General features: G+C 32.0%; 77 protein-coding genes and 1 pseudogene. 39 read left to right on the top strand and 39 right to left on the bottom strand.

From position 1 onward, the window contains the following. The 3 genes and pseudogenes from FOF46_RS10355 to FOF46_RS10345 form a co-directional block, all read right to left on the bottom strand. Window positions 1-187: pseudogene (locus FOF46_RS10355) on the bottom strand (alginate export family protein); the annotation flags it as partial. 92 nt (window positions 188-279) lie between these two features. Further along, window positions 280-1,152, bottom strand: a complete 873-nt coding sequence (locus FOF46_RS10350) for a type IV pili methyl-accepting chemotaxis transducer N-terminal domain-containing protein (protein ID WP_143916410.1) — start codon at window positions 1,150-1,152, stop codon at window positions 280-282. A gap of 42 nt (window positions 1,153-1,194) precedes the next feature. Next, complete coding sequence (locus FOF46_RS10345) at window positions 1,195-1,554, bottom strand: hypothetical protein (RefSeq protein WP_109438491.1); 360 nt, start codon at window positions 1,552-1,554, stop codon at window positions 1,195-1,197. Between the two features lie 567 nt (window positions 1,555-2,121). On the opposite strand from FOF46_RS10345, the gene FOF46_RS10340 reads away from it, so the two are divergent. Further along, a complete protein-coding gene (locus FOF46_RS10340; protein ID WP_244299604.1) occupies window positions 2,122-2,814 on the top strand; it encodes a hypothetical protein in 693 nt (230 codons plus the stop codon). Window positions 2,815-2,818: 4 nt separating this feature from the next. Then, window positions 2,819-3,478 carry an alpha/beta hydrolase gene (locus tag FOF46_RS10335; protein WP_109438489.1) on the top strand — a complete coding sequence of 220 codons (660 nt, stop codon included), beginning with the start codon at window positions 2,819-2,821 and terminating at the stop codon, window positions 3,476-3,478. Window positions 3,479-3,608: 130 nt separating this feature from the next. On the opposite strand, the gene FOF46_RS10330 is transcribed toward FOF46_RS10335, so the two are convergent. The 3 genes from FOF46_RS10330 to FOF46_RS10320 form a co-directional block, all read right to left on the bottom strand. Beyond that, a complete protein-coding gene (locus FOF46_RS10330; protein WP_143916408.1) occupies window positions 3,609-4,199 on the bottom strand; it encodes a YdeI/OmpD-associated family protein in 591 nt (196 codons plus the stop codon). Between the two features lie 26 nt (window positions 4,200-4,225). Then, the gene (locus tag FOF46_RS10325; RefSeq protein WP_109438487.1) at window positions 4,226-4,621 is read right to left on the bottom strand and encodes a hypothetical protein; all 396 of its coding nucleotides are present in this window, start codon (window positions 4,619-4,621) and stop codon (window positions 4,226-4,228) included. Window positions 4,622-4,783: 162 nt separating this feature from the next. Next, entirely contained in the window at window positions 4,784-7,183 is a 2,400-nt protein-coding gene (locus tag FOF46_RS10320) for a glycoside hydrolase family 31 protein (protein ID WP_143916407.1), read from the bottom strand. Between the two features lie 352 nt (window positions 7,184-7,535). Here FOF46_RS10320 and FOF46_RS10315 point away from each other — a divergent pair, with 352 nt between their 5' ends. After that, a complete protein-coding gene (locus FOF46_RS10315) occupies window positions 7,536-10,370 on the top strand; it encodes an esterase-like activity of phytase family protein (RefSeq protein WP_208746767.1) in 2,835 nt (944 codons plus the stop codon). Between the two features lie 110 nt (window positions 10,371-10,480). Here the strand turns inward: FOF46_RS10315 and FOF46_RS10310 are convergent, their stop codons facing one another. Both FOF46_RS10310 and FOF46_RS10305 read right to left on the bottom strand, forming a co-directional pair. After that, window positions 10,481-10,978 carry a hypothetical protein gene (locus tag FOF46_RS10310; protein ID WP_109438484.1) on the bottom strand — a complete coding sequence of 166 codons (498 nt, stop codon included), beginning with the start codon at window positions 10,976-10,978 and terminating at the stop codon, window positions 10,481-10,483. 3 nt (window positions 10,979-10,981) lie between these two features. After that, complete coding sequence (locus tag FOF46_RS10305) at window positions 10,982-11,743, bottom strand: MBL fold metallo-hydrolase (RefSeq protein ID WP_143916405.1); 762 nt, start codon at window positions 11,741-11,743, stop codon at window positions 10,982-10,984. A gap of 167 nt (window positions 11,744-11,910) precedes the next feature. On the opposite strand from FOF46_RS10305, the gene FOF46_RS10300 reads away from it, so the two are divergent. After that, window positions 11,911-13,359 carry a nicotinate-nucleotide adenylyltransferase gene (locus FOF46_RS10300; protein WP_109438482.1) on the top strand — a complete coding sequence of 483 codons (1,449 nt, stop codon included), beginning with the start codon at window positions 11,911-11,913 and terminating at the stop codon, window positions 13,357-13,359. A gap of 71 nt (window positions 13,360-13,430) precedes the next feature. Here FOF46_RS10300 and bcp read toward each other — a convergent pair whose 3' ends face one another. Next, the gene (bcp, locus tag FOF46_RS10295; RefSeq protein WP_109438481.1) at window positions 13,431-13,880 is read right to left on the bottom strand and encodes a thioredoxin-dependent thiol peroxidase; all 450 of its coding nucleotides are present in this window, start codon (window positions 13,878-13,880) and stop codon (window positions 13,431-13,433) included. Between the two features lie 159 nt (window positions 13,881-14,039). Here bcp and FOF46_RS10290 point away from each other — a divergent pair, with 159 nt between their 5' ends. Next, window positions 14,040-14,708, top strand: a complete 669-nt coding sequence (locus tag FOF46_RS10290) for an endonuclease III domain-containing protein (protein WP_109438480.1) — start codon at window positions 14,040-14,042, stop codon at window positions 14,706-14,708. A gap of 235 nt (window positions 14,709-14,943) precedes the next feature. Here the strand turns inward: FOF46_RS10290 and FOF46_RS10285 are convergent, their stop codons facing one another. Beyond that, entirely contained in the window at window positions 14,944-15,528 is a 585-nt protein-coding gene (locus FOF46_RS10285; RefSeq protein WP_109438479.1) for an RNA polymerase sigma factor, read from the bottom strand. A 240-nt stretch (window positions 15,529-15,768) separates the two neighbouring features. Between FOF46_RS10285 and uvrA the strand changes: the two genes are divergently transcribed. Continuing rightward, complete coding sequence (uvrA, locus tag FOF46_RS10280; RefSeq protein ID WP_143916404.1) at window positions 15,769-18,549, top strand: excinuclease ABC subunit UvrA; 2,781 nt, start codon at window positions 15,769-15,771, stop codon at window positions 18,547-18,549. Between the two features lie 246 nt (window positions 18,550-18,795). On the opposite strand, the gene FOF46_RS10275 is transcribed toward uvrA, so the two are convergent. Then, entirely contained in the window at window positions 18,796-19,995 is a 1,200-nt protein-coding gene (locus FOF46_RS10275; RefSeq protein WP_143916403.1) for a leucine-rich repeat domain-containing protein, read from the bottom strand. Window positions 19,996-20,191: 196 nt separating this feature from the next. Between FOF46_RS10275 and FOF46_RS10270 the strand changes: the two genes are divergently transcribed. The 3 genes from FOF46_RS10270 to FOF46_RS10260 all read left to right on the top strand — a co-directional run bounded on the left by FOF46_RS10270 (window position 20,192) and on the right by FOF46_RS10260 (window position 23,197). Continuing rightward, entirely contained in the window at window positions 20,192-20,836 is a 645-nt protein-coding gene (locus tag FOF46_RS10270) for a peroxiredoxin-like family protein (protein ID WP_109438476.1), read from the top strand. 116 nt (window positions 20,837-20,952) lie between these two features. Further along, window positions 20,953-21,621 (top strand): hypothetical protein, encoded by a 669-nt coding sequence (locus tag FOF46_RS10265; RefSeq protein ID WP_143916402.1) that lies wholly within the window; start codon window positions 20,953-20,955, stop codon window positions 21,619-21,621. A gap of 481 nt (window positions 21,622-22,102) precedes the next feature. After that, window positions 22,103-23,197: an amidohydrolase family protein gene (locus FOF46_RS10260; RefSeq protein ID WP_143916401.1), complete on the top strand. Its 1,095-nt coding sequence runs from the start codon at window positions 22,103-22,105 to the stop codon at window positions 23,195-23,197. 85 nt (window positions 23,198-23,282) lie between these two features. On the opposite strand, the gene FOF46_RS10255 is transcribed toward FOF46_RS10260, so the two are convergent. The 5 genes from FOF46_RS10255 to FOF46_RS10235 all read right to left on the bottom strand — a co-directional run bounded on the left by FOF46_RS10255 (window position 23,283) and on the right by FOF46_RS10235 (window position 29,582). Then, window positions 23,283-24,314 carry a T9SS C-terminal target domain-containing protein gene (locus tag FOF46_RS10255; RefSeq protein ID WP_143916400.1) on the bottom strand — a complete coding sequence of 344 codons (1,032 nt, stop codon included), beginning with the start codon at window positions 24,312-24,314 and terminating at the stop codon, window positions 23,283-23,285. Window positions 24,315-24,509: 195 nt separating this feature from the next. Next, window positions 24,510-27,104: a TonB-dependent receptor gene (locus FOF46_RS10250; protein WP_167571788.1), complete on the bottom strand. Its 2,595-nt coding sequence runs from the start codon at window positions 27,102-27,104 to the stop codon at window positions 24,510-24,512. 35 nt (window positions 27,105-27,139) lie between these two features. Beyond that, complete coding sequence (locus FOF46_RS10245) at window positions 27,140-28,060, bottom strand: FecR family protein (protein WP_109438470.1); 921 nt, start codon at window positions 28,058-28,060, stop codon at window positions 27,140-27,142. Between the two features lie 161 nt (window positions 28,061-28,221). Then, window positions 28,222-28,740: an RNA polymerase sigma factor gene (locus FOF46_RS10240; RefSeq protein WP_109438469.1), complete on the bottom strand. Its 519-nt coding sequence runs from the start codon at window positions 28,738-28,740 to the stop codon at window positions 28,222-28,224. A gap of 245 nt (window positions 28,741-28,985) precedes the next feature. After that, on the bottom strand, window positions 28,986-29,582 hold the full coding sequence (locus FOF46_RS10235) for a hypothetical protein (RefSeq protein ID WP_109438468.1): 597 nt from the start codon (window positions 29,580-29,582) through the stop codon (window positions 28,986-28,988). A gap of 245 nt (window positions 29,583-29,827) precedes the next feature. On the opposite strand from FOF46_RS10235, the gene FOF46_RS10230 reads away from it, so the two are divergent. Next, on the top strand, window positions 29,828-31,135 hold the full coding sequence (locus FOF46_RS10230; protein WP_143916398.1) for a hypothetical protein: 1,308 nt from the start codon (window positions 29,828-29,830) through the stop codon (window positions 31,133-31,135). Between the two features lie 90 nt (window positions 31,136-31,225). Here the strand turns inward: FOF46_RS10230 and FOF46_RS10225 are convergent, their stop codons facing one another. Genes FOF46_RS10225 through FOF46_RS10210 form a run of 4 tightly spaced genes read right to left on the bottom strand, consistent with a single transcriptional unit; the run spans window position 31,226 to window position 36,764 of the window. After that, a complete protein-coding gene (locus tag FOF46_RS10225; protein WP_143916397.1) occupies window positions 31,226-32,686 on the bottom strand; it encodes an oligosaccharide flippase family protein in 1,461 nt (486 codons plus the stop codon). Window positions 32,687-32,721: 35 nt separating this feature from the next. Then, window positions 32,722-34,008 (bottom strand): glycosyltransferase family 4 protein, encoded by a 1,287-nt coding sequence (locus FOF46_RS10220; RefSeq protein ID WP_333968531.1) that lies wholly within the window; start codon window positions 34,006-34,008, stop codon window positions 32,722-32,724. A gap of 8 nt (window positions 34,009-34,016) precedes the next feature. Then, window positions 34,017-36,461, bottom strand: coding sequence for a YfhO family protein (locus tag FOF46_RS10215; RefSeq protein ID WP_143916395.1), 2,445 nt, complete (start codon window positions 36,459-36,461; stop codon window positions 34,017-34,019). Between the two features lie 33 nt (window positions 36,462-36,494). Further along, window positions 36,495-36,764, bottom strand: a complete 270-nt coding sequence (locus tag FOF46_RS10210) for a DUF4834 family protein (RefSeq protein ID WP_109438463.1) — start codon at window positions 36,762-36,764, stop codon at window positions 36,495-36,497. 100 nt (window positions 36,765-36,864) lie between these two features. On the opposite strand from FOF46_RS10210, the gene FOF46_RS10205 reads away from it, so the two are divergent. The 3 genes from FOF46_RS10205 to FOF46_RS10195 all read left to right on the top strand — a co-directional run bounded on the left by FOF46_RS10205 (window position 36,865) and on the right by FOF46_RS10195 (window position 40,247). Continuing rightward, window positions 36,865-38,541 carry a transporter gene (locus FOF46_RS10205; RefSeq protein WP_160114329.1) on the top strand — a complete coding sequence of 559 codons (1,677 nt, stop codon included), beginning with the start codon at window positions 36,865-36,867 and terminating at the stop codon, window positions 38,539-38,541. Window positions 38,542-38,676: 135 nt separating this feature from the next. After that, window positions 38,677-39,795, top strand: coding sequence for a GNAT family N-acetyltransferase (locus tag FOF46_RS10200; protein ID WP_109438461.1), 1,119 nt, complete (start codon window positions 38,677-38,679; stop codon window positions 39,793-39,795). A 233-nt stretch (window positions 39,796-40,028) separates the two neighbouring features. Next, a complete protein-coding gene (locus FOF46_RS10195) occupies window positions 40,029-40,247 on the top strand; it encodes a hypothetical protein (protein WP_109438460.1) in 219 nt (72 codons plus the stop codon). 74 nt (window positions 40,248-40,321) lie between these two features. On the opposite strand, the gene capB is transcribed toward FOF46_RS10195, so the two are convergent. From capB to FOF46_RS10180, 3 genes are all read right to left on the bottom strand, one after another. Then, entirely contained in the window at window positions 40,322-41,581 is a 1,260-nt protein-coding gene (capB, locus tag FOF46_RS10190; RefSeq protein ID WP_109438459.1) for a cysteate-C-fatty acyltransferase, read from the bottom strand. 269 nt (window positions 41,582-41,850) lie between these two features. After that, entirely contained in the window at window positions 41,851-42,891 is a 1,041-nt protein-coding gene (gene capA / locus FOF46_RS10185) for a cysteate synthase (protein ID WP_143916394.1), read from the bottom strand. A gap of 87 nt (window positions 42,892-42,978) precedes the next feature. After that, a complete protein-coding gene (locus FOF46_RS10180; RefSeq protein ID WP_143916393.1) occupies window positions 42,979-45,057 on the bottom strand; it encodes a S9 family peptidase in 2,079 nt (692 codons plus the stop codon). A 135-nt stretch (window positions 45,058-45,192) separates the two neighbouring features. On the opposite strand from FOF46_RS10180, the gene FOF46_RS10175 reads away from it, so the two are divergent. Beyond that, complete coding sequence (locus FOF46_RS10175) at window positions 45,193-45,516, top strand: YbaB/EbfC family nucleoid-associated protein (RefSeq protein WP_109438456.1); 324 nt, start codon at window positions 45,193-45,195, stop codon at window positions 45,514-45,516. 126 nt (window positions 45,517-45,642) lie between these two features. Next, window positions 45,643-45,963, top strand: a complete 321-nt coding sequence (locus FOF46_RS10170) for a YegP family protein (RefSeq protein ID WP_109438455.1) — start codon at window positions 45,643-45,645, stop codon at window positions 45,961-45,963. A gap of 29 nt (window positions 45,964-45,992) precedes the next feature. Here the strand turns inward: FOF46_RS10170 and FOF46_RS10165 are convergent, their stop codons facing one another. From FOF46_RS10165 to FOF46_RS10155, 3 genes are all read right to left on the bottom strand, one after another. Continuing rightward, the gene (locus FOF46_RS10165) at window positions 45,993-47,039 is read right to left on the bottom strand and encodes a threonine aldolase family protein (protein ID WP_143916392.1); all 1,047 of its coding nucleotides are present in this window, start codon (window positions 47,037-47,039) and stop codon (window positions 45,993-45,995) included. A gap of 70 nt (window positions 47,040-47,109) precedes the next feature. Then, window positions 47,110-48,333: a lanthionine synthetase C family protein gene (locus FOF46_RS10160; RefSeq protein ID WP_143916391.1), complete on the bottom strand. Its 1,224-nt coding sequence runs from the start codon at window positions 48,331-48,333 to the stop codon at window positions 47,110-47,112. 101 nt (window positions 48,334-48,434) lie between these two features. Continuing rightward, on the bottom strand, window positions 48,435-50,852 hold the full coding sequence (locus tag FOF46_RS10155) for a zinc-dependent metalloprotease (RefSeq protein WP_143916390.1): 2,418 nt from the start codon (window positions 50,850-50,852) through the stop codon (window positions 48,435-48,437). 112 nt (window positions 50,853-50,964) lie between these two features. Here FOF46_RS10155 and prfB point away from each other — a divergent pair. The 5 genes from prfB (at window position 50,965) to FOF46_RS10130 (ending at window position 57,619) form a co-directional block, all read left to right on the top strand. Beyond that, window positions 50,965-52,063, top strand: a protein-coding gene (prfB, locus tag FOF46_RS10150; RefSeq protein ID WP_143916412.1) for a peptide chain release factor 2 whose coding sequence is annotated in 2 segments (ribosomal slippage) — window positions 50,965-51,027 and window positions 51,029-52,063 — 1,098 coding nt in all. Because the reading frame shifts where the segments join, the coding sequence is not laid out codon by codon here. A gap of 162 nt (window positions 52,064-52,225) precedes the next feature. Continuing rightward, window positions 52,226-52,567, top strand: coding sequence for an arsenate reductase (glutaredoxin) (gene arsC / locus FOF46_RS10145; protein WP_143916389.1), 342 nt, complete (start codon window positions 52,226-52,228; stop codon window positions 52,565-52,567). Window positions 52,568-52,741: 174 nt separating this feature from the next. Next, entirely contained in the window at window positions 52,742-55,201 is a 2,460-nt protein-coding gene (locus FOF46_RS10140; RefSeq protein ID WP_143916388.1) for a TonB-dependent receptor, read from the top strand. A 441-nt stretch (window positions 55,202-55,642) separates the two neighbouring features. Then, on the top strand, window positions 55,643-57,040 hold the full coding sequence (gene fumC / locus FOF46_RS10135) for a class II fumarate hydratase (RefSeq protein ID WP_143916387.1): 1,398 nt from the start codon (window positions 55,643-55,645) through the stop codon (window positions 57,038-57,040). 129 nt (window positions 57,041-57,169) lie between these two features. Then, window positions 57,170-57,619: a DUF2147 domain-containing protein gene (locus FOF46_RS10130; RefSeq protein WP_109438448.1), complete on the top strand. Its 450-nt coding sequence runs from the start codon at window positions 57,170-57,172 to the stop codon at window positions 57,617-57,619. A 412-nt stretch (window positions 57,620-58,031) separates the two neighbouring features. On the opposite strand, the gene FOF46_RS10125 is transcribed toward FOF46_RS10130, so the two are convergent. Then, a complete protein-coding gene (locus tag FOF46_RS10125) occupies window positions 58,032-59,315 on the bottom strand; it encodes a cystathionine gamma-synthase family protein (RefSeq protein ID WP_143916386.1) in 1,284 nt (427 codons plus the stop codon). Window positions 59,316-59,448: 133 nt separating this feature from the next. On the opposite strand from FOF46_RS10125, the gene FOF46_RS10120 reads away from it, so the two are divergent. The 3 genes from FOF46_RS10120 to FOF46_RS10110 all read left to right on the top strand — a co-directional run bounded on the left by FOF46_RS10120 (window position 59,449) and on the right by FOF46_RS10110 (window position 62,165). After that, window positions 59,449-59,904, top strand: a complete 456-nt coding sequence (locus FOF46_RS10120; RefSeq protein WP_143916385.1) for an Lrp/AsnC family transcriptional regulator — start codon at window positions 59,449-59,451, stop codon at window positions 59,902-59,904. A gap of 77 nt (window positions 59,905-59,981) precedes the next feature. Then, a complete protein-coding gene (locus FOF46_RS10115; RefSeq protein WP_143916384.1) occupies window positions 59,982-60,710 on the top strand; it encodes an SDR family oxidoreductase in 729 nt (242 codons plus the stop codon). 147 nt (window positions 60,711-60,857) lie between these two features. After that, complete coding sequence (locus FOF46_RS10110; protein WP_143916383.1) at window positions 60,858-62,165, top strand: Kelch repeat-containing protein; 1,308 nt, start codon at window positions 60,858-60,860, stop codon at window positions 62,163-62,165. Between the two features lie 17 nt (window positions 62,166-62,182). Here FOF46_RS10110 and FOF46_RS10105 read toward each other — a convergent pair whose 3' ends face one another. Continuing rightward, the gene (locus tag FOF46_RS10105; protein ID WP_143916382.1) at window positions 62,183-63,529 is read right to left on the bottom strand and encodes an MFS transporter; all 1,347 of its coding nucleotides are present in this window, start codon (window positions 63,527-63,529) and stop codon (window positions 62,183-62,185) included. 199 nt (window positions 63,530-63,728) lie between these two features. Here FOF46_RS10105 and FOF46_RS10100 point away from each other — a divergent pair, with 199 nt between their 5' ends. After that, entirely contained in the window at window positions 63,729-64,706 is a 978-nt protein-coding gene (locus FOF46_RS10100) for a lipid A-modifier LpxR family protein (RefSeq protein WP_143916381.1), read from the top strand. A gap of 4 nt (window positions 64,707-64,710) precedes the next feature. On the opposite strand, the gene holA is transcribed toward FOF46_RS10100, so the two are convergent. Next, complete coding sequence (gene holA, locus FOF46_RS10095) at window positions 64,711-65,715, bottom strand: DNA polymerase III subunit delta (protein ID WP_109438441.1); 1,005 nt, start codon at window positions 65,713-65,715, stop codon at window positions 64,711-64,713. 26 nt (window positions 65,716-65,741) lie between these two features. Between holA and FOF46_RS10090 the strand changes: the two genes are divergently transcribed. The 4 genes from FOF46_RS10090 (at window position 65,742) to FOF46_RS10075 (ending at window position 69,726) form a co-directional block, all read left to right on the top strand. Beyond that, window positions 65,742-66,185 (top strand): type I restriction enzyme HsdR N-terminal domain-containing protein, encoded by a 444-nt coding sequence (locus FOF46_RS10090; protein WP_109438440.1) that lies wholly within the window; start codon window positions 65,742-65,744, stop codon window positions 66,183-66,185. A gap of 203 nt (window positions 66,186-66,388) precedes the next feature. Then, a complete protein-coding gene (locus FOF46_RS10085; RefSeq protein WP_143916380.1) occupies window positions 66,389-67,579 on the top strand; it encodes a M57 family metalloprotease in 1,191 nt (396 codons plus the stop codon). Between the two features lie 192 nt (window positions 67,580-67,771). Further along, on the top strand, window positions 67,772-68,764 hold the full coding sequence (locus FOF46_RS10080) for a glycosyltransferase family 2 protein (protein WP_143916379.1): 993 nt from the start codon (window positions 67,772-67,774) through the stop codon (window positions 68,762-68,764). Window positions 68,765-68,862: 98 nt separating this feature from the next. Next, window positions 68,863-69,726 (top strand): OmpA/MotB family protein, encoded by an 864-nt coding sequence (locus FOF46_RS10075; protein WP_109438437.1) that lies wholly within the window; start codon window positions 68,863-68,865, stop codon window positions 69,724-69,726. 543 nt (window positions 69,727-70,269) lie between these two features. On the opposite strand, the gene FOF46_RS10070 is transcribed toward FOF46_RS10075, so the two are convergent. Then, window positions 70,270-70,863, bottom strand: coding sequence for a PPC domain-containing protein (locus FOF46_RS10070; RefSeq protein ID WP_143916378.1), 594 nt, complete (start codon window positions 70,861-70,863; stop codon window positions 70,270-70,272). A 225-nt stretch (window positions 70,864-71,088) separates the two neighbouring features. Between FOF46_RS10070 and FOF46_RS10065 the strand changes: the two genes are divergently transcribed. Continuing rightward, window positions 71,089-71,961 carry an AraC family transcriptional regulator gene (locus FOF46_RS10065; RefSeq protein WP_109438435.1) on the top strand — a complete coding sequence of 291 codons (873 nt, stop codon included), beginning with the start codon at window positions 71,089-71,091 and terminating at the stop codon, window positions 71,959-71,961. Window positions 71,962-71,977: 16 nt separating this feature from the next. Here FOF46_RS10065 and FOF46_RS10060 read toward each other — a convergent pair whose 3' ends face one another. Beyond that, window positions 71,978-72,598, bottom strand: a complete 621-nt coding sequence (locus tag FOF46_RS10060) for an L-threonylcarbamoyladenylate synthase (protein WP_109438434.1) — start codon at window positions 72,596-72,598, stop codon at window positions 71,978-71,980. Window positions 72,599-72,717: 119 nt separating this feature from the next. Continuing rightward, window positions 72,718-75,048: an ATP-dependent helicase gene (locus FOF46_RS10055; protein ID WP_109438433.1), complete on the bottom strand. Its 2,331-nt coding sequence runs from the start codon at window positions 75,046-75,048 to the stop codon at window positions 72,718-72,720. A 430-nt stretch (window positions 75,049-75,478) separates the two neighbouring features. On the opposite strand from FOF46_RS10055, the gene FOF46_RS10050 reads away from it, so the two are divergent. The 6 genes from FOF46_RS10050 (at window position 75,479) to FOF46_RS10025 (ending at window position 83,137) form a co-directional block, all read left to right on the top strand. Continuing rightward, window positions 75,479-75,766 (top strand): hypothetical protein, encoded by a 288-nt coding sequence (locus FOF46_RS10050; RefSeq protein ID WP_109438495.1) that lies wholly within the window; start codon window positions 75,479-75,481, stop codon window positions 75,764-75,766. Between the two features lie 265 nt (window positions 75,767-76,031). After that, window positions 76,032-78,890, top strand: a complete 2,859-nt coding sequence (locus tag FOF46_RS10045; RefSeq protein ID WP_143916377.1) for an Ig-like domain-containing protein — start codon at window positions 76,032-76,034, stop codon at window positions 78,888-78,890. Between the two features lie 173 nt (window positions 78,891-79,063). Beyond that, window positions 79,064-79,603: a DsrE family protein gene (locus FOF46_RS10040; protein WP_244299603.1), complete on the top strand. Its 540-nt coding sequence runs from the start codon at window positions 79,064-79,066 to the stop codon at window positions 79,601-79,603. A 110-nt stretch (window positions 79,604-79,713) separates the two neighbouring features. Then, a complete protein-coding gene (locus FOF46_RS10035) occupies window positions 79,714-81,006 on the top strand; it encodes an amidohydrolase (protein ID WP_143916375.1) in 1,293 nt (430 codons plus the stop codon). Window positions 81,007-81,017: 11 nt separating this feature from the next. Then, window positions 81,018-82,577 carry an FMN-binding glutamate synthase family protein gene (locus tag FOF46_RS10030; protein ID WP_143916374.1) on the top strand — a complete coding sequence of 520 codons (1,560 nt, stop codon included), beginning with the start codon at window positions 81,018-81,020 and terminating at the stop codon, window positions 82,575-82,577. Between the two features lie 41 nt (window positions 82,578-82,618). Beyond that, entirely contained in the window at window positions 82,619-83,137 is a 519-nt protein-coding gene (locus FOF46_RS10025; protein WP_143916373.1) for a DUF7935 family protein, read from the top strand. A gap of 88 nt (window positions 83,138-83,225) precedes the next feature. Here FOF46_RS10025 and FOF46_RS10020 read toward each other — a convergent pair whose 3' ends face one another. The 6 genes from FOF46_RS10020 to FOF46_RS09995 form a co-directional block, all read right to left on the bottom strand. Continuing rightward, window positions 83,226-83,924 carry a phage tail protein gene (locus FOF46_RS10020; protein WP_143916372.1) on the bottom strand — a complete coding sequence of 233 codons (699 nt, stop codon included), beginning with the start codon at window positions 83,922-83,924 and terminating at the stop codon, window positions 83,226-83,228. A gap of 59 nt (window positions 83,925-83,983) precedes the next feature. Further along, window positions 83,984-84,577 (bottom strand): LamG domain-containing protein, encoded by a 594-nt coding sequence (locus FOF46_RS10015; protein WP_143916371.1) that lies wholly within the window; start codon window positions 84,575-84,577, stop codon window positions 83,984-83,986. Continuing rightward, window positions 84,525-85,136 (bottom strand): glycoside hydrolase family 16 protein, encoded by a 612-nt coding sequence (locus tag FOF46_RS10010; protein ID WP_143916370.1) that lies wholly within the window; start codon window positions 85,134-85,136, stop codon window positions 84,525-84,527. Before FOF46_RS10010 ends, FOF46_RS10015 begins: the two co-directional genes overlap by 53 nt. 212 nt (window positions 85,137-85,348) lie before the next feature. Then, window positions 85,349-86,272: a patatin-like phospholipase family protein gene (locus tag FOF46_RS10005; RefSeq protein WP_143916369.1), complete on the bottom strand. Its 924-nt coding sequence runs from the start codon at window positions 86,270-86,272 to the stop codon at window positions 85,349-85,351. Between the two features lie 6 nt (window positions 86,273-86,278). Then, on the bottom strand, window positions 86,279-87,172 hold the full coding sequence (locus tag FOF46_RS10000) for a patatin-like phospholipase family protein (protein ID WP_109438424.1): 894 nt from the start codon (window positions 87,170-87,172) through the stop codon (window positions 86,279-86,281). Between the two features lie 8 nt (window positions 87,173-87,180). Further along, entirely contained in the window at window positions 87,181-89,301 is a 2,121-nt protein-coding gene (locus FOF46_RS09995; protein WP_244299602.1) for a M1 family metallopeptidase, read from the bottom strand. Between the two features lie 365 nt (window positions 89,302-89,666). On the opposite strand from FOF46_RS09995, the gene recG reads away from it, so the two are divergent. Beyond that, a complete protein-coding gene (gene recG / locus FOF46_RS09990) occupies window positions 89,667-91,769 on the top strand; it encodes an ATP-dependent DNA helicase RecG (RefSeq protein ID WP_143916368.1) in 2,103 nt (700 codons plus the stop codon). A gap of 57 nt (window positions 91,770-91,826) precedes the next feature. Further along, on the top strand, window positions 91,827-92,282 hold the full coding sequence (locus tag FOF46_RS09985; RefSeq protein ID WP_143916367.1) for a hypothetical protein: 456 nt from the start codon (window positions 91,827-91,829) through the stop codon (window positions 92,280-92,282). Between the two features lie 29 nt (window positions 92,283-92,311). On the opposite strand, the gene FOF46_RS09980 is transcribed toward FOF46_RS09985, so the two are convergent. Next, window positions 92,312-92,680, bottom strand: coding sequence for a hypothetical protein (locus tag FOF46_RS09980; protein WP_143916366.1), 369 nt, complete (start codon window positions 92,678-92,680; stop codon window positions 92,312-92,314). Between the two features lie 136 nt (window positions 92,681-92,816). Between FOF46_RS09980 and FOF46_RS09975 the strand changes: the two genes are divergently transcribed. Then, on the top strand, window positions 92,817-93,890 hold the full coding sequence (locus FOF46_RS09975) for a tyrosine-type recombinase/integrase (RefSeq protein WP_143916365.1): 1,074 nt from the start codon (window positions 92,817-92,819) through the stop codon (window positions 93,888-93,890). Window positions 93,891-93,959: 69 nt separating this feature from the next. Then, on the top strand, window positions 93,960-95,927 hold the full coding sequence (locus FOF46_RS09970) for an ATP-binding protein (protein WP_143916364.1): 1,968 nt from the start codon (window positions 93,960-93,962) through the stop codon (window positions 95,925-95,927). Window positions 95,928-96,139: the final 212 nt, after the last annotated feature.

Raw genomic sequence — 96,139 nt, 5'->3', positions numbered from 1 at the left:
TATATCCAAATTTTAAACGCGAACGTTGTTGTACAAATAATCCTGCATCAACTCCATCTGGTAAAAGGCTTCCAAAACCATTTAAATATTCTAACCGAGGCCTGATATCTGCATCAATACTTAATTCTTGTGCATAATTTTGAATTATAGTAAAAATCAATACTATTAAAGGTATTTTTATTTTCATATTTCTATATTTTAGATTGAAGATAAAAAAAATACGTACCATTATGATTCATAATAAATACGTATTTTCTCTTACTAAATTAACACTTAAAATTACAATTTAACCTTTTCGTATAAGCTGGTTACAGCATTAAATGCTTTTGTAAGTTCATTACTAATTCTGTACATATCAGCAGGCTTAATCCCTTGTTTAAATAGCTTATCCTTGTTAGATTTAACCTGATCCCATTTTGACATTGCAACTCCTAATTTCTCATCTATTCGTGTGTTATTAAAATTTGAGATTAATAACATGCTAATAGCACCGTCCAATTCATTGTATACATTCTTTAACATTTGCTCAGAATTTTTATCTTTTATTGTAGGTTGATTCGCAAAATAATACAACGCCAACCTTTGAGACAACATTCGTTGTCTACCGGCCATATTGATAATTTGTTTTAATTCTGTATCTTCTTCTCCTAAACTATCGTCTTCTAATAGAGATTCCTGACTATTATTAGCTCCTTTAGACTCAACTATAATAGCAGAAACCACATTATTCGAAGCTTTTAAAAGATCAGTATTCATCTCAATAATTTTCTTTGCATTATCATAATTAGGTGTAGTTTCTATCAATTTTTTAAATTCTTTCCAGATTGATTCAACTGTTGCTATTCTATCCTTGGTAACTTTATAGCCCGAGTTTTGTAATAAGATACTATTTTGTTTTTCAAAAATCAATTTACTGGTTAGTAAATCTCGTTTTGCAACAGCATCACTTGGGTTTTCCACAATATATAAATATGCTTTTGCTATTTTTTGACTAAGCATTCGCTGTTTCCCTGAGATATTTACTGCTTTATTAAAGTTTAACATTCCATAAGAATTGCTTTGTTGGGCAATAATAGTATTTGAAACTGGCATCATTATTCCTATAAAGAATAGTATTACCATAAATTTGAGTGTAAAAATTTCTTTTTTCATGTAATTGAATTATAAGGTTATTGTAATTTTAAATTTGGGGTATTAATACTCTTCTAGAGCAAATGTTTTAACTTTATTATCTGAAGATAATCCGAGAACTAAAACAGAGGATGCATTTTCGAATTCTGTTAAATACCTCCTATTTCCATCTTCTTCTACTAAAAGAGTAGATTCGCTCATAGTACCTTTTGAAGCGTGGTTCTCCTCAATAAAACTTTTTACTTTATCCAGAGAAAATGTTGATTGTAAATCAGCTGAGAAAACGCTAAAAATTTTATTAGCATCTTTAGCATTATACCCTTCAGATATAGTGGTTATTATGGTTTGATAATCATTGTCGGTTTGCGAGAAACCAAATTGCACAAAACATAAGAGCACAATTGTATAGGTAATTTTATTCATAAGATATTGGGGTTAATGATTAATATTTTACATATGTTTGAATGTACTATAGTACTTTTATTAGGGTCTAAATTAAATTAGATATAAGTAAAAAACACTTATAGTAGTTGAAATACCATTTTCTTCCTGTCAAATACCTTCTTAAGAAGATAATTGGATAATTTATAAGCCTGTTTTTTTCTATAAAAGCCTGTGTGAAGTCTTAAAAACATATTGAACTGAAAATCAATATGATATCAATATATAAAACAATTATGGTTAAACCATAATAAAATTACGTTTATACATCAAAAATTAACATGTGTTTATTAATGCAATTAACTGTAAAACATACACTTAAAACATTTCAAAACAGTAATAGCAACTAAAAATTAACATTATTTCATTTTTTGTTAAATAATAAACTTTAAACAAAAAATAGTATCTAAATCAATCAGTATATTTACTTTAATGAATTTAATCGTAAAAATTATAGTTAAGATTCTTATCATAATCTTGTTAACTGTTACCACACAAATAGGAGGAATTATTTATCTATGTACGGACCTATTGTTTTTAAGAAAAAAAATGAGGAAAAAAGCGATTATAAAAACAATCACATTTTTTTCTATATATACTTTTGTTACCTTTTTAATCCTTCCTTATGTAACTCCTCTTTTTGGAAGAGTAAAAATTAAAGATTCGTCAACTATAGAAGCACATACTTTTTTAACTAAATTCTTGAATAGAAATTATGTAACACCACAATTACAAAATGCACTACAGCAAATTGCTCATTCATTTGAAGAATCAAATCCAGAAATCAAATTAGTATATCTAGATGCTAATTTTCCTTTTATTGATAATTTCCCATTACTTCCACATCTTAGTCATGATGATGGCAAAAAAATTGACATTTCGTTTATTTATAAAAACCAAGAACATCATATAGTTAATAAAAAACCTTCTATTAGTGGATACGGAGTATTTGAATCTCCTACCAAAAATGAACATCAGCAAACCACAATTTGCAAACAAAAAGGATATTGGCAATATGATTTTACTCAATATTTTACTTTCGGAACAGTAAACAAGAGTCTAAAATTTTCTAAAAAAGCTACAAAAGATTTACTTTTGGAAATTGTAAAACAAAAACAGGTCAGTAAGTTGTTTATAGAACCTCATTTACGATATCGTTTGGGCATACAAAGTCCTAAAATTAGATTTCAAGGATGCCGGGCTGTAAGACATGATGACCATATACATCTACAAATAAGATAAAACTATGCAAACCCAATCACTTTCTCTATATCATATTATCCAGGCACCATCAATCAAAAAAGAAAAAACCCCAGTGTTATTTATGTTTCATGGATATGGAAGTGATGAAAATGATCTTTTTTCTTTTGCAGCAGAATTACCTGAAGAGTTATGTATCATTTCGGTTCGTGCTCCGTATCCTATGCAGCCATATGGAAATGCCTGGTATGCTATCTATTTTGATGCTGCTCAAGGTAAGTTTAGTGATGACAAGCAAGCCATCGAATCCAGAGATAAGATTGCTAATTTTATTGATGAAGCTGTAAATGCATATGATTTAGATTCAGATAATGTTACTCTTCTTGGGTTTAGTCAAGGTACTATTTTGAGTTATGCCGTGGCACTCTCCTACCCTCAAAAAGTTAACAATGTAATTGCTCTTAGTGGATATTTGAATGAAGATATATTAAAAGAGGGATATAAATCTAATGACTTTTCCAAGTTAAACTTGTATTGTTCTCATGGTAGTGTGGATCAGGTTATCCCTGTTGATTGGGCTCGTAAAGCTCCTGTCTTACTTAAAGAATTAGGGATAGAAACTTCATTACATGAATTTCCTGTAGGACATGGTGTTGCTCCACAGAACTTTTATCAGTTTAAGGAATGGCTGAGTACATTGATCTAATGCTTATTATAAATCAATAATAATAATAATAATAATAATAAGGTAAGTAATATAGAGGATTGAGATTCCAGCAAAAAGAACAGTATAACTTTACTATTCAATAATAAACGAAAATTTTATGATTTAATAATTATCTATATTTATCATTTAGCCCTATTCCCCTGTTAATCATAGGAATAATTTTTTCAAGCCTTGATAATTTTGTAGCTTCTCGTTTTGCAGTAGCAATATATTCTACATATTCTTTTTGTTTAAAAGGAGCTAATTGCTCAAAACATTGTTTAAAATCTGAATCTGAATTTAATGCATTGGATAATTCCAGAGGAAATTTTACATCTTTTGATTTGTTTGGTTTAATTTCTTTTCCATCCTTCTGATTTTGAATCGCTTCTTGTACATACTGAAGCACCAGATCTTTATCAATATCCTTTACACTATTAAATCTCCATTGTCGCAGCCCTTTAGTTTTTCCTTCTTGAGCGTTTACCAATGCATTAGAAACATCCTTAAGAAATACCCCTTGAAAAAACCAAATACCCACATAAGATTTAAAAGCACCTAAACCTATTACATTTTTATTGTTAATCGTATATACAGGAGCTCCCCATTTTATAGTTTCTTTCAATCCTGTAGAAAGCGCTATACTTCTTAGAACCTCTAAAGCCTCTTTCCAATTTTTATTTTTTATAATGAATTCTTCTACTGATTTATTTTTTTGCATGACTTAATGTATACATCAACCCTACTTTACTTTCTTCTTAATGTTGAAAAAGCTACAACTTCATTCTCATTTAATATATAGTAACTAAAGCTAATATGATTTTCATCTACTTTAGTGAGTATAACTTTCCCTTTTTCTATACAGGCATTAGTGTTTTCTATTATTAATTCAGAAAAAATAGCTCTACCATTAGAATAGTCTATCAATTCCCAATTTCCATTACATTTAAGACTAGGGTATTCTATATTAAACAACTTTTTAGTGGCATTAATATTTAGATTAATAGACCAGGTATAAGTTTCTTCAAAATCTAATTGACATCCAACGCCTTCCCATTGACCATTGAGCCATAATATATCATTAGATTTACACCCCGTTAGGCTTAGGGCAATAAGCAAAAAAAGTATATTCTTTAGTTTCATTTTGTGTTATATAATGTTGAGTTACTAAGTTGATTAAGTGCCTTAATATACTATTTTATATATAAAACCAAAGAAATTTTATCTCTTCTCTAATATAACAAACCTTATAATGTATTATTCATAAAAAACTGATAAATTATAGTATCCTAAATTACAGTAGTACTACAACAAAATATTCATGTTTTTAGTTTCAGCAGAATTCCAGTTAAAAGATAATACTACCGTTTTATCTTCTTCACTCCAATCAAAAGAAATTGATCTATCATCTATCTTAACTGATTTTGGTTTTTCATTAATATTATGTATAACTAAAGAAATGTTTCGATCACTTGATGTATAATTTATTCCTTTTTTTGCAGATAGATAAATAGATAACTCCCCTGATGATGTTTTACTATCAAATTTTAATATTTCATATTTTCCATTTTCAAAAGCCATAGGTGTTTTACCATCATCATCGTATAATGTCCCAAAACTCTTTTTGACCATACTATCATAGTAAAAATGTAGTACTAAATCTTTGGTAGAATATTTATCTGTAGTTAAAACCGGCGCTATCATCGGAATAAAAGCTCCTCCTTTTACAAATACAGGAATATGATCTTTTTCAACATTAACGGTTTTATACCCTCCTCCTTCAAATTTTTCTCCTGTAAAAAAGTCATACCAATTTATTCCCTTTGGAAAAGGAACATCCATAGACGCTATTCCGGGTTGTATAACCGGAGATACTAGAAAATCATCTCCCCATAAATACGTAAAACTTAGTTCTAATAGTTCTTTATCATTAGAATGTTCAAAAAACAAGGGACGCATTAAAGGCATTCCTGTTTGATTATTATTAAAAGCGATCGTATAATTATAAGGTAACAAACTATACCTAAGTTCAATACTTTTCTTGGCTAAAGCTTTTGTTTTCTTATCATGAAAAACAGGCTCTGGTGCAATGTGTTCTTGTGCGTGGGGTCTGAATATTGGTTGAAACACACCATATTGTAACCAACGTGTATATAACTCAGCGTCAAAAGTTTCTCCACCAGCAAATCCTCCAAGATCAGAATGCATATATCCCATCCCCTGCATTCCCATCTGAAGCGCTATTTCTGTTTGTGGTTGTAATCCTCCCCAAGTTCTATTTACATCTCCAGACCATGGTATCATACCAAAACGTTGTGATCCTGAATACCCTGCACGCATTAATATAAAAGGACGCTGATCTGCAAAATCTTTATGATATCCTTCTTGTATCATTCTCGCCCAATCATGACCATATATATTATGGACTTCGTCTGCACTTCCTACGGCATGTTGTAAATCTGATGGGTGCACCTCGGGTTCTCCAAGATCTCCCCACCAACCTGCTACACCAAAATCTTTAACATGCTCTTTGTAAATATTCCAAAACCATTCTTTTCCTTTGGGGTTATAAATATCAATAATTCCTGTATTACCAAAGTAAAAATCATAGGTAAAAGGTTTCCCTTCTATATCAGTTCCTAAAACTCCTTTTGACACTGCTTCATCCCATTTCTTAGAAGATGTTAATACAAACGGCTCTGTAATAAGAACCGTTTTAACGCCATTAATCGCAAAATCATTAATCATTTGTTTTGGATTGGGAAATGAGTCTTTTAAAAACTCAAGATTTCCCATATGCCCTTTAATATCTTTTCCAAACCAATAAATATCTAAAATTACAGCATCTAAGGGGATACTATCTTTTGCAAATTTTTCTACGGTCTCACGAGTTTCTCTTTCAGAATGATACCCAAAACGACTAGCAAAATTTCCAAAAGCCCATCTAGGCGGTAAAGGTTGTTTACCTGTTAGTTCTGTATACTCATACATTAAATTTTTCCAATCATCCCCAGCTATTACCTGATATGTTTTTCGTCCGCCTATTGTTTCGTACCCAAGTGTATTATCTTTTTCACTATCAATATCCAGAAACCCAATAGGTGCATTATCAAAATGTACTGCATATATCTTAGAAGAAAGCACTAAAGGCATAGTAAAATTCATTAATTCTGATTGGGTTTCATATCCATAATGAGCTTTATTGTATAATTGAAGTCTCTTACCTCTCCTATTCATTCCAACTACTCTGGATCCTGCTCCATAAATTACTTCGTCTTTATCTAAATTAAAGTTTAATATTTCTAAAGAATCTGTTTTTACGTATCCATCTTTTTCAGATATTAATTCTTTCCCTTTGTAGGTGTATGAAATATGAAATGGTTCTTTAGTAATATGAATATCAATACCATTAGTATTAATGGTTAAAATACTATCACTATCAACAATAGCTGTCTTTGTTAATCTGGGTTTCAAAATAACCGCATGAGATGTAGAATCAAATGTTTCTCCTTTGGGGATAAACGAAGTTTCTATAATTTTATCTGAATAGATTTTAAACCTATATTTTCCATCTTTTTTATAAACTTCTATATATCCATTTAAATTCTTATAACCCTGATAAGATCCTTCATATTTTTTTTTACATGAAATAATGGTTGACGCAACTATTATAGAAACTGCAAAATGTAGAAACTTGATATTCATCCTTGACGTATGTTTTCTTAAATATATTGAAATCAAATATAATTTAATCCTCTTAGAATACTCCTATAACCCCTTACCCTGCTTGAGAATTATTGAATTTTCATCAAAATTCAATTTATGTAATAAGAATCACAATATATCACTACAACGTTTTCGTACAAGTTCCTAATTTAGTTTTCATGTTCATCCTGGGTATTACACAATCATAAAACAGCTAACCTTATCCTAAACATTTGTTTAAAGAAGATAAACGATTTGGTAATATACAGCGCGTAATTTTATGAAGTCATTAACCAAATTAATCTTAAACGTAATACACATCATGAAACGCCATTACCAAATCATTTCAAAAATGACATACTATACACTATTAAGTATCTTATGTATCTTATCCTCATCACTTCAAGCCCAAAACTCAAAAAAAGAGACTATAGAGAAATCTCAATTCGAGATTCCTACTGATAACAATTACAACAAGAAAATGATTCCAAAAGGAACTGGTAAGTCCTTTACCAACTTTGGAGACATACTGATCTCAAGAGCAGTTTTGCCTGCTGCCAGCTTCTCTGAAGGCCCTTCCTCAGGACAATATATAAACCAAGGATTGATCAATCAACAACCAGTTCCTTTTTTAAACAAACAGCCTATACAAGGTTTTTCTGCCGTTCTAAACAATTTTGACAGAACCTTTACCGTATTGTCTGATAACGGTTTTGGTAGTATCGAAAACTCAGCAGATTATCATCTACGTCTTTATAGAATACAACCAAAGTTTAAAAGTATTATTGCGCATAACGATGGTGGAATTGACGTACTAGACTTTATAGAATTGCGTGATCCCAATCATTTGATACCTTTTGCAATAACTAACCATTTTAGTGATTCCAGAATCCTTACCGGCGCAGATTTTGATATAGAGTCTATACAAAGAACGGCTAACGGCGACTATTGGATTGGTGATGAATTTGGTCCTTTTTTGCTACATTTTGATAAAAATGGGATTTTATTAGACCCTCCCTTTTCTCTTCCTGATTTTGATAATCCGGGAAAAGAACTTCGTGCACCACAAAATCCATATAGTGAAGAATTTAGTGCACTTCGTGTTATGAACGCAATGAGATCACATGCAAAAACAAACGGAAGTAAACCTCCAGTGATGTCCCCATGGTTTGTCATGTTGGATGATCAAAATTCTAATACAAAGGTTGGAAGTAGAGAAAACCCTCCTACTGGACTCAAACAAGCTTCTAGCGAATTATTTAATGTTTCTTCTTTAAATCGAGCAGGACATCAAGTAGTAGTATATACCGTTAATGATCTAGAAAACATGAATCTTCTTCTCGATCAAGGAGTACAAGGAATCATTTCTGATCGCCCAGATTTATTATTAGAAGCGATACAAAATTTTGATAAAAACAAAGATGGCCAACCGGATTATATAAATGCAGATGGTTTGATTGATGTAAAGTTGTTTGATGCACAAGGACACAGAGGCTCACGAAATCTACGTCCTGAAAACACTTTACCAGCCATGGAAGCCGCTTTAGATTTCCTTATGCCTACTCTCGAAACTGATTGCGGAATTACTCTTGACGGAGTTCCTGTTTTGGATCACGATCCACATATTGAAGCTGCAAAAACACGTAAAGTTGATGGTACTCCTTATGAATTTAAAGATGAAGTATTAGTAAAAGATCTCACATTAGATCAAATTCAAACAACATTTATTGCTGATAAAATATTAAATGGAAGACCTTCTCAAACCAATGATCTTTCACTGTCCCCGGTTGCAGTAGCATTTTCAAATCAAAAAGAGCTTGTTGATCCTTATATTATGCCATCGTTACAACAATTATTTGATTTTGTTGACTTTTATATTGAATATTATAAAAACGGACCTGGAGCATCAGATCCCGAAGCAATGAAACGTTGGATGAATGCATCCAAAGTCCGTTTTAACATCGAAACCAAAATCAATCCAAGAACAGACACTGATGATCGTGGAGATGTTTTTGCCGATAGAACGGTCGATCCTGAAACTTTTACTAAAGTCATAGCAGATGTTATTGTAAAAAATAACCTTACCGACAGAGCAGATATACAAAGTTTTGACTTTAGAACATTATTAATTACACAAAAACAATATCCTGAGATACGAACCGTATGTTTATTTGGTGATTTCCCAAAGGTTGGAGATGCTGGAGATGGAACAAATCTACAAGATCAAAATGGACAAAATACGCCATGGTTAGCTGGATTATATTGGCCTTATCGTAATACAGAATTAGATACACCTTTCCGTGTAAAAGGTAGTGGTGGTTTTGAAGGACTGGCACTAAGTACAGATAAAAGAACGTTACTTCCTTTGCTGGAAAAGCCTTTACAAGGCGCTGATAATAATAATCTACTTATTCATGAATTTGATTTAGAAAGTAAATCATATTCTGGTAAAAAGTTTGAATATCCTTTAAATCAAAAAGCGACCGCAATAGGAGACTTTATTATGTTTAATCGTAAAAGAGGTTTAATCATCGAACGTGATGGTTCACAAGGGGATCTAAATGGTTTTAAAGCCATATATGAGATAGAATTAGATGAAAATGAAGAATTGGTAGAAAAAAGACTTAATGTAGATCTTCTTAAAATTAAAGATATTCTTAGAATTTCTGAACCTGGATTGGATGGTGATATCGGAATAGGAAGAAATTTTGCTTTTCCTTTTGTAACTATAGAAAGCGTGGTCGTTTTTAATCCGTTTTTGATTGGAGTACTAAATGATAACAATTATCCTTTTAGTATTGGTCGACATGTAGGTACAGGACTACCTGATGATAATGAATTTATTCTTTTATGGCTTGATCAACCCTTAGGAAGGTCATGGAATAGACTAAAAACAGAAGAAGAAGATGTCATTTCAGAAAACATTAAAGTGTATCCTAATACATTTAAAGAGCAAGTCACGTTTTCAAATATTACTAATGATAACAAGAATGAAGTATCCATTACCATTTATGACATACGAGGTAATCTAGTCCGAAAATTAGTTAATCATAAAGAAAGTGAAGGGAATTTTAATTATACCTGGGATGGATCATCAGATAATGGATCTTTAGTTTCACAAGGAACTTATATCGCTATAATAGATGTAGACGGAAAACTGACTAAAAAGAAATTATTAAAAAAATAGACAACATACCTTAACCAACTTTCTTATCACACATTACAACAAACCAAAAAAAGCTACCTGATACCAGGTAGCTTTTTTAATATATTATCTGAAATTTCTTACTTTTTAAACTAGTTTTTAGGATATAAAAATGATTTTTCAACTTCAAAATCCACCACTCCATCTTTTCTAACCTCATAAGTAATAAAAAGCTCTCCCCAATATACACCATCAGTAAAATCTGCTATGATCCATTTATGATTAAGAAGTCTTACTTTATTAATAGCCATATTACCTTCCATCCCAACAAACGGAATTATTGGGTTATCTTCTCCTGCTTTATTTTGACTAATTATCTGATCTCCTATAGTTAGAGCTAATTTATTTGCATCATAACCCATTTCTTCAAAATACGCCGCTGCATCTTCGTTACTTTCTAAAGAAAAATAAGTTAAATCTAAATTAATATCCACAAGTGAATCAAAAGCTACTTCTTTTTTGGTAATCTTAGCTTTTAAATTATCAATCTTTGTATCATAGGACTCTTTTGCCTTTTTAGCATTCATAAATTGAAAAAGAATAAATAATGATGCAAAAATAAATAGGTATAAAAAAATCTTACTCTTCATGTTTTAAATAGTTATTTTTAAGTTATCGTATGCTATATACACATTTTTGGGCAATAGTTTCTCTACTTCTGCATGAAACCCTAACATATGACTAATATGAGTTAGATATGCCCGATCTGGTTGGATATCCTCTATGAACTCTAGAGCTTCTTCTAAATTAAAATGAGAATGGTGAGGTTCTATCCTAAGTGCATTAACAACCAATACCTTAACTCCTCTTAATTTAACTCTTTCTGCTTCTTCTACAGTTTTTACATCTGTTAGATATGCAAAATCTTTAAAACGAAATCCAAAAACTTGTAATCGGTTATGAAAAGTATTGATAGGAACAACATCTAGATTACCCAATAGAAAAGGAGTATTATCTAATTCATTTTCTATAACACTTGGTGCTCCAGGGTATTTATTTTCTGAAGCAAAAATATAATCGAACCTTACTTTTAAAGCTTCCATAACTCTTTTGTGGGCATATATTGGGATATCACCTTGTCTAAAAAAAAAGGGACGTATATCATCCAATCCCATGGTATGATCAGCATGCTCATGAGTAAAAACAACACCATCAATTCTTGAAACCCGATTAGATAGCATTTGTTGTCTAAAATCTGGTCCGCAATCTATTACATAATTGTATTTGTCCCAAGAGACAAGCACAGAAACCCGAAGTCGCTTATCTTTGGGGTCATCACTTAGACATACAGGATGATCACTTCCTATAATCGGAATTCCCTGTGAGGTCCCAGTACCAAGAAAAGTTACTTTCATAATTATGATAAACTACAGCAAATGTACTTATATTTTTTTGGCAAAAATTGTATGAATATATTAATTCTTTTTAACGACTTTTTAAAATGTAGAAATTTCACATTCAAACTTTTTTAATACTTATGGTATTAGTACCTTTACATTAAACAAAAAAAGCCCTTTTTACTATGCCTATTAAGATAATGGGAGATAAAGAATTTGAATCTGTCCCTTCAATAAAGAGTAAAGCTTTACGTATTAACCTCAATCAAAACATCTACGGTACTTTTGCAGAAATTGGTGCTGGTCAGGAAACTGCGCGAAATTTTTTCAGAGCAGGTGGCGCTTCAGGTACGATTGCAAAGGCCATGAGTGCTTATGACAAAGATTTTAGTGATGCAATTTATGGTATCGAAAATGATAAACGTTATGTTACTGAAGCACGGTTAAAAAAAATGCTTAAGCATGAGGTAAAACTTATCGAAGAAAGGATTACTCGCGAAAAACATCCAAATAAGTTATTTTTTAGTTATGCCAATACTGTAGCGACTATTGATTTTGCAAAAAAGTACAAAGGACATGGTTGGGTTGGTATTCGTTACCAGACGGTTCCTAATGAAGAGTATAATGAAATTACACTGCATATTCGATTCCATGAAAATGATGCTAGATTACAGCAAATGACTCTTGGTGTATTGGGTGTGAATCTAATTTATGGTGCTTATTATAAATATGATAACCCAAAAAAATTATTACGTTACCTGTATGATCATTTGGATAAAGATCAAATTGAAATTGATACTATAAACTTTTCTGGTCCTCGCTTTACAAAAGTAGATAATCGTTTAATGAGTTTACAACTTGTTAAAAATGGCATGACCGAGGCGGTTATGTTTGGTCCTGATGGAAATAACATATTACCTGCCGCGATTTTATATAAGAAAAACATATTAGCCCTTCGTGGGAGTTTTAGACCTGTTACCAAGGTTAATATGGACATCTATAAAAAATCACTCAACATGTTTTTGAGTGAGAATAAAGTAAAAAAAGAGAAAACTGTAGTTATTTTTGAAATCACTTTATCCAACCTAAGAGCAGAAGGAGAAATTGATGAAGAAGATTTTATGTCAAGAGCCAGATTATTATGTTCTCTAGGACAAACGGTAATGATTTCAAACTTCAAGGAATACTATCGTATGGTTGAATACTTCTCTAATTATACCAAAGAGCGTATGGCTTTGGCTATGGGAGTGAACAATCTGGTAGATATTTTTGATCAAAAATACTACATGCACTTAAGTGGAGGGATTTTAGAAGCTTTTGGAAAACTATTCTTCAAAGATCTAAAAGTGTATCTATATCCATTAAAAAATCATGAAACAGGTGAACTTACAGATAGTGATACTCTTAAGGTACACCCTCGTATGAAAGAATTATACAAATTCTTTAAATATAATGGTAAACTACAAGATATTACAGATTACGATCCATCTATCATGGATATTTTCTCCAGGGAAGTTCTTCAAAAAATCCAAGAAGGAGAACCTGGTTGGGAAGATCAGTTACCTGAACTTATCCCTGAAATGATTAAGGCAAATAATTTCTTCGGATATAAAACCGTAGAATCTGTAGAATAAACAATTAAGATATTTTAAATGAAAAGCAGCATTAATAAAGACTATTAATGCTGCTTTTTTATATATTTTAACTATAATATTTGCGCAGTATGATCTTTTGTTTTTACCTTGAGTATTACTTCTGAAATAACACCGTTTTCATCAATAACAAAGGTGGTACGATGAATTCCGTCATACTCTTTCCCCATAAATTTCTTAGGCCCCCAAACTCCAAAAGCCTCAATAACTTTTTTATCCTCATCGGCTAGTAATGGATAAGGTAACTCGAACTTATTTTTAAAATTTTGTTGACGCTTTGCACTATCTGCGCTCACTCCAAGAATCTCATACCCTTGATTTTGAAAAGTTTGATAATTATCTCTTAGATTACACGCTTCTGCCGTACAACCAGGGGTACTTGCTTTGGGATAGAAAAAAACCACAAGCTTTTTTCCTTTGTAATTATCCAAGGTAATCGTATTTCCATCCTGATCTAATGCTGAAAAATTAGGAGCTTTATCTCCTGCTTGTAATGTGGTCATTGTTCTATGATTTATATGAATTAAATTTTGTTTAAAGTTTCTGGATAAAAATAAAACAAAAATAACGATATCGTTTCAGTTTTATAAAAATTTTAATGATTATCCTCTATTATATTCGATTTATAATTTAATACTTTAGCATAAAACAATTTAGGCAATATGACCAAGCAGGAAAAGATAGATTTTACAATTAAAACGTTACAAGAATTATATCCCAGAATTCCTATTCCACTCGACCATAAAGATCCTTATACCTTATTAATTGCAGTATTAATGAGTGCACAAAGCACCGATGTTAGAGTCAATCAAATTACTCCTTTATTATTTGATCGTGCAGATAATCCATATGCAATGGTTAGGCTATCTGTAGAAGAGATTAGAGAAATTATAAGACCCGTTGGTTTAAGTCCAATGAAATCTAAAGGAATACACGGATTATCGCAGATTCTTATAGATAAACATAATGGCGAGGTTCCTCAAAGCTTTGAAGCATTAGAAGAACTTCCTGCTGTTGGACACAAGACTGCAAGTGTTGTTATGTCACAAGCATTTGGAGTACCTGCATTTCCTGTTGATACTCATATCCACAGATTAATGTATCGTTGGGGATTTACCAATGGCAAAAATGTAACACAAACAGAAAAAGATGCCAAACGTTTATTTCCAAAAGAATTATGGAATGATTTACATCTTCAAATTATTTGGTATGGACGAGAATATTCTCCTGCTAGAGGCTGGGATCTTGATAAAGACATCATCACAAAAACTATAGGTAGAAAAACCGTTTTGGATGAATATTATAAAAGTAAAAGGCCCATTAAAAAATAATGGGCCTTTTATAAGTTTAGTTTAAAATCGTTTCAAACTTAAGGTTATTACACTCTAAAACTTGTAATGATTTTGAATAGCTTAAGAGAAAATCAATTGTTTTTCTGCTAGGTACTAAATGTTTTTCTTCTTTTGAAGACTTAAAGTAAAATTTTGCCATATTATATAATCTTAAATATTAGGGTTATTTAAAATTATAACGAGACAAATTAAACTTTATTGCATCAATACGTTATTAATTTGTTAAAACAATATTATTTTTTTCAATTACTTTTCTTAGGTTAATTAATGCATACCTCATTCTACCAAGGGCTGTATTAATACTTACACCTGTTTTATCAGATATTTCCTTAAAACTCATATCTCGGTACATACGCATAACCAGAACTTCTTTTTGATCTTCTGGTAATTCTTGAATTAAATTACGTAAATCCTCTTCTACCTGATCTTTAATTATTCTTTTTTCAGCATTAAGATCTCCATCACTTATCACAGAAAAGATGCTAAATTCTCCATTATCTTCAAATTTTGGCATTCTATTTCCTTTTCTAAAATGATCAATGACCAAATTATGAGCAATACGCATTACCCACGGTAGAAATTTTCCTTCTTCATTATATTTCCCATTCTTTAATGTTCTGATAACTTTTATAAAAGTATCCTGGAAAATGTCTTCTGAAACATCTCTATCAAAAACTTTAGAATAAATAAAACTGTAAATACGCTGCTTATGTCTTTCTATTAGAACAGATAAAGCACATTCGTCTCCTTTAATGTAGTTATTAACCAGAACTGCGTCTGTTAGGGTGTAATTCTTCATACCTTAATTTAATTTTAGTACCAACAAGCTTGGGGCTCGTGCTATGTTAAACTTAAAAGTAAAGGTATGCTATAGGCAGTTTCGTTTTAGATTTATGGTTTATTTACAGGGGCTAATATAGTAACTATCATTGAATATCAAACAATTTCTTGTTAATTTTTTTAACTAAACTTTCATTTGACATAGGTTATAATACTTGTTTTGTAATCATTATCTTTGCGCTCTTACCGCGTATTTACTATGATTCAAGACATTACAACCTTAGATCCAAAAGACAATATAATTATAAAAGGAGCTAAACTTCACAACCTGAAAGATTTAGACGCCGTTATCCCAAGAAATCAGTTAGTGGTTATTACCGGATTATCTGGATCTGGTAAATCTAGTCTTGCATTTGATACCTTATATGCAGAGGGACAACGTAGATACGTTGAAAGCCTTTCGTCTTATGCTCGCCAGTTTTTAGGACGACTCAATAAACCTAAGGTTGATTATATAAAAGGAATTGCTCCTGCAATAGCTATTGAGCAAAAAGTAAATTCTACCAATCCAAGATCTACTGTAGGTACGACAACAGAAATTTATGATTATCTCAAATTACTTTTTGCCAGAATTGGAAAAACCTACTCTCCTATCTCTGGTAATCAAGTAAAAAAAGATCGCGTAACTGATGTTATTGAGTATGTAAAAACATTTGAAAATGGTGAGAAACTCTTATTACTCTCTCCTATTCATATCGAAGATGGAAGAACACTAGAGGGTAAACTAAAAGTACTACAACAACAAGGGTATGCGCGTATCAAAGTAAACGGCACGGTACACCGAATAGAAGAAGCAAGTATTAATGAAAAAGATGATTTTTATCTAGTTGTAGATCGTATCGTAAAAAAAGATGAAGAGGATTTTTATAATCGTTTAGCAGATGCTATTGATTCTGCATTTTTTGAAGGTAAGGGAATTTGTCATATCGAAACACTTACTGATAATAACATTAAAGAATTTAGTAACACTTTTGCATTAGCTGGTATTACTTTTTTAGAACCTAATGTGCATCTTTTTAGTTTTAATAATCCATATGGAGCTTGTCCAGAATGTGAAGGATATGGTGATGTTATTGGTATTGATGGAGATCTTGTTATTCCTAATACCGCTTTGAGTATTTATGAAGAAGCTGTTTTTCCATGGCGCGGTGATAGTATGAGCTGGTATAAGGATCAACTGGTAAACAGTGCATACAAATTCGATTTCCCTATTCATAAACCTTATTTCGAATTATCGGACAAAGACAAAGATCTTCTTTGGTCTGGAAATGAGTACTTTGAAGGAATTACAAGTTTTTTTGAAGAATTAGAATCAAAAGCATACAAAATTCAAAATCGTGTAATGCTTTCTCGCTATCGCGGAAAAACAAAATGTTCTACTTGTAAAGGGAAGCGTTTACGCAAAGAAGCCAACTATGTAAAAATCAATGGAGCTACCTTAACAGATTTGGTAGAGAAGCCACTTAATGAATTAGCTGATTTCTTTAAAGACCTTACCTTAAATGAATATGATACAAAAATTGCCAAACGCCTTCTTAAAGAAATCAATAGCCGTTTAGAGTTTTTACAGAATGTTGGATTGGAATACTTAACACTTAATAGAAAATCAAATACATTATCTGGAGGAGAATCGCAACGTATTAATCTAGCTACTTCGTTAGGAAGCAGTCTGGTTGGATCTATGTATATCCTGGATGAACCAAGTATTGGATTACACCCTAAGGATACCGAAAAATTGATTAAAGTATTACAATCTCTTCGAGATCTTGGTAATACGGTAATTGTAGTAGAACATGATGAAGATATCATGAAAGCGGCCAATGAAATTATCGATATTGGTCCCGAAGCCGGTACACATGGAGGACATGTTGTTGCTACGGGAGCATATGATGAAATTCTAAAAGCTGATTCATTAACAGCAAAATACTTAAATGGAACTCTTGAAATTGAAGTTCCTAAAACTCGTAGGACCTCAAAATATTATCTTGAAATCATTGGAGCTCGAGAAAACAATCTACAAAACATTGACCTTAAAATCCCTCTTGGAATCTTTACCGCCATTACCGGGGTATCAGGTAGCGGAAAAAGCACACTAGTAAAAAAGATCATTTATCCTTCTGTACTTAAGGAATTAGGAGGTTATGGAGAAAAAGCAGGTCAGTTTACAGAACTTAAAGGTAACTACAGCAATATAAAACATGTAGAGTTTGTAGACCAAAATCCGATTGGTAGATCATCACGTTCTAATCCGGTTACTTATATAAAGGCATATGATGATATTCGTAATTTGTTTGCTTCTCAAAAATTATCTAGTATTCGTAATTATAAAGCAAAACATTTCTCATTTAATGTAGATGGCGGACGATGTGAAACTTGTAAAGGAGAAGGAGAAGTTACTATCGAGATGCAATTCATGGCAGATGTACACCTGGAATGTGAAACTTGTGGAGGTAAACGTTTCAAAAAAGATGTTCTCGAAGTAACATTTCATGATAAAAATATTCATGATATACTATCGATGACTATAGATACAGCAATTGATTTCTTTTCAGATCACAATCAAACTAAGATACATAAGAAGTTACAACCATTACAAGATGTTGGACTTGGCTATGTTCAACTGGGACAGAGTTCTTCCACCCTATCCGGAGGAGAAGCACAGCGGATTAAACTTGCTTCGTTTTTGGTTAAAGGAAATACCAAAGACAAAGCCCTATTTATCTTTGATGAACCGACAACAGGACTTCATTTTCATGACATCAAAAAATTATTAAAATCTTTTAATGAATTAATATCCAAAGGGCACTCTATTTTGGTAATAGAACATAATCTAGATCTCGTTAAATGTGCTGATCATGTTATCGATCTGGGACCAAAAGGAGGAAAAAATGGAGGTACTATAATGGCTGAGGGTACTCCTGAAGAAGTTGTAAAAATAAAAGACTCATATACGGGCCAGTATTTAAAAGAAAAATTATAAGAATATATTCCCCCTCCTTCAGGCAGCAACAAATTCTAGACTTAAAAATACTTTCTGCTTCAGGTAGAAACAAATATTATCGTTAAACAACACGTTGCCTTTCGTTGGGAATAAAAAAATAAAAATAAACACTCTTTTTTAAAAAGATAATCGATTAATTATAGGTCTCTGAAACAGGAATGACAAGCAAATCATATAGCATAGTAGGTATTCATATAACAATGTTTCCATTTTTAATCTACATCATTAATCACATACACCAGTATGTAAACTGACTCTAGAAATATCACTTATAAAATTGCATAATGATACGGATAATCGAGCCAATGGGTTTTTATATAAATCTAAGTATTTAAGCTTTATTAAATCTCCAAAACGATCTGGAAGACTTGTTAATTTATTATAAGACAAATCTAATATCTCAAGCTCTTTAAGATCGACAAAACTTTCTGGAAGACGAATCAGTGGGTTTTTATATAAATTCAAGTATTCAAGTTTTAATAGACCTCCAAAACTTTCTGGAAGACTAGTTAATTCATTATCATCTAAATTCAAGTATTCAAGCTTTATTAGATTTCCAAAACTTTCTGGAAGATGAGTTAATTCATTATTATTTAACCTCAATCCTTTAAGCCTTGTAAGGTTTCCAAAACCTTCTGGAAGATGAGTTAATTCATTATCGTTTAAATTCAAATACAAAAGCGCTGTAAGACCAACTAAACTTTCAGAAAAACTAATAATATTATTATTCGTCAAATACAATTTTTTAAGTGTTATAAGGTCTCCTAAACTTTCTGGAAAGCTTATTAATTGATTATAAGACAAATCCAATTCCCCAAGCGCTTTAAGACCTCTAAAACTTTCTGGAAGACTTGTTATTTGATTTTTATACAAATTCAAGTATTCAAGCTTTATTAGGTCTCCAAAACTTTCTGGAAAGCTTGTTAACTTATTATAAGATAAATCCAGTTCCCCAAGTACTGTAAGGCCTCCAAAACTTTCAGGAAGACGTATTAATTGATTGTCAGACAAATCCAATTTTACAAGTGTTATAAGGCCTCCTAAGTTTTCTGGAAGATGAGTTAATTGATTTTCAGACAAATCCAACTCCTCAAGTGTTGTAAGACCTCCTAAGCTTTCTGGAAGATGAGTTAATTGATTGTCAGACAAATCCAATTCCTCAAGTGCTGTAAGATCTCCAAAGCTTTCTGGAAGAAGGGTTAATTTATTTGATCTTAAATCTAATTCGGTTACTCTTCCTTTAACCATCGTTACACCTACCCAATCCTCTATCGTTGTTATCTTAATATCCCAATCTAGTCTATTGTCTGGATTTGCTCTATACAAATTAATTAATACATCGCGATCATCCTGAGCAATACCGCTGCTACATAAAAATAATCCTATAAAAATTAATACTACACGAACAAAACTTATGATGTTCATAAAACTTAATGATTTTTCATGGTAAAGATGATTATTTCTATATTAAGACACTACCCCATTTTCTGGGGTTAAGTTTTTTTATCCTTATACTACTTTTTGACCTTGATTCGATATTAACATTATTATAGCATTTATCTCTGTAATGTAATTCATTTCGTAACGGCTAAACGTAGACATTTAATCTTAAACCAAAACAATGTCACTTACTCAAGATCTAAAAGCTCGCGCAGATCAATCTGTAGCGAAATATTCAGAAAGTACACACAGAATAATGAATAATGGTATACAAACCTTACGCGATGAAGGACTTGTATCCAAAGCATTAAAAACCGGAGATCAAATTCCAGAGATTACACTTCCCAATGCAGCCAATAAAAAGATGTCTGTACAAGAATTATTATTAGATAAAAAAATTGTCCTATCCTTTTATCGAGGCGGATGGTGCCCTTATTGCAACCTGGAACTAAAAGCATTACAAGATGCACTACCTGAAATTGAAAAATATGGAGCAACTTTGGTGGCTATAAGCCCCGAAACACCAGACAATTCATTAACTACTTCAGAAAAAAACGGATTACGTTTTGAAGTTCTTTCTGACTTAGATAATAAAATTGCCAAAGCATTTAACCTCGTATTTACATTACCAGAAGATCTTATTGAAGTTTATAAAGGCTTTAAAATTGATTTAGAAGCAAATAACGGAAATACTGCTCAACAACTTCCAATATCAGCAACATATATAATTGATCAGAACGGAACTATCATTTATGATTTCATTAAAGAAGATTATAAAGAAAGAGCGGATCCAGAAGAAATAATTAGTTTTCTGAAAACCAAATAATTACCCTTATTTTTCATAACCTTACTCATTTTTGGCACGCGATTTGAAACTGTATTAATCAAATAGCGGAAGCCGAAAAGCTAATGAGTAGGCATAAACCCAAAACAGGTAAGGTTATGAAAAAAATGATACTTTTTACTGCAGCTTTGTTACTGATAGTAACAACTGTAAAGGCAAATGATCACAATCATGCGGATCACAAGGATAGGGTTACAAAACGCTATCATAACACACAACCAATTGTCTTTATCGAAGGAGGAATAAAATTTCTTGTTTACCCAGAAGGTAGCATTGACTATAAAGTGCTTAATCGAAGAGGTAGATCTCATTACGGAAATTGGAATACCAGAAGATATAATACCCCCGGTACATATACTCAACGTGTACGAGCACATCATAATAATTTTATCAGATATGATTATTACGGTAGACTAAAAAAGGTCGGACCAAATTATATCAGTTATGATAGACATAATAGAGTACGAAGAATAGGCACAATATCAATTCGATATAACAGAAGAGGATTAGTGTATCAAATAGGTGGATTACGTATCTACTACAACAGGTATGACAGAATAAGAGAGACAGAAGGTAATATTCACTATGATGGTTGTGGATACTGTGGTATCGATGGATGTACTACAACTCATGATCCTTATTATAACAGGAATTGGCAGCCAAAATATTATAAGCACGATAATGACGATGATCATTATTATAAAAATAGAAAAAGGAAGAAAAGATATCATGACGATGATGACGATGATGATCGTGATGATGACTAAAATATAAAATTTAGTTGTTGGTTAGTTGTTTAAAATCCCGTTACCAAATACTTCAGGTAACGGGATTTTCTTTATTTGATTCCTTGTGAAATCTATCACATTTTTAGGCCTCCTGTCTCCTATATTTGGTTAATAAATTGGGAAATAATCATGTTTTCAAAAAATAAAGTAGGGTATTTTATTTCTTTTTTGTTTTAGGTATGTAAGAGCATCATAATTCTTTCCATAGCGATCAAATTTGATTCTTATTGTGCCGATAAACCTATTTTGTAAGTGAATTAAAATAAAAATATATACAATGTAATTGGTTGGTGATTTGTTTATAAAGATCCTTGTTACTTTTCATACTTAGTAACAGGGGTTTTTATTATTGTACTATTATCATTGATTTTATAGAGTTTATAAAGTGTTGTTAACCTTTCTTTTTGACGGTATGATTATTATATATTTATGTTTTTGCTATCTAAATCAAATCACAAATATGAAATTCTGGAAAGCCTTTTTACTAGTTCTATTAGCATCTATTACACAAATAGCCGCGCAAAAAATGGAATTTGAAGATTATGATCCCCCTTCTACTCTTGTTGTACCGGGAGAAGAGGTCAAAAAAGCAAAGTTCCCTTTTATCGATGTCCATAATCATCAATTTAGAATGCCAACACAAAACCTTCAAGATGTTGTTTCTGAAATGGATAAACTCAACATGGCAGTGATGGTAAACCTATCTGGAAGAGGAAGAGGATCTGATGAACATCTTGCTAAATCATTAGAAAATGTAAAAACGAATTTTCCTAATAGATTTATTGTATTCACCAATATTAACCTTACAGGTATTGATGAACCTGGTTGGACGCAAAAAACTGTTTCTCAAATCGAAAAAGATGTAGCTCTTGGTGCCAATGGATTAAAAATTTATAAAAGTCAAGGCATGGATAATAAGGATAGTAATGGGAATCGTATTAAAATAGATGATCCCAGAATTGGACCTGTTTGGGAAAAGTGCGGAGAACTTGGTATCCCTGTATTGATCCATTCTGCTGATCCAAAACCATTTTGGGATGCGCATGACAATAAAAATGAACGGTGGTTAGAGCTAAAACTTAGATCTAGAAGAAAAAGAGATGCTAATGTTACTGGATCATGGGAAACGATTATACAAGAACAGCATCGAATTTTTAGAAAACATAAAAACACTAAATTCATTAATGCCCATTTGGGTTGGTATGGTAACGACTTGGCTAAACTAGCAAAACTAATGGACGAAATACCAAATATGTATAGTGAAATTGGAGCTGTAATCGCAGAATTAGGAAGACAACCCAGAAATGCCAAAGCCTTCCTTACAAAATATCAAGACAGAGTGATGTTTGGAAAAGATTCCTGGAATCCAGAGGAGTATTATACCTACTTTAGAGTACTCGAATCTGATGATGAATATTTTCCTTACTATAAAAGATACCATGCCTTTTGGAAAATGTATGGATTAGATCTTGATGATGAAGTATTGAAGAAACTATACTATAAAAATGCTTTACAAATTATTCCAAATATTGATAAAAGCTTGTTTCCAAAATAATTAATAGAACTTATATCAGGTTAAAAAAACAAAAGAGGCAATTAGAACATCTATTGCCTCTTTTATTTATCACAAACTTTATGTATTACCAAACACGGCTATTCCCGTTTTCGTCATTAAAATTTTGAAGTTCGTTCCAGATAAAATTTACTGTTTCTTGATAATTATCTCTAACTATGCTATGTACAGTTGTAGGGATTTCAAAATCTGATGGTGGTGGTATCCCATACATAGCAGAATACGTTATTAAACTTGCCAGAAAATAAATGGTTGGCCTTCCATGAGGAGCAGCATCTTCATATAAGTCCAAAATCGGAATTTGTTCCAATGTTGTATCTGTAAGTAGTTTACTTATAATTGGCCCTACCGGAATCATCTTAACATTAGGCCTATCAACCAATAATGCGTTATGATAATCTAACCACCAATTATGAAAATCTCCAACTGTATTTGCGTTATAATTAGCAAATTCTTCTTGAGAAGGAGGAAATGAGTTTACAAAACCAGCCATATCAGGCCAATTTTCATAAATATAAATTGTTATCCCTTCTTCTTGTTGTCCAACCCAATCAATAATATCTGTAGTAGCACTAAGAGGTGTTGTATTATCAGGATTATCTCCATCATACGGTGTATTTGCAGGTTGATACTGTACAAAATTGGCTGCGGTTAATAGTATCGTGTTAAAATTAGCCTCAGAAAATGGCTCAACATCAGAATTCCAAACTCCAGATGCTATATCAAATCCCCACTGTGCAATTGGTGGAAGATTATCATGTTGTGGTAAAAAACCATATTGGCCATCTACAGCATAGCTATAACCAGCAGATTGGGATAATACATGCATCCAATGAGGAACTGTTGTTTCGTCGCTTGGAGTAGGAATAAGTGGTGGCGAGTGTACAATAAGGCTATGTCCAAATATAAATGTTTTTACATCTGTACGTAGCGGTGTTCCTTGTGTTGGAGGACTAGGGGTAATCCCTGAGTCCTGATCTCCTCCCGAATTTGGATTCATTTCAGAATCTGTGGCACTCAAAGCATCATCGCTACTATTACAATTAAGTAGCGTCAAACAAAAGAATACATAAATAAATAATAAAGAATTACGTCTCATGAATTAATTTTTAAGCATGATTAATTAAATTCAAGTGGGATGAGAGTTTAGTTAGTCTTATGATATAGTAACGTTAATCATTGCGTCAACCCTACCACAACTATTCATATAATTCTTATGTATTTGATGAAAAATAAAAACTCTTTAAGAGATGTCTATAACAAATAGGTAAATATCTAATATTAAAATCTGTTCTTAAAAATTAAAACGGATAACCACATCTGGTGTGAGTTGTAATGATTTGTTTTCAAAACTTTCTACAAAAATTCCATTTTCATCCTCTCTTCGAGAAAACCCTTGAGTAATCGTATTTTTTCTATTGTAAATATTACGAATGGAGAATCCAATCATTCCTCCCCAGGTTTTTTTAGTTTTAAAATTAAATCTATATACTGCAGAAGCATCTAGTCTATGATAATCCTTAAATCTACTAGAATTAATTCCTTTTGGATCGATTCTAATACCATCGTCTATATTATCAACATCTCTTAGTAATCTTGTAAATGGTCTTCCGGTGGCATAATTCCATCCAAGTGCAAACTCAAAATTATTAACCTTTAAAGTTTGAGAGATATTTAATACATGTCTTTGATCAAAATTTCCTGAAAAAGCATTCTGCTGTATACTAGGGAAAGTAACTAGAGCTTTACTTAAAGAATACCCTATCCAGAACCTATAATTCTGAATCCTTTTTTTTAGTAAAAAATCAAAACCAATACGTTCTTCTTTTCCTATTTCAAAAACATTATCGGTATCTGCAGAAGCAACTTCCAAAACAAAATTATTAATTGATGTTACATCAGTAAGCTTCTTATAATAGGCTTCCAAATCAAAATTCCATCCGTTAATAGTGTATAAAGAACCAAAAGTAAATTGCATGCTTTTGATTACTGGAACAAAAACGGAGTCATCATTTCTAATTTTTCCAGAAAGAAGCCATACATTATCTGCAACTGGTAAGCCTTCAATTTGATTATAAATACTACCAAAAGTGACCAGGCGGTTAAGTTGTTGATTTTTTAATTCTGCCGAAGTAGTTAGCCTAAAGTTCTTTAGCACTTCTACAGAAGAAAACATACGAGGTTCTATAAAAAACTGATCTGTATTACTCAAATAGGAGCCTCTAAGTCCAAAATTCATATATAATTTTGGAGATTTATAAGTATATTCAGAAAACAAGGTATGATTATTTCCTTCTCCTCTAATTTCATCCTCCAAATCTACATCTACAACTCCATTAGCAATTTCGCTTCTATTATAATTTGCCTTATTATAAACAAATTGATACCCGACACCAAGAGTTTGTTTTGGAGCTAATGGAATAGCTAAAGAATACTCTGCTCCTATATCCTTTACTTGATTATTCTCATTAAAAATAAAAGTTTGTCTTGAATTGGTATTAGATCCAATGATCTTATAACGAGTATCATATATTGAAAAATAAACATTTGTTTTCTGGATGATATTGTTCGAATATTCTTTTCTCCAATTTAGACTAGCTCCTCCGTTCCTAAGTTTAAGAATATCATTAATACGATTAAAAGAGGTAATCGTATCTGCTTCATTTCTAATATTATCTAATCTATTTTCTGCAAATATTCCACTAAATTTTATTGTATTTTGTTCATCTGGATGCCATACAAGTTTAATGTTTGTATCCGAAAAGGAAAAATCATCTTCTCTAGCTTCCCTATCCAAAGTTCCTTGTACATTACTATCTGGAATATCTGCCCTGGTATTCTGAAAGACTTTTCGAACTAAATTATTGTATGCTATATTTCTATACACATCAGTAGTAGATCTGCGAAAAGCCGCCATCACACCTATTTTTTCTGACAAGGGAACTTTGGCAAAAATATCTGCATGAGTAAAATTTACTCCGCCTCCGATTTTAATTTTTTCGATCAAATCATCATCAGATTCTATAATCACTGCTCCAGAAATACGATCTCCATACCGTACACTGGTTCCACCTCGATATACCTTTACATTTTTGACTATATAGGGATTGAAAGTTGATATTTGATTAAAAAAATGGCCATTATGATACATTTTGATACCATCCCATAGTACCAGGTTTTGATCTGGAGTTCCTCCTCTAATGTATAATCCCGCTGGATCCTCTGTTGGGCTATTTACTCCTGGCAATAATTGTAAACTCTGTAAAACGTCTGGTTCTACAAGTCCTGGTAGAATTCTGAGCTTTTTGGTAGATACATTAATAGAAGCATCTTTATTTTTTTGTACACCTGTAGTAAGATACTCATTAATAACAACCTCACTTAAACTCTGAATTTCAGGATTTAATCTAATTGTATTACAACTCGAACCTGAAAAAGCAGAAGCTTTAATTGTTTTTATATCATACCCTAAATAAGATATAGAAATTGAATCTTTTGGTCTTAATCGTAATCTAAAATAACCTCGCTCATCTGTAAGCTTAATTGCATTATTGTTGTTTAAGATAGTAGCTTGAGTAAGCTCAAAAGTAGATGTCGCATCGACCACAATACCACATATTTCGATAGTTTCATCATTTTCTACCAAAATATAACTGTGATCGTCAACCTTTTGTAGTATAAATTGCGTTTGTTCTTTTATCTCTTTTAATAGTGAATCAATAGAGATTGTCTTTTGATCAATTTTTAGTTTTACATTCTTGACCGCTTCAACATCATAAGAAAAACTATATTGATATTGTTTTTTAAATGCTTCAAGAATATTAAATATCGATTGGTTTTCAACAACCTCTACACTATCTGCTTGTTGTGAGTAACCTGATATATTCAAAAAACATATTAATAATACAACGAACTCAAAACGTATCACTTATTCTTTAGGGCTATAATTTTTTCTCCTTCAAATGTATAACTAATATTCATAGGGTCAAAACTAGTACGTAGAGCGGTTTCTAGATCATCATGATTAAAGAAACCTGTAAATACTCTTTTTACATCTACGTTTCCTGTATTAATTTTAATGTTATACTGTCTTTCTAATTCTTTTATAAGTTGGTCAAGAGATACTTCATAAAAACTACTTTTTCCATGTAACCAATCTGGTTTTAGTTTTGTAATTTCAAATAAAGACAGGCTTTCATTTTCATTGGATCTGGTAGCCTTTCCCTGGGTAAGAATAACCTCATTGTCATCTTTCTTAACACTCACTTTACCCTCGAAGCAATGCACTTCTAATTTTGTATTTCTGGAATATACGTCAAATTCGGTGCCCAAAACGGTAATTTCCCCATTTTTGGTACTCACTGTAAATGTGGATCCTTTGCTTACATCAAAAAAAGCTTCTCCTTGTAATTGAAGTACTCTATCTTCTGTAAAAGAATCTTTATCATATTTTAAAGAAGAATCTGCGTTTAGAGTCACTACAGAATTATCAGGTAGTGTTATTGTTTGAGTTTGCGCCATTTCAGTACGTATTCTAACATCTTGAAAAAATATAGTCCTCAATCCAATAATAACCAAAATTACCGCTGCAGCACTATACATCCATGTTCGAAGTTTAATCACTTTTGAACTTTTGGATTTATTATATGAAGCATTGTAGATCTTTTGTTCTTTTAAACCTTTTTCTACATCGAACACAGGTCTTTCAAGTCGTTCTACTCCTTTTAATATATCTTTATATGCCAAATAGTCTTCTGAGTTTTCAAAGGCTTTACGTTCTTCATTAGAAAGCTCTCCAGATAACCATTTTCCTAAAAAATCATCTTTATTCATATCACTTTTCATTAACTTTCTTTTATAGAGTCATCATCGGATAAAGGTGAAAACACTAAATTCTTATATAAAGTTGAATTAACGAACGAATTAAGTTCCTTCGTTGTAAGTTCACCATATATCCATTTAGCCAAAAATTCATTTTGATAATGTGGATCTAAAAAATTCATATTTTACAGATTAGGTGTTTTTATTTTTTTTCTTAAAATAACTAATGCCAGATGCATTCGTTTTTCTACAGCTTTTACAGAGATTCCAAGCATTTCTGCAATTTCTTTGTAGGTTTTCTTTTCTATTCTATTCAATAGAAAAACTTCACGTTGTCCTTCTTTTAAACCAGAAATAGCCATATTTAAGCGATGCATAAATTCTTTTTCTTCCATCTGAAATTCTGGCGATTCATTCGTATATGTTTTTTGCTCTATTTCCTGGTATTTTAAAACTGTCTTTTGATGCACGATAGCATTGATTGAAGCATTATTAGCTATTTTATAAAGAAAACTTTTAGCTGCACCAAAAAGTATTTTTGAACAATTAATCCATAATTTGGCGAAACTATCCTGAACAATATCCTGAGCTTTTTCCATATCGCCATATTTATAGTAGAGATAATAACATATCTTTTCTGCGTGTTCACGGTATAATTGTTCATATATTTTTTCTTCGCAAACACTAATTACTTTCTCTGGCATTGTCAAAAAATTTAAGTCAGTTATATTTTAATATAAAAGGTTAACGGTTCTATATAGCTATTAAATTACCATTATTACTATGAATATCATAATTCATAAATAGATATTGGGGTAAATCTAAAGTTACTGAAACTATGTTTCACAACTCTAAAACAAATGAATTCATAAATACCCTACCCAAAATTCAAAAAATAAAAGTAAATTATTTAGTACTCTATTATAAAGTATAAATACATACTAAATTGTTACCATGAGTATCCGATTGTGAAATCTACAACGGGGGTAAATCCGTCTGAAAATCCTTTATCAAATATATTTACAGCAGTTCTATACCGTGCTCCCCCAGCTACTTCTATAGTCAACCCTTTTAATCCTTTCTTAAACATCCACTGGTATCCCATTTTACCAGAGCCACCTATCTGAAGCCATTCAAAATCCACAGCTTGATTATTAATCCTACTTTTATATTTACGATAATTATACTCTCCCAATAACCCACCACTTACGAACCATCCTTCGGGTGCTTTTTTGTATTTTGACAAATAGAATCTCATATCTGCTTCAAAAAAAATGTAATAATCTCTTACAGATAATGCAGTATTAAAAATTTCATCCTTTCTAAATTCCTGAATCAAGGTAAAGTTTAGTGACGTTTTGGGTTTAATAACTCGTTCATACCCTATACCAATCTCACCAATCAATGCATTTAATGGAAATACTTTAATTATATTTTTAGGCATAAATGTATTTTCTTCTTTATTATTATCATGTACTGTTTCCTGAGCATTTAATGATACTACGGTTAATAATCCTATAAATATGCTCAAATATATTTTTTTCATATTCCTGCTTTATAACTTGTATTAAAATTTTACACCTCTAAAACAAATAGTTAGATAAATACCCTACTACGAATTCAGTTTTTACAAAAAACAAATTACAAGTCACTGTTTATCAATATTTTAATTTAAAAATTAACTATTCTAAAAAATCTAATCACATAAGTCTATTTTTTTTGGCACGCTGCTTGATACTATAAAAGTGAAGTTGAAAATCAATTTCAACGTTCATTTTAAAACCACAGATTATGAAAAATTTTGTTTTACTTTTTACAGGTTTATTATTAGCTTCATTTACTGCTAATGCATCCGAAACGAATATCGAATCGACGGCTAGATATTCTAACTATGGAAAATCATTTATTTTTTCTGAAGGAGGAATCGACTTTTCGATTTATGCAGATGGACAATTTGATTTTTATCTTAATGGACAACGAGGTGGTGTAAGTGTTGGTGTTAATACTCCGGGAGTGAATATAAGTTTTAATTCTGGTTACAATTATGATTCGTATGTACAATATGATGATTATGGAGCCGTGGTACAGATAGAAGATACTCCTATTTTTTATGATTACTATGGAAGAATTATACAGGCTGGTGATATATATATAAACTATAACAATTATGGTCGTATATCTAGAGTTGGTGGATTATATGTACATTATAATAATTATGGTAATTTCTTAAACTGTACTGGTTATATCAATAGTTACAACAGGCGTTATGTATATAGACCATTTCATGCATATTTTACAGTACCAGTAGTAAGTAGATGTATTGTGTATGAAAGACCATACAGAAGATATTATACACCGTATAGATGTTCTTATACTGTATATAGAAACAATTACTATGATGGATATTACCAGAGATCATATAGAAGTCGTAACTATTACAGACCACATAGTAGAGTAACTAATTATCGCAGAGGATATAGAGGTTCTAGCGCAAGAGGTATAACATATAGAACTCGAGGTCACAGAACAGCAATGTACAAAAGAAATGATCGTAACTATAGTAAAATAAATCGTAGTAGATCTAATAATTATAATACTCGTTATGCAGATAGAAGCAGATCAAAAACATATAACACCAGAAATGCTACAAGAAGTAGATCTAATTATAATACTGGTAAAAATGTGAATAGAACTCGTTCTGTAACACCAAATACAAGAACTCGTTCTGTGAGTAGAAATGTTCAGAACAAGCAAAGAGTACAATCTAATAACAGAAGTACTCCAACTAGACAAAGAGTACAGACTACACAAAGAAATAGAAATGCTGTAGCTAGTACATCATCTAGAAATAATAATAGAGCAAAATATAACAGAAGTATTAGAACTCAAAAACCTGCTGCTCGAACAAATCAGGCACAGAGACAGAAAAGTTCTTCTAGAAATTACTCTGGAAATGTAACAAAACGTTCTAATAACAGTCAATATAGAAGCAGAGGAACAAGTAGATCCAAAGCTCAAGTAAATAGACAAAGAAGTAATACTTCAAGAAGTACAAGATCGAATAACTCTCGTTCTCGTTCTTCCAGAAGCAGAAGCTAAGAAGACATATAACAACATTTATTTTTTTGGTTGGTTAGTTGGAAAATCCCTTAGAGTAGAATGCTCTGGGGATTTTCTTTTTGAATTCTACTATCTTAATTTATTTATACTGTTCTTAATTAAAACATTTAAATCAGGAGATATCGTTAACGCATAAAGAATTATAGTATAACTTAAACTTATTAAAATACTTTTAATAGTTATATTCATAAAAGGATGAAATGGTAAATCCCAAAAATAAAACCCAAATACATAACCTAAAATCAATAGGAGCGTTAAAAAGGTTTTTTTAGAAAATGGATGCATATTAAATTTTTTATACACTATCCATACTTTAGCCATATTATAACAAGAAACAGCTACAAAGGTTGCAATTGCTGCTCCTGTAACTCCAAAAACCGGAATACAAAGAATATTTAATACAACTGTAAGAATTGCCATTCCTATTCCTATATATAAAATAATTCTATAATAATCTGAGCTGTATAAAATCGAATTGTTATTTCCCAATAGATTGTCAAATAATTTAGCACTTCCAATCAAAATGACTACCCAAATAAATAATTCATATTCATCAGGAATAATTTCAAACAATTGGCTCACATTACAGATAATCAATACAAACAATAACCCGCTAGTTGCTAATAGATTTAACGAACTCTTTTTGTATAAGTCACGTAATTTTTTCTTAGCATTTTCATTAATCAATTTAGCAGTCAAAGGATACGTAATTTGATGCATTGCTCTAGAAGGAATAATGATCACACTTGCTATATATGCACATATCCCATATTTTGCGACATATTCTATTGGAAGATATCGTTCTATCATCGTTTTATCCAAATCGATCAATAACGTAGCCACTGATCCTGCAATTAGAATAAGTGTAGAATACTTAAATACTGCTTTATAATTTTCTGGCAGAGAAAAACTTAATGTAATACGATGTAATCTAAATGCATATAATTGCATAATTACCATTCTTAACAGACATGCAACCACTAGTGCATATATAAATTGATCAGGTGTGAGTATTTTAAAATACACCAGGAATAAAAGGATACTTATACATATTCTAAGAAATAATTCCTTTATAAAGTTTCCAAAAACACTTTTGAGTTTTACCTTGGACCAGGCAAAGAATACTTCAAAATAAGATAAAGCGAATGCTATGACAAAAATTGTCCACACATAAGGTTGTATAATTGTATTCTCTTCTTCAAAAAACTCTAAAATAGTAGTATAAAACAGGATTCCTATTGTCCCCAAAATTAATGCAATTATGGAAGGTAAAATTAGCATTAAAGTAAGAAATTTATGTTGTTGATTATCATCAGCATATGAAGAAAAAAACTTGATTAAAGTATTGTGTACACCAAAGGCCATTAGGGGCCATATAAGATTCGAGGCAGAAAGAAGATAGGAAACTAGTCCATAATATTCTTTTTCCATGAAATTAGTATATAAGAACAGTGTATTAATTGCTCCAATACCAAACCCAAGGCAAGTAATAATTACATTTTTAACAGTCTGATTAACAACTACTCCCATTACTTATTAAAGTCTCATTTTTTAAATTTCCAATGTTATTTAACCAGCTGCCGTAGTATTTCAGCAAATTCCCTAGTTAGCTCCCTCCTACTATATTTTTCTATTCCGTCAACCCCAGATATTAATGTTTCTTTTTGAAACTGATAAAAGTATTCTTGTATTTGTGTTTTTATCCCTTCATATTCATGGTATTCAAAAAAAGATCCTGAGCTAGTTTCAGAAATCAATCTGGATACATCTGCATCTTTAGGGCCAATAGCTAAAATAGGTCTTTTTGAAACCATATATTCGAATAGTTTACCCGGAATAATACTTTTGGTTTCTTCGCTATCAATTTCAATTAATAGCAAAACCTGAGAACTTCTCTGAATCTTGACTGCCTCAGCATGAGGAACATATCCTTTTAACATCAAAAAATCTGATAACCCAGATTCCTTTATTGAGGATAACACATCGTCACTTACCGCTCCTACTAATTGTAATCTAAACGATTGGGCAAAAGTTTCATTTTCTTTTACTAATTCTGACAATACATTCCATAAATGTATTGGATTTCTCCCCGATAATAAAGACCCGATATGCGAAATTGTAAAATGAGAATCCAGAATAGTCTTTTCTACTTTTTCTATATCGTACCCATTTGTGATTACAGAAACGGGGGTGGTTGTAATCTCATTAAATTCTTTTTGAGTAGTAAAACTAGTAACGACTATGTGATTAGCCCTTTCCAGAACATCTCTTTCTAACTTTTTATGTTTATATATAGATCGTTTGGTTAACTTTAATTTATCATGATATCCGATAGTAGTCCACGGATCCCTAAAATCAGATAGCCATTTTACTCCCAAAATTTGTTTTAACTCCTTCCCTATGAGGTGTACACTATGCGGCGGACCTGTTGTTACTACAGACTTAATATCATGTTCTCTTATATAATCTGTCAAATATTTTACTGAGGGTTTTACCCAAAACTTACGAGCATCGGGGATAAAAAAGTTGCCTCGTATAAATAATAGTAACCTTTGAATAAAAGATTGCTTTTCTTTATTTGCAATAATTCCTTTACTTATGGTTTTAGCTTCTTTCTTTGAGAAGATTTGAGCGAAACGATAAGGTTCAAAAATAGAATGTTTAAGAATAGTTATTCCTTCTGGAATTTCTGATAGTAAAGAATCATCTACTAAAGGGTATGTTGGGTTTTCTGGTACATAAACTACTGGTTCTATATCAAATTCTCTGAAATATTTTACAAACTTTAACCACCGCTGTACTCCAGGGCCACCTGCAGGTGGCCAATAATATGTAATAATCAGAACTTTCAAAATCTTATTTACTTATCTTCTTTGGGTAAAGATAGTAAACTACCTGTTTTTTTATACTGATAATAAAAACCTCCAATTATTAATAAAATAAAGATAATAGAACTTGTCAGAACAATACTACTTCCCGTCTTTATTACCTGGGGTTCAAACTTAAATTCTATTTTATGTTGTCCTTCAGGTATTGGTAATCCCCTTAACATATAGTTTACCTGAACATGTTCAACTGGGTTTCCATCGATATAAGCTTGCCAACCTGGATAGTATGTTTCTGAAAAAACTGCAAAACTCTCTTCTTTAACTTTAGATTCATATACCAAATGATTAGGTTGATGAGCAGTTAATGCTATATACGCCAAGCTATCTGATGTATACTTAGTTTTAGGAATTACATTATTAAATTTAGAATTGATTACAGCCTGTTTTTTGTTATCTAAATCCTTCAATGCTAATATTTCCTCGTTTGCAGAACTCACCTGTTTAACTTCAGAAACAAACCAAGCATTTCCATTAGTATAAGGATTAGTTAAAGCTTTTACTCCATCTTCATCCTGAGTAATGATATACTTTACATTTAGCATATTCATAACTTCAACATCATTTTTAGCCAAATAAAATTCAAACAAATCCTGCATTCTTCCAGGTTTAGCTGAATGATATCCACCTAAAGCATTATGAAAATATGCTGCTCTACCCGAATTAAACGGATCTGCTGTTAAATCAAATACTCTAAAATGTCCTTTATCTTTAAAAATCTCTTCATCTGCTTTATTTGCAATAAAAGGTTTGTTAAATTCTCTAGAGGACACAAAATTACTCTTGTTCACATAGTTCCAATCTACCAGAACTAAATCCAAAGTAATTAAAACTCCTACCCCTATTAATAATAGATTCTCCTTTAATTTTCCTTTCAGATATAGCCAACATCCTCCTGCAATCAATAAAATTAATACCAGTGACCGTATAGTATCGGTAGTAAATATTGCTTTTCTATCTTCTTTTATTGCTCTTAGATAATCTGGGCCACCTTGTTCTAATAGTAAACTGTCTCCTAGTCCGCTAAAACTAAATAATGTAGACTTAAACAATAAAAAGATTAACGTTAATCCTCCCACAATTCCCGTTGCATATTTTAGAGCTTTTATTTTTGAATCCTCTGGAACTTCTTTACTAAGCAATTTATGTATTCCCACAACACCTAAAATGGGAACGCATAACTCTACAATCACTTGTATAGAAGATACTGCTCTAAACTTGTTGTATAAAGGAAAATAGTCAATAAAAAACCTAGTGAAAAATTCCAGATTTTTCCCCCAGGAAAGCAGTAATGCTAAAATAGAGCCTCCAACAATCCACCATTTTAATCTGCCTTTAACTAAAAATAATGCTAAAATAAATAAGAATAATATGGTTGCACCGATATACGCAGGTGCCCCTACAAATGGTTGATCGCCCCAGTAGGTAGGTACATATTCTGTATATGATTTTGCCTGAGCAGGAGACACTCCTAACCTTAATAATTCTTCATAAACATTAGAATCTGTTCCTAGATTTTCTGTAGACGTACCTCCCATAAAGCGAGGAATAAATAGATTAAAACTCTCTAATCTACCATAACTATATTGTGTTATATAATCAAAGTCTAAGCCCGTACCTTTTTTCTCTTTTCCATTTGCTTGTATCGTAATTCCCGTATCGCCCCTTGTACTAAATTGTGTATATTCTTTTGTTGCTAAAAGGCTGGTCGCATTAAGTAACAAAGAAAATAAGACTGCAAGAACCATTACTCCCAGAGATTTAAAATAATCAGGTATTTCCTTCTTTTTATATGCATCTATTAGGTATGAAATTCCCAAAACAAGTACTAACAAAAATAAGTAGTAGGTCATCTGAAAATGGTTGGCAGCAATTTCTAAAGCCATGGATATGGCTAATAAAAGAAAGCCCCAAATGTACTTCTTTCTAAATGTGAGTATAATACCACTAAGTACCAAGGGCATATAACCGATGGCATGTGCTTTGGCATTGTGTCCAACACCCAATATGATGATAAAATATGTAGAAAAACCAAAAGCCAAACTTCCTAAAAAAGCAAGCCTGTAATCCATTTTTAAAACCAATAAAAGAATATAAAACCCAATAAAATATAAAAACAAATAATCAGCTGGTCTTGGTAAAAATCGTATAAGTCTATCTATTTTTTTTACATAACTATGTGGATACTGTGCGCCCAATTGGTAAGTTGGCATACCTCCAAAGGCATTGTCTGCCCAATATGGTTCCTCTCCTGTTTGATTTCTAAAATCAGTTTGTTGTCTTGCCATTCCGGAATATTGAACAATATCTCCTTGTTTCATTTTTTTTCCACTTAGAACCGGGCTAAAATAAGCTAATGAAGCAATTATAAAACTTATAACAACAAGTAAATGAGGTAAGAATCTTTTGATTAAAGGCATGATAAGTGTGAGTTTACTAAATAAGGAGCCAAATTAATCAATTTCCTCATAATCGATATACTCTCCTACATCTTTATTAGAAGTTTTTTGTTTTGGTTTTTTTTCAATAGTAACTTCACCATCATTAGATTGGCGGGGTTGTTGATACTGATCAAACTGTTGTTGGAATTTCTCTCCTGCTTTCTTTGTTACATATTTAAGCAATAGAGGACCAAATAATCGCGTTAATACTTTTAGTCCATAATATATTAATACAATAATGAGAATTACCTTCAATACCCCTTGCAACGAAGCTTCCTGCATATCATTTTTTTTCAAAAATAATGAACTCTCTATACAATTACATGTAGACTATCCTAAAAAAATGATAAAATCTGCTATATTTGAACCAAATCTATTGAATATGAACCCTAAATCTATTCTTTTATTAATCACCTTTTTTCTATTTGGTGTAACCTTATCTGCTCAGTATACTGAGAAAATAAACACGAATAGACCTGGAACGTCTCAAGGCGCGTTTTCTGTTGGTAACAATGTTTTACAATTAGAAGGAGGTATAGGTTTTGGAAAAGAAAAGCATAAAATTCTTAATACAAAAACTAATGTTTTTAACTTTGATTATTCTGTAAGGTATGGTCTATTAATTGAGCAATTAGAACTTAGATTAAATGGTAGATTTAGAGCCGATGGTGTTAGACAAACTATTGGAGGTAATGAGGAAAAAATAAAGAGAAGTAATTTTGAAGTCAATACCATTGGTGCAAAATATTTGATTTATGACCCTTATAAAAAACCAAAAAAGGATTCTATAAATTATGATGCATTAAAAAGTTGGAAAGAACGCTATAAATTTAAATGGAAAAGTTTAATCCCAGCAGTTTCTGCTTATTTAGGGGCTAACTTTATTTCTTCTGATAATCCTTTTACAGCTCCGAATGACGATACTTTTAGTCCAAAGATTGTTGTAATGACACAAAACAATTGGTCAACAAGTTTAAATGGAGATTGGGTATTAGTGACAAACTTAATCGTTGACAAAATAACTACAGATGATCCTATTATAGGGTGGATTATTACTTCTACTCATACTATTAATAAAAAATGGGCTGCCTTTGGAGAATATCAAGGGCAAAAAAGCGATTTTTATAGTGACAATATTTTAAGACTAGGAGGAGCTTATTTATATCAAAAAGATTTACAGTTTGATGCTAATATTGCTTTTAATTTTAAAGACACTCCATCCATTTTTACAGTTAGCGTTGGAGCATCTTATCGATTTGATTGGCATAATAAAGATGAAATTATAGAACAACCAGGATTAGAAGGTGGTGTTAAAGAAGATGAAGAAGGTTTAGAAAAGAAAGAAGATGGTGAAGGTGAAGAAGATATCGAAGGAGATCTTGAAGAAGGGGAAGATGGTTTAGAGATTGAAAATGATAGCCTTAAATTACTAAAAACTCCTTTTATCAATGATTTTGAAGATGACGACTTCAGAAATGCTATAGAAAAAGATCTTGATGAAAGAAGAACTGCAGACCGTTTAGAACGAGAGCGTATAGAAAATGAGAAGCTTTCTAAAAAAGAAGGTAAGAAATTCAAGAAAGAAGAAGCCCGACGATTAAAACGAGAGGCAAAAGAAGCAAGAAAAGCTGAAAAAGCTGAGCAACAAGCAGCAAAAGAAAAACAAAAAATGATTGATGATATAGATGCCGAATTGGACAAAATGGAACAAGAACAAGGTGTCGATCAAGAATTACAGGATATTGACAAAGAGCTCAAAGAACTTGAAAAAATGGAAAAAGAGCTTGATATAGATAATGAAAAAGAGCAGAAAAAGGCTGAAAAGAAAAAAGAAGAAGAGAAAGAGGAAGATGTAGATGCCGAATATGAAAAGTATCAGAAAGAACAGGAGAAAAATAAAAAAGCAGAGGAAAAACGTAGAAAGAAGGAAGAAAAGAAGCGCCTGAAAGATGAAAAGAAAAAGAAAAAAGAGGAAGAAAAACGTAAAAATCAGGAAGAAAAAGAAAATGACACAAATAATTCTGATGTAGATAAAGAATTAGAAAAAATAGATCAATAATGGTAAAAAAACATAAATAGAACTCTTAAAATGCTATAATTAAAGAATCTATTACATTATTACCAAAAATGATCCGCATGCAAACATAATATTTAATAAAAGGATTATATATTTGTGACGAATTAGAGATGATATATGATTACGATTAAAGAAATTACTTCAAAAGGAGATTTAACTACGTTCGTTAAATTTCCTTTTGATTTATATAAAGATTCCCCATACTACGTTCCGTCGATCATCAAGGAAGAGTTAGACGTAATGAATCCGAAAAAAAACCCTGTATTCAGAAATGCTGATGCAAAATACTTCTTAGCGTATAAGAATAATACAATCGTTGGAAGAATTGCTGCCATTATAAATTGGATTGAGGTAAATGAACAAAAAAAACCAAAAGTACGTTTTGGATGGTTCGACGTTATTGATGATATTGAAGTCACTAAAGCTTTGCTTGAAAAGGTAAGAGAATATGGCCTTCAGAACTCTCTTGAATACATGGAAGGCCCCGTAGGCTTTTCTAATATGGATAAGGCAGGAATTTTAATTAAAGGGTATGAAGAGTTAAATACAATGATCACGTGGTATAATTACCCTTATTATGCAAAACACATGGAACTTCTTGATTTTGAAGCTGCAGCCACATGGGTTGAATATAAAATCAGAGTTCCTAAACAGACAAAAGAAAAAGTAATCAAATTTGCCAGTGTAATTAAAGAACGGTATCAGCTTAAACTTCTAAAGTTTAATAAAAGTAAAGAGATTCTTCAGTATGCTGATGATATGTTTGATTTGCTTAACAAAACGTATAGTAGCCTACAAACTTTTGTTCCGATACAACAATATCAAATAGATATGTACAAGAAAAAATACTTGCCATATCTTAATCCAGAGTATATTACCTGTATTGCAGACAAAACTGGTAAACTTATAGCATTTTCTATTGTTATGCCATCATTTTCTAAGGCTTTGAAAAAAATGAATGGCAAAGTATATCCCCTTAGGTTTTTACATATCCTAAAAGCACAGCGTAGAAACAATACAGCTGCCTTTTATCTTATTGGAGTTGACCCAGAATACCAAAACAAAGGAGTCACTGCACTTATTTTTAAGGAAATGAATGAAGCTTTTCTTCGTAACGGAATTGAAGTTGTAGAAACCAATCCAGAACTAGAAGAAAATAAAGCAATCCAGGCACTTTGGAATGGCTATGAGCATGAACAACATAAAATGAGAAGAACATTTCGAAAAAGTTTATAGGTTTAAATTTTGAACCTCATTTACTTCAATACTTATCACATAAATACATACTTCATTATTTAAACATTTACTACTACTTTTTTTCATTAACATTTAATCATATTTACTTGTTAAATAAGGTATCCTTAACCATATTTAAAAGTCATTTGATTATATTTAGGTAATTTACAAATGACATTAACTTGAGTGTCTTAAAAGAAATCAGGATTCTTAACATCTTAAAACCTATAATCATGTTAAAAAAAATTTTAGAATTACAAGGAGTTCAAAAATTAGTAAAACATCAACAAAAAACCATTCATGGAGGTGAAGCAACATTCCCTGATAATGGATCACAAGGCCCTGTTTGCTTTATTGGACCAATAAAGCTAGATTGTTCTACCAATACAGATGGACGATGCACATGTATAAATGGAAGATGTGTAAAAGGCCCTAGTACACATTGCAGATAAAAAACAGAAAAATAATTCAATAAAAAAATCCGCTAAATATTTAGCGGATTTTTAGTATAAACTTTTATTCTATATTACTCTCCCATGGCTGCAGCAACGGCGGCAGACATGCGTTTATATGTTCCATTTTCTAATCGTTCACGTATAGCTGAGAACGCTATTAATGTTTCCTGAATATCTTCCATAGTATGAGATGCTGTAGGTATTAACCTAAGTAAGATCAATCCCTTAGGTATCACAGGGTATACCACAATAGAGCAAAAAATACCATGGTTTTCTCTAAGGTCTTTTACCAAAGCCATAGCTTCTGGAATACTTCCCTTAAGATACACAGGTGTAACACAGCTTTGTGTAGTCCCTAAATCAAATCCACGTTCTTTTAATCCATTTTGCAATGCATTCACATTTTGCCATAATTTAGCTTTTAATTCAGGCATTGTTCTTAGCATATCCAAACGCTTTAATGCCCCTACGACAAGTTGCATTTGAAGTGATTTTGCAAACATTTGAGACCGCAAATTATATTTTAAATAATCTATAATTTCCTGATCTGCTGCAATAAACGCTCCAGTACTAGCCATCGATTTTGCAAACGTCGCAAAATATACATCAATCTGATCCTGAACTCCTTGCTCCTCACCTGTTCCTGCTCCAGTCGCTCCTAACGTACCAAAACCATGTGCATCATCAACAAATAATCTAAAATTGTATTTTTCTTTTAAAGCTACTATTTCCTTTAATCTTCCTTGCTCTCCACGCATTCCAAAAACACCTTCAGAAATCAATAAGATTCCTCCTCCAGTTTTCTCGGCCATTTTTGTGGCTCTCATCAGGTTTTTATCGATACTTTCTATATCATTATGTCGATACGTATAACGTTGTCCTTGATGCAATCTTACGCCATCTATAATACAAGCATGTGCATCAACATCATATACTATTATATCGTCTTTACTTACCAAGGCATCAATTGTAGAAACCATTCCCTGGTATCCAAAATTCAATAAGTAAGATGCTTCTTTATCAACGAATTCTGCCAATTCGTCCTGTAATTGCTCATGAAGATCGGTATGCCCGCTCATCATTCTAGCTCCCATAGGATAGGCAGAACCATATGCTGCCGCTGCTTCTGCATCAACCCTACGTATCTCTTCTTTATTGGCTAATCCCAAATAGTCATTGATACTCCAGGTAATTACTTCTCTCCCTTGAAACCTCATTCTATTTGATATAGGACCCTCTAGTTTAGGAAAAACAAAATATCCTTCTGCTTTATCTGCCCATTTCCCTAACGGCCCTTTGTCTTTATAAATCTTATCAAATAAATCTCTCATTTATCAAAAAATTGTTTCTTATAAGTGTGCGAAAATACGGAAAATTGATTTGATGGCATAATTATATTTAAATTCACTTTCGTAAAGCTTTATTTTAACAAAACGTAATCTAGTGAATATATTTTGCAGTTGGTATTTTGATGATTTCCCGTAATTTAATAAATAAAAATGACATCAACAATTGCAGAGATCAGTACGCTATCTAAAGAATTTATACAAAAAAAACACCTCAAAATATCGAGATGTTTATATCGTTTTTAATTTTTATATTATTTTATGAATTCTACTTTTCTAGCATCAATTTCATTTTTGCTATCAAAAAATCCTTGTTCAGACATCCAGTCATCACTAAATACCTTACTCATATATCTAGAACCATGATCAGGTAGAATTACAATAATATTACTATTTTCATCAAACTCCCCTTGGGCAGCTAATTGTTTTATTCCTTGCAAAGCAGCACCACTGGTATATCCCAAAAACATACCTTCTTTTCTCACTAATTCTCTGGCTGTATGTGCACTATCTTCATCACTTACTTTTTCAAATTTATCAATCACATCAAAATCTGTTGCCGTAGGAATAAGGTTTTTACCTAAACCTTCAATTCTATATGGATATATCTCTTCCTGATCAAACTCTCTGGTTTCATGATATTTCTTCAAAACAGAACCATATGCATCGATTCCAAGCACTCTAACATCTTTATTTTGTTCTTTTAAAAACCTTGCTGTACCAGAGATTGTACCTCCGGTTCCACAACAAGCTACAAAATGCGTAAGCTTACCATTAGTTTGATTCCATATTTCTGGACCGGTAGAGTTATAATGTGCATCAATATTTAATTCATTAAAATATTGATTTATATAGACAGAACCTTTAATTTCTTCATGAAGTCTTTTTGCTACCTGATAATATGATCTTGGGTCATCTGCGCTTACATGAGCAGGGCATACATATACCTTTGCTCCCATATTTTTGAGCATATTTATCTTATCCTTTGAGGATTTTGAACTGACTGCAAGAATACAATCATACCCTTTAATCACACTTACCATTGCTAAACTAAAACCTGTATTACCACTAGTAGTTTCAATAATAGTATCACCTGGTTTAAGAATACCTTTTCTCTCGGCTTCTTCTATAATATAAAGTGCTATTCTATCTTTTGTGGAATGTCCCGGATTAAAAGATTCTACTTTGGCGTAGTAATTTCCCGGAAAGTCTTTCATAATATTGTTTAGTTTTATAAGCGGGGTATCGCCAATAAGCTCTAAAACATTATTATAAGCCCTAATATCTTCTCTCATATAGTTGTGTTTATGCAGATGTATGAAATAAAATGGGGGTTCAAAATCTGCTACAAAAACGGTACGAAGTTACACTATTTTTTTTAATTACTCTTTTATACTTTCTAAATCTAATAAAAATGCATATTCCTCTGCTACTTCCTTAAGCGCTTCGAATCTGCCAGAAGCTCCTCCGTGACCAGCTTCCATATTAGTATGTAGTAATAACAAATTATCATCTACTTTTAATTCTCTTAATTTGGCCACCCATTTTGCTGGTTCCCAATATTGCACCTGTGAATCATGTAACCCTGTTGTTACCAACATATTTGGATATTTTTGTACTGCCTCAACTGCTACATTATCATAAGGAGAGTACGATTTCATATAAGTATAATATTCTTCTTCATTAGGATTACCCCACTCATCATATTCTCCAGTGGTAAGAGGAATACTATCATCTAGCATTGTACTTACAACATCAACAAAAGGCACAGATGCTACCACTCCGTTATATAATTCAGGAGCCATATTTACAATTGCTCCCATTAATAACCCACCGGCTGATCCTCCCATAGCATACAAATGATGTGCAGAAGTATATTCTTGTTCTATTAAAAATTTTGAGCAATCGATAAAATCTGTAAAAGTATTTTTCTTTTTTAATAATTTACCATCATCATACCAAGATCTCCCTAAATATTCGCTTCCTCTTATATGTGCTATTGCATAAATAAATCCTCTATCTAATAAGCTTAATCGTACTGTAGAAAAATATGGATCTATAGTGGATCCATATGAACCATATCCATATTGCAATACAGGATTATTACTATCTTTTTTAATTCCTTTTCTATATACTAAAGACATTGGAACCAATGTACCATCTTGTGCGGTAGCCCAAACTCTTTCAGACGTATAATCATTTTTATCAAACTTACCTCCTAGTACCTCTTGTTCCTTTTTAACTTCCTTTTCCTTAGTTTCCATATTAAAATCTATAACAGAATTAGGAGTAGTAAGAGAATTATAAGAATACCTAAGGGTTTTGGTATCAAAATCAGGATTAGTACTTACATAAGCAGTATATGTTTCATTATCAAAAGGGAGATAATAATCTGCTGTACCATCCCATCTTTTAATATTAATTTTATTAAGTCCGTTATCTCGCTCACTAATAACTAGATAATCCTTAAATATTTCAACATCTTCTAATAAAACACTGTCTCTATGTGGTATAAGATCTTTCCAATTTTCTTTGATTGTATTTTCTTCTGAAACTTTCATCAATTTAAAATTAGTTGCTTTGTCTGCATTAGTCAAAACATAAAAATCGGTATTATAATGAGCTATACCATATTCTACACCTCTAATTCTAGGTTGAAAAATCTGAAATTCTCCTGTAGGATTATCAGCTCTTAAGATTCTATATTCTGAAGTAAGTGTACTACTAGAACCAATGACAAGATACTTACGAGATTTGGTTTTATACACAAATGTAGAAAATGTATCATCTATCTCGTTAAAAACCTCTACATCCTCTGTAACCGAAGTTCCTAAAACATGTCTGTATATTCTATCAGACCTTAACGTCTCTTCATCTTTTTTTGTATAAAACAAAGTTTTACTATCGGCCGCCCAAGTACTTCCTCCTGTTGTGGTTTCAATAGTCTCAGGATATATTTCTCCAGTTTCTAAATTTTTAATACGTATTGTATACTTTCTCCGACTTACGGTATCCACACCATAAGCAGCTAATTTATTATCTGGACTTATGCTAAGCCCTACTAATCTAAAATAACTATGACCTTCTGCCTCTTTGTTACAATCAAATAGAATTTCTTCTTGTGCTTCTAAGGTTTCTTTTTTTCTGGAATATATAGGATAATCCTTCCCTTTTTCATATCGTGTTAAATACCAATACCCATTGAGCTTATAGGGAACCGAAGAATCATCTTCCTTGATACGACTTTTCATTTCTTCAAAAAGATTCTCTTGAAACTTTTTGGTATGAGCCATCATTTTATCATTATAATCATTCTCTTTTTTGAGATAATCTATTACCTCTGAATTCTCCCTATCATTCAACCAAAAATAATTATCAACACGAACATCTCCATGTTTTTCGAGTTTAGTTGGCTTTTTGGCGGCAATAGGTGGCTGAATTTTAGTCTCAGATGTCGGCATAATATTGTTTTAACACGAATGAGCAAAAATAAGTGATATTAAGAATATATGGTACCGAGTTTTCATAATAATCTTGCTAGTTTATTAACAACCAAAATACTAATTTTGCAATTATAAATTTCAAAATAAATATACATGTTTGGAGATATGATGGGAATGATGGGAAAACTTAAAGAAACCCAACAAAAAGTAGAAGAAACTAAAAAAAGGCTGGATACTGTTTTAATTGACGAAAACAGCACCGATGATTTACTTAAAATCACACTTACCGCTAACAGAGAAATAAAAAGTATTACCATATCAGATGAGCTGTTGGCCGACAAAGAACAATTAGAAGATTATCTAATTCTTACACTTAACAAGGCAATTGTTAAAGCAACACAAGTTAATGAAACAGAATTAGCAGCAGTAGCAAAAGAAGGTATGCCCAATATCCCAGGATTAGATATGTTTAAATAGCGGTATTCTAAATATAGTACATCTAACTTTCTAAAAAAGTATGCTTAGGCGTTTTTATATTTTTCTTTCTGCGATTTATTATATAATTTTAACGAAAGCTAAAAAATTAACTAAAAATCTAACAATATGTTTGAACTCAAAAATAAGGAAGGGTCTAGCTATCATTTTACTTTAAAAGCAAAAAACGGGCAAGTTATCTTAAGCAGTGAAGTTTACAATAGTAAAGCTGCTGCAGAAAATGGAATTGCTTCTGTTAAAAAGAACGCTTCAGAAGATGGTAGATATGAGCGTAAAACTGCAAAAAATGGAAAATTCTATTTTAATCTTAAGGCAGGAAACGGTCAGATTATTGGGAGCAGTCAGATGTACTCTTCTGAGTCAGGTATGGAAAATGGTATTAATTCTGTTAAAGAAAACTCTTCTGGAGCAGATATTAAAGAAATTTAATTTTACTAAGTGTTAATAATAAAAGCTGTTCAAATACCATGAACAGCTTTATCTTTTTGCGCTGATACCGATGATAACATCTCGAGAAAATATTCGTGCATTTGTTGTGTATAGCCCAAGTGGGTTACAAATCTCAACTTACCTTGCCCCATACCATAAAAATGAATGTTTTTTAATGCCATTTGTGCAATAAAATCCTCCTCTTTACCATCAATAGTAAATATGATAATATTTGTATCTATAGATTCTACTTGTTTTACAATTGATAATTTTTCTAAAACTTCTCCTATTTCTCTAGCTCTTTTATGGTCTTCAGCAAGTCTGTCAATATGATTCTCTACAGCATACAATCCTGCAGCCGCCAGGTATCCAACTTGACGCATCCCACCTCCTAAAACTTTCCTTACTCTAATAGCTTTTTCCATAATTGCAGCATCCCCAATCAACACAGAGCCTATAGGCGCTCCTAGCCCTTTACTTAAACAAACAGAAATAGTATCAAAAATATCTCCATATTGCTTAGCACTTTCTCCTTTGGCTACAAGGGCATTCCATAATCTTGCTCCATCCAAATGATATCCCAGATTATGTTGATCACAAACTTGTTTAATTTTTTTAATATCCTCAAAATCATAACAAGCTCCTCCTCCTTTATTTGTCGTATTTTCTATGCATACCAAACTTGTTAACGGACTATGATAAAAATCAGGAGGGTTGATAGCTTCCTCAACTTGAGCAGCTGTAATCATACCTCTATGACCATCCAACAATTTACAAGAAACTCCGCTATTAAAAGATACTCCTCCTCCTTCATAATTATAGACGTGCGCATATTTATCAGCAATTAGCTGCTCTCCCGGTTGAGTATGTAATTTGATAGCAGCTTGATTTGCCATGCTTCCAGAAGGAAAGAACAAAGCCATGTCTTTACCAAACATATGTGCTATTTTTTCTTCTAAAGCATTTACAGTAGGATCTTCTTTATACACATCATCTCCTACTTCTGCTTCCATCATAGCGTTTAGCATTTCTGGAGTTGGCTTGGTAACCGTATCGCTTCTAAGATCTATTTTCATTGTTATAAAGTTTTAAATGAATCATACAAATACAAAATTTAATTTCTTAAAAGTTGCAGTGAATCTGTATCTAACTAATTAAAAGACATTCATCCCATTTGGTATCAAAAGGTGCTAAATAGGATATAATAGACAATCCTATACCCGCAATTCCTTCCAACAAACTCTCTTCATTTTTCCATTTCTCTTCATCAGAACCTCGCCAAACCATATATCCCGCATATCCTTTTTCATGAGTTCCCATAATAAGTGCTTGCTCAGCCCAGTGGTCAGCAGTTTCTTTAAATATTATTTCTTTGGTTTTTCTATATAAGTAATTATATATATGAAGTATACCATATGCTCCATGACATAATCCAGCATCCATAACTCCTGCTTCTTTTATATCCCTTCTTTTGGTGGAATGTTTTAATATAGCAATCGCTTCATTTTTAAGCTCTTCATCTTTTAGAGTTTCTCCTGCATGTAAAAGAGATATTCCTACTCCTAAATCACCATAACACCACGCTAATCTCGAATAATAATTTACATTATTTTCTTTTTCTTCAACTATCCAGCTAGGAAATTGTGAACTCTCTGCAATATCCCGATTCTTATAACTCAATATAAACTTCACTGTTTGAGTTAATACCTCATTAACATCGTCATAAAACTCTTCATGCTCTGCTATCCTGGACAAAAAATTAATCGTACTTGATATTCCGTGAGATAAACTCAGGTTACACCCCCTAAGGTTATCTTCTTTTTTTAAAATAGATTCCCACCAAACTCCACGGTCATTCTTTTTTGCTGTTTTTTTGAATGCATTTATTAACTCATCAAGGTATTCTTTATATCCTTCTTTCAATACCAAAGAAGTAGTGTTTTGATACCGTTTTAAAAAATAAAACCCATATCCCATCGCCCCATGTAAAAAATCAAAGTTTTCTGTTTCTATATCAGCTCTCATAGCTGATAACAGGTATTCATCTAGGTCAGATGACAGAAAATCATCTTCAAGTTCTACAAACTCCTCTTCTTTAAGAATTTCTAATACCCAACATGCTCCAGCGATACCTGTACAAAAGGTTGGGTAAGTAAATCCCTCATTAATAAGTTCTACCGCTTTTGTTATTATATCAGCACCTTTATCTGCATGTGTATCATCATCCAAAAACTTAGCATAATAAAATTGGAACAATGCTATACCTGAGACACCTGACAATACTCCTACTTCTTTGTTTTCAAAAGTTTTATCATCTAAAATATCACTAATTTCTTTCAATTTTTTTTTAAAATCCTTTTCTATATTCATGGAGCATTATTTATTTAAGAAAGTCAATTCGTCATTAGAACAAACCTATGAAACTAATTCTTTCTATAAGATGAATTTGAATATTAATTCTCTACTTTATTTTACGGTTGTATACTACATTTATAACTTCCAATAGGGGAACCATCCGGAATTTTTGGAGATGGTAAAACTTTAAATTTTTCGGGATTCTGCAAAAACCTGTTGATTTGATTTAGATAATAACTATCGTACACTTTATAAGTTGAATTCGCTGGTGTATTTTTTAGAAGAATTGTTAAGTCTATAAGTTTCCCATAAGCTATAGCATTCACCTGAGTGTAAGCTTTTTTGTCAACACTAAGATTCATAAGATGTTTTAAAACATTCGCTTTAATCACTTCTTGAATTTCTTTATGATAACTATTTTTTACTTTAGTTTTAAAAGATAATGCTATTAATTGATCCAATGTTTCAGAAAGGCCCAATTGATCTTGATCTAAACTCTTTTGCTGTACTAATCTCGAAGTCCTTTCTGGATGTAACAAAAGAGAAAGACTCATATCGCTTGCCGTTGAAGCTACACTAAGAGCATCAAAACCTACTCCTGTTTTTCCTTTGAAAGACTCTCTGGTGCGATAATAACCAAAAGCTCTTGGAGGGAACAATTTTAGTTTATCTTCTGGAATAGCAAGTTTTTGTGGGGTTAGAGTCTGTAGGACTTCTATCAATGCTTCCTTTTGTTTTTTAGGACTAACTGTCTCAACAATGGTTTGTTGATCGTCTTTAACAGCATAATTATAATTCAAACCCCCGATAAGCTTTATAGCGGCCTCAGTTTGATACCTATGCAAGAAATAAAGTGGCACAAAAACATCTTCCAAAACAGAATAAGGTTCATTACTACGAATATTATCAGTAGAAAAAGTTTTCATAGCAACCTCTCTAATTTTTAATACATTTTTCAATTCATCTGTAGCACTCTTACCATTATCCCATAAATGTGCCAGTTCATGTGCACCTCCTTGTGGTCTTGCATCACTATCAGATATAAACCTAAGCCCAGATGAATACGCTTTATCCAAAATAGCCCTAAGTGCCTCGTCTTCATTCACTCCTTCTGCAAATTCTGAGTAACTATATGCTACGGTTACTTTATCCCATTCGCCTATATTTATATCATACGCATCCGATAAATCTACCTCATTGTTTTTAAGGGTAATTGTTGGATGAGGATAATCCATTACTGAGGCCCTTCCATTTGTACTTGCTGCAAAATTATGAGCAAATCCAATAGTATGCCCTACTTCGTGAGCCGATAATTGTCGAATACGAGCTAAAGCCATTTCTAACATAGGCTTATAATTATCATCACCAGTAGCAAAAGGTTTATTTAACAAAGCTTGTGCAATTAAAAAATCCTGTCTGATTCTTAAACTTCCCAGGCTTACATGCCCTTTAAGGATTTCTCCTGTTCTAGGATCTACTACACTAGCTCCATAACTCCATCCTCTTGTTGACCGATGTACCCATTGAATAACATTGTATCGTAAATCCATTGGATCTGCATCTGCAGGCAACATCTTTACCTGAAATGCATCTTTAAAACCAATAGCTTCATATGCTTGGTTCCACCACCTTGCTCCTTCTAACAAGGCTGATCGTACTGGCTCTGGAGTACCTGGATCTAAATAATAAATAATTGGCTCTTTAGCTTCACTCATTGCCAGCTTTGGATTCTTTTTCTCTAACCGATGACGAATACTATATCGCTTAGTAATTGGTTTATGTACAGGAGTAGCATAATCCATATAGGATATAAATATAGAACCACTTCTGGGGTCAAATTTTCTTTTCTTATATCCATCATCTGGTAATTCTACAAATGAATGATGCTGAATAACAGTAAGGTATTTTGAATTAGGCGCTACGGATCTAACATTACGACCAGTAGAAACTCCTTTATATGTAAGTAAAGCCTCAAATTCTACATTTTTAGGAAAAGCTTTAGTTCTTTCGAGACTTAAAGCGCTTTTTTGCTTATCTATACTGTAAGCACCTTCTTTTTGAGCTTTTAACCATCCTATTATACCATGAGTATCCTGTAATAAGAAAGGCGTAAGATCCACTATATACTTTCCCGCTTTCTCCTCCTTAATAGGAAAACCAAATAAAACTGATTTGGCAAATGCCTGCTCTACACTTCTTTTCTCCAACGCATTATTGGTAATAGCTCGATATTGTTGATTAGGCTGAACTAATAATAATTTATTTCCTGCTTTTTGAAATTTTACCACTACTCCATCTCCAATTTGGCCTCTATCTAACCCAATATCATTTGAACCCAAACCAGTAGCCAAAGAATGGACATATAAAAATTCAGACTCAAGCTTATCTACCTCGAGATAAATCTCATCTTTTTCTTCATTGTAATGAAACTTAAAATAACCATCATAAGATTTTAAATTTTTCTTTTCTTCAAGAAATTGAGCAGAAATAACATTTCCTATTAGAAAAAACAAACAAACAAAATAAAGTTTCATAGCGTATGATTTGTGTAGAAAAGTTTATAAAATTTCTAAAACTATAAAATAACATAAAAATTATTTCTTACTGAACTGTTAAATCCTATTTTTGTCAAAAATTAATTAGATGATGATAACAACAGAGACTTTATTAGATCTCAGAAAGCGCCTGGTTGCGTTAAGGAGGTATCTTTGACATTGATGCCAAACTTATTGAAATAGCTAACGAGGAGGAAAAGACTTATGCTCCAGATTTTTGGGACAATGCCCAGGAGGCTGAAAAATTAATGCGCGCTCTTAATGCTGAAAAAAAATGGGTATCTGATTATGAAAAAGGTGTTTCTCTAGTAGATGATCTTGAGGTTTTGTATGAATTTTACAAAGAAGGAGATACCACAGAAGAAGAAATAACAGAACGTTATCAAGAATCTTTATCCGAAATTGAAAGCTTAGAGTTTAAAAACATGTTAAGTGATGAAGGAGACAGCATGAGTGCCGTATTGCAAATTACAGCAGGTGCCGGAGGTACAGAAAGTTGTGATTGGGCAAGTATGCTTATGCGAATGTATTTAATGTGGGCAGAAAAACAAGGGTATACCGTTAGAGAACTAAACTACCAAGGAGGTGATGTAGCCGGAATAAAAACTGTTACACTCGAAATTGATGGTGATTATGCCTTTGGATGGCTTAAAGGTGAAAATGGTGTACATCGATTAGTGAGAATTTCTCCGTTTGACAGTAATGCAAAACGACATACTTCTTTTGCTTCTATTTATGTATATCCACTTGCAGATGATAGTATAGAAATAGATATTAATCCTGCAGATTATGAGATCATAACATCCAGGTCCAGTGGTGCTGGTGGGCAAAATGTAAATAAAGTAGAAACCAAAGTACAACTTACTCATTTCCCAACAGGTATACAGATTTCGTGTTCAGACACCAGATCCCAACAAGAGAATAGATTAAAAGCTTTACAAATGCTTAAATCTCAATTATTTGAAATAGAACTTCAAAAACAACGAGCACAACGGGATGAAATTGAAGCTTCAAAAATGAAAATAGAATGGGGATCGCAGATTCGTAATTATGTTATGCACCCTTATAAACTTGTAAAAGACGTAAGAACAGCTGAAGAAACAGGAAATGTTGATGCCGTAATGGATGGAAATATTGATCAATTTCTAAAAGCTTATCTGATGATGATGGGGCAAAAAAATGAAGAATGAATTAGAGTAACGAATGAGGTAAACTAATAATTATACAATAAAACCAAATTTAAATTTTTAGTATTACGTTAGAAAAGTAAAAAACAAATTCGAAGTCAGAGATTGTATTCTAAAAGTGGATCACACCTCTGTCATTAGATTTCTATCTCTAAAAAAACAACTATGACAACGATTTATCATAATCCAAGATGCCGTAAATCCAGAGAAACTCTTGCTATACTAGAAGAGAAAACAGAAGATATTACAATAGTAAAATATCTGGAAACTCCTCCATCTGTTGAAGAATTAACCGAAATAATAAAATTTTTGAATATTTCTCCAATAGATTTGGTGAGAAAAAATGAAACCGTCTGGAAAGAAAATTATAAAGGTAAAGAGATTACTAATACTGAATTGATTTCTGTTTTAAGTAAGCATCCAATTCTTATTGAAAGACCTATTGTTATTAAAGATAATAAAGCAATTATAGGAAGACCTCCACAAAAAGTTGTTGATATTCTTTAATTTTAAAAAAAAAGTAATCATCGATTAAACCTTTCTAAAAATTAATAGTCTAAAATAAGCCATATAAAAGTGATTTTTATATGGCTTATTTAATATAAAGACATTTAACAGAGTATTAACCGCTTTATAGTATCTCCTTAGATACTTTTGGCCCTTATTTTATCTCATTAAAACATGAAAAAAGGTTTATTTCTATTATTATTTATATGTACTTGGGTTACTTTTTCTCAAGACAGAAATTTTTCTAAAAACCCTATAACAATAACAGGTTATGTACTTGATCAAGATACTAATGAACCATTGGAATATGCAACAATAGCATTTTTCAGCCCAAAATTAAAGAAAGTAGTAACTGGGGGAATCACAAATGAAGAAGGGAAATTTAGTATAGAAGTAACTCCGGGGGTATATGATGTAAGTATTGAATTTATTTCCTTCAAAACCAAAAAACTACAAAAACAGAAATTATTCAAAAACACCAATCTCGGAAAAATATCTTTGGGTTTAGATACAGAGACGCTTGATGATGTAGTAGTCATTGCAGAGAAAACCACTGTTGAGATAAAACTAGATAAGAAAATTTACAATGTCGGAAAAGACCTTACTGTAAGTGGTGGCACAGTTAGTGATGTTTTAGATAACGTCCCCTCTGTTTCAGTTGACGTAGAAGGTAACGTAGCTCTTCGTGGAAATGATAATGTTAGAATTCTGATCAACGGAAAACCATCGGGATTAGTCGGTTTAAATAGTACTGATGCCTTACGTCAATTACCTGCAGAATCCATAGAGAGAGTTGAAGTAATCACATCTCCTTCTGCCAGATATGATGCAGAAGGCACTGCAGGAATTCTGAATATCATTTTAAGACGAAGCAAATTACAAGGTGTTAATGGAGCAATTACAGTGAATAGCGGATACCCGTTGGCTGGAGGTATCTCTGGAAATATAAATTACCGTACAGGGGATTTTAACTTTTTCACTACTTCTGGCTATAGATATAGAGAATCTCCCGGAAATTCATTAAATGAAACAAAGTTTTTCAACATTGATTCTGATGGAATAGATAACCCAGATACTTTTCTTAATGAAGACCGAGACTTTGATAGAATACGCAAAGGACTAAATTCTAATGTTGGTGTCGAATGGTATATTAACAAAACTTCATCCATTACAACATCATTTTTATATCGATCAAGTGATAATGAGAGTAATACGACAAATATAATTACAGAACTAGATGCTAATGGTAACATCATAAGTCAAAATACCAGATTTGATCCGGAAACGGAAGACGATACCACTAAACAATATTCTCTTAACTACACTAAAGATTTTGATGATACCGGACATAAGTTAACCTTCGATTTTCAAATTGAAGATAGTAGTGAAGAAGAGCGTTCTCAAATCACACAGGAAAATATTACAACTACAGAACTAGTTAACACCTTAGAAGATCAAGATCGTATTTTATTACAAGCAGATTATGTACTTCCCATTGGAGAAAAAAGTCAGTTCGAACTAGGATATCGTGGTAATTTTAATGAGCTGGACACTGATTTCCTCGTTCAATTTGAAGATAATGGAATAACAACTACAGATACTGACTTATCAAATACATTGCTGTATCGAGAACAAGTAAATGCTGCGTACACACAATTTGGAAGTAAATGGGGAAAATTGTCTTATCTGTTGGGACTTAGAACAGAGAGCACACGTATTACAATAGATCAACAAACCAGCAATGAATTTAGTAAAAAGAACTATATAGATGTATTTCCAACCATAAACCTTGGGTATGAATTATCAAAAAAGCAAAGTTTAACTCTTGGATATAATCGAAGAATACGTAGACCCCGCTCAAGATTTATCAACCCGTTTCCTTCAAGATCCAGTGCAACTAATATTTTTCAGGGGAATCCAGATCTAGATCCTAGTTATGCTAATACTTTTGACTTAGGATATCTTAATAGAATGGGGAAACTAACATTAAACACGTCTATTTATTATAATCATTCTACTCAAATATTCACTTTCATTTCAGAAGACACTGGTGATACTGCTACTATTGGAGCAGATGATAATAACCCAGGCACAGAGGTCCCCGTTATTAGGAGAAGACCAATAAACCTAACCAGTTCTGATCGATATGGTTTTGAGTTTACATTAACTTACAATCCAAGCAGGAAATGGAGGCTAAATGGTAACTTCAATGCTTTTCAAAACAATATTAGAGGAGAAAATAATGGTGAAAATCTAGATGCTGATATTTTCAGTTGGTTTGCAAGGATAAATAATAAAGTTACATTACCTGCCAAAATCGATTGGCAAACCAGTATTTTTTATAGAGGACCAAATGAAAACGCTCAAACAAGAAGTGATGGGATTTTTAGCATGACCCTTGCTTTCAGTAAAGATGTATTTAAAGAAAAAGGATCATTAACCTTTAATATAAGTGATGTGTTTAACTCAAGAAAAAGAATGAGCACTTCTACCACATCTACTTTTATTTCTGATAGTGAATTTCAATGGAGAGAACGTAGTTTCAATCTCTCTTTCACCTATAGATTTAATCAGAAAAAGAAAAGACAAAGATCTCAAAGAAACTTTGATGGAGATGACGAATTTGAAGGATAGTATACTTATGAAAAATCATAGGATAAAACAAAAAAAGGAAGTCAAATTGACTTCCTTTTTATATATAATTAATATCTAATTATGCTTCTTCTCTAGCCTTACGTTTTGACTCTCTCCACATTTTAAAGTTCTCAATATTTGCACCAATAATCCAATAAGGAACTACAAAAGTTAATAAAAAGATCATTAGCCAAAATCCTATAGTTAGGATAGTTAAAAAAGCTAAAAAACCAAGGTACTGATCAAATTCAAACATAACGATATTCTAATTTTCAATTTTGACAAAGATAATAAGTCTTATTTATATGTCATAACAGAAATATAATTTATTTTTAAATCTCTTCTGATCATAATTTATATACCAAAAAATAGTCGCTTTATTCAGAAATAGGACGGTAAATGCTTAAATTTGCCCTTTCAAAAAAACAAATCATTAAGGCTATGCAATATAGAATAGAAAAGGATACAATGGGCGAGGTAAAAGTACCTGCTGATAAGCTTTGGGGAGCACAAACAGAACGTTCTAGAAATAACTTTAAAATCGGGGCACCTGCTTCTATGCCACTAGAAATTGTTTATGGATTTGCCTATTTAAAAAAAGCTGCTGCATATACCAACTGTGAACTTGGTGTTTTACCAATAGAAAAAAGAGATTTAATTGCACAAGTATGTGATGAGATATTAGAAGGAAAACATGATGATCAATTTCCTTTGGTAATCTGGCAAACAGGTTCTGGTACACAAAGCAATATGAATGTGAATGAGGTTATTGCAAATAGAGCACATCAGTTAGCAGGGCAAACAATAGGCGAAGGAGAAAAAACATTACAACCAAATGATGATGTTAATAAATCTCAATCTTCTAATGATACTTTTCCAACAGGAATGCATATTGCTGCTTATAAAAAAATAGTAGAAGTTACTATTCCTGGAGTTATTCAATTAAGAGATACGCTTAAGAAAAAATCAGAAGAGTTTAGAGATGTTGTAAAAATTGGAAGAACGCATTTTATGGATGCTACTCCCCTTACAATAGGACAGGAATTATCTGGATATGTTTCTCAATTAGATCATGGAATAAAAGCATTAGAAAACACTTTACCCCATATGGCAGAATTAGCATTGGGCGGCACTGCAGTTGGAACCGGATTAAATACCCCAAAGGGATATGCTAAACGAGTGTCAGAATTTATTGCACAATTTACTAGTTTACCATTTATCACTGCTGAAAATAAATTTGAAGCTTTGGCAGCACACGACGCATTTGTTGAAAGTCATGGAGCTTTGAAGCAATTAGCTATTTCTCTTAATAAAATAGGAAATGATATTCGAATGTTAGCTTCTGGGCCAAGAAGTGGTATTGGAGAACTAATTATTCCTGCTAACGAGCCAGGAAGTTCTATTATGCCTGGAAAAGTAAACCCTACACAATGCGAAGCTTTAACCATGGTATGCGCTCAAGTGTTAGGAAATGACGTAGCTATAAATGTTGGTGGAATGCAAGGTCATTTTGAATTAAATGTTTTTAAACCTGTAATGGCGGCCAACCTATTACAAAGTGCACAACTTATTGGGGATGCTTGTGTTTCTTTTGATGAACATTGTGCTCAAGGAATCGAGCCTAATCAAAAAAGAATCACAGAATTATTAAATAATTCATTGATGCTCGTTACTGCATTAAACACAAAAATAGGATACTACAAAGCGGCAGAAATTGCTAATACAGCTCATCAAAACGGTACAACATTAAAACATGAGGCTATCGCTTTAGGGTATGTAACCGATCAAGAATTTGATGAATGGGTAAAACCTGAAGATATGGTAGGTACTTTAAAATAAAAAGTTACCTCTTTAAACATCAAGCCTCACAGTCTTTTACATTAGATTGTGAGGTTTTTTTATACATTATAATTAGTCATTTTATAGTTTTTTTAAGATTAATGCAGTATAATTGATAAATTTATATCAATGAGATTTATTTTTCTTTTGACAATATTTTTTCTGATTGCCCCAGATTCTTCTATTACATCCGACACGTATATCGGGAAATGGGAAATAACAGGAGGATCAATTATCGAAATTTATAAAGATGGAGATAGTTTTTATGGAAAAATTCATAAACGAGCAGAGAACCCATTATCCAATTTTAATGGTTTAGATAATAAGAATCCTGTAAAAGAGCTTCAAAATCGACCTTTGTTAGGGATGAATATCCTAAATAAATTAAAATATGAAGATGGTGAGTTATCTGGCGGTACGATATACAATGCCGATAGCGGAAAAACGTATACCGTTAAAGTCTGGATTAATAGTGAAGATATTGATTTATGTTATATCAGAGCGTATAAAAGTTTCCTGTTTAAAACCTTCAAAGCAAGAAGAGTAAAATCTGATGATACTATAAGTATTTCTAACTAATTTTTATATAATAAATCCGCATTTATACAAATACGGATTCACTATTTTTTTCTCTTACTTTTTTAATTTCCCCAAATTAATTCATAAGATAATATGTAATGACTATTATCTGTGTATTGCATTACTACTAGCTTTTGGAAGTTCTTTTACAAATTCTAAAATAGACTGAAAATTGATACCGAATAAATTCATGATTTCTATGTGTAAAATTGGTTTATACTATTCTTTTTTATAATTCTGAAACAAAGATACTATGATTACCTATTCACACAATGGGGAAAAAACCCCATTTTACTTAGTAGATATTCCCCTCTACTCTATAAATTCTCAAAAAACCTGAAATAATCACCCTAAAACAACAAAGCACAACTCGATTTAAGTTGTGCTTTGTTAATTAATATCAATATGGTTTTTATACCTTCGCTAATTCTAGCATAGAATTAGTTTCAACTTTTTCCAAAGCCTGTTCCAAATCCCAAATGAGATCTTTAGAATGCTCTACTCCAATTGATAATCTTACCAATTGATCTGTAATTTTCATTTGCTGTCTTTGCTCTTCATCAACTCCGGCATGTGTCATTGTTTTTGGATGTTCTGCCAAGCTTTCTGTACTCCCCAAGCTTACAGCGAGCTTCATAAGTTTCAGGTGATTCAAAAAAGTAAATGCTTCCTTTTCTCCTCCTACTATATCAAAAGAAACCATTGCTCCTGGCGCAGAACATTGTTTTTGATATATTTGATATCCTTCACTCCCTTCTTCTAATAAACCTAGATAATATACATTTTTAACTTTTGAATGGTTTTTTAGATAGTCGGCAACAATCTGTGCATTTTGAGTTTGCTGATCCATTCTCACTTTTAGCGTCTCTAAACTTCTTAACATTAACCATGCGGTATGCGGACTTACCATATTTCCAAGAAACGTACGCAATGTCTTAACACGCATCATCAATTCTGCTTTTCCTAAAACAGCTCCGGCAATAAGATCACTATGCCCTCCAATGTATTTTGTTGCAGAATATAACACCAAATCAGCACCGCATTGTAAAGGGTGTTGCCATAAAGGTCCCATGTATGTATTATCTACAGCAACAAGAGCCTTTTTATCTTCTGTACTGAATTGTTTCGCTATCTGACTAAATTCCTCAATATCAACAATGTCATTGGTTGGGTTAGCCGGCGTCTCCAAATAAATCATTGCCAATCTGTCTGCTTTACCAGAATCATTAATCATTTCGATTACTTCATCCATACTTTGATTTGGCATTATTCCGATGGTGTGTACCCCAATTTTATCAAGAAAATGATGAATAAAATGATCCGTACCTCCATACAAAGGATTACTATACACCAATAAATCTCCTGGTTTCAGAAACTCTAATAACACGGTGCTTATTGCCGACATTCCGCTCTCAAATACAGCACAATCATCTGCTTTATCCCAAAGGCATAAACGATTTTCTAAAATCTCAAGATTTGGATTATTAATTCTACTATAAATAAGTCCAAGTTCTTCTTTTGGAGACTTTTCTCTTAAACCATATGCCAACTCAAAAAAGGCTTTCCCCTCTTCTGCTGTCTTGAAAACAAAGGTTGATGTTTGAAAAATAGGGCATTTTATTGCTCCTTCTGATAACTCAGGTTTATACCCATAAGTCATCATAAGGCTTTCCGGATTAAAGTCGTGTTCTTTCATTTCATAAAACTAAGAACAAAAGAATTAAAAACCATAATATTAGATAATTTAAGAATATAATTATACAAAAATTATTATTAAAGAATTTTATTCTATTTTTGATTCAATAAAAGAGATTATAAAGAAAAATATTATGGATAAAATTGATCGATCAATATTATTTTTATTACAAAAAGATGGAAAAATTACGATCAAAGAGATAGCAGAAAGACTTAACTTAACCACTACTCCAATATTTGAACGGGTCAAGAAACTAGAAAGAGATGGTTATATTAAGTCATACAAAGCTATTATAGATCGTAAAAAAGTGAACTTACAATTAGTAGTATTTTGTAATGTTACTTTAAACCTTCATCAAACGGATTATCTAAAGAAATTTGAGAAAGATATTCAACAATTTCCTGAAGTCGCAGAATGTTATCATGTTGCAGGTATGTTTGATTATCTCATTAAAATATATGCCCAGGATATGGAACGGTATCAAGATTTTCTTTCTAATAAACTAGCTTCACTAGAAAATATTTCTAAAGTACAAAGCTCTTTTGTAATGACAGAAGTAAAAGATTTTTCTTATTTACCTATTCCTTAAAAATAACATTTAGGGTTAACAAAAGATTTAGAATTCATACTATATCTTTGATATTAACTTAAAAATTACATGAAAGAATGAATATCAAAGATGCAAAAGTATTGATAACCGGAGGGAATTCTGGTATCGGAAAGGCAACAGCAAAACTTCTAAAAGAAAAAGGAGCAAAAGTAATTATTTCTGGAAGAAATGAGGCAACACTTCAGGAAACTGCTAATGAATTAAATATAGACTATATAAAAGCAGATGTAACCAGTGAAACTGAAGTAAAACAGATGGTAGAAGCTGCAAAGGATAAAATGGATGGTCTAAATGTATTAGTTAATAATGCAGGGTATGGATATATATCAAAACTTGTTGATATTGAAGCAGATAAATTTACAGATCAATTTAAAACTAATATTTTGGGTGCTGCTCTTTGCGCAAAGGAATCGGCAAAGCATTTTGTAGCAAAAGAATATGGAAATATTATAAATATTGGTTCTACATCTTCATTAAAGGGTTCTCCTACTGCTTCTCCTTATGTGGCGACCAAGTTTGCATTACGAGGTATGACAGAAAGTTGGAGAAATGAGTTACGGCCTCATAACATTAGAGTGATGCAAGTTAACCCAAGTGAAGTAATGACTAGTTTTGCTGATAACAGAGTAGATAACAATCAGGCTGTAAAACAATATACCGAAGTAGAACAACAAACCAAACTTAGAGGTGAAGAAATTGCCCATACCATTACCAGCCTTTTAGAAATGGATGATCGTGGATTTATAACAGAAGCTACTGTGTTTGCTACAAATCCAAAAACCTGATAACATTAATTATTTAAAAGCTCTGTACAAATCAAAAAATAAAACAATTGGTCATCATAAAAAGTGATATGTTATAGGATAATAGATGTGAGTTTTGTTTATAGTTTAAAAACCAAATATATTCATACTTATCAAAACTTGTACATCATGAAGAATGATCTTTTTTTATTATCTACAATTTGCATAATCAGTTTTTTTAATTCAGCATATGCTCAAGATTACTGGATAAATAAAAATGAAAGTGAAAATTATGTTGCACGGCACGAATGTTCATTTGTTCAATCCGGTAACAAATTCATAATGTTTGGAGGAAGAGAGCAGGCAAAAAGACTTGACATATATGATTATAGTAGCAATACATGGTCTCAAGGTACAGAGGCACCAATAGAATTTAATCATTTTCAGGCTACAGAATATGATGGTTTAGTATGGATTATCGGAGCTTTTAAAACCAATAACTTTCCTAACGAAATTCCGGCAGATCATATTTACATTTACAATCCGTCATTAAATATATGGATGGAAGGTCCTATGATACCTCCTAAACGAAGAAGAGGTGGTGCAGGTCTAGTAACGTACAAAGATAAGTTTTATTTGGTTGGAGGAAATACCAAAGGCCATAACGGAGGGTATATTCCTTGGTTTGATGTATATGACCCATTAAATAACAACTGGAAGCAACTAAAAGATGCTCCAATATCGCGAGATCATTTTAGTGCAGCCATTATTGATGATAACATCTATGCTATAAGTGGACGAAAGTCTGGAGGCCCTGGAGGTACATTTGGTCCCTTAATATCTCAAGTTGATGTCTATGACCTTAAAAAAGGTAAATGGTCAACATTAAATAAAAAGCAAAACTTACCTACTCCAAGAGCTGGAGCAAGTATTATTGTATTTGAGAATGAATTATTTGTAATTGGTGGTGAAGGAACAACTCGGGGTCCGGCTTTTAAAAAAGTAGAAGCTTATAAGCCTTCAACCAACTCATGGTCTAACAAGTCTGATTTAAACTTTCCCCGTCATGGTACTCAAGCCATAGTATCAGGAAAAGGAATATATATTGCGGGAGGTTCTCCTGTACAAGCAGGCGGAAGACAACATCACATGGAAGTTTATAAAAAAGATGAACCCAAAGGAGATACAATACGCGCAAGTACCTTAAGCGCTGTCAAAGAAGTTATTTTTAATCCAAATAAAACAAGAGATATTTCAATTACTTCATCTGGTGGGAATGCTGGTAATTTCATCACTAATATTGCCATTATAGGGGACGGATCTTCTAATTTTGTAATAAAGAAAACCCTGCTCAATCATCTTATTAAATCAAAAACTACACAAGAAATAACTATGCTAGCGAATACCTCAACGGTTCAGAAAACAGCAAATCTAATTATCACGTATGATGACGGCAAGAATTTAAATATTAAACTTAAACTGATTCCATCGAATTAAAGTTAGATGTTGTGATATTATGCTGTCTCAACCCGATGTTGTTCTGATCTTAAGTTTTTTTTATTTTTCAGATAATTTACAAGAACCAAAATAAATATCAAAAGAAATATTACCGCTCCAATACTAAAAACTTGTGTCTGTAAATTTTCAAAAAGGACACCTCCAAGAATAAGCCCGAAAATACTTGCGCAACTTCCAATACTGTTGCCGTATCCCTGGATTGTTCCTTGAGTCTGATGATTTCCTGTTTTAGATAATAATGATAAAAAATTTGGCCACATTAAACCATTACCTAGAGATAGTAGAGTGTTTGCAACATACATAACAATAATATTAGGAAAAGATAGCGCATAGAAGCTTATCGCCAAAAATATAGTTCCTACTGCAACAAATAAAATGTTTGAAACTTTACCTGATAAATAGGATAATAATGGCCCTTGTACTAAGATCATTATGACGCTTGAATATGCCAGAAAAACTCCAAGTTCTATCGATGACCACTTCAATATAGTAGAGGCATAAATAGGTAAGCCTGCATAAAAAAGACTAAAGGCTAAAAAAGTAAGAAAATATATAGCGTATAATAATGGAATTTGATCTAGTTTTAGAATTTCTAAAAATGTATTTGCCTTTACTTCTGATTTTATATCATCAGTATAACAATCCTTATGTTCTACCTGAAAAAACCTTCTAAAAGATGTCAACCCAGAACTACCAGTATCTACCACGCAAGGATTACTTTCGTGTAGTTTTAATGTAATCACAATAATGGCAATCAATGAAATCATAGCAGCCAGAATAATCGGTAATGCTTCTCCCAAAAAAGTAGATGCTAATATTCCTGCAACCGCAGGCCCCAAGACAAAGCCAAGGCTTGTTGATGCGCCCATCATTCCAAAATTCTTATCTCTATCATCGTCTGTAGAAATATCTGACAAATATGCATTAGCTACTGATACATTACCTCCGGTGAAGCCGTCAAAAATCCTGGCTACAAAAAGTAAGATGAGTGGTAATGTCATAATATAACTTCCGGTAAAATCAGCATCTGATGACCAAAGTGTGGTCTTAGGAAGAATAAAAGCCAGTAAAAACAACAACCAGGCTATAAATGTTCCCGCTTGACTTATCATCAGTACTTTTTTACGACCAATACGATCTGATAATTTTCCTAAAACCGGAGCTCCTATTAATTGAAAGAAAGGATACATCGCTCCCAAAATACCATATATAAAGCCATTTCCTCCAAGGTCAACAACGATAAATATTAAAATAGGAATTACAATACTATATCCCAATATCCCTATGAAATTAACTAATAGGATAGGAAAAATTGTAGCATTAAAAAACTTAATAATTTTCATCAATTAAGGTTGAATATGTAATAATCTCTATACATTTGAATTGTTTTAATAACATAAAGATAATTGTATCCTTTTGATTAAGTAGGTATCCATATATTATATTTCTAAATAATATTAGTTAGTATACCATTAAAAAATCGTCTTAATCATTAAAAAAGTTAATGTACTTAATAATTACTGATCTTTAACTCAATAATCAATGCTTAGAAAAAACTTGCTTTTTTTTACATTTTTATTTACCCTCCTCTGCCCTTTTTATATAACTAGTCAGGAGAATCATTTTAAGAATCAGATTAGATCGACAAACGATAATGATATTTACGTATTCTATAGAGATACAGATAGATATTACTCCTATGGTGTAGGTTTTGATTATTCTTTTACTGCAGATAAATTTCTAGGATTACAAAATATTTTTAAAAATAAAATCACAAATTTTTACAATATTGGTGTCAAAATAGAGGGGTATACCCCTTCTGGGATTGATGAGTTTGTAAAAACAGATATTGTAGAAGGTCCAGAGAATTTTGACAGACCCTTTGCTGGATTACTTTATGCTTTTCTAAACACTACCTATGTATTTGATCGCTCTTTTTTAAAAGCTGAAGTACTTACAGGAATTCTGGGACCTTCATCTCAAGCCAGAAATTTACAAGATTGGTTTCATGAAAGTATTAGTAATGATCCTATTTATGATGGGTGGCAATTTCAACTTAAAGATCAATTCCTTGTCAATATGAATTTGGATTATCTATACGATTTTAACCCAAATAATAATTGGCTAAATTTCTTTGGTAAAGGCAATTTAAAGCTAGGAAACTTATATATTCAAGCAGCTCCTACTGCAGGATTCAGATTAGGGAAATTTGAAAAACCCACCCATTCTGTCAGTTTTAATAATTCAATTCTATCTCCTAAAAAAACGACAGAGATTTTCTTTCAGTTTAGTATTGAATCAAGAATTAATTTATTTAATGCAACGATTCAGGGAAATTTATTTAAAGATGATCCAGTTTCTGTATCCGATCTGAATAATTTATCATGGCATATGAATAATGAAATCCATTTCTCTAGAAATCGACTTTCATTAAGTGTTATCTATTCCTGGTCTACCGGAGTGTTAGATACTGCTCAAAATCATGTATTCGGAATTGTTGGTGTGGCCTATAGGTTCTAACCTCTTATCGCATTATTTTGACTAAAAGTTCTTTTAAAATATCTCCTTGAGGAAGATTTGCTGCTCCTACTCCTTTACTCTTTATGTCAGCCTCTCTTAAAAAGGCAATGATTCTACTTACTTTTTTCATAGGATAGTTATGTGCTGCTTCTGAATAATCTTTGACAAAATAAGGATTGATTTTGAGAGCACTAGCTACATTGCGTTGTGACTTATCTGATAAACCGTGATATTGTAATACCTGAGAAAAAAAACTATATAGCAAAGAAATAGTGACTACAAGAGGGTTATCCTTGGGATTTTGAGCAAAGTAATTAATTATCCTATGTGCTTTAACTCCATTTCTCGTTCCAATAGCTTTACGAAGCTCAAAATTATTAAATTCCTTACTTATACCAATATTCTCTTCTATTTGATCAGCAGTAATCTGAGAACCAGCCGGAATAATTAGTTTTAATTTTTCTACTTCATTATTTATCTTGCTAAGGTCAGTTCCTAAAAACTCCACAAGCATTTGAGCTGCTTTTGGTTCAATTGAATATTTACCTCCTGCTAATACTCTTCTTATCCAATCTGCAACCTGATTTTCATATAGTTTTTTCCCTTCAAAAATAACCCCGTTTTTAGCAACTACTTTATAGAGCTTTTTACGTTTATCTATCTTTTTGTATTTATAGCACATAACCAAAACTGTAGAAGGTTGTGGGTTTTCTACATAATCAGCAAGTTTTTCTATTGTTCTTGATAATTCTTGTGCTTCTTTAACAATAACAACCTGTCGCTCTGCCATCATAGGAAAACGCTTAGCATTTCCAACAATATCATCAATAGTTACATCTCTACCATAAAGCACCATTTGATTGAACCCCTTTTCCTCTTCAGCAAGTACATTCTTATCTATAAACTCAGAAATCTTATCAATATAATAAGGCTCTTCTCCCATCAAAAAATAGACGGGTTTTATGTTTCCACTTTTAATATCGCTTACGATTTGTTTTACTTCATCCATTCAGAAAAATTCATCAAATTTGTACTATGCAAAAGCTTAACTTTCCAGAGTATCAATTCAGATTCAAAAGTAGCGAAAATAAAGTTTCTATTTTTGACAGAATCCGCAAAAAATTTGTTGTCCTTACTCCAGAAGAATGGGTTCGACAACATACCATTCAATATCTTATTGACGAAAAAAAATATCCTGAAAGTTTAATTAATGTAGAAAAACTAATTAAACTCAATGGACTGACTAAACGATATGACATTATAATTTTTAATCCGAATGGAAGTATCTACCTTATAGTTGAGTGTAAATCTGCTAGTATAAAAATAACCCAAAATGTTTTTGATCAAATTGCAAGATACAACCTTGCTCTGGATGCCGAATATCTGATGATCACAAATGGTCTTGATCATTACTATTGCCAGATGAATTATGTTGATGAACAGTATACTTTTCTAAAAGATATTCCTAAGTACAAATAACTTCACTTAAACCATTATTTTACAACAATTTAAACACCTCAAAAATACTTCAACCAACAAAAACAGTCACCTTAAATTTATGAATTTGAAGTTTAGATTTATAAATATCAAGAATGTTGGCTTGTAAAACAAAATGAGTTCTGATAATTTCAAGTCTTAAATAACTACAAACTGGTAAAACTACATCTTAAAACTTAAAAATTATGAATTCATTAAAATCATTTGGCATTGCAATTTTATCTTGCTTGCTACTTATTATGACCTCTTGTGAGGTAGATCAGGATGTATCAAATGAAGATGCTATTGAGCAACAAAATGATGCAGTACTAAAAACTATAGAAAAATGGGGATTTTCAAAAGACGTTATTGAAGATCTTGGAGACTACTACCTAGTAGATGGAGATATTGTTTTTGATAAAAATGCAAAATATCCTGATCCAGAAGATCCTGTTTCCAAACAAAGACGACACCCACAATCTGTTACCATTTCTAATGTAAGGGTTTACATCAACCCTGGAATGGATGCGAATTGGAGAAATGCGTCTGTACAAGCTATTAATCGATGGAACTCAGTAAATTCAAAACTTAAATTGAGTGTCACAACATCATCTTCTAATTCTCATATTCAGATCATGTATGATTCGCAAGATCCTTCAATTAACTTAGCATCTAACGTTTTTGGACGAGGAACATTTCCGACTGGAAACGGATTACCAGGCAGAGGGATTTGGGTAAATCCTGATTTTAATTCTCCAGGACTTTGTGGCAACGCAATTACTCAAAATATGAGAATAGCCAATGTACAACATGAAATAGGTCATAATGTTGGGATTACTCACACCAATCAATCTTTTGGAAGTCTAATCCCCGGAACACCAAATCTAGATGCTCTATCTGTAATGAATGGAGGAAAAGCATGTACAATTAATAATTTTAGTAATGGAGATAAAACTGCTATTAGATATTTATTTCCAAATACACCAACACCTCCTGTTGTAACTCCAAAAACATTCTATAGATTCTACAATAGTGGAGCTGTTGATCATTTCTACAGTACTAACCGAAGCGCACCTTCAGGATATAGATTAGAGGGAGCCATAGGTAAAGTATTTGATAAAAAAGTAGCTGGTACTATTCCTCTGTATAAAGCATACAACAGAAATGCCAAAAATCATTTTTATTCTACGAATCGTGGAGAAGTAGCTAATGCTGCTGGTTATCAATATCAAGGAGTAGCTGGATATGTATATTCGTCTAGAGGCAGTGGTAGAATTCCATTATATCGTTTTTACAACAGTACTGTTGTAAATCATTTTTACACTACAAATCGTAACGAAGGTAACGGTGCAGCAGGATATCGATATGAGGGAGTTGCTTGTTATATATTACGCTAACAAACATCTATACATTTTAACCTAAATCACTAACGTTTTACCAGTTATAGGTTAAATGTAATTATTATAGAAAATCAATTTCTCATCAAGTGGACCAACTTGTAGAAATTGATTTTCTTATTTTAAAAAAATATTCCCATAAATTATGGATTATCTACTGCTAATTTTCAATTAAACTCTTTAATTTGCAGTGTGAATATTGCAGTAGTTATATTAAATTGGAATGGTAGATCATTACTAGAAGAATTTTTACCTTCGGTAATTAGATACTCTGAGGAAGCAACGGTATACCTTGCCGATAACGCCTCTACTGATGACTCTATATCATATACACAAACATCTTTTCCGCAGGTAAAGATTATTAGAAATGAAATTAATGGAGGATATGCAAAAGGATATAATGATGCTTTAGCAAAAATCGATGCAGATATTTATTGTCTTCTAAATAGTGATGTTGAAGTAACTCAAAATTGGTTAGTTCCTGTCATCAAAACATTCGAAACTTCTAAAGAGATTGCGGCCATACAGCCAAAAATTTTAGATTACAAAAAGAAGTCATATTTTGAATATGCAGGTGCTGCAGGAGGGTATATTGATAAGCTGGGATATCCATATTGCAGAGGAAGAATATTTGATACACTTGAAGAAGATAAAGGGCAATATAATGATACAACCCAAATATTCTGGGCAAGTGGTGCATGTTTGTTTATAAGAAAACAAGTATTTGAAGAAGTCGGTAAATTAGATGAAGATTTTTTTGCTCATCAAGAAGAAATTGATCTTTGTTGGAGGATACATAACCAAGGTTATAAAATAATGTATGATGGTTCATCTGTTATTTACCATCTTGGAGGTGCAACTTTAGGTACAATGAATCCTAAAAAAACGTTCCTTAATTTTAGAAACAGTTTATATCTATTAGTTAAAAATGTTCCCGGAAATGGTGTATGGGGATTAATTTTAATAAGAATGCTAATGGATGGGCTTGCAGCTGCTCGATTTATACTACAAGGTAAGTTTTCACACTTCCTTGCTATCTTTAAGGCTCATTTAAGCTTCTATGCTAATTTTAACACTTTTATTAAAAAACGTAAAAAACTTTCTAAAACGGGGAAATATTATTCATTTTTTTCCGTTGTATGGCAGTATTTTATTTTGAAACGTAAACATTTCAATCAATTATAAGGGTATATAATAAATTATTGTTAATGACCTAGTATTACGTCACAATTTTAATAATTTTGAGTTATATAACCAGAATAAGACTAAAAACAAATTTTCTAATGAAAAAAGTAATGATTATTGGGGCTTCCCTTGCAATTCTGTTATCTTCTTGTGTCTCTCAGAAGAAATTTTCAGATTTAGAAGCCAAACAAAAAGAAACAGAGGATCTATTAAATTCCGCAACGGTAAAATTAAATAGCTGTCTAGAAGAAAAATCAAGTTCGACTTCGCAACTTAAAGTTCTTCAGGATCAAGTATCAAATCTTAAAAATCAAAATTCTGCTTTATTAAATAACGTAGGTAATTTAGCCACTTTATCGACAAAAGAAGCAGAGAATCTTGAAAAATCTTTAGAGAGTATCAAGGAAAAAGATATGCAGATAAGAACAATGCAAGATGCTATTACCAAAAAGGATTCTGTAACCTTAGCACTTGTAACAAGTCTTAAAGGCGCTTTAGGAAATCTTGCTGATGAGGATATCGAAATTAATGTAGAAAAAGGAGTAGTATATGTTTCTATTTCTGACAAACTACTTTTCAAGAGTGGTAGCTACAATGTATCTGCAAGAGCTCGTGAAGTACTTGGTAAAGTTGCCAAAGTAGTTAATGACAAACCAGATATCGAATTCTTAGTAGAAGGTCATACCGATAATGTGCCTATCAAAAACAAAGTACTTTTAGATAACTGGGATCTGAGTGTAAAACGTGCTACTTCTGTAGTAAGAGTATTGCAAAATGATTTTAAAGTTGATCCAAAACGTATGACGGCAGCTGGTAGAAGTTATTATGTACCTGTAGCTGATAACAGTTCTGCTGCTAATAAAGCAAAGAACAGACGTACCAGAATTGTTGTATTGCCAAAACTTGACCAGTTCTACAATATGATTGAAGACGGAATGAAAAAAGCGTCAGGAGGAAACTAATAATATCACCTCTAAATATATTAAAAAAGGGTTGTCGTAATGACAACCCTTTTTTAATATCTATAAATTTTCATTCAAATTATTAATAAACAATAATACTTTCTCTCAACATAAGCTAACCAATTCATACAACACTCCCTACCCCAATCAACCCTTCTAGCACAAAATTATATGCTTTATAACATAACTTACACTTTAACCTGGGAATATAATCTATATGTATGTGGATATGATTTGAACTAATATCACTCATTAAAACACCAATATCTTCTACTTCAAAAATCTAGGTCAAAAGCTTTCTACAAAGATTTTGAATATCGCTATTTAAAACTTATATATCTATACTTATTAAATCAAACTATTATGATTTTAGGTATGATAGCATTGTCGACAACAATTCGATAAAGTTCAAAATATGACTTCTTTTTGTAATCTAAAACATGGCATTAAAGTGAAGTTGAATGGTTTTTATCCTAATTTGAAACCAATAAAAAAGGCAATACATTTGTATTGCCTTGTTTGTGGTTGAGTTAATAAAACAATCTAGATACTAACTTCTTTAATAAATACCCTATCTTTTAATCTGAAATGGATATCGTATTTCCCTGAAGGTACTTCTGAGAAATTATATGTTCTTTGAATAATGAATTCACCTTCTTCTCCGATTATCTTTTCATCAAATACTAATGCACCGTCTATGTCATAAATAGAGATATTTAATGGTGTTTCTTCTGTTCTTGTTACCATCACCTTAACTAATGTATTCTCTACTAATAACTTTGGTTTAAAAATTGTAATTGTAGAATTTTCTATTAAGGCTATCCCTTTTGTATTTTTTATTACCGGAGTTACTCTTACATCAAATTCTGTTTCTGTCTCAATAAAATAAACACCATTCTCTACAGTCCTAAAATTAAAATATTTTTTATATGTAGGCATCGCATCTAAAGTCGCATTAAACAAGATAGTTCCTGAATAATCTTTAAGATATAATTTCTGTCCTTTACTAATATTAGTCAATGAAACATTAATTGTAGAAGAGTTCTCAATTTTTACAGATAAAAAATCTGATGCTTTTACAGCCGTACTTAACAAAACTGCAAATACAATTAGGCTTAGGTTAATTACTCTTTTCATCTCTTTATGGTTTTAATTGTTAATGTTTGATGGTACAAATGTATCTTAGAAAACTCATATCAAACACAACAATATTTGCATATATATGTGCTATTTTAACCTTATGTATTACAATAAAACCTCATTCGTGTTAATTTAACGTATTTTTTTATTTAACTTTACAATATTTTAACAAAAAAAATATAATATTAGCTCTAAAATCAAAGAAAGAATATCAATATATCTATGAAAAACATAAAACCTTCTTTAGAAAAGATTTCACCAGAGTTTGGAAGTTCTCTTTATTATGAAACATTTTCTAAAGACAATAAAAACAAAGCCCCCATTTGGCACTATCATCCAGAGATAGAAATTGTATACGTAAATGGCGGTACTGGAAAAAGACAAATAGGGAGTCACATGTCGTATTATAGGAAAGGAGCATTAATGCTTATTGGTTCTAACCTTCCTCATTGCGGGTTTACAGATTTGATGACAGGTAATAGTAGTGAAACTATTATACAAATGTTACCTAATTTTCTAGGAGCATCATTTTTTGATATTCCAGAAATGAATGCCATCGGGAAACTTCTTGATCAAGCCAAAAAAGGAATCATATTTCATGGAGACACTAAAAGAAGGATCGGAGCACAGATTGAATCTTTAAAAAATCTAAGTTCATTTGAAAAGTTAATCGGCATATTGCAAGTCCTTAAAGAAATGGAAATGACAAATGATTATACTATATTAAATGCCGAAGGATTTATAATAGAAACCGCATTACAGGACAATAATAGAATAAACCTGATTTTTAATTTTGTGCAGCAAGAATTTAGCAGACCAATCCCATTAGAAGAAATCGCGAGTAAAGTTAGCATGAGTGTTCCTGGTTTTTGCAGGTATTTTAAAAAGATTACAGGAAAAACATTTACACAATTTGTAAATGAGTATCGATTAGTACATGCTGCCAAACTTCTTCATGAAAAGCAAACCAGCATAACAGATATTTGTTATGAAAGTGGATTTAGTAACTTCTCTCATTTTAATAAACTATTCAAACAATTCTCGGGAAAAACCCCTAGTATGTATAGAAATGAATTGAACTATTCTGTTTCATAAAATCAATAAAGTCCATTTAGATAATATCTATAGCTCCTTTACCTTCTCTAACCAGTACGGGTTCACCACTGGTAAGATCAATAATGGTCGAAGGAATATTATCACCATATCCACCATCAATTACCAGGTCCACAAGATTATCCCATTTTTCTAGAATTAACTCTGGATCTGTAGTATATTCTATCACCTCATCTTCATCATAAATTGATGTAGATACGATAGGGTTACCTAATTCTTCAACAATAGCAGTACAGATATTATTATCAGGAACTCGAATTCCTACAGTTTTCTTTTTCTTAAAAACAGTAGGTAAATTATTACTTCCCGGAAGGATATAGGTGTACGGCCCTGGTAATGTTCTTTTAAGTAATTTAAACGTAGCATTATCGATTTGCTTAACATAATCAGAAAGATTACTTAGATCTTTACAAATAAATGAGAAATTAGCTTTAGCAAGTTTTACTCCTTTGATATGTGCTATTTTTTCTAACGCTCTGTTATTGGTAATATCACAACCCAATCCATATACGGTATCTGTAGGGTAAATAATTAACCCACCATTTCGCAAACATGTAACTACCTGTTGTATCTCTCGTGGATTCGGATTTTCATTATATAGTTTTACAAAATCAGCCATAGTTATTTTTACTGGTATAAATATACTCTATATATCTAGTATATTATTGTAAAAACATCGGGATTAACATCTAAAAAATAGATCTCCTTTATTAAGAATTATCTGGAAGAAGCGTTGTGCTACCCTATGATCTTTAATTTTGCAAATCTTAATAAGAGCTTTTTAATTCCGCCTTTTTCAAAATGAATTTCTGCTTTTTTATCTTGCCCCACTCCTTCAATTTTAATAATTTTCCCTAATCCAAAACGCATATGTTCTACTGCTGTTCCTGGAATAAGTTCTTCATCAAACAAATTAGTTTTTGATTCATTAGTAGTATTATCAGATACTGGCCTAAGTTTCCGTAATTTCCTTAATTGTTCTTCATTTGGCTTATGTGCTAGGGGTGGAGCTCCAGAAACGGGTTTCTTAAGACGTAATTTACTTTTATCAACCTCACCAAAAATATCAGAATCAATTAATGGTTTATAGCGATAGCCTTCTACTGGAGTGATGTATTCTAAATATTGATCATCGATCTCTTCAATAAATCTGCTTGGTTCTGCATCTACCAATTTACCCCATCGATAACGAGATTGCGTATATGTAAGATATGCTTGTGTTTCTGCACGTGTTAGTGCCACATAAAACAAACGTCGCTCCTCCTCTAGTTCGCTTCGGGTATTCATACTCATCCCAGATGGAAAAAGATCCTCTTCCATCCCAACGATATAGACATAGGGAAACTCTAGTCCCTTAGCCAGGTGAATTGTCATTAGTGCTACTCTATCATCATCTCCAGTATCCTGATCTAGATCTGTTGCTAATGCCACATCTTCCAGAAATTCTGCCAAAGACCCTGTTTCATCTGCTACTTCTTTTTGTCCTTCAACAAAATCACGAATTCCGTTTAATAACTCTTCAATATTTTCAATTCTAGCAATTCCTTCTGGTGTACCATCTTTTTTTAGTTCTTGTAATAGCCCAGTCTTTTTAGCCACTATTTCGGATAATACAAATGCATCTGAATTTTGATTCTCAATTTGAAAACTTTTAATCATATTCATAAAGTTCTCCAAACGAGTTTTTGTACCACTATTAATTTTTAAATTAATACGATCCAAATTTTCTATAACTTCAAAAATAGAACGATCATAATGGTTGGCTGCTACAATTAGCTTATCTACTGTAGTTCCCCCTATTCCTCTTGCAGGGTAATTAATTACCCTTTTTAAAGCTTCTTCATCTTTAGGATTAATAATTAATCTCAAGTATGCCAGTACATCTTTGATTTCTTTTCTCTGATAAAAGGATAATCCACCGTAAATTCTATATTTTATATCCCGTTTACGTAATGCATCTTCAATAGCTCTTGATTGAGCATTTGTTCTATATAGCACTGCAAAATTACCATTTCCTAGTTGGTGTTGCATTTGATTTTCAAAAATCGAGCTTGCTACATATCTTCCTTCATCTCCATCAGTGAGTAATCTATTCACAAATATTTTTGGTCCGGGATCATTAGCCGTCCAAACGACCTTATCTAATTTGGTCTTATTCTTATCAATAATAGAGTTTGCTGCTTCTACAATATTCTTTGTAGATCTATAATTTTGTTCTAACCTATATTGCTGAACATTATCATAATCTTTCTGAAAATTAAGAATATTATTAATGTTTGCTCCACGAAAAGCATAAATACTTTGTGCATCATCCCCTACTACACAAATATTTTGAAACTTATCTGATAGTGCCCTAACAATAAGATATTGAGAGTGATTAGTATCTTGATACTCATCAACAAGTATATACCTAAATCTATTTTGATATTTAGCTAAAACTTCTGGAAAACGATTTAATAGCTCGTTGGTTTTTAACAATAAATCATCAAAATCCATTGCTCCTGCTTTAAAACATCGATCAACATAATGCTGATAAATTTCTCCCATCCTTGGTCGCTTTGCCATTGCATCTGCTTCTACCAATTCAGCATTTTGAAAATATGCTTTTACAGTAATCAAACTGTTTTTATAAGAGGAGATACGGGAGTATACCTGTTTATACTTATAGATATCTTTATCCAACCCCATCTCTTTGATAATAGAAGCTATTAATCGTTGAGAATCCTGGGTATCATATATTGTAAAGTTTGATGGGTACCCTAATTTATCTGCCTCAAACCTTAGGATTTTAGCAAATATTGAATGAAATGTCCCCATCCATAAGTTTTTTGCTTCACTTGCTCCAACAATAGTAGCAATACGCTTTTTCATTTCACGTGCTGCTTTATTGGTAAATGTTAAGGATAATATATTAAACGAATCTACTCCTTTATGCATTAAATAAGCAATTCTATAGGTAAGTACACGTGTTTTTCCCGATCCGGCACCTGCAATCACAATCATAGCTCCATCCACCTGGAGTACAGGTGCTCTCTGTGCATCATTTAACTCTGCTAAATATTCTTCCAACGTAACAATGTTTTATAGAGGCGAAATTTAAGCAAAGAAGGACGGTTATGGAAGTGTAGTTGATCTTTTTTGTAAACAAATCACAGTCAATAACTTTTATACAATAACAATTTGGTCATATTGTTATAACCCTGCATACATTAACAATAGATTGTTAATATCATATACATAAAATTCTATTTTCATTTTTTGTAGTCATCTACCTTATAAAACAACTCTATCACAAACATTTTTCTACACCATAGTCCCCATAAAACTATCCATTAAACATTATTGATATTAACAGTGTTTTTTCTTACACGTTAATATTTTTTTGATAATTTTAATAGATAAAATACATTTTTTTAAGATAAAAAGTATTATATTTAGAAAATCTGAGAATAAAATACCATTTTTTATCAGAACACTAAAAATAACCAAACTCATCGCTATGGCCCCAAACATGGATGTACAAATAGTACAAAAAGAGCAAATCAAATTTTTAAAATTCCCTAAAGAAGATGTCCTAGACAAAAGAAAAGATCAGATTGATCGTTTTCTAGAATTACAAAGAGCACTTTCTCTTGGTAACTTAGAACATCAAAAAGTAAGGATCGTCTTTGTTGATGATACTGGTCTAAAAAAGGTAGAAACTACTATCTGGGGGATTACAGATAAAGAAGTAATATTAAAACAATCAACGATTATCCCTTTAGAAAGAATTATTAGTATCTCATAGTTCGATATTATGATAAACGCTTTATATCCTTAGTCAGTCAAGGATATAAAATTTTGAGTTTTTTAAATCTAAAACTAAGTGTGGTATAGGCGTATTTTATATAAAATGCGTCCTATATCTATTTTTGATACTTATAAAAAATTTTAAATGATATAATGTATTCTATATCATTAACTTCAATACATATAAATCTACTATACTAAAATCATTAATATCGAGTTTAGTAAAGATAGTTGTCAAAATAATTACTTACACCCAACCCAACATGAAAAGAAAATTATCGAAGTATTTTCTTCTAACTAGCATTGTGCTTAATGTATGTCTCACATATAGTCAATCAGACCAACCCCAATTAGTATCTAATAATCAACAAACGTTTATTGATAATCTAATCAACCCTAAAAAAAACACCTCCTCTTCTATAAAAACAGCAGGTAATCAAGAACTTTCTCTTACTCTTAATCTTCAAAAAGAAATCAATAATGATCTTATATTAATAGGTAATATTAATAATGATAGATTATCAACATTTACTTTTTCAAAAACAAGTGCTGGACTAACAGGAGAAATTGTAGTACCTAATCAAAAAAAAGCATATACGCTATACTCTGAAGCAGATGGTAAAGTTTTTATAAAAGAAACCAATATCAATGATGTTTTATGCGTAGACCTGGAAAAGTCAGCTTCAGGAAAGAATCAAATAAATGGAGGTCCTGTTTCAAAAACATCACTCCAATTAGAAAGTTTGCCGGGAGCAACAGGTGTTATTTACCTTGATTTTGACGGAGAATTAGTTTCTGGCACGAGTTGGCTTGGTGGAGCTACAATAGATGCACAATCACCTAATTTTAGTGATGAGAAGATAATTGAAATTTGGAAAATTATGGCGGAAGACTTTCGTCCATTCAACCTTAATATAACTACTCGTAGAGATCTTTTTGAAGCGGCACCCAGAAATCGTAGAATGATGTGTATTTTCACACCAACTACAGATGCAGCTCCAGGATCAGGAGGGGTAGCATATCTTAATTCTTTTTCGAGAAACAATGATAACCCATGTTGGGTATATAATCTAGGTACCAGATCTGCAGGAGAAACGGGATCTCATGAAGTAGGTCATACTCTTGGGCTATCACATGATGGGCAAGGAAGTACAGAATACTATAACGGACACGGTCAATGGAGTCCAATTATGGGATGGAGTGCTAGCAGACCTATTGGACAATGGAGTGCGGGAGAATACAACGGTGCCACAAGTTCTCAAGATGATATTGCAATTATAGCAAATACCAGAAATGGTATTGGTTTTCAAAATGATGATCATGGAGATGATATCACAAATGCTACACCATTAAGAACAAGTCCCGCAGGTGATGTAAACACCGATCAAAATTTTGGTTTAATCAGCACAAGAGAAGATAAAGATGTATTTTCATTTGTTATAGAAACAGGTAATGTTTCTTTTTCTTTTAGACCTGATCCTGATTATCCAAATTTAAATATTCAAGCTAGAATTTTAAATGAACTGGGACAAGAAGTACTATCTTCTGATCCTTCTGGCCTTTCTGCTTCTATAAATGAAAACCTAACAGAAGGAATTTATTATATAGAAATTGATGGTGTTGGTGAAGGAAATCCAAATAATGGATATAGTGATTATGCTTCACTTGGAAATTATACGATATCCGGAAGTTATATCCTAGGTGATGACAATCAACCTCCTTTATCTGAATTTGAAGCTAACACAGATTGCTCTACAGTTAATTTTATCAACTCTTCTACCAACAGAATAAATTCATACCTATGGGACTTTGGTGATGGCCAGACTTCTACCCAAGAAAACCCAACACATACTTATGCTTCTGTTGGAAATTACACTGTATCGTTAACAACCACAAATGATTCAGGAAATAATACCGAAGAAAAAATAGATTTTGTAACCATAGCATTTCCAAATCAGCCTGTGGCTTCAGATCAAAATGCTTGCAGCGGAGAATCTATAACTATAACCGCATCTGGAAATAGCAATTATAGGTGGTATACTGTTCCAACAGGAGGCATCAGTCTTAATACTGGATCAACTTATGAAACACCTAACCTTACTACGAATACAACGTACTATATCGAAGGAGTCATTGGAACTTGTATTACAGCAACAAGAACTCCCGTTAATGTTACAGTATCTCCAAGTCCTGATCAACCTACAGCATCAAATCAAGAGATTTGCAGCCCTGAATCCGTAACCATAACGGTATCTGGAAATAGTGAATATAGATGGTATGAAATGCCAACAGAAGGCACTAGCATTGCATCAGGAGCAACGTTTAACACCCCTGTTCTCGAATCTAGTAAAACTTATTATATTGAAGGTTTTATAGGAAGTTGTGTTACACCAACAAGAACTGAAGTGACAATAACGGTATCAGGAAATCCAGATCAACCCGTTGTATCTGATCAAAATATTTGTACAGGTGAATCTACAACCATAACGGTATCTGGAAATAGTCAATATCAATGGTATGAAACGCCTACAGGAGGCACCAGTATTGCTTCTGGTACAACCTATGAAACTCCTGAACTCACGGCAGACAAGACATACTATATCGAAGGAACAAGTGGTAGCTGTATCACAGCAACAAGAACAGAAGTAAATATAGTAGTTTCTGAGATTCCAGAACAACCTCTAATTACTGTTACTCCAAGTCAAAACTTATCAGTTTCTTCAAATTTTGCTACTTATCAATGGTATTATAATGATGAAGTAATTGATGAAGCTATTCAGGCAGAATATATTCCGACAGAAACTGGAGAATATACTGTTACAGTGGCTAACCAAGCTGGGTGTAGTATTACTTCAGAAAAGTTTGTTGTAGATCAATCTTTACTTAATCTAAGACAAGAGAATAAAACATATACATACTACCCCAATCCTGTTAACGATAATGAACTACTAAATATTGATGGGTTTACTACAGAGGATTATGATCTGAGAATTGTCAATATTCAAGGGCAAGTACTGATTCAATCAACTCCTACTCCTACCATGGATATATCAGAATTATCACAAGGACTATATATCATTTTAGTTAATAATAAAGCGATTGGTAAATTCATGAAAGAATAAACCTTCTTAAATAAATAAAAATAAGCACATTGTCTATATACAGGCAATGTGTTTTTTTATACTCAAAAATATATTTACACTAAACAAAGTAAAAGATTCAAATGCATAAGTATTATTTTAACTTTCCTTTAATAGTTTTTTGAATATCTTTAGAAGCTAAAACACACTACAATTTGAAAAACACAATTGCATCTTATCTTTTTATTTTGGTACCTGCACTTATTTTTTCTCAGCAAAAGTCTAAGGAAGGTAGAATCATATCAGAATATGGAAAAACGTATGAAGTAGTTAACCCTGATTTCAAAACGAACAAACAGCAGAACTTAAAAGCTGTTTTTGATGTTGGAAGAACTTTTAAAGATAGTTCAAAAGTAAATCCTCTTTTTAATACTGCGGCAAGGTACCTTAATATGCATGATGCTGCTGGAGTACCTCTTAAAAATCTAAAAGTAGCATTAGTTGTCCATGGATCTGCAGCAAATGATCTTCTAAACGATTCAAAATATAAAATAAAATACGGTATTGATAACCCCAACACTCCTCTCCTTTCGGCTTTGTCAGAAAAAGGAGTGCAAATTATTTTATGTGGGCAAACCGCTGCATATAGAAATATTACTAGACAAGATGCTTTGCCTCAAGTGCAATTTGCACTTTCTGCAATGACTGCTTTGGTACAATTGCAAAATCAAGACTATAGACTTATTAATTTTTAATCGTAATGAATTTAAGTATTTATATAAGCATATTTTAAAAATGATTATTATACTTGCTGATTCTAACATTTTTTAGATTATTTGACTTCTAAAATAATATTGATAAACTCATGAAAACACAAACACAATCTATTGTATTTATCCTTCTAATGGTTTTTTGTTCTATTCAGGCACAAAAAATTGATCCTGATATAAAAACCACAGCAGAAAAATTAGAATCCAAAGTAATCGAATGGAGACGGGATTTTCATCAAAACCCTGAGCTTTCGAATCGAGAATTCGAAACTGCTAAAAAAATTGCCAAACATCTTAAGGATTTAGGTATGGAAGTAACAGAAAATGTTGCAAAGACTGGTGTAGTTGGTATTCTTAAAGGAAGAAAAGAAGGCAAAACTGTGGCTTTAAGAGCAGATATAGACGCGTTACCGGTTACAGAACGTGTTGATGTGCCCTTTAAATCTGTGGTAAAAACTACTTTTCTGGATACAGAGGTTGGAGTTAGTCATGCTTGTGGCCACGACACTCATATTTCTATCCTTATGGGAGTTGCAGAAACTCTTGCCAAACATAAAGATAAAATAAATGGAACTGTTAAGTTTATTTTTCAACCTGCAGAAGAAGGCCCTCCTCCAGGAGAAGAAGGCGGAGCAAAATTAATGATCAAAGAAGGAGTACTAAAAAATCCCGATGTTGATGCTATTTTTGGTTTGCATATTAATTCTGGAACAGATGTTGGAAAAATTAGATATAAACCAGGAGGAACAATGGCAGCTGTAGAACGATTTGTTATTAATGTAAAAGGAAAACAAACTCATGGTTCGGCACCATGGACAGGGGTCGATCCCATTTTGATTTCTGCTAAGATAATTGATGGTTTACAAACTATTATTAGTAGAGAATCTCCTCTTGTAAGCGAGGCTGCAGTAATTACAGTTGGTAAAATTACTAGTGGAGTACGTTTTAATATCATTCCCGAAAGTGCAGAAATGATTGGTACTGTACGTACATTAGACCCTCAAATGAGAGCACTTATTATTCGTCGTATGAAAGAAATGGTACCTTCTATTGCCAAAGCTTATGGCGGAGAAGCAACTATTGATTTTCAAAATAACACATCAATTACGTATAATGACCCGGATCTTGTAACAAAGATGTTACCCACCATTGAAGGTATTGCTGGTAAAGAAAATGTAATTTTATCTAAAGCAACTACTGGTGGTGAAGATTTTTCTTATTTTCAAGAGGTTGTCCCTGGGTTTTATTTCTTTTTAGGAGGAAAATCTCCTGAAGCTAAAAAAGTAGCAGCACATCATACTCCGGATTTTTATATTGACGAAAGTGGATTACTATTAGGAGTTAAAGTAATGTCACAATTAACACTTGATTATCTTAATGCGCAATAGATAAAATAGAAATGGAAAGTATACTTAGTTTTTTAGGAGCGATCCCTTGGTGGGCATGGGGTATTGCTGTATTAGTAATGATTGCAATACGAGATATCTTTTTTAATCAAAGACATACTATTAGTCATAACTTTCCAATTGTTGGCCATCTAAGATATTTACTAGAGAGTATTGGTCCAGAAATTAGGCAATATTTTGTAGCAAATAATAGAGAAGAACTTCCTTTTAACAGGATTGAACGAGGGTGGGTCTATGCTTCTTCAAAAAATGAAAATAACTACGAGGGTTTTGGTACAGATAGAGATATCTATATGCATCAACATATTTTTGTTAAGAACTGTATGATTCCTTTTAAAATGGATAAAAATCATCCTAACAAAGAAGACAAATCCTTTCTTCCTTGTGCAAAGGTGATGGGGCTATATAATAATAGAACAAAACCTTATCGACCAGGATCTGTGATTAATATCTCTGCAATGAGTTTTGGTTCTCTTTCTGCTCGAGCTGTAGAATCTTTAAATATCGGAGTACAAAAATCAAATGCGTATCATAATACCGGTGAAGGCGGACTTTCTCCCTATCACAGTAATGGTGGTGATGTTATTTTTCATTTCGGAACAGGGTATTTTGGTGTAAGAAATGAAGATGGTGATTTTTCAATGCAGAAGATGAAGGAATTAGTGACAAAAAATCCTTTTATTCGCGCCATTGAAATTAAGTTATCTCAAGGTGCAAAACCAGGGAAAGGCGGTGTACTACCTGGAACAAAAATCACTCCCGAAATTGCACAAATACGAGGAGTAGAAGTTGGTAAAGATGTTTTATCTCCTTCTTCGCATACTGCTTTCACAAATGTTCCTGAACTTCTTCAATTTATTGAAGACATTGCCTCAGAAACAGGACTTCCTGTCGGAATAAAAGCAGCTATTGGTAAAACAGAGCAATGGGAGCTCCTTGCTGAGCTTATGGCAAAAACAAATAGAGGTCCTGATTTTATCACTATAGATGGTGGCGAAGGTGGTACAGGAGCGGCACCTCCAAGTTTTGCTGACCATGTATCTCTTCCTTGGGTCTATGGATTTACTGCTATTTATAAAATTTTTCAAAAACACAATTTAACCGATAGGGTAGTTTTTATTGGAAGTGGAAAACTAGGTTTTCCTGCTAAGGCCGCTATGGCCTTTGCTATGGGTGTAGATTGCATAAACGTAGCCCGAGAAGCTATGATGAGTATTGGTTGTATCCAGGCACAAATATGTCATACCAACCGTTGTCCAAGTGGTGTAGCTACACAAAGTAAATGGCTACAAAAGGGGATTAATATACCGCTTAAATCTGATCGTCTTGCTCAATATTTTAAGACCTTCAGAAAAGAGTTTACAGAAATCACACATGCAGCCGGGTATGAACACCCTTGCCAGTTTACTATGAACGATATCGATCTTAATGTAGATGATGGAGAATTAACTAAGACGTTAGAAGAATCTTTTAAATATGCAAAAACCAAAGTAGAGTATACTTGTAATCAAGATTTAAAAGAATGTACGTATCTTGGAGGATATTCTAAATAAAGAACTGAAAAACAATCTTACCATATAACTAATACAATAGAATGAAATTTGAAATTATACCTTTAATTATTTCTTTAATCCCAGCAATACTTATTACACTACTTGCAGTATATTTTTTTAAAATGCATACTACAAATGAAGAAAGACGACGTAGGTTTCTTTTGCACAAAGAAAATCAAAAACAAGCCCTTCCTCTTAAACTTCAGGCATATGAGCGTATGGTTTTATTTCTGGAAAGAATATCTCCTGGTAAATTATTAACCAGAATGGCTCCTGTAGGAGAAGATAAAAAAAGTTATGAAGCCCTATTAGTACATACTATAGATCAAGAATTTGAGCATAATCTTACCCAGCAAATCTATATCTCTGATGAAAGTTGGAATACAGTTAGAGCAGCTAAAAATGCTACAATTGGTATTATCAGAAAAGCTACTTTAAAAGAAGATGTCGATTCTGCTGATAAAATGAGAGAAATTATTCTTACCGAATTAGTAGAAAAAGGTTCTCCTAGTGATACAGCATTAGCTGTAATCAAAACCGAGGTTAGCGGACTTTTTTAGTTTTATAAAGACTCCTGATTATCATATAAAACCGGTTATTCTATACGATAACCGGTTTCTTTTTTTATTAAAACGTGTTTCTTTTATCTTAAGGAGTAGAAAAAGCTGTTACCGCAGATTTGGTTTTATTACCAAAAGCATCATTGGTAACAATCTGAATATAATAGGTTGTTGTAGCAGTTAAACTTCCACTTGCTATTGTTGTACTAGTTGTATTTCCTAAAACATCTACCGGAGGGTTTGTGGTTCCCAAAAATACATCATAAGATGTAATATCATTATCTTCATCTGCACCTATCCATTCTATGGTTTTTGATAAACCGGTTAAAACATCCAGATTTTTTGGAGTGCTTATTTCTGCAGGAAAAGGAGCATAATTTACAACACCTTCTGCTGGACTGTAAAATTCCCAAACGGGACTTGTACTCGTTTCTGCATCTCCAGAGCCAATAGCTGTCACAGACCAGGTATATGAATTATCCTGTAATAATTTAATTTTGACAGTAGTTTCTCTTGATGATACTTTCGAAGTCGTATTTGTTTTTAAATCTGTAATATTAACGATATAACTTACTGCATTTTTTGCCGTATTCCATTCAAAATCAATTTCATTCTCTGTAGAAGATATAAATGTACCAGAAGTACAGGTTGCATTTTCTGATGGAAACACCAAAGATGCAGGGTCAGGAGTTACTCCAGAAGGGGTCCCTTCCCCATCATCAGAACCACTACAGTTCAATAAAAAAGCAATCCCAATAAGTGAAACTATTATTTTAATTTCTTTCATTTTTATTTTTTTTAAATTTCTTTACTTCTTTTTTAATCCTTTATATAAGGACTGGTCACTTAGTTCTGAGGTTCTTTAATAACTAATTCAAAACATTGTTTAAAATCAGGAAGACCTTCGGCAGTAATACATACCGTATAGTTTCCACTCCCAAGACCATCAAAAGATGTAGTTGTATCAAATTCATTCGACATTGAGGTTCCTTCAATAACCGCAGTATACTGAAGTTTCTGTGTAGCCTCAATTGATATTGTAGCATTTTTACTTCCTTTACAACTTTCTCCAGCCGATCGTACCTTAAAATTAGTATTTGTGATATTAATTGCCTGACAAATATCATTAGGCAACCCTTGACAATCACTCGTTCCAACGGTTGAACCTAAACTCCATACTCGTACCCAGTCAATTTCAAAACTTGGTAATGTTTGTCCGGCTTGAGCTGCAGTGGCTGCATCTGGATGATTAGGTTGAAAACCTCCTGATCCACTATTATAATCTGCAACATCTACTGTATGTGGAGAAGATGACAATATAAGGCTCATATCATAAGGGTCATTTGCCGCATCTTCAGGCTGATCTGTGGTTAAGTATTTTACTCCATCATAGTAAAAAGAAACTTCTGTAGGAGTCCAATACATGCCATTCGAATGCATTTCTAGTTCTTACACTTTCTATGCTTGCATCAATTTTGGTTTTACCATCGATTACTCTTTTTTCACTATAATGATGAGAAGTTGTTGCTTTATTTTCGAAGAATCGTGTAGCAAAACCGCTATACTCCATTAAATCAAATTCTGTAGCAGTTGGTCCAGGAGCTCCATTTCGAAAATTTTTCCCCCAAATCCACCATGTTGGCCAAATACGTCCATTAGGATCTGCAGTTATTCTTATCCTTGCTTCGTAATAACCATACCTATCATTTCCAATAGGTTTACGTCTGGATTCAATCCATCCTCCAAGAGGTCTACCTCCTGCGGGATAAGTATTATTTATTTTTAATGTACCACCACTTACATCAAGAGAGTTACTACTAAATCCTCTTAGTTCATCTGTTCTAATAATCCAGTCACTTGTATTCACTGAACTTCCATCAAATTCTTCAGAAAATATTTTAACCCAAGGTGTATTTGGTGGTGGTATTTGCGCATTCATACTCATTATTGCAAAAAGAAAGGCTAATGCAAAAATTCTTTTTAATACAATTCTTATCATAGATATTTTTTGTTTTAAAGAAACTTAATAAAAGTGAATGCTAGTAACAGATATGGTTTTTTAAGTATAAAAAATATAAATTATTTCCTTTTTTAATTTGAGTATCCCTAAAGTTTGTATGATCTGAAGAAATATACGGTCAACAACAAATTGCACTAGTAAGAACAGTGTCTAAAAATTGATATATCAGTAAAAGTATCTTAAACTAAAAATTACCCGGCTAAGTCAATATCTTTAAGTTTATTTTCTTCTGCTTGTTTTGCTTTTTCTGCGGCATATTCAAATCCTTGTCTCCACCAGCTCCCCATTAATTTTTTATTAAAAATCAAAGAATTCTCGGTGAGTTTAGAAGGTGTATAATATAAATTTAACAGTACATTTTTATTAATTGCAGCTAATTTACCTACTACAGTATCATGACCTTCAACTTGATCTAACATATGGCTAAACAAATTCACCATAAGAGAAAATGGATTTTTTCCCAGAACTTTATTGTACTCCATGTTTTCAGATTCTAGAATAATGGCATCCACCTCTGTAGCTCCACGTCGTATTGCTTCTCTAATAGGAACCATACATCCAAAACCACCATCTGCATATTCGTAACCATCTTTGGTTGCCAAACTCATAAAAGGAACGTAATTACAAGATATCCAAACCCAGTCACAGAAGTCTTCATAAGAACAATCTTTTATAGATTTATACTCTGTTCTATTTTTGGTAAGGTTAGTAACGGTAACAACAATATCATCTACTTTTTTACGAGCCAATCTAAATTCTGCTTCTGAGAAATTCCTTCTAATAGCTCTTCTCAGGTTTTTACTTTCTCCAAAAGTTCGTTTTCTTTTAATAAACTGCCATAATGATGAAAAAAAGTTAACAGATACAAACTCTCGATTTCCTTTTTTTCTGACTATAAATGGATTTACATTAAAAATTGTATGTTGATTTACATTGGTATAGATATCGTACATTCTATCGATATTCCCTAATGCCAGCTGTGCAATCAATAAACTACCTGTAGAGGTACCTAAAAAAAGATCATATTTTTTTCCTTGTTCCTGGATCAGATATTGTGCTACACCACCGGCATATGCTCCTTTACTTCCTCCGCCTGAAATTACTAATGCTCGCATATTCTTTTATAAGGGGTTTGATATATTTTTTTGTTTTGCAAATTCATAACCTTTTGTCCACCATTCGGTCATTTTTTCTTTATCAAAAATTAATGAATTTGTCGTAAGGACAGTTGGAGTAAAATATAAGTCCATGGATACATCTTGTTCTATTGCTCTAAATTTACCAATTCTAATATTTTGATTTTCAATCCTATCCATCATAAAATCGACCATATTGGTTATTAAAGAGAAGGGATTCTTTGTAGGCATACGATTAAGGTAATTAACTTCCGTTTCTAAAACGATAACATCGATCTCTGTTGCTCCTCTTTTAATAGCTTCTTCTATCGGCACCATAGACCCTAACCCTCCATCAACATAATCACAATTATTTTTCCTGACCAAACTCATAAAAGGTGGATAATTACATGATATCCAAATCCAGTCCAAAAAATCCTCGTATGTACACTCTTTAATAGATTTATACTCAACAATATTAGCCGAAAGATTAGTCACCGTAACGATAACATCCTTTTCTCCTGATTTTAAAATTTCAAAATATTCATTAGAAATTGCACTTCTTACAAGGTTTCTTAAATTTTTACTATCCCCAAATGATTTTTTACCTCTAATCAGATTACGTAAAACATTAAAATGATTAATACTAATACTTGTATATCCCTTTTTCTTTTTGACAATAAAGGGACAATTTCTAAATATTGAAGATTGATTTACCGAAGTATAAAAACTTTTTATTTCTTCGATTTTAGACAATGCCAAATGTGAAACTAAAAGACTTCCCGTAGAGGTACCAAGAAAAAGGTCATACTCTCTATCTAAATCTTTAATTAGATACTGTGCTACGCCACCTGCAAAAGCTCCTTTACTGCCACCTCCGGAAATTACTAATGCACGCATATTCTATTTTATGGGGTTAATTTTTTCTGTAAAAAATCTTGTTGATTTTTTGGTAAACTATTCATTAAAACTACATATTTCTTTTGATATTTTTCATTCTTTAATAATTTATCAAGAATTTTTCTACAAGAGTTTCTAAAACGCCAATTATGGTGTGTGGCACCATCGACAAGATGTATTAATGATTTGTCGGAAAAAGCCTGTAAACTTTCCAAATAAGTAAAAGCGCTCTCGCGAGTATTAAAATTAAATTTTGGTGCTGTATAGTTTACCAATTCAAAGTAAAACTTTTGATGATTTTCAGTTTGATACTCTTTAGTATTTAAAGCTAAAACTAACCAAAGCATTCTAACATTTTTAGTATTGAAGCCTATCACTTCCTTGGTTAATTCTAAATATTCTTTTCTTTTTTCTGGAAAACTAGCCCATAAATGATACAAGGCCGGTTCTATGGTTGCATATGATGGATCACTTAATAAGGATTCATATTGTTGTTGTAAATCCTTAGGAACATCGCTTAAGGTATTGGCAATAGCTTGTCGAACAAAAATATTATTTGTAGCAAAAGCTTTATCATATAAGGCAATAATTTCCTGATCTGATTTTCCTTCTAGTTGATAAATCACCTCTTGACCAATGTAATCATTTACAGGAAAATCCAGTGCTTTTGCTAACCTCCCCCATTTTCCTGCCAAGGGTTGTGTGCGTTCCTGAGCCAAACCAAGGTAACTCTTAATAAAATCGGATTTGGTAAGAATATCTAATGCTTCTTGTGAAGGGAATTTTACATTTTCTAACCATAATTTCTTGAAGGAAGTCAAATCAGTACCACTCACCTCTTCTGCTATTGTCATAAAATCATTTGTGGTTGCATTCTTAAATTTATGTTTCTCTAGGTAGTTATGAATTACTATTTTAAAACTGGTATCTCCTATAAGGTCTCTAAGTGCATGAATAGCCCAGGCTCCTCTTTGATAAAATGTTAATGAACTCGCTTTGGGATCTAATAATGCTGTAGCATTTTTTGTTTTGGATAATTCTGTAAGTTGCTCTGCACTTTCATATAATTTATATAGAAAATAATCCTCTCCAAAAATTTCTTTTTCTGCTAATAAAGCATAGTATGTTGCAAAACCTTCTTGCAACCAATGGTGAGTCCCTTCAGTTTCTGTAACCAAATCACCAAACCACTGATGTGCCAATTCATGTGCATTTACATTAATATAATTTCTATCAATAAAAGCAGTTTCATCTACTACAAAAGCATCAGAAAAAATAGTAGTCCCTGTGTTTTCCATACCTGCATATAAAAAATCTTTTACAGGAATTTGTTTATAATTCTGCCAAGGAAAAGAATATCCTATCTCTTTCTCCAAAAAATCAAATATCTTCTTACTATGCTTGTATGTAGATTGATATTTTTCTTTATCTCCAGGGTAGTAATACATTTCTAAAGGTGTTCCATTTGCAGAAACTTCGACTACCTTTTCATATTTACCAATAGCAAAAGCCACTAAATAACTACTCATTGGCTTTTGCATATCATACTGCCAACTTTGTATAGAATCATTGATCGCTTCGTTCTTTACAAGTTTTCCATTTGCTATTACTTCATATCCTTTTTCAAAATCAATAGACAGATCAAACACTACCTTTTCATTCATATCATCAAAACTAGGCAACCAATTAGAAGTATATTTACCTTGACCTTGTGTCCATATCTGATCTTTACCATGATAATCTTTAACAAAGTATAATGCTTTTTTGGGCGTGGCTTCAAATTCAATTGAGATCTTATGTTTAGCATCTACTTTAAAATCAGAATTAATAACAATCTTCTTGTCATCATATTTAAAGTTTGCTTTTTCTCCATCGAGGGTCACGGTTTTGATTTTCATGTTTTGCGCATCCACAAAAATAGATGTTGCCGTTTTTAACATTGTTAATGTATACTGTACTTTTCCTGTCACAGTTTTTGTTTTTGCTTTGACCAATACATCTACTTTACCCTCTAAAAAATCAACTTGTGATTGTTCTAAGGTATTGCTATACATTAAGTCTGAATCTACCTCCAGCGCAAAACCCGTATATGAAAATAAAACTGTAAAAAGGGCTAAAATAAATTTCATTTGTCTCTGTTTCTTTTATTTATAATAAGATGAGATTTGTATTAAAGTTGATTTAGTCGAGTTTTAAATCCTTTAATATACTCCTAACACCTCTTTCATCAATCAAACGTTCTGCCAAAATAACGATTTTACTCTGTCCATGTGGCAAATTTTAGCTCTAACCCAAATTACTCATTAGAAAATCTACTACAGCTGAAAAACTCCTTCAAACACAATCGCTTTGCTACATTTTTAAGTTTAACCATAGCGCTACTATGCTAAAACTTAGAAAACATCAGTGTTTATTGTATTTTCCAACTTCGTAACGAAGTTCTAATGAGTAATTGGGGTTGAACTATTTTCTAAGAAATACTATCTTCGTTCTAATGAATCCTAATATTTTACAAACTCCTATTGATTACCTTAAGGGTGTTGGGCCATCCCGTGCAACGCTCTTACGTTCTGAATTAGGCATTCATACCTATCAAGATCTTATTAACCTATTCCCTAACCGATATCTCGATAAGACAAAATATTATAAAATCAATGAATTACAACGTAATTCTGCAGAAGTACAGATTATTGGCAAAATTATCAATATAAAAACTGTAGCACAGAAGAAAGGAAAACGTTTGGTTGCTAAGTTTATAGATGACACTGGCGAAATGGAACTGGTATGGTTTAGGGGACAAAAGTGGATTAAGGAAAACCTAAAACTTAATACTCCTTATGTTATTTTCGGGAAAACGAAATACTATAATGGGTTTAATATGCCACATCCAGATATGGAGTTGCTTACAGAACATGAGAAAAACTTAAGAACTGTCATGCAACCTATTTACCCTTCTACAGAAAAGCTTTCTAATAAAGGCATCACAAACCGTGTAATGAGTAAAATGATGCAACAACTATTTGTTGAAACCAAAGTACGTTTTTATGATACACTTTCGAGTGAAATTCTGGAGGAATTAAAGTTAATTTCAAAAAGTGAAGCTGTTTTTAATGTTCATTTTCCTAAAAACCAAGAATTACTTGCTAAAGCACAATATCGTCTTAAGTTTGAGGAGTTGTTTTACATACAGTTACAACTCATTACCAAAAAGTTGATTCGAAAACAAAAAATCAAAGGTTTTCCGTTTACTGAAGTCGGAGAACATTTCAATACCTTTTATAAAAATCATCTTCCTTTTGAGCTTACCAATGCTCAAAAAAGGGTTATTAAAGAAATTCGTAATGATATTGGTAGTAGCGCCCAGATGAATCGACTCCTTCAAGGAGATGTAGGTTCTGGTAAAACCATAGTGGGATTAATGACTATGTTATTGGCTATAGATAATGGTTTTCAGGCTTGTTTAATGGCTCCCACAGCAATTTTGGCTAATCAACATTATATGGGAATCCAGGAGCTCACGAAAGATCTGGATGTGAATGTAAAACTATTAATGGGAAGCTCTAAGGTTAAAGAAAGGCGGCAAATTCATGAAGAATTAGAAAATGGCTCACTACATATATTAATTGGTACCCATGCTATTCTAGAAGATAAAGTACAATTTAAAAATCTTGGACTTGCTATTATTGATGAGCAACACCGATTTGGAGTAGCACAACGTGCAAAATTATGGCATAAAAACACGTATCCTCCTCATATTCTTGTAATGACTGCTACACCCATACCCAGAACATTAGCTATGAGTTTATATGGAGATCTGGATATTTCTGTAATTGATGAGCTCCCCCCTGGTCGTAAAGCCATTAAAACTGTACATCGCTACGATAGTAATCGTCTAAAAGTATTTAAGTTTATCGCCGACGAGATCCAAAAAGGTCGCCAGGTTTATGTGGTATATCCACTAATTCAGGAATCTGAAGTTATGGACTATAAAGATCTTATGGACGGTTATGAAAGTATTGCTCGCTCCTTCCCTGCTCCACAATATCAAATTTCTATTGTTCATGGTAAAATGAAACCCGCTGATAAAGATTACGAAATGGATCGTTTTGTAAAAGGAGAAACTCAAATTATGGTAGCTACTACTGTTATTGAGGTTGGAGTCAATGTCCCAAATGCCAGTGTAATGATCATTGAGAGTGCAGAACGATTTGGTTTATCTCAATTACATCAATTGCGTGGACGTGTGGGACGAGGTGCAGAACAAAGTTTTTGTATTCTTATGACAAGCTTTAAACTATCAGCAGATAGTAAAACACGATTAGAAACCATGGTTCGTACAAATGATGGTTTTGATATTGCCGAAGTAGATTTAAAATTACGTGGTCCCGGAGATATCATGGGTACACAACAAAGCGGAGTATTGAATTTAAAAATAGCTGATATTGTAAGAGATAATGATATTTTAAAAACAGCACGTCACTATGCCATGAAGATTCTAAATGATGATCCTTCATTATCTGCTGAAAAAAATAAAGTATTACTATACACCTATCAGCAGTTAGCTAAGCATAAAAACATATGGAATTATATTAGTTAACATATACTAATCCAAAAGTATTTTTGTTATTACACTTATAGTCAATGCAATAATAATATGAAAAATTTAGTCCTCTTTGGTTTTCTTTTGTTCTTTTCTACCTCTTCTGTTTTTGGTCAACACTTAAAAGAACAAGAATGGACAACGCTTTCAAATTATAAAAAATCTAATGATAATACAGGTTTTGAAGCATTTCTTAAAAAACGGGGTTTTTCTAAGTCAGATCAAACTAATGATAAATATGTATTTTATAACTGGAATAAAACTGATAGTTTTTATTATGGAGTAAGAGTTAATGCAAAATCCGGACAAGTTACTTATATGACTAATGATCAAAATTATGTTTTAAAATTATTATCCAGATTTGTTTCAGAATATTCGCATATCAAATCTGAGAAACAAGGCACTCTTGCTATGACACATATTTTTCAATCACAAACTAGTACCATAGCTGTTAAATTAGATTTATCAACAGATTCGGAAACACATTTGTTGTTTGCCAGTAATAACTAACAAACAAAACGTTTAATATTTATGCAAAATTACACCTCCATATATTTTTGCCATTTTACTAAAATGTACTTTTCTTTTTGATTTTCTTTCAACAATAAAAACCCATATTCGTAGCAAAAAAGATAGACTTGTCCTTTGGTATTTTTCCAGTAGTGTGTAAAAAATTTTGGATTGAAACCTTCTGCTAGTAATTTCTCTTTTCTTACAGTTGATAAACCCGATTTATTATAAGCTTTTAGTATTTTTCTATTCGTCTTTAATTGTCTATCTATTTTATAATACTCATCTTCTTCTTGTTTTCTTTTTTCATATTGCTGTGCAGATTTGCAATATGCAGAGCAATATTTTTTATCTGACCTTCCCGTAATTACAGTATCACAAACTGGGCATTTTTTCATTATAATTTTTTTAAACAAATAATATGCGAATATTATACGGATAAAACACGATTAAAGTATTTTTTTCCATCATTTTTACCCTATGAGCCCTTCTAAACACATAACAATAAAACATCTATTTATACAAAATGAGAAGATGATCGGTTTACAATTTTATCCGGATAAAGTCATACATGCTTTGGTAAAAGAATTACCTAATCCTAAGTGGAGTAAGACATATGCTATGGTTTACATTAAGAATACCAAAGAGAATCTAGATATAATTTTTGAAACATTTCGTGGTATTGCATGGATTAATAGTAATTCTTTTTTTAAGGAGAAAACAATAAGGAATAATACTCCAATCGATATTAACTGGTATCGCAACAGAGTCAAAACTACTTCTTATAATTACGTTCCTGAAGAATATTTAAAAAAACTAGAACTTAAAAGATACGCTCTAAACACTTGTAAAACTTATATTTCTCAATTTGAAAAATTTATCAACCACTTTTACGATTGCCCAATTGTAGAACTATCTGAACAAGAGATACGTAATTATTTACAACATCTGATTCGAGAAAATAAGTCTAACAGCTATATTAATCAAGCTATTAATAGTATTAAATTTTATTATGAGGTCGTAATGGGAATGCCTAATCGATTTTATAGTATTGAAAGGCCTAGAAAAGAACAGAAGCTGCCCGGCATATTGGCTAAAGAAGATATATTAAAAATGATTAACCTTACAAAAAACCTAAAACATAAATGTATTATTAGTTTGTTATATTCTTCTGGATTACGAAGAAGTGAATTATTAGATCTAAAACTCACAGATATCAATAGTAACAGCATGCTTATTAAGGTAAGACAAGCTAAAGGAAATAGAGATCGATATACGGTTATTAATCAAGTGGTTCTTAATAACCTTAGAGCATATTACAAAATATACAAACCAAAACTATACTTATTTGAGGCCATAAAACCTGGAAAGAAATACAGTCCTACCAGTGTCTTTAAAGTTGTTACTCAAGCTGCGAAAAAGGCTAAAATCAATCAATCGGTACATCCACATATGTTAAGGCATAGTTTTGCAACACACCTATTAGAAGAAGGAATAGATTTACGATATATACAAGTACTGTTAGGGCATAATTCTAGTAAAACAACAGAAATTTATACTCATGTAGCGATAAAAAAGTTTAAAAACATAAAAGATTTATTAATTTAGTTCCCCACATAAAAGAAATATAGTTACCATGGTAACTATATTCAATTGTTATAGCCAATTAAACAAAGAATGACAAATAAAACCTGGGATCCATTAGTAAGAAGTAAAGAAGCAGATACGGAAATTGTTTCTTCAGCTCAAAAAAGAGAAATAAAAAATATTTTAAAATCTTATGTTGGAATGTATGATTCGTTTTCCGAATTAATACAAAATTCAATGGATGCTGTTGATAAAAGAGTAACTATTCTTAAAGAAAAAGAATATAATAAGAAGTTATGGATTGAAATAAATTTGAAAGAAAATTCATTTTCTATAACAGATAATGGAATAGCTTTCAATGAAAAAGAATTAGAATCATTCTTGGCTCCAAATATCTCTTTTAAAGAAGGAGAAGAAACAAGAGGAAACAAAGGTGTTGGTGCAACATATATTGGCTATGGATTCAATTACCTTCAATTTGCCACTAAAGGCAATGGGAATAGTTTTTCTGGAGAATTAATAGGAGGAAGAAATTGGGTGGAAGATTTTAAAGGTATTGTAACTAGGCCTATTGTCACAGAATCAATATGTACTAATGAAAGCTTTAATGAATTAAAAAGAGGTTCAACATTCAAAATAAAATTTGAAGGCGATAATATTAGGCCAAAAGATTTGTCATGGTATACAGCTAAAACACCACAACAATGGTTATATCTTCTTTTAATTAAAACACCTTTAGGGTGTATAAACTATTCTCATACTAAAGATAAAAACATAACTTTTGATTTAAAAGTTATACGGAAAGACGGTTCCGAAGAACTATTAGAGAATCAAAATGCTGAATATATTTTTCCTCACAGTAAAATCAACGCTAGTGTTGATTTAAAAGACATATATGCTTTTCAAAAAAATGCTATTGCTAAAAACAAAGATGCATCGGCTATACCCAGTAAATACAAAAAATCAAATGGTGTTTATGAAATTTTTTCAAATCAAGAAATTCTAGACTTAAGAAAAACAGATGATGAGTTTCAAAAAATAGTAAAAGAATATAAAATTGAAGCTTACGGTTATTTCACATATTCTACTTCCGTTTGGGATTCATTAAATGATATTATTGCTAAACTTAGAAAAGGATATAGAGTTTTAAAAGGTGGCTTACAGTTGGCTAACAATCAAATGATTCAAGGCGAATTAATCGCAATCCCTCTGACATCAAATATCGGGTATCAAAATCAATGTCATGTATTAGTTCATTTCAAAGATGCTGACCCTGATTTAGGTAGAAAAGGGTTTCAACCTGAGTTAAAAGAAATTGCAGAAAAATTATCTGTATCAATCGTAAATAGGCTAAAGCAATGGAAACCTTTACTTAAATCGGACACTGGTGCAAAGCCAGATATAGTTAAAGAAATTGCATTACATGAATGGATTAGAGAACAAGAAGACCATGAGAAAACAAATCCATTAAACTTAACAAATAAAAACTTTTTTGCGCCGATAAATGAAATATCAATTACTTCAGAACCTCAATCAGAACAGGATGCAATCGTTCTTTTTAATCAGCTAATAGCTGGTGGTGTTATAAGAGGGATAAAATTACTTGCAACTAGCCAAGTTAAACAATATGACGGTGTATTTAAATATGTAGTAAAAGAGCCTTTAAGTAATCATGAATATCACAAAGAAAACAATCCTTTAGGTGTACAAGAATTTCAATTTACTTCAGAGTTAACAAGTCCACCTAAAGTTTTAGAATATAAGTATAACATTGATGGGCTCATAAATGAATTTGAAAGTGAATATAAAAATGAAAAAGATATTCACCTCGCCGTAGCCTGGGAAATGGGTAACGAATGGAAAAAAAAATATGAAATCACATCTTTTTTAGATTTAGACAATCTTCATCAACGAGATTTCCATGGACTAACTCACCAATTTAATTCTGGAACTACTAAGTTTCATGTAATAATATTAAAGGAATTAGTCGAATATTTAAATGATGTTGACGGTGTTCAGACTTATCAGAAAGAAACATATAGCGAAGACATATTTTAATGAATAAAAAAGGCTATAACAATTTGTATAATGCATATGCACCCTGCGGGATGCAAACGCACCATACAATAGACGTTGTAGCACATAGGAAAAATTAAATGGGAATATTCAATAAAAAGAAAAGATGGGGAAACTTTAATGGTAACATTAATATATATGATGACTTAAAGCCTTCAGATATTCCTGAACTAATTGAAGAAAAAGATATTCAT

It is taken from the genome of Aquimarina algiphila, assembly GCF_007489275.1.
In the GTDB taxonomy this organism is placed as follows: domain Bacteria; phylum Bacteroidota; class Bacteroidia; order Flavobacteriales; family Flavobacteriaceae; genus Aquimarina; species Aquimarina algiphila.
Note: the sequence above shows the minus strand (reverse complement) of the source record. Positions and strands in the feature narration are given on the sequence as shown.

What these genes read in the sequence shown, in the direction of transcription:
- FOF46_RS10350 (WP_143916410.1), bottom strand. Translation starts at nt 1,152, where the DNA reads ATGAAAAAAGAAATTTTTACACTCAAATTTATGGTAATACTATTCTTT.
- FOF46_RS10345 (WP_109438491.1), bottom strand. Translation starts at nt 1,554, where the DNA reads ATGAATAAAATTACCTATACAATTGTGCTCTTATGTTTTGTGCAATTT.
- FOF46_RS10340 (WP_244299604.1), top strand. Translation starts at nt 2,122, where the DNA reads ATGAGGAAAAAAGCGATTATAAAAACAATCACATTTTTTTCTATATAT.
- FOF46_RS10335 (WP_109438489.1), top strand. Translation starts at nt 2,819, where the DNA reads ATGCAAACCCAATCACTTTCTCTATATCATATTATCCAGGCACCATCA.
- FOF46_RS10330 (WP_143916408.1), bottom strand. Translation starts at nt 4,199, where the DNA reads ATGCAAAAAAATAAATCAGTAGAAGAATTCATTATAAAAAATAAAAAT.
- FOF46_RS10325 (WP_109438487.1), bottom strand. Translation starts at nt 4,621, where the DNA reads ATGAAACTAAAGAATATACTTTTTTTGCTTATTGCCCTAAGCCTAACG.
- FOF46_RS10320 (WP_143916407.1), bottom strand. Translation starts at nt 7,183, where the DNA reads ATGAATATCAAGTTTCTACATTTTGCAGTTTCTATAATAGTTGCGTCA.
- FOF46_RS10315 (WP_208746767.1), top strand. Translation starts at nt 7,536, where the DNA reads ATGACATACTATACACTATTAAGTATCTTATGTATCTTATCCTCATCA.
- FOF46_RS10310 (WP_109438484.1), bottom strand. Translation starts at nt 10,978, where the DNA reads ATGAAGAGTAAGATTTTTTTATACCTATTTATTTTTGCATCATTATTT.
- FOF46_RS10305 (WP_143916405.1), bottom strand. Translation starts at nt 11,743, where the DNA reads ATGAAAGTAACTTTTCTTGGTACTGGGACCTCACAGGGAATTCCGATT.
- FOF46_RS10300 (WP_109438482.1), top strand. Translation starts at nt 11,911, where the DNA reads ATGCCTATTAAGATAATGGGAGATAAAGAATTTGAATCTGTCCCTTCA.
- bcp (WP_109438481.1), bottom strand. Translation starts at nt 13,880, where the DNA reads ATGACCACATTACAAGCAGGAGATAAAGCTCCTAATTTTTCAGCATTA.
- FOF46_RS10290 (WP_109438480.1), top strand. Translation starts at nt 14,040, where the DNA reads ATGACCAAGCAGGAAAAGATAGATTTTACAATTAAAACGTTACAAGAA.
- FOF46_RS10285 (WP_109438479.1), bottom strand. Translation starts at nt 15,528, where the DNA reads ATGAAGAATTACACCCTAACAGACGCAGTTCTGGTTAATAACTACATT.
- uvrA (WP_143916404.1), top strand. Translation starts at nt 15,769, where the DNA reads ATGATTCAAGACATTACAACCTTAGATCCAAAAGACAATATAATTATA.
- FOF46_RS10275 (WP_143916403.1), bottom strand. Translation starts at nt 19,995, where the DNA reads ATGAACATCATAAGTTTTGTTCGTGTAGTATTAATTTTTATAGGATTA.
- FOF46_RS10270 (WP_109438476.1), top strand. Translation starts at nt 20,192, where the DNA reads ATGTCACTTACTCAAGATCTAAAAGCTCGCGCAGATCAATCTGTAGCG.
- FOF46_RS10265 (WP_143916402.1), top strand. Translation starts at nt 20,953, where the DNA reads ATGAAAAAAATGATACTTTTTACTGCAGCTTTGTTACTGATAGTAACA.
- FOF46_RS10260 (WP_143916401.1), top strand. Translation starts at nt 22,103, where the DNA reads ATGAAATTCTGGAAAGCCTTTTTACTAGTTCTATTAGCATCTATTACA.
- FOF46_RS10255 (WP_143916400.1), bottom strand. Translation starts at nt 24,314, where the DNA reads ATGAGACGTAATTCTTTATTATTTATTTATGTATTCTTTTGTTTGACG.
- FOF46_RS10245 (WP_109438470.1), bottom strand. Translation starts at nt 28,060, where the DNA reads ATGAAAAGTGATATGAATAAAGATGATTTTTTAGGAAAATGGTTATCT.
- FOF46_RS10240 (WP_109438469.1), bottom strand. Translation starts at nt 28,740, where the DNA reads ATGCCAGAGAAAGTAATTAGTGTTTGCGAAGAAAAAATATATGAACAA.
- FOF46_RS10235 (WP_109438468.1), bottom strand. Translation starts at nt 29,582, where the DNA reads ATGAAAAAAATATATTTGAGCATATTTATAGGATTATTAACCGTAGTA.
- FOF46_RS10230 (WP_143916398.1), top strand. Translation starts at nt 29,828, where the DNA reads ATGAAAAATTTTGTTTTACTTTTTACAGGTTTATTATTAGCTTCATTT.
- FOF46_RS10225 (WP_143916397.1), bottom strand. Translation starts at nt 32,686, where the DNA reads ATGGGAGTAGTTGTTAATCAGACTGTTAAAAATGTAATTATTACTTGC.
- FOF46_RS10215 (WP_143916395.1), bottom strand. Translation starts at nt 36,461, where the DNA reads ATGCCTTTAATCAAAAGATTCTTACCTCATTTACTTGTTGTTATAAGT.
- FOF46_RS10210 (WP_109438463.1), bottom strand. Translation starts at nt 36,764, where the DNA reads ATGCAGGAAGCTTCGTTGCAAGGGGTATTGAAGGTAATTCTCATTATT.
- FOF46_RS10205 (WP_160114329.1), top strand. Translation starts at nt 36,865, where the DNA reads ATGAACCCTAAATCTATTCTTTTATTAATCACCTTTTTTCTATTTGGT.
- FOF46_RS10200 (WP_109438461.1), top strand. Translation starts at nt 38,677, where the DNA reads ATGATTACGATTAAAGAAATTACTTCAAAAGGAGATTTAACTACGTTC.
- FOF46_RS10195 (WP_109438460.1), top strand. Translation starts at nt 40,029, where the DNA reads ATGTTAAAAAAAATTTTAGAATTACAAGGAGTTCAAAAATTAGTAAAA.
- capB (WP_109438459.1), bottom strand. Translation starts at nt 41,581, where the DNA reads ATGAGAGATTTATTTGATAAGATTTATAAAGACAAAGGGCCGTTAGGG.
- capA (WP_143916394.1), bottom strand. Translation starts at nt 42,891, where the DNA reads ATGAGAGAAGATATTAGGGCTTATAATAATGTTTTAGAGCTTATTGGC.
- FOF46_RS10180 (WP_143916393.1), bottom strand. Translation starts at nt 45,057, where the DNA reads ATGCCGACATCTGAGACTAAAATTCAGCCACCTATTGCCGCCAAAAAG.
- FOF46_RS10175 (WP_109438456.1), top strand. Translation starts at nt 45,193, where the DNA reads ATGTTTGGAGATATGATGGGAATGATGGGAAAACTTAAAGAAACCCAA.
- FOF46_RS10170 (WP_109438455.1), top strand. Translation starts at nt 45,643, where the DNA reads ATGTTTGAACTCAAAAATAAGGAAGGGTCTAGCTATCATTTTACTTTA.
- FOF46_RS10165 (WP_143916392.1), bottom strand. Translation starts at nt 47,039, where the DNA reads ATGAAAATAGATCTTAGAAGCGATACGGTTACCAAGCCAACTCCAGAA.
- FOF46_RS10160 (WP_143916391.1), bottom strand. Translation starts at nt 48,333, where the DNA reads ATGAATATAGAAAAGGATTTTAAAAAAAAATTGAAAGAAATTAGTGAT.
- FOF46_RS10155 (WP_143916390.1), bottom strand. Translation starts at nt 50,852, where the DNA reads ATGAAACTTTATTTTGTTTGTTTGTTTTTTCTAATAGGAAATGTTATT.
- arsC (WP_143916389.1), top strand. Translation starts at nt 52,226, where the DNA reads ATGACAACGATTTATCATAATCCAAGATGCCGTAAATCCAGAGAAACT.
- FOF46_RS10140 (WP_143916388.1), top strand. Translation starts at nt 52,742, where the DNA reads ATGAAAAAAGGTTTATTTCTATTATTATTTATATGTACTTGGGTTACT.
- fumC (WP_143916387.1), top strand. Translation starts at nt 55,643, where the DNA reads ATGCAATATAGAATAGAAAAGGATACAATGGGCGAGGTAAAAGTACCT.
- FOF46_RS10130 (WP_109438448.1), top strand. Translation starts at nt 57,170, where the DNA reads ATGAGATTTATTTTTCTTTTGACAATATTTTTTCTGATTGCCCCAGAT.
- FOF46_RS10125 (WP_143916386.1), bottom strand. Translation starts at nt 59,315, where the DNA reads ATGAAAGAACACGACTTTAATCCGGAAAGCCTTATGATGACTTATGGG.
- FOF46_RS10120 (WP_143916385.1), top strand. Translation starts at nt 59,449, where the DNA reads ATGGATAAAATTGATCGATCAATATTATTTTTATTACAAAAAGATGGA.
- FOF46_RS10115 (WP_143916384.1), top strand. Translation starts at nt 59,982, where the DNA reads ATGAATATCAAAGATGCAAAAGTATTGATAACCGGAGGGAATTCTGGT.
- FOF46_RS10110 (WP_143916383.1), top strand. Translation starts at nt 60,858, where the DNA reads ATGAAGAATGATCTTTTTTTATTATCTACAATTTGCATAATCAGTTTT.
- FOF46_RS10105 (WP_143916382.1), bottom strand. Translation starts at nt 63,529, where the DNA reads ATGAAAATTATTAAGTTTTTTAATGCTACAATTTTTCCTATCCTATTA.
- FOF46_RS10100 (WP_143916381.1), top strand. Translation starts at nt 63,729, where the DNA reads ATGCTTAGAAAAAACTTGCTTTTTTTTACATTTTTATTTACCCTCCTC.
- holA (WP_109438441.1), bottom strand. Translation starts at nt 65,715, where the DNA reads ATGGATGAAGTAAAACAAATCGTAAGCGATATTAAAAGTGGAAACATA.
- FOF46_RS10090 (WP_109438440.1), top strand. Translation starts at nt 65,742, where the DNA reads ATGCAAAAGCTTAACTTTCCAGAGTATCAATTCAGATTCAAAAGTAGC.
- FOF46_RS10085 (WP_143916380.1), top strand. Translation starts at nt 66,389, where the DNA reads ATGAATTCATTAAAATCATTTGGCATTGCAATTTTATCTTGCTTGCTA.
- FOF46_RS10075 (WP_109438437.1), top strand. Translation starts at nt 68,863, where the DNA reads ATGAAAAAAGTAATGATTATTGGGGCTTCCCTTGCAATTCTGTTATCT.
- FOF46_RS10070 (WP_143916378.1), bottom strand. Translation starts at nt 70,863, where the DNA reads ATGAAAAGAGTAATTAACCTAAGCCTAATTGTATTTGCAGTTTTGTTA.
- FOF46_RS10065 (WP_109438435.1), top strand. Translation starts at nt 71,089, where the DNA reads ATGAAAAACATAAAACCTTCTTTAGAAAAGATTTCACCAGAGTTTGGA.
- FOF46_RS10060 (WP_109438434.1), bottom strand. Translation starts at nt 72,598, where the DNA reads ATGGCTGATTTTGTAAAACTATATAATGAAAATCCGAATCCACGAGAG.
- FOF46_RS10050 (WP_109438495.1), top strand. Translation starts at nt 75,479, where the DNA reads ATGGCCCCAAACATGGATGTACAAATAGTACAAAAAGAGCAAATCAAA.
- FOF46_RS10045 (WP_143916377.1), top strand. Translation starts at nt 76,032, where the DNA reads ATGAAAAGAAAATTATCGAAGTATTTTCTTCTAACTAGCATTGTGCTT.
- FOF46_RS10035 (WP_143916375.1), top strand. Translation starts at nt 79,714, where the DNA reads ATGAAAACACAAACACAATCTATTGTATTTATCCTTCTAATGGTTTTT.
- FOF46_RS10030 (WP_143916374.1), top strand. Translation starts at nt 81,018, where the DNA reads ATGGAAAGTATACTTAGTTTTTTAGGAGCGATCCCTTGGTGGGCATGG.
- FOF46_RS10025 (WP_143916373.1), top strand. Translation starts at nt 82,619, where the DNA reads ATGAAATTTGAAATTATACCTTTAATTATTTCTTTAATCCCAGCAATA.
- FOF46_RS10020 (WP_143916372.1), bottom strand. Translation starts at nt 83,924, where the DNA reads ATGAAAGAAATTAAAATAATAGTTTCACTTATTGGGATTGCTTTTTTA.
- FOF46_RS10015 (WP_143916371.1), bottom strand. Translation starts at nt 84,577, where the DNA reads ATGCATTCGAATGGCATGTATTGGACTCCTACAGAAGTTTCTTTTTAC.
- FOF46_RS10010 (WP_143916370.1), bottom strand. Translation starts at nt 85,136, where the DNA reads ATGATAAGAATTGTATTAAAAAGAATTTTTGCATTAGCCTTTCTTTTT.
- FOF46_RS10005 (WP_143916369.1), bottom strand. Translation starts at nt 86,272, where the DNA reads ATGCGAGCATTAGTAATTTCAGGCGGAGGAAGTAAAGGAGCATATGCC.
- FOF46_RS10000 (WP_109438424.1), bottom strand. Translation starts at nt 87,172, where the DNA reads ATGCGTGCATTAGTAATTTCCGGAGGTGGCAGTAAAGGAGCTTTTGCA.
- FOF46_RS09995 (WP_244299602.1), bottom strand. Translation starts at nt 89,301, where the DNA reads ATGAAATTTATTTTAGCCCTTTTTACAGTTTTATTTTCATATACGGGT.
- recG (WP_143916368.1), top strand. Translation starts at nt 89,667, where the DNA reads ATGAATCCTAATATTTTACAAACTCCTATTGATTACCTTAAGGGTGTT.
- FOF46_RS09985 (WP_143916367.1), top strand. Translation starts at nt 91,827, where the DNA reads ATGAAAAATTTAGTCCTCTTTGGTTTTCTTTTGTTCTTTTCTACCTCT.
- FOF46_RS09980 (WP_143916366.1), bottom strand. Translation starts at nt 92,680, where the DNA reads ATGAAAAAATGCCCAGTTTGTGATACTGTAATTACGGGAAGGTCAGAT.
- FOF46_RS09975 (WP_143916365.1), top strand. Translation starts at nt 92,817, where the DNA reads ATGATCGGTTTACAATTTTATCCGGATAAAGTCATACATGCTTTGGTA.
- FOF46_RS09970 (WP_143916364.1), top strand. Translation starts at nt 93,960, where the DNA reads ATGACAAATAAAACCTGGGATCCATTAGTAAGAAGTAAAGAAGCAGAT.